Genomic DNA, 114,863 nt, shown 5'->3' on the forward strand with positions numbered 1-114,863 from the left:
TGCGCGTCTCGTAGAGCAGCACGAACGTGCGCACCAGGTTCAGGTCGAAGTCACGCAACTATCGATCCCATCGATGTCATCGTCGCAGAACATCTATTGGAACACGGTCCGATCGGTTCTTAAGGTCTGGGTCACCCCGGGGCGCGCCGAGCCCCGTGACCGAGGAGGACCCCTTGCCGACCGTCCGCCGGATCGTCCACGACTTCCTCGAACGCCGCGGCCTGACCACCATCTTCGGCAACCCGGGCTCCAACGAGCTGCCGTTCCTGGCCGACCTGCCGCCGTCCTTCCGCTACGTGCTGGGCCTGCACGAGGGCGTCGTGGTCGGCATGGCGGACGGCTACGCGCAGGCCACCGGCCGTCCGGTGCTGGTCAACCTGCACGCCGCCGCGGGCTCCGGCAACGCGATGGGCGCGCTCACCAACGCCGTCTACTCCCGCTCGCCGCTGGTGCTCACCGCCGGCCAGCAGGTCCGGTCGGCGATCGGGTTGGAGGCGATGCTGGCCAACGTCGACGCGCCCCAGCTGATGCGCCCGCTGGTGGCCTGGTCCGGCGAGCCCGCCGCCGCCTCGGACGTCCCGCGCTCGGTCGCGCAGGCGGTCTTCGAGGCGGAGCTGCACCGCCGCCCCACCTACCTGTCGGTGCCCTACGACGACTGGGACCAGGAGCTGGACGACAACGCGGCGGTCACCCTGGACCGGACCGTGCGGCGCGGCTCGCTGCCCTCGGAGTACCAGGTGGCCGAGCTGGTGGCGCGGGTCGAGGCGGCCCGCAACCCGGCGCTCGTGCTGGGCGGCGAGATCGACGCGGCGGGCCTGTTCGACCGGGTCGTGGCGCTGGCCGAGCACCGGTCGCTGCCCACGTGGGTCGCGCCGTCGCCGTACCGGCTGCCGTTCCCCAACCGGCACGAGCTGTTCCGGGGCGTGCTGCCCGCCGGCATCGCCGCCGTGTCCGACGCCCTCGCCGGGCACGACCTGATCCTGGTGCTCGGGGCCCCGGTGTTCCGCTACCACCAGCACGTGCCGGGCCCGTACCTGCCGGCCGGCAGCCGGTTGGTGCAGGTCACCGACGACCCCGGCGCGGCGGCCCGCGCGCCGATGGGGGAGGCGCTGGTCGCCGACCCGGGCGCGGTGGTCGAGGCGCTGCTGGCCCGCACCGCCCCGCGGCCGACCGCGCGGGCGTTCGTGCCCAACCCCGAACCGGCGACCGCGCCGAGCGCCCTGCACCCGGAGCAGGTGTTCGCGGCGCTGCGCGAGACCCAGCCCGAGGACACCGTCTACGTCGTGGAGTCCACCTCGACGAACTCGGCGTGGTGGCGGCAGATGGACCTGCGGGAAGGCGGCTCGTACTTCTTCCCGGCCTCCGGCGGGCTCGGGTTCGGCCTGCCCGCCGCGGTGGGCATGGCGATGGGCCGCCCGGACCGGCCGGTGGTGGCGGTGGTCGGCGACGGCTCCGCGAACTACGGCATCACCGCGCTGTGGACCGCCGCCCAGTACGGCCTGCCGATCACGTTCGTCATCCTGCGCAACGGCACGTACGGCGCGTTGCGCTGGTTCGGCGAGCTGCTCGGCGTGCCGGACGTGCCCGGCACCGAGATCCCCGGCCTCGACTTCGCCCGCATCGCCGAGGGCTACGGCGTGCCCGCCACCACGGTCACCGACGTCGACGAGCTGCGCGCGCAGCTCAAGTCGTCCGGTCTGCGGCTGATCCAGGTGGACACGTTCCCGACCTCCCCGGAATGACCGGCTGACCTGCCAGCCGGTGGAAGGAGCACGGCAATGACGACGTCTCCGACCCGTTCGGAGCCTCCAGTGCGCTCGACGTGGACAGCGGTGTTCTGCTGGCTGACCGTCCTGCTGGAGGGCTACGACCTGGTGGCCTTCGCGGCCACCATCCCGACCCTGCTCAAGTCCGGGCACCTCGGGTTCACCCCGGCCGGCGCGACGCTGGTGGCGACCGTGTCGCTGGTCGGCGTCGCGATCGGCGCGGCCGGGCTGAGCCCGCTGACCGACCGGTTCGGCCGCCGCCGGCTGCTGATCGGCTCGGTCCTGCTGTTCTCGCTGTTCACGCTCGTGATCCCCCTGTCCACGAGCGTGGCGATGTTCGCGGTGCTGCGGTTCCTGGCGGGACTGGGTCTGGGCGCGTGCATGCCGATCGCGCTGACCGTGATGGCGGAGAACCTCCCGGCCCGCCGCCGGGCGAGCGCCAGCACCGTGACGATGACCGGCTACCACGTCGGCGCGGTGCTGATGTCGGTGCTGGCCCTGGCCGCCGGCGACGACTGGCACCTGCTGTTCTACGGCGGCGGGGTCGCGGGCCTGCTGGTGGTGCCGCTGATGTGGTGGCGGCTGCCGGAGTCCGCCGCGTTCCTGGCCGCCCGCGACAAGCCCGACCGGCTCTCGCCGCGCGACCTGCTCGGCCCGAGGTACCGGCGGACCAGCATCGCGGTCTGGGTGGGCTCGTTCATGGGCCTGCTGCTGGTCTACGGCCTCAACACCTGGCTGCCGCAGCTCATGCGCACGGCCGGCTACCCGATCTCGACCGCGATCACCCTGCTGCTGGTGCTCAACGTCGGCGCGGTGCTCGGCCTGCTGGCCGCGGGGCTGATCGCCGACCGGTACGGGATCAAGCCGATCGCGGTGATCTGGTTCGGCGCGGCGGCGGTGCTGCTCGCGGCGCTCACCCTGCGCGTGGACAGCGCCCTGCTGCTCAACCTGGTGGTGCTGCTGACCGGCGTGTTCGTGTTCTCCGCGCAGGTGCTGATCTACGGGTACGTGTCGCAGGCGTTCCCGGCGGAGGCCCGGGGCACCGCGTTGGGCTTCACCTCGGCGGTGGGCCGGATCGGGTCGATCCTGGGCCCGTTCGTGACCGGGGCGCTGGTCACGGCCGGCGTCGCCGACCCGTGGGGGTTCTGGTTCTTCGCGGTGGTGGCGGTGCTCGGGCTGACCTCGGTGCTCGCGCTGGCCCGCGACCCGTCCCCGGCCACCCCGGCCGTGCCTCGTCGGTGAACCGGCCGGCGTACTCGTCGGTCGGCGGGATCCCGGTGATCACGCCGACCGGCGCCCGGACGGCCGGTACCTGTTCCGGCACGTGCTCGCGGGCGTCCAGGCGCGGGCCGGGGAGCGGGTCGCGCACGCCGCCGACGCCGAGGCCGACGCCGAGCTGCGGCAGATCGTGCTGGTAAGACCGTGCCGGCCGTGCTCGGCCGGCACGACTGGCGCGCGCTCGACGAGGGTCCTCCGCCCGGCACCGCTGCCACCCTGGCCGCGCTCACGCCCACGATCGAATCGCCGCGCGGCTGACCGTCCGACGAACGGACGGGCCTGTCCGGATGTCCGTATTGCGCCGCAGGCACGTTTCGGGCCGTCCGGGGAGCCGGTAGCGTGCGGAGACGCCGCCGCATAGCGCGACCTCCTCCCTGTTTAGGAGCGCACATGCGAATCGCCAAGATCTTCGGCACGGCCGCGGCCGTCGCCGCCCTGGTCGGAGCGGGGCTCGCCGCACCGTCCTCGGCCGCGCCCGCCACCCTGGCCGCACCGCCCCAGATCCCGGCCGACGCCGTCCAGGTCCACCTCCAGCAGTTCCAGTCCATCGGGACCGCCAACGGCGGCAACCGGGCGCACGGCCGGCCCGGCTACCGGGCGTCGGCGGACTACGTGAAGGGCAAGCTGGACGCGGCCGGGTTCACCACCACCCTGCAGTCCTTCACGCACAACGGGGCCACCGGCTGGAACGTGATCGCCGACTGGCCGCAGGGCGACGCCAACCAGGTCGTCTTCCTCGGCGCCCACCTCGACTCGGTCGCCGCCGGGCCGGGCCTCAACGACAACGCCTCCGGCTCGGCCGCCGTGCTGGAGACCGCCCTCACCCTGGCCCGCACCAAGCCCACCGTGCAGAAGCGGTTGCGCTTCGGCTGGTGGGGCGCGGAGGAGCTCGGGCTCATCGGCTCGAAGTACTACGCCTCCCGGCTGCCCGCCGCCGAGCGCACCCGGATCAAGACCTACCTGAACTTCGACATGGTCGGTGCGAAGAACACCACCACGTGGGGCGTCTACACCGACAACGCCGCCCTGCGCCAGCAGTTCGACGCGCACTTCCGGGCCAAGGGCATCCCGACCCGCGGGGTGAACATCGCCGGGCGCAGCGACCACGCGTCGTTCGCCGGGATCGGCGTCCCCGTCTCGGGCATCACCAGCGGCAACGACCCGTGCTACCACCAGCGCTGCGACACCATCACCAACGTGACCGCGGGCGTCGTGGCGACCGGCGCCACCGCCGCCGCGGACCTGGCCTGGAACCTGGCCGGAGCCGCCCGGCGGTGACCGACCCGTCGTGGCCGGGGCCCCGCTCCGGCCACGACGCCGCGCCCGGACCCGGAGGTGGCGCGGTCGCCGACCGCGCGGTTACCGTGCGAAGGTGATCATCTGGCTCAACGGCGGGTTCGCGGCGGGCAAGACGACGCTGGCCCGGGAACTGCACCGGCGGCTGCCGGGCTCGCTCGTGTACGACCCCGAGGACGTCGGCATCATGCTGTGGAAGTGGATGCCGCCCAACGACGACTTCCAGGACCTGCCGAGCTGGCGGGAACTGGTCGTCGCCACGGCGCTGTCGCTGCGCAGGCACCACGCGGACCCGCTCATCGTGCCGATGTCGCTGGTCCGCGACGCCTACCGGGCGGAGATCCTCGGCGGCCTGGCCGACGCGGGCGAGGACGTCCTGCACGTCTTCCTGGAGGCGGACGCCGACGTGCTGCGCGAGCGGCTCGCCACCCGCCCGCCGCTCCCCGCCGACCCGGCGTCCGGCCAGTCGGCGCTCGACTGGGCCCTGAGCCGGCTGGACCCGGCCGCCGCCGACCGTCAACCGGACGGGACGGTCGTGCTGCGCTCGGACCGGCTCACCCCGGCCGAACTGGCCGACGAGGTGCTGGCCGCCTTCGAGTCGGCGGGTTCGCGGTAGGGGTCGCCGGCCAAGGCGGCTGGCGAGCGGTCCGGACGGCCACGCGCGGACCGCGCGAGCAGGGTCGGCTACGGCAGGCGCGGCTCGTGCAGCCACGCGTGGAAGAACGGCTCCAGCGGCGCGACGCTGTGCCACTGCGCCAGCGCCACGAAGTCGGCCGTCGTCGCGGTGGCGTGCCGGTGGTTGCGGCTCCAGTCGCGCAGCACGGTGAAGAACGCCTGGTCGCCCAGCCGGGTGCGCAGCGCGTGCAACGTGAGCGCGCCGCGCTTGTACACCCGGTCGTCGAACAGGTTCGCCACGCCCGGGTCGCCGATCCGCAGGTCTTGCGGCAGCCGGGCGAGCCGGGCGTGCGCGCGTTCGGCGTGCACGGCCGCCGAGGGACCGCCGGAGTTCTCCGACCACAGCCACTCCGCGTAGCAGGCGAACCCCTCGTTGAGCCAGATGTCCTTCCAGTCCGCCAGGCCGACGCTGTTGCCGAACCACTGGTGCGCCAGCTCGTGCGCGACGAGCCGCTCGAACCCGCGCCGCCCGTCGACGTGGTTCGCGCCGAACACCGACAGGCCCTGCGCCTCGATCGGCACCTCCAGCTCGTCGTCGGTCACCACCACGTGGTACTCGCGGAACGGGTACGGCCCGAACAGCTCCTCGAACAACGCCACCATCTGCGGCTGGCGGCCGAAGTCGTGCGCCGCCGCCCGCCGCAGCCGCGCGGGCACCAGGACGTGCTGGCCCAGCGCCAGCGGCAGCCGCTCGTACTGGCCGATCTGCACCGACGCCAGGTAGGCCGCCATCGGCTCGGCCTGCTCGTACACCCACGTCGTGGTGCTGCTGCCGGTGCGGCCGTCGACCAGCACGCCGTTGGCCACCGCCGTGTACGGCGACGCGGTGGTCACCGAGATCCGGTAGGTCGCCTTGTCCCGCACCAGGTCGTTGCACGGGAACCAGGACGGCGCGCCGATCGGCTGGCCGGCCACCAGCGCGCCGTCGGCCAGCTGCTCCCAGCCCAGGTCGCCCCAGTGCCGGGTGCGGACCGGCTGCGGCAGGCCCGAGTAGCGCACCTCGACCACGCTGCGCCCACGGCCCCGGTGCCGCAGCCGCAGCTTGCCGTCGCCGTGGGTGTAGCGCGCGGGCTTGCCGTCCACCAGGACCTTGCCGATGGCGAACCGGCCGAGGTCCAGCGTGATCGGGCCCTCAGTGTGCACCCACAGCCGGGCGCGCCCGGCCAGCCGCCCGGTCAGCGGCTTGTAGTCCAGCTCCAGGTCGTAGTGCTCGACCCGGCAGGCCGGGTCCCCGTGCTGCGCGAGCGGACCGGTCATCGCCACGCGGAGATCGGGTTGCCCAGCCACCGGCTGCCCGCCGGCACCTCCTCGCCGCGCATCACCAGCGAGGCGGGCCCCACCGTCGTGTGCGCGCCGACCGTCGCGCCGGGCAGCACGATCCCGTGCGGTCCGAGCGTCGAGCCCGCCGCCAACGTCACCTGGTCCATGCGCAGGATCCGATCATGGAACAGGTGGGTCTGCACCACGCACCCCCGGTTCACCGTCGCGCCGTCGCCCAACCGGACCAGGTCGGCCTCCGGGAACCAGTACGACTCGACCCACGCGCCGCGCCCGATCCGGGCGCCCAGCGCCCGCAGCCACAGCGGCATCAGCGGCGACCCGCCGGCCGAGCCGACCAGCCACGGCACGGCCAGGACCTCGACGAAGGTGTCCGCGAGCTCGTTGCGCCAGACGAACGCGCTCCACAGCGGGTACTCCCGCCGCCGGAACCGCCCGATCAGCAGCCACTTGGCCACCAGCGCCACCGCGCCCGCGGTCAGCCCGGCGGCCAGCAGCACCACGCCGGCCAGCAGCGGCGCGAACGCGCCCAGCTCGCGCAGCGCGAACAGCACCAGCACGACCAGTGCCACGTGGCACATCACCGGCACGACCCGGCACAGCTCGACCAGCGCCCGCGCCACGACCAGCCGCTTGGGCGGGTCGAACGTGCGGCTCTGGTCGCCGTCGGCGACCGCGCGCGGCAGCTTCATCGGCGGCATCCCGAGGTAGGAGCTGCCCGCCTTGGCCCGCTTCGGGGTGGCCGAGAGCACGCCGACCAGGCCCCGGTTGGGCACCGAGCGGCCGGGCGCGGTCATCCCGGAGTTGCCCAGGAACGCCCGCTTGCCGACCCGCGCCTCGGCGATCCGCAGCCAGCCGCCGCCCAGCTCGTAGGAGCCGACCATGGTGTCGTCGGCGAGGAACGCGCCGTCGCCGATTCGGGTCATCTTCGGCAGCGCCAGCACGGTCGAGGCCTCCACGCCCCGGCCGACCCGCATGCCGAGCAGCCGCAGCCACACCGGCGTGAACAGGCTGGCGTACAACGGGAACAGCGCCACCCGGGCCATGTTCATCAGCCGCTCGGTGGTCCACGCCTGCCACGCGACCCGGCTGTGCACCGGGTACACGCCCGCCCGCAGCCCGATCCCGAGCAGCCGCACGGACACCAGCACGAGCAGCGCGTACGCGCCCAGCCACGCCACCGTCGCCAGTGGCACGGCGATCAGCGCGGAGCCCAACGTCAGCGGGCCCTGCGCGAACGGGCCGCGCACCACCAGCAGCAGCGCGGGCAGCGCGGCCACGGCGGGCAGCAGGCCCAGCGCGAAGGTCGTCGCGCCGTAGACGTTCTTCCACCACAGCGAGCGCGGCGGGCGGGTGCGCAGCCGGGACGCCTTGCCGGAGCGCTGCGCGGGCACCCCGGACCAGCGCTGGCCGGTCGGCACCGAGCCGGCCACGCCGGAACCGGGCGCGACCTCGGCCCGCTTGCCGATCCGGGCGCCGGGGAACAGCGTGCTGCGCGCGCCGACCGTGGCCCCCGCGCCGACCCGGATGCGGCCGATCCGCACCAGGTCGCCGTCCACCCACGTGCCGGACAGGTCGACCTCGGGTTCGATCGCGCTGCCCCGGCCGAGCTTGAGCAGCCCGGTGACCGGCGGCATCGAGTGCAGGTCGACGTCCGGACCGATCTTGGCGCCCAGCGCGCGGGCGTAGTGCGTGATCCAGGAGCCGGCCAGGTTCGTCGCGCCGGTGTGCTCGGCGAGCTTCTCGGCGGTCCACAGCCGCAGGTGCACGCCCCCGCCGCGCGGGTACGCGCCCGGCTTGACGCCGCGCAGCAGCAGGCGCGCGCCGCCGGCCGCGAGGGCGACCTTGCCGGGCGGGCTGATGAACAGCAGCCACCCGGCCGCGACCAGCCACCAGGAGACCGACAGCAGGCCGAGCACGTTGCCGATCGCGGCGAGCGCGACCGTCCACCGCAGACCGGCGACGGTCATCAGCGGCACGGTCAGCAGCGCCTGCACGAGCGTCGCGCGGCGCGGTGTCGGCGTGACCTCGCGGACCGGAGCTTCGTGCGCGGCCAGCTCGTCGAGCCGCACGGCGAACGCGCGCAGCGTCGGGTGCTGGTAGACGTCGCTGACCGAGACCTCGGCGTACTTGGTGCGCACCAACGACATCAGCTGCGCGGCGGCCAGGCTGCCGCCGCCGCTGGCGAAGAAGTCCGCGTCGGAGCGGGAGACCCGCGAGCCGATCACCTCGGCCCACTGCTCGGCCAGCCACGCCTCGGTGCCCTGCAGGTGGCTCTCCGCCTCGGTGTCGAGCGCGGGCAGCGGCCACGGCAGGGCGTTGCGGTCGACCTTGCCGGAGGTCCGGGTCGGCAGCGTGTCGACCACGGCGATCAGCGGCACCAGGGCGGCGGGCAGCGCGGCCCGCAGCCGGGACACCGCGTCGGCGTGGTCGAAGTCGTCGCCGGCGACCAGGTAGCCGACCAGGATCTGGTTGCCGCCCTTGGTGGTCCGCACGGCCGCCGCCGCGCCGGCCACGCCGGGCAGGGCCTGTAGCGCCGCGTCGACCTCGCCCAGCTCGATCCGCCGGCCGCCGAGCTTGATCTGCTCGTCGGCGCGGCCCAGGAACAGCAGGCCCTCGGGCTCGGCCTTGACCAGGTCGCCGCTGCGGTAGGCGCGGGTCCAGCCCAGCGCCTCCAGCGGGGCGAACTTCTCGGCGTCCTTGGCCGGGTCGAGGTAGCGGGCCAGGCCGACGCCGCCGATCACCAGCTCGCCGGTGCCGCCCATCGGCACCACCCGGCCCTCGCCGTCGACCACGGCCAGTTCCCAGCCGTCCAGCGGGAGCCCGATGCGCACCGGGCCGACGCCGGTCAGCGGCGCGGCGCAGGCGACCACCGTGGCCTCGGTGGGGCCGTAGGTGTTCCACACCTCGCGGCCGTCGACGGCGAGCCGCTCGGCCAGTTCCGGCGGGCACGCCTCGCCGCCGAAGATCAGCAGCCGCACGTCGTCGAGCGCCTCGACCGGCCACAGCGCGGCCAGCGTAGGCACCGTGGACACGACGGTGATCTCCTGCTCCACCAGCCACGGCCCGAGGTCCATGCCGGTGCGCACCAGCGAGCGCGGGGCGGGCACCAGGCACGCGCCGTTGCGCCACGCCAGCCACATCTCCTCGCAGGACGCGTCGAACGCGACGGACAGGCCCGCGAGCACGCGGTCGTCCGGGCTGATCGGGTCGTCGGCGAGGAACAGGCGCGCCTCGGCGTCGACGAACGCGGCGGCCGAGCGGTGCGAGACCGCGACGCCCTTGGGCCTGCCGGTCGAGCCGGAGGTGAAGATGATCCAGGCGTCGTCGTCCGGGCCGGGGGTGCCGACCATGCCCAGCGGGGTGGAACGCGGCACGATCGTGCGGCCCTCGGTCAGCACCGCGCAGGCGTCGGCCTCGCCGAACACGAGGTCGGCGCGCTCGTCCGGGTCTTCGGCGTCGACCGGCACGTAGGCCGCGCCGGCGGCGAGCACCGCGAGGATCGAGACGTAGAGGTCGACCGTGCCGGACGGGACGCGGATGCCGACCCGGTCGCCGACGCCGATGCCGCGGCCCGCGAGTTCGCGGCGCGTGCCGTCGACCTCGGCCAGGAGTTCGCGGTAGGTCAGGCAAACCGTGCCGTCGTCGATCGCGGGCGCGTCCGGGTGGCGGCGCGCGGTGTCGGCGACGACGTCGAGCAGGGTGCGCTCCGGCGTGGCGGCGCGGGCGCGGAACAGCGCGGGTGCGAGGGTGGAGTCGGGGGCAATGGTCACCGGCGGGCACCGGGTGAAGGCTGGCGCACTTTCGTCCTCCGAAAGGTGGGGGAGCTGCTCCGCTTTCGGTGCTACACCGGCCAAGCAGCCTCGGCGATCGCGTGCCGCGAAATCGCCGAAGTGCCACTTTACCTGGGGTTCCGTGCTGTGCCGTGTGATCGACACGCGAAGTGGGAGGACTCACAGGGGGTAACGCGGTTGACTTCCGAACAGGTGCCATGTTCGATCGAACAAGACGACTGATTGGAGCGCGTCGGATGAAGGTCGGGATCACCATCCTCCCCGAGTATCGCTGGGCCGAGGCGAAACCGCGCTGGGAGGCGTTGGAGCGCTACGGTTTCCACCACGCGTGGACGTTCGACCACGTCGGCTGGCGGACCCTCGTGGACGGCCCGTGGTTCTCCGCCGTGCCGACGTTGGCGCTGGCAGCGGCCGCGACGACGCGGATCGGGCTGGGCATCCTGGTGGCCTCGCCCAATTTCCGGCACCCGGTGTCGTTCGCCCGCGAGCTGACCGCGCTGGACGACGTGTCGGACGGGCGGTTCACGCTCGGCATCGGCGCGGGCGGGATGCGGGGCTACGACACGGAAGTGTTCGGCGGGACGAACACCGCGGCCAGTCCGGCGCGCCGGTACGCGGAGTTCGTGGAGCTGCTGGATGCCTTGCTGACACACGACAACGTCACCTGGACGGGTGAGTACTACCGGGCTTCCGGCGCGCGGAACCTGCCTGGTTGCGTGCAGCGGCCCCGGATCCCGTTCGTCCTGGCGGCCAACGGGCCCAAGGCGCTGCGGCTGGTCGCGCGGTTCGGCCAGGGCTGGGTCACCACCGGCACCTCGCAGGACACGCTGGACTCGTGGTGGGCCTCGGTGGCCGAGCTGTCGGCGCGACTGGACGACGCGCTGGACGAGGCCGGGCGGGACCGCTCGCAGGTGCGGCGGTTCCTCCAGACCGACGCCGCACCGGTGTTCTCGCTGTCGAGCGTCGAGTGCTTCCGTGATTTCCTGGGCCGGGCGGGGGAATCGGGCTTCACCGACCTGGCCGCGCCGTGGCCGCGCGAGTCGGGCGTGTTCGCCGGCGACGAGGGCCTGCTGGAGACGATCGCGGCCGAAGTCCTGCCCGAACTCGACTAGGCTCCCGTGACGGACCCGCCGCCTGTCGGTGCGTGGGTCTTCCCGGCACCTCCCGAATACTGTCCACTGTAGACAGCAGCGAGTCTTGCACCGCGGAACGCCGGAATCGGCAGCGGCGGGCGGATCGCGCTCACGCAGGGCAGGGCGGTGCGTACGCCGAGCCGGGGAAGTACCGCTCCCACTCCGATTCGGTGATCCGGGGCCGGGCCGCCGCGCACACCCAGCCCGCCACCGACTCGGGGTCGACGTCCCACAGCCGCGCCGACCCGTCCTCGCCGGCGGTGACCAGGGTCCGGCCGTGGAACGCGACCGAGTACACCCGGTCGGTGTGCACGGCGAGCACGGCGACCGCGCCCGGCTCGGCCCCGGTGAGGTCCCACAGCCGCGCGGTGCGGTCGAACCCGGCCGTGGCCAGGCTCCGGCCGTCCGGGGCGAACGCGACCGACTGGACCACCCCGCTGTGCCCGGCGAGCACCGCCCGCTGCCGGGGTGCGCGCGGGTCGGTCACGTCCCACAGCCGCGCGGTCCGGTCCAGCGACCCGGTGGCCACGGTCCGGCCGTCCGGGCTGAACGCGACCGACGTCGCCCGGTCGGTGTGCCCGTCCAGGTCGGCCAGCCGGGCCGGTCCGCGCGGGTCGGTGACGTCCCACAGCCGGATCCGGTGGTTCATCACCCCCGCGACGACCCGGCCGTCCGGGCTGACGGCGGTGGCGTGGATGCCCTCGTCGCCCTCGCTGCGCAGCACGCCCAGCGGGCGCAGGTCGGCGAGGTCCCACAGCCGCACGGTGAAGTCGTCGCCGGCGGTCGCCAGCAGCCCGCCCTGCGGGGCGAACGCCACCGAGCGCACGCTCGCGTCGTGCGCGACCGTGGTGACCCGCCGGGGGTGCGCCGGGTCGGAGGTGTCGTAGTACGCGATCGTCCCGTCGATGCCGCCGGCCGCGACGAACCGCCCGTCCGGGCCGAACACGGTCGACTTCACCGGGGCGGTCGCGTCGGCCAGCACCGGTCCCGGCACCGGCCGGCGCGGGTTGCGCACGTCCCACAGCCGGGCGGTGTGGTCCTCGCCGCCCACGACGACGTGCCGGCCGTCCGGCGCGAACGTCGCCGACCACGACGGCGGCCCGCCCAGCACCGGGCCGGGCACCTCGGTGAACAGCGCGGTCCCGTCGTCGGCGGCGGAGGCGAGCACGTGCCCGTCCGGCGAGAACGTCACCGAGTAGACCGTGTCGGTGTGCCCGGTGATCGTGTTGAGCAGCACCGGCCGGTCCGGCGCGGAGGTGTCCCAGACCTTGGTCGCGTAGTCCCACCCGGCGGTGGCCACGGTCCGGTTGTCCGGGCTGAACGCCACCGTCTGCACCTCGCCGCTGTGCCCGGCGAGCACGCCCAACGCCCGGGGCGGCCCGGTCACGTCCCACAGCCGCGCGGTGTGGTCCGCGCCCGCCGTCACCAGCCGGACCCCGTCCGGGCTGAACGCGAGTGACCGCACGGGCCCGGCGTGCGCGTCGATCCGGGCGAGTTCGACGCGGTCGGCCACCCGCCACAGCCGGGCCGTGCCGTCCTCGGCGGCGGTGGCCAGCCGAGCCCCGTCAGGGCTGAACGCCACCCGCCACACGATGCCCTCGTGCCCGGTGAACTCGCCGAGCGCGGCCGGCCGGCGCGGTGCCCGGACGTCCCACAGCCGCACCCGGCCGGCCGCGCCCGAGGTGGCCAGCAGCGTGCCGTCCGGGCTGAGTTCCGCCTGGTAGATCGGGTCTTCGTGGGCGGCGAACCCGGTCAGCAACACGGGTTCGCGGGGGTTCTCCAGGTTCCAGATCCGCACCTGGCCGTCGTAGTGCGAGGCGACCAGCAGGCCCCCGCCGGGGCTGAACGCCAGCGACTCGACGTCGTCGGGCTGGTCGGCCAGCTCCGCCGTCCCGACCGGCCGCAGCGGCTCGGTGACGTCCCACAGCCGCACCGTCCGGTCGTCGCCACCGGTCGCCATCCGGGTGCCGTCGCGGGTGTAGGCCACCGCGTTGACCTTGAGCCGCAACGCCGTCGCGAACGGCGCGGCGTACGCGCCCAGCAACGCGCTGCGCGCCTCCACGGTCGGCGCGAGCCGGTAGGCGGCGAGGCCCACCTGCGCGGCCAGCGCCGGGTTCGCCGGGTGCAGCGCGACCGCGTCCGCCGCCGCCTTCTGCGACCGCGCCACGTCGCGCTGCTCGGCCGCCCGCTGCTCGGCGGTCACCGCGAACCCGGTCGCACCGGCCGCGACCAGCAGCAGGACGCTGAGCACCGCGACCAGCCGGCGCAGCCGCCGGGACCGCCGCGACTCGACGACCCGCTCCCGGTCGGCCTGTTCGGCGCTGACCCGCAGGAACTCCCGCTCACGGGCGCTGAGCAGATCACCGCCCCCGGCCGCCCAGTCCCGGGCGGCGGCCAGCCGCGAGCCGCGCAGCAGCGAACCGGGGTCGCGGTCGTGCGCCAGCCACGTCCCGGTCGCCTCGGTCAGGCCGCGGTGCAGCCGCACGCCGTCGCGGTCCTCGACCAGCCAGCCGCGCAGCCGGGGCCACGAGCGCAGCAGCGCCTCGTGGCTGATCTCCACGGTGTCCCGGCCGGCGGTGAGCAGCCGGGCCCGGGTCAGGTGCTCGACCACGGCGGCCACCTCCGGGTCGGCCAGCTCCGCGCGGGCCACCCGCCGCTTGGTGTCCTCGGTGCCCTCGCCCAGGGCGGTCAGCCGCAGGAACACCTGCCGGACCAGCTCCCGGCGGCCGGGTTCGAGCGCGGTGTAGGCCGCCTCGGCGGTGTTGGCCACGGCCCGGTCCAACCCGCCCACCGCCTCGTAGCCGGTCAGCGCGAGGGTGTTCCCGCGCCGCCGCCGCCACGTCTCGCGCAGCGCGTGCGACACCAGCGGCAGCGCGCCGGCCTGGCCGCCGGCATCGCCCACCAGCCGGGACACCAGCGCGCCCTCCACCGCGCACCCGGCCTGCGCGGCGGGCCGGGTGATCGCCTCGCGCAGCTCGTCGGTGGTCATCGGGCCGACCACCAGCGTGCCGTCCCGCAGCACGTCGGCCAGCTCGGGGCTGGCCGTGCAGTGGGAGTAGAAGTCGGCCCGCACCCCCAGCACGACCCGGGCGTGCTCGGCGGCGGTGACCAGGCCGGTGATGAACCCGGAGCGCTCCCGCCGGTTCGCGCACAGCGTGAACACCTCCTCGAACTGGTCGACCACGACCAGCGGCCGGTCCAGCCGGCGCACCAGCCGCAGCAGGCCGCGCGGGTCGGCCAGCTCGGCCAGCAGGGACCCGGGGGAGCCCAGACCGAGCCGGGCCAGCCGCACCGCGCACTCCTCCCACGGCCGCGCGCCGGGCGTGAACAGCACCACCGGGCCGTCCTCGCCCGCGACCAGGCCGGCCCGCAGCAGCGACGACTTGCCCGCGCCGGACGCGCCGAACACGGCCACCGCCGACCGCCGCTCCAGCCGGTCGCGCAGTTCGCCGAGCAGCCGGTCGCGGCCGAAGAACCGGTCGGCGTCCTCGGGCTGGAACGTCCCCAGGCCCACGTACGGCCCGTCGTCCGGGTCGTCCTCGGGCGGGGGAGCCAGCGCCGCGGCCACCCGGTGCCACCGCTCGGTCCACGCGTCCACGTCGCCGCCGCACGCCCGGACGTAGCCCTGCGTGACGGCGAGCGTGGGCAGCTTGCGCCCGCCCGCCGCGTCCGACAGCGTCGCCGCCGAGTAGTGCGCCCGCGTGCCGAGCTCCCGGTAGGTCGGTCCGCCCGCCTCCTCCCGGAGCCGGCGCAGGTCCGCCGCGAACGACAGCAGTGGTCCGTCCCCGTCCGCCAACGGGCGTTCACGCCGAGCCACCGGTCGATTCCCCCTCGTGGTCGAGATCATTGTCCAGAGCTTGTTGTTCACCGTCCAGCCGTCGACACCGAACAACCGGGACCGTCTGGGATGGCCTCGACAGCCCGGCCGGACCGCGGCGGGCGTGATCAGGGAGGTCCGCGTGACCCGACCGGTGAAACCCCGCTGCCCCAGTACCCCGCCCCGCCCCGGGAACTCCGACCGGCGCAAGAACTCCGACCGGCGGGCGACCTCGGACCGGCGCAGCGGGTGCGCGTCCTGCTGGCGGCGCCGGCTGGGGCCGGCCCACCGCGACGCCGCTTAGCGATCGATCAGCCGCCCCCGGTATCCGTCGCCCGGCCGCGCCCCTCCTTGCCGGTGGAGGAGCGATGACCACTGGGGAACAGGTCGGAGTGCGCGCTGTGGCGGACCAGGTGGCGGGCCGGGGCGCGGACCGGGTCGCGGACCGGGTGGCGGACCTGCCCGAGCCGGGCGGCGGGCCGCGACGGGTGCGCGTGGTCGGGGGGACCGGCGCGGGCAAGTCGCGGCTGCTCGGCGAGTTCGCCCGGCGGGCCCGCCTGGGCGGCGTGCCGGTGCTCGCCGCCCGGGGCACCGACACCGGCCGGATGGTCCCGTTCGGGGCGCTGCGCGACTCGCTGCGCCCGCCCGCCGACGGGCCCACCCCGGCCGCGCGCACCGCGCTCCTGCTGCTGCGCGCGGTGTTCCACTCGTTCCTGGGACCGGGCCGGGGCCGGTCCGCGCTGCCCTCCGCCGAACGCCACCGGCTCTACCGCACGGTCGGCGACCTGGTCGCTTCGGTGGGCCGCCCGGCAGGGCTGCTGGTGCTGCTGGACGACGCGCACCTGGCCGACGCGGGCTCACTGGAACTGCTCGGCCACCTGCTGCGCCACCCGCCGGGGGTGCGCCTGTCGGTGGTCGCCGCGCACGTCCCGGACGCCTGCCCGGCCGCGTTCGGCGACGCCGAGGAGATCGGCCTGGCCCCGGTCGCACCGGACACCACCACGATCGCGCCGGGTGACCTGCGGGTCGCCCAGGCGGTGGCGGTGCTCGGCGACGCCGAACCGCGACTGGTCGCGGCCGTGGCCGGGACGACCCTGCACGAGACCCGGGCCGCCCTGGTCCGGTTGGCGAGCCGGGGCGTGCTCGGCGTCGACGGCGGCGACCTGGGCTACCGGCGGGAACGCGTGCGGCAGAGCGTCTACGACGGCGCGGACGCCGAGTGGCGGCGGGCCGCCCACGCCCGCGCCGCGCAGGCGTTGCGCGACGAGGACGCGCCGATCGCGGTCCGCGCTTACCAGGTGGCCCGCGCCGCCCGCGTCGGTGACCGCGCCGCGGTGGCCGAACTGGTCCGCGCCGCCGACGCGGCCGCCGGCGTCGCGCCCGCGATCGCCGCGCACTGGCTGGTCGAGGCGTTGCGCCTGACACCCCGCACCGACGACCCGGACCGGCTGCGGCTGCTGCGGCGGTTGGCCGCGGCGGCCCGTGCCGCCGGCCGCCCCGACGAGCACCTGGCCGCCGTGCGGGCGGTGCTGGCGGCCCGGCCGGCGGACCGGGCGGAGATCGCGCTGCGCGGCGCGCTGGCGCAACGGGCCTGCGGCCGGCACTCGGCAGCCGGCGACCTGCTGCGCCGGCTGCTGCACGACCCGGGCGGGCGGCGCGGCCGGCTGCTGGGCGAACTCGGCCTGGCCGCCGACCGGTCGGTGCCCGCGCGGCGCGCCGACGAGGTGCTCGCCGCCGCCCGCGAGGTCGGCGACGACGCCGTGCTGTCGCTGGCGCTGGGCGTCCGGCTGGGCAAACCGCCCTACCACCCGGCGCTGCTCGACGAGGCCGCGGCGCTCGCCGACCGGCTGGCCGACTGCCCGCTGGAGTCCCTGCTGTGGCTGGGCCGCGCCGAGACCACCCTGGAACGCCTGCCCGCCGCCGTCGGGCACCTGGACCGGGCGATCCGGGCGGCCCGCACCACCGACCGCGACGACCTGCTGCCGCACCTGTGGCTCGCCCGGGGCGAGGCGCTGGAGCGGCTGGGCCGGCTGGTCGAGGCGCAGGAGTGCTTCACCGACGCCGCCGAGGCCGCCGCACTGGCCGGAACGTCCGCGTGCCTGCCGCTGGCGGGCCTGGCCCGGATCGCGGTGTGGCGCGGCGAGGCCGACGAGGGGCTGCGGCTCGCCGAGCGGGCCGTCACCGAGGGCGTCGAGAGCCGCGCGCACGTGGCGCTCGCGCTGGCCCACCTGCACGCCGACGACCCCGACCGGTGCGCCGCGCACCTGCTCGCGGTCGACGTGCCGCCCGCCGACCCGCTCGCCGCCGTCGAGTGGTGCAGCCTGGTCGCGCTGGCCGAGGGCGCGCGGCACCGGGTGCCCGACGCCGCGAGGTGGGCCGAGCGGGCCGGCGACCTGGCCCGCCGGCTGCCCGCCGACCTGCGCCGGGGCTACGCGCACCTGGCCCAGGTGGGCGCGCTGCGCCGGACCGACCCGGAAGCCGCGGCCGGTGAGGCCACCCTGGCCGCCGAGTCGTTCGAGCGGATCGGCAACCGCGTGCACGCCGGCCGGGCGCGGCTGATGGCGTCGGCGCTGCACCACGTCGCGGGCTCGCCGCGCCAGGCGCGCGCCGAGCGCGACCGGGCCCGGGACCTCCTCGACGGGTGCGAGGCCGGCCTGTTCGAACGCGTCGCCGGCAGTTGGGCCCCCATCGCCGAGCACGGCCTGACCGACCGCGAGCGCTCCGTCCTGGCGGTGCTGGCGCAGGGCCTCACGGCCGAGGCGATCGCCCGCCGGATGGACATCTCGCCGCGCACCGTGCACCGGCACCTGCAACACCTCTACCGCAAGCTGGGCACCGCCGACCGGCTGGCCACCGTGTTGCGCGCCCAGTCCCTCGGCCTGCTCGACGACGCACCCAGCCCGGTCGGCTGCTGACCCGTCACCCGACCCGCAGGCTCTTGGGCCGCGGGTCGGTCCACACCGAGATCGAGTACTGCTCCTCGCGGTCGCGCACCACCGCGTGCAGCCGGTCGTCGTGATCTTCGAACATGGCCGTCCTCCACGGTTTGCCGGGTCCGGGGAAGAGGTCCGGCGCGGCGGTCGCCGCGACCGCCGGCACCCGTTCGAGGCAGGCGGGTGGCGGCGGCGGGCACGCCGCGCCGGACTCGCGGGTCGCCGACATCGCGGCGACCAGGTCCCTCCCGGCGACCAGCGTGCGGCGCGGTGGCGGTGCGGATAACCCGGGCCGCCCCGGGGTCCCGGTCGGCGGTGGGTAGTTGTGCCCATTCCGGTATCCGCCCGGCGGCGCGACGGTGGACGGGACCGCCGGTGGCCGGCCACCGGCTCGATGGGGGACAGCGCGGTGACTGGTGTGACGGTGCAGGGCCCGGTGGAACGAGGCCGCAGCCCGCGACGGGTCGAGGTTCCGGCCGGCGGCACGAGGACGTTCGGCACCTGCGGGTGCGGCCGGTGCCGGTGGGACCTCCCGATCCGGGTCGTGCCGGGCGCGCGGGTCGAGGAGTTCCGGGGCGCGGTGGACGCCGACGGCGCGGTGTGGTGGCTGGCGAACCTGTCCGACCGGGAACCGCTGTTCGTCGCCGACGTCGACGGCCCCGCCGAGGCGGTCGCGGTGCGGCCCGGCGAGCGGCGGCCGTTCGGGTTGGACATGGCGCTGGTGACCCCGACCCGGCAGCCGGGCGGGCGGTCGGTGACGGTGTTCGCCGCCGCCACGCGGCCGGTGCCGAGGTCGCCGGGCTGCCCGGCGATCCGGCCGGAGGTGCCGCGCCTGGACCCGGACGCCCGCTACTACGCCGTGCTCGCCGCGCTGTGCGGCAGCGCCGGGACGTTCACGCCGACGTCGGCGGACATCGCGGCCCGGCTGCGGATGAGCCCGCGCGCGGTCGACGCCCACATCGACTACCTGGTGCGCAAGCTCGACCTCCCGGAGCCCGCGATCCGCCGCAACGGCTGGAAGCGCACGGCGCTGATCGACCACGTCCGCGCGCACGGCACGCTGCGCCGCGAACTGGCGGGCATCGCGTGATCCACGACGTGTCCGGCGCCCTGGGACACCCCGACGCGGTGGCTTCGGCGCACCGCGCGGGCGTCACCGCCCACGGCGACCAGGACCGGACGTCCGACACCGTCGCGCGCGCCCTCGCCGCGTCCGGAGTGGTCCGGGGGAACGCCCTTCCCGTCGTCCCCCGACGGGAAGATCGCACTGCGGCGTTGCTCGCCGCACTCCCCGTACGCCGCCCCGCCGCACCAGCGGCAGGGGAGGGCTTCTCCGCTCCGGACCAGGTGGACGTCGACCTGGCGTCCACCGCGCCGGCGGGCGCGCTGGGGGTGTCCGCCGGGTGACCCCGCCCGTGCGCGCCCACGACAGCCTCGGGCGCGCACGGGCGGGGGAATCGGCCGATAGGAACCTGCCCGCGCCGGGCCGACGGCACGCCGGGGCGTGCTACGAATGGGGCCGTGGCGGGGATTCGGGTCGTGTGGACCGACTTCGGCGGCGTGCTCACGCCCCCGGTCGAAGAGGATCTGGCGAGGGTCGCGGCGGCGGCCGGCGTGCCGGTCGAGGCGCTGCTGGGGGCGATCGAACGGGTCGCGGGTTCGCGCGGGCCATTGGAGGCGCTGGAACTCGGGCTGATCACCCAGCACGAGTGGGGCCGGCTGGTCGACGCCGAGCTGCGGCCGCACGTGTCGCGGGTGGACCTGGGCGAGCTGGGCGCGCACTGGCACGCCGGGCGGGTGTTCAACCGGGAGCTCTACGACGGCCTGGTCCGGGCCGCCGGTGGCCGGCCGCTGGGCCTGCTGACCAACACCATCGCCGAGTGGGCACCGCACCGGGCCGCGATGATCCCGGCCGGCGTCGGGTTCGACCGGGTGGTCAACTCGCACCAGGTCGGGGTGCGCAAACCACAGCCCGAGGTCTACGCGCTGGCGGAACGGGCGTTCGCCGCCACGCCGGCCGAGTGCCTGCTGGTCGACGACCTGGAGGTGAACTGCGCCGCGGCGCGCGAGCGCGGTTGGACGGCGATCCGGCACACCGACAACGCCGACACGCTGGGCAGGGTGCGCGGAGCGCTGGGCTGACGTCCGCCCGCCGAGCCGGCTCCAGTCGCGGTTCACCTGGAATTCGCCCGGCGCGAGCAGGATCGGCCACCACCTCTCGCGTGTGGAGTCTCGTGATGGAGTTCCGGCACCTGCAATCGTTCCTCGCCATCGCCGACGAGCTGCACTTCGGCCGCGCGGCGGCGAAGCTGCACCTCACCCAACCCTCGCTCAGCCAGCAGTTGCAGCGCCTGGAACGGAGCCTGGGCGTCGAGCTGGTGGCGCGCACCTCGCACGAGGTGCGGCTGACCCCGGCGGGCCGGGCGTTCGAGACCCAGGCCCGCACCATCGTCACCCAGGTCCGGAAAGCCGCGCACACCGCGCGGGAGGCCGCCGCCGGGCGCACCGGCACGGTGAACGTCGGGTACAACTTCCCGGCGGGCCAGCACATCCTGCCCACCACGCTGGCCAAGATGACCAGCGACCACCCGGACGTCACGGTCGGCCTGTGGGAGAAGCGCACCGGCCCGCAGCTCGCCGAGCTCGCGGCCGGCACCCTCGACGTCGCCCTGGTCTACGGCAGACCGGCGACCTCGGAGTTCCAGTACCGCCGGCTGCTCCAGGTGCCGATGGTCGCGGTGGTCGGCCAGGGCCACAGGTGGGCCGGTCGGCCGGGCGTGCCGTTCGCCGAGCTGGCCCACCAGTCGTGCATCCTGTTCGACCGGGAGCAGTGCCCGGCGATGTACGACGCGATCCTGGCCGCGGCGCAGCGGTCCGGCATCGCGCTCAACGTGGCCTACACCGTGGACGACCCGAGCGCCACGGCCATCGTGGTCTCGGTCAAGCCGCTGGTCGGCTTCGCGTCGATGTCACGCGGGCTGTCCGCCGGGTCGTCCGCGCTGGGGGTGCGGCCGGTGGTCGTCCAGCTCTACGACCCGGTCCCGATGATCGAGCTGTACGCGGTGTGGCGCACCGACGACCACACCCCGCTGGTGGAGGCGTTCCTGGACTGCCTGGACGCCGCCCGCCCGTTCCACGCGCCCGGAGAACGGCGCCGACCGGTGGAGGCGGCACGATAGGCGCTGCGGGACCCCGATGCTGACGGAGTGCGACCTGCCGGGTGCTGTCCGAAACCCGGATCGGCGGTTCCGGAGTGGCCACCACCGCCCTATTCCCGGATCGGGTGCTCGACCCCCGATTTCCGGCCGGTGCAGCAGCACACCCGATTCCTGGAAACCCCGGGAGCGCTCCGGTGAACACGATCTCCGGCGTCGGGGTGCCAACTGGATGGCCGGGACGGCCGCGACGTCGTGCGGCACGGCTTACGGTGTCGAGCATACCGGGGCGGGCCGGAGGCTGCCAGGCGTTCGTCCGGGGCGTGGTCGGACTGCTCGGTCGGCCAACCGGCCGGTGTGGGCGACCGGCCGGGCGAACCCGCTGATCAGACCGGACTCGGAGTGGTCGGCTGGACCGGGAAGCGTGGGTTCCTTCCCCGGCCGTGACCGCGCGCGAATCCGGGATGGCATGATGGAGGCAGTCGAGAAAGTGGTCTGCGAAGGGGCCGATCCGAACTCGACCCTCAAACTGAGGCAAGAGGAGTTGGGACTGCCGATGCCCGCGGGAACCGGGCGTTGACAGTCGTGGTCCCAATCGGGCACCGCCGGAAACCCGCCGACACGAGATATTTGTTACTTCGTGTCGACGCGGCATCGGGCGCGTCGATCGGACAGGATGTGCGGCATGATCAGTGGCCGGAGAATCGTCACCACTTGGTCCGCGCTTTCAGCGGACGAGTTGGGCGAACAGGTGCGAGCGCACGTGCGCGTCACGGACGGCACAACGCGTGCCGTGTGGGCGGCGGTGCGTGACGACCAGGTGCTCAGGGCCAGGGTGCGGGGCGCGTTGTCGGGGTTGAAGGCGGAGTTCCGGGGCCACCGCGACGAGGCCATGTGGCTGCTCTGGATCACCCGGGTGCAGCAGCAGCTCGTCGTGGAACCCCCGCCCGCGACGGCGGCCGAGGTGGTCTCCGACCGGGCCGACGACGCCTGGGCGACCGCGCTGGACGCGCCCGCCGCGGCCGACGACCGGGCCGACGCGGTGTGGGACGCGGCCGTGCAGACCTCGGACGGTCGCCGCTCGGCTACCGAGAGCGCGGAGGACTCCAAGGCGTGGGCCGCCTCGTTCGAGGCCCCGACGTCGGACCGGTCGGCCGCCCCGTCCGGAACCCCGTCCTCCGGTGTCCCCGCTTCCGGTTTCCCCTCTTCTGGCGTGCAGTCGTCCGACCAGCAGGTGGTCGAGCAGCCCACCGGGCCGCCCAAGCCGCGCCCGCAGGTGCCCATGGTGGTCTTCCAGACGCCCTCGAACTGAACCGGAGCGGGCACCGCCCCGCTCCGGCACGCTCACTTTCGCCGTGCACGGTGGTCGTGGGCGGACGTTCAGGGATCGGCGCGATGCGCGAACAGCTCCACCATGGTCTGGGCCTGTCGTCCACTGTGGACCCGCTGTGTTGTGCCACCGCCTTCCCGGGTGCGCTCAGGCGGGCGAGCGCCGGCACGGCCGTTCGCCGGCACGGCCGTTCGCCGTGACCCTGCCGGCGACCACCGTGTACGAGATCGTGCGGAATGCCGAACTCGTCGGTGATAGGAGAGGTACGGGTTCCGGGTTTCGCCGGCCGCCGCCATCCTTCAAGCGACGACGATCGGGCGACCGGCTCTGGTGGTGCGTGACCTCTTGGTCGCACAATGGTTCACGCCGAAACCGCTCTGCTGGAAGTCGACCGGCGCGGTGGGCGGGGCGTGGCGCGGGCCCGGCAGAGTCGACGCGCGTTGCCCTGGTATCGAAATGGCGCATCCGTTGCGTGCCAAGTGGATCAGCGCCTACGCGAGGCGACGCCAGGGCACCTCGCGAACCCATCAGATCGTCGCGTTCCCCGGCAAGAGGATCGGATCACCTACCGCGAACTGCGCGGCACCTCGACGCGAATGGCGGGCGCCCTGGTCGCCGCCGGCGCGCCGGACGTCGTCGGCGTACTGTGCCAGAACAACACCGCGTTCCCGCAAGGCGTACTGGCGGCGAGTCGGATCGGTGCGGCGGCCTGCCCGTTGCCACTGCCGATGGGGCTGCGCGACCAGGAAAGCTACGTCCGGCGCACCCGGCGGATCATCAGCACCGCCGGGCTGCGCCACCTGGTGACCGTACCGAAGGTGCAACCGGGTGGACCGGTCGGCCGCAACCGGACACTGCCACGGCCACGGCGGCCGGCCCGGTGTCGATCCCCCGGGTGGACGCCGCCCGGCTGGCGGTACTTCAGCCGCCGCTGCCCGAAGGCGCGGCCGTCGCGTCCGGTCGTCGCTACTTGATGCCCGAGCGGACGAAGGCGTTGACGATGTGCCGTTGCAAGAACAGGTACAGCGCGAACACCGGGAGGCAGGCCAGCCCGGCGACGGCCATCAGCGGCCCCCAGTCGTTGCCCTCGGTGCCCATGAAGCTGCGCAAGCCCAGTTGTAGCACCGAGTTGGCCCGTTGGAGCACCATGGCCGGCCAGAAGTACTCGTTCCACGCGTTGACGAACAGCAGGATCGTCAACGCGGCCAGCGCGGGCCGCAGGTTCGGCACCACCACGGTCCACAGCGTGGCCCACGACGACCGGCCGTCCATCGCCGACGCCTCCAGCAGCTCCTTGGGGAAGCTGTCGAGGTGCTGGCGCAGCATGAGCACGGCCAAACCGGAGCACAGCGTCGGCACGATCACGCCGGCCAGCGTGTTCAGCAGGCCCATCTGGAACAGCAGCACGTAGTTGGGCAGCATGGTGACTTGGAACGGCACCAGCCACGTGCCGATGAACGCCAGGTACAGCACCCGTTGGAACGGGAACTTCCACGCCGCGAACGCGTACGCCGCCAGCAGGCCCGTCAGCAACTGCCCGATCGCGGTCACGATCGCGACCACGGTCGTGTTCACCAGCAGGCGGCCTACATCGACCTTCGCCGCCGCGTCCGCGTAGTTGTCCAACGACAAGGGCCACGGGAACAGCGACAGCGACAGCACGTCGTCGGGCGCACGCAGCGAAGTGGCGTACAGCCAGTAGATCGGGAACACGCACAGCACGCCCAGCGCGCCGAGCAGCGCGTGCCCGCGCGCGGCGCGCCACCGCGACGTGCCGCCCACCGGTTCGTCCAGTGCAGCATCCACTGTGGACTCCTCAGTTGTCGTGGAAAGTGAGTCGGTCGGACAGCCGCACCAGGCCGGCGGCGATAAGCGCGAACGCCACGAACAGCAGCATCCCGGCCGACGCGCTCAGCCCGGCGTCGTAGCTGCGGAACCCGAAGTCCCACAACAGGTAGTAGAGGTTGGTGGTGGCGTCGGCCGGACCGCCCTGGGTGAGCGTCTCGATCAGCGGGAACGTCCACTGCGCGGACAGCAGGACGGTCATCAGGGTCAGGAACACCAGGGTCGGCGACAGCAGCGGCAGGGTGATCCACCGGGTGGTCTGCCACCGGGTCGCGCCGTCGAGCGCCGCGGCCTCGCCGTAGTCACCGCTGATCCCGGCCAGGCCGGCCGCGACGATCAGCACCGCGAACCCCAGCACGTGCCACCCGGTGATGAGGATGATCACGACCTGCGCGGGTCCGCTCTCCTGCAACCAGTTCGTGGTCGAGCCGAGCACCCGGTTGACCGCGCCCGCGCGCGGCGCGAGCAGCCACTGCCACACCGCCGCACTGGCCACCGGGGCGACCAGCATCGGCGCGAAGACCACTGCCTGGTAGACCGTCCTCGCCCGGCCTCGCACGTGCCGGGTGAGCAGCCCGACCAGCACCGGGATCCCCACGGAGAACGGCAGCAGCCCGACGATCACCAGCACCGTGCGCCACACCGAGTCGCCCAGTTCCGGCAGGTCGAGCAGGCGCTCGTAGTTCCCGAGCCCGACCGGTGCCATCGGAGTGGTGGGCAACAGGTTCCACGAGTGGAACGAGAGCTGCGCGGTCTGCACGAGTGGCCGGTAGGTCCAGATGACCAGCAGCACCAACGCCGGCGCGAGGTAGAGGTACGGCGGCGCGGTCCGCACGATCCGCCGCGCCCATGGCGGTTTCGCCGCCGGCAGGCCGGGCCCGGACGGGGGCGCGGGCACTTCGACGAACATCACGCCTCCGGCGTCAGGTCGGCGATGAACCGGGTCATCTCGGCGGCGTCCCGGTCGTACACCACGGGTGAGGACAGCAGCGGCACCGCCGTGACCACGAACCGCCCGTCCACCAGGTCGATCCGGGAGAACCCGGTGTCGGCGAGCCCGCGCAGCCGGCCGCGCGGCGACAGTGCCTCGACCCGGTAGGCGAGCGCGGGCGAGACCCACACCGGCACCCCCGCCAGCGACCCGGCTGCGGCGTGGTGCGCGTGCCCGGTGGTGATCAGCCGCACGTCGGTGCCCTCGATCACCGCGCCCAGCGCGTCGGAGTTCTTGAGCCGCAACAGGTGCACGGTCGGGTGCGGCGAGGGCAGCGGCGGGTGGTGCAGCGCCAGGACGGTCCCGCCCGGCGCGGGCGTGGCGAGTTCGGCGCGCAGCCACGCCAACTGCTCCGGGTCCAGCCGGCCGTCGTGGCGGCCGGGGACGCTGCTGTCCAGCACGACGACCCGGACGCCGCCGAACCGGTGCACCGAGTACGGCGACACTCCCAGCTCGGCTTCGAACACCGGCCGCGAGTCGTGGTTTCCCATGGCGTAGAGGACTTTCGCGCCCAGCCGCGCGGCCAGGGGCTCGATCACGGCCCGCAACCGGCGGTACGCCCCGGGCGCGCCGTCGTCGGCCAGGTCGCCGGTCAGCAGCAGGCCGGACACGACCGCGCCGGAGGTGGCCACCGCGTCGGCGGCCGCCTCCAGGTTCGCGAGCGTGTCGACCGCGCCGTGCGTCAGCTCCCCCTCTCGAACCAGGTGGGTGTCGCTGAACTGCACCAGGGTCAGCTCGGGGGTCACCTCACTTGCCGCCGTTCGGCAGCAGCTTCGAGCCTTGCTCCTGCTGCGCCTTGAGGGTCGAGGCCGGGTCCGCGCCCTGGAACACGACCTTCTCCACCGCCTCCATCATGCCGTCGCGGATCTGCAGGTAGTTGTTGCCGGGGAACGAGGTCCACGGCTCCATCGCGGCCAGCTGGTCGAGGTTCGGCTTGATCAGCGGGTTCTTGCCGGCCCACTCCCGCAACCCGGCGGGGTCCTCGACCAGGCCGGTGCGCAGCGGCAGGTAGCCGATCTTGGACGAGATCAGGGTGTAGGCGTCCTCGCTGGTCAGGAACTTGATCAGCTCCCAGCCCGCGCGCTGCTTGGCGGGGTCGGCGGACAGCAGGAACAGCGACGCGCCGGAGTTGGTCGGGATCACCTGCCGGCTGCCGAAGCCCGGCGAGGTGGTCGCGCGCAGGTCCCACCTGTCCTTGGCGCCCTTGAGGAACGTGCCCTGGATGGCGCTGGTCTCCAGGATCATGCCGATCTCGCCGCGGGCGAACGCCTCGTAGCCCTGCTGCTGGCTGAGCTTCGGGTGCGCGCCGGAGCCCACCAGGTCCTGGGCCATGGCGACGGCCTTGACCGCCGGCTCGTCGGCGAAGGTCAGCGACTTGCGGTCCTCGGACAGGACCCGGCCGCCGTTGGAGCGGACCAGGCTCTGCAGGCACCAGTCCTTGGCGAGCTTGGTCAGGCAGTCGACGTAGACGCCGTCCTTGCCGGTCTTGTCCTTGATCGCCAGCGCCGCTTCCCTGACCTGCTCCCAGGTCTTGGGCGGCGCGGCGGCGTCGAGCCCGGCCTGCCCGAACAGGGTGGCGTTGTAGTACAGGACCGGGGTGGAGAACACGAACGGCACGCCGTAGGTCTTGCCCTCCCAGTCGCCCAGGGTGCGCGCGGTCGGCGCGTACGGGTGCTTCGCGCCGTCGAAGTTCTTCTGCACCGCATCCTTGCCGACCAGGTCGTCCAGCGGCTTGGCGGCCAGGCCGTGCACGGTGAAGTCCAGGTCGCTGAAGCCCAGCTGCGCCACGTCCGGCGGGGTGCCGGTGGCCAGTTGGCTCTGCACGCTGGAAATGGTGTCCGCCGCCGGGTTCGGGCTGTTGCCCTGCGGCTTCTGCGCGGTCACCTCGATGTGGGGGAACTTCTGCCGGAACTTGCCGATCAGCTCGGTGAACGTGTCGGTCCACGCCCCGGCCTGGCCGAAGTTGTAGCTCTCGAACACGATCTGCACCTGCTGGTCCGCTGCCAGCTCGGGAATCCGGGACGCGGTGGTGCCGCTCGGGGCGGTGGCGGTGCTGCCGAGTCCTCCGCACCCGGACAGGGCGAGCGCGGCGACCACGAGGGGCGCCAGGAGGCGTGTCTTGTTCACGGGGTGCTCCTAAACGACGGCGGGGGAGACGGGGGAGGGCTGCCGGACCAGGCGGCGTCCGCTGGTCCGGTCGAACAGGTGGACGTGCTCGGGGGCGCACGTCAGGCCCACGGCGTCGCCGGCCGCCAGGCCCAGCGGGCGGGGGCCGCGCAGGCACACCCGCGCGTCGCCGACCAGGAGGTGGGCGACTTCCTCGCTGCCCAGGTTCTCCACCACGCGCACCACGCCGCGCACCAGGGACCCGCCGGGCTTGAGGTGCTCGGGGCGGATGCCGAGCACCACGTCCCGCGCCGGCAGGTCGCCGGCGATCCCGAGCGGCACGGCCACGTCCGGGGCCTGCACGTGCAGCTCGCCGTCCCGGGCGACCAGGGTCGCGTCGACCAGGTTCATCGGCGGCGAGCCCAGGAACCCGGCGACGAACACCGACGCGGGCTCGTCGTAGACCTGCTCGGGGGTGCCGACCTGCTCCAGCCGGCCCCGGTTCACCAGCGCGATCCGGGTGGCCATCGTCATGGCCTCCACCTGGTCGTGCGTGACGTAGACGAACGTGGAGCCCAGCGCGCGGTGCAGGTCGGTCAGCTCGGCGCGGGTGGCGGTGCGGAGCTTGGCGTCGAGGTTGGACAGCGGCTCGTCCATCAGGAACGCGCCGGGGTCGCGCACCAGCGCCCGGCCCAGCGCCACCCGTTGCCGCTGCCCGCCGGACAGCTCGCGGGGCCGGCGGTCGAGCAGCTCGTCGAGGCCCAGCACGGCGGCCACCTCGGCGACCTTGCCGGCGATGGCGCTCTTGGCCCGGCCGCGCGCCCGCAGCGGGAACCCGATGTTGCGCGCCACGGTCAGGTGCGGGTAGAGCGCGTAGCTCTGGAACACCATGGCCAGGTCGCGGTCGCGCGGCGGGGTGTGGGTGATGTCCCGGCCGTCCAGGGAGATTCGGCCCGAGGTCGGCGGGGCCAGGCCCGCGATCATCCGCAGCAGCGTGGACTTGCCGCAGCCGCTCGGGCCGAGCAGGACGAGGAAGTCGCCGTGGCTGACGTCGAGGGTGACTTCGTCTACGGCGGTGACCGCGCCGAACCGCTTGGTCGCGCCGTCGATCTGGATTCGGCTCACGGGAGGTGAGTCCAGCAGTCGACACGGGTGCCCCTGGCGGTCGATAGGCAGTGCCGATCGGCCGAGTCGAGTGCGCGCGTACGCCTGGGACGTGGGCGTGGCCTGCGCCAAGCTGGCGGCCGACTCCGCGAAGGCAGACACCACGAAGAAGGCCGCCCGTGACGACACCGACCGCCTGGATCCCGCTCGTCGTGCAGGACGTCCCCAGCCGGGCCCCGGATGGCCGTCCTACAGCGGCCGCACCGTCGCCGTCCACAGGTCCATTGCGGACGCGGCGCGCGCGCCTCGTCTGGGACTACTGACCCCAACCGACAAGTGCGACTTGCCGACGTGGGCAGCCCGGCTCGACTCCCTGGCCGTGTGCACGTCCCGGCGCGTCGCGGAGGAGAACCCCCATGCTGCTCACCGTTCTCGGTTGCCGGGCCGGAATGCCCGCCGACGGTCAGCCCAGCTCCGGCTACCTGGTCCGCACGCCCGGCGCACGGGTGCTGCTGGACTGCGGGCCCGGCACCGCGACCGCACTCGGCGCGCACCTGCCGCCGTGGGGGCTGGACGCGGTGGTGATCAGCCACTTCCACTCCGACCACTGCTACGACCTGCTGCCGATCGGCAAGTCGCTGCTCACCCGGCTGGTCGAGGTGCCCGGTGGGCCGGCGGCCGACGCCGAGACGTTCCGCCCGGTGCCGCTCTACGTCCCGGGCGGCGCGCGGGAGCTGTTCCGGCGCTGGTCGGCGCTGTTCCCGGTGACCACGATGCCGTTGCTGGACAAGGCTTTCGAGGTGGCCTTCGACGTCCGGGAGTACCGGCCAGGCGACCGGTTCACGGTCGGCGACTGCACGGCGGAGCTGCGCGAGCTGCGGCACGTGCAGCCCAACTGCGGCATCCGCTTGACCTCCGCGGGCGGTTCGCTGGCCTACACCGGCGACACCGGGCCCACGCCCGTGCTGGCGGAGCTGGCGGCGGGCGCGGACGTGCTGCTCGCCGAGGCGACGCTGACGCGCAGCGACGTCACCGCGCACGGTCACCTGTCCGGTGCGGACGCGGGCCGCGCGGCGGCGCGGGCGGGCGTCGGGCGGCTCGTGCTGACCCACTTCGCGTCCGTCGAGCCGGACTGGCTCAGCGGTCTGGCCGGGGCGGCGTCCCGGGAGTTCGCCGGTCCGGTCACGCTCGCCGAGCCGGGGATGACCCTCGCCGTCCGCGACCCAGGTCGCAGCGAGTGACCGCAGTTGTGCGGCTTCGCCGGTTGTAGTCACGCCGTGCGTTCGCCGTGTCCGCAGGATCGCGGAAGTCTGCGGGCCGGGATCCCTCGACCTTGTGAATTCGTGCACGTGCAACCACGAAGGACCACCGTCGGAAGGTCGTCCGCTGCCATCCGGATGAACCTCGTGAGGGGGCGGCAACCTGCGCGAGTGGTGTTCCGAGCTGTCCCTCCTTTTAGCGCAGGGTGACTGTTAGCTTGCGGAGAGCGATGTGCTTCTCCGGCTCGCTGCCCCCTGTGGAGGTTTGGGATGAAACGCTTCACCACGGTCCCGCCCGGTGCGCGCGCCGCCACCGCGCCGACCGTTCCGCTGGACCCGGTGGCCGGCGAGGTCGCCGGGGCCGGGGAGGTCTCGGTCCCCGGAAACCCCGGAGGGCGACGTGATACTGCGGCAGGTATGCGCGTACCGCCTGCGAAAGCCCCGTTCCGCGCCTGAAGAAGTCATGGGACACAACACATACCGATGCGGTGGAAAGGGCGCACGTGTCCGTCGATCTCGTCGTCGTGGGAGTCGGCTACGTTGGACTTCCCCTGGCGGCCGCGGCCAGTGCCGCGGGCCTGTCGGTCATCGGATACGACATCTCGCCGACGGTCCGGGACCGTCTCGAAGCGGGCCTCTCGCACGTCCCGGACGTCACCCCGGCGCAGCTCAAGGCGATGCTGGCCACCGGTTTCCGCGCCACCACCGACCCGGCCGCGATCGCCTCGGCCGACACCGTCGTCATCTGCGTGCCCACCGGGCTCGGCCCGGACGGCCGGCCCGACCTGTCCGCCGTGCGCGCCGCGACCGCGACCGTCTCCGACCACCTGCGCCCCGGCACGCTGGTGGTCCTGGAGTCCACCAGCTTCCCCGGCACCACGGACGAGGTGGTGCGGCCCATCCTGGAGCGGCACGGCCTGGTCGCCGGCGAGGACTTCCCGCTGGCCTACTCGCCCGAGCGGATCGACCCGGGCAACCGGCGGCACGGCATCCGCAACACACCGAAGGTGGTCAGCGGGCACACCCCGTTGTGCGCCAAGCACTGCGCCGCGTTCTACGGCCGGTTCGTGGAGACCGTCGTGGTGGCCCGGGGCACCCGCGAGGCCGAGATGGCCAAGCTGCTGGAGAACACCTACCGCTACGTGAACATCGCGCTGGTCAACGAGATGGCGGTGTTCTGCGACCAGTTGGGCCTGGACGTGTGGGACGTGCTGCACTGCGCGGCGACCAAGCCGTTCGGCTTCGCGCCGTTCACCCCCGGCGCGGGCGTCGGCGGCCACTGCATCCCCATCGACCCCCGCTACCTGCTGGACAAGGCGCGCCGCGAGGGCGCGCGCCTGACGGTCGTGGAGGCGGCCCGCGAGGTCGACCGGAACATGCCCGGCTACCTGGTGGACCGGGTGGGGCGGCTGCTGGTCGGCGACGGCAAACCCGTGGCCGGGGCGAGCGTGCTGCTGCTGGGCGTCACCTACAAGGCCGACGTGCCCGACACCCGGGAATCGGCCGCGCTCCGGATCGCCGCCGGGCTGACCGCGCTCGGCGCCCGGATCGCCTACCACGACCCGGTCGCGGGCGACGTGCCGCAACTCGGCCCGCCCGTCCCGGACCTGGACGCCGCGCTGCGCGAGTCGGACGCCACCGTCCTGCTCGTCCCGCACCGCGAGTACGACCTGGGCCACCTGGCCCGGAACGCACGGCTCCTGCTCGACGTCACGGGACGCGTGCCCGGAGGGGAGATCCAGCGCCTGTAGTTCCCCGGAGTCCCACCGCCTCGGCAGCCGGACCTCAGAACTGCCGCGCTGACCGACCCGGCGAAGGGGCCCGGCGATCTCAGGACCCCTTCGCCGGGTCGGCCGAGCCGGTGCCGGGTTCAGCGCATCACGCGTGTTCCCTCCGGTACGCCTCGTCCACCAGGGACAGCGCGGCCAGGCCGCCGTCCGGCCGACCGCCGACCCGGACCACCCGGGCGAAGTCGGCCAGCACGCCCTCGTACTCGTGCCACAGCGACCCCCTGAACTCCCGGTGACCGGCCAGCAGGTCGGCGCGCAGCACGGTGCCGTCGACCAGCCGCACCTCGACGTCCTTGGTCTCGCCCGGGAACGACCAGTCCAGCTCGACGGTGGCCGGCGCTGACCCCCGCACGTGCAGCAGCGCCTGCCGGTCCACGCCGTCGGCGTCCCGGACGATCTTCGCCGACTCGAACGTCAGCGGCCCGAGGAACAGCCGGGCCAGGTCCAGCGCGTTGGGCCCGTTGCCGGCCACGCACCCGCCGCCGCTGCGCGCCACGTCCAAGTGCCGGCGATCCCGGCCGACGTGGTCCTCCATGCACTCCAGGTAGCGCACGGTCAGCGACTCGATCGGCGGGGCGGACGCCAGCCGCTCACGCAGGTCCAGGACGTTGTCGTTGTAGCGGCGGTGGAACGCGGTGAACACCAGGCCGCCGCGGGTGGCCAGCCCCATCCCGTCGGACAGGGTGGTGGCCAGCGGCTTCTCCACGCACAGCGGCAGCCCGGCGTCGAGCACGTCCCGGCCGATCAGCGCGTGCGCGTCGTTCGGCGCGGTCACCACCACCGCGTCCAGTCCGCCGTCGGCGAGCATCGCCCGGTGGTGCAGGTAGTCGCGCACGCCGTGGCCGGCCAGCGCGTCCCGGTCCACGTCGCACACCGCGACCAGCTCGAAGTCGGCGGAACGGTCGATCGCGGCCAGGTAGTACCGGGAGACCAGACCCAGCCCGACCAGCCCGACCCGGATCACCCGACGGCCCGCAGGTCCGCCGCGAGCACGCGCAGCTCCGCGTCCTGATCGTCGGGCAGCGGCACACCGCGCACTCGCCGCCACCCGGCCCGCTCGTCCTCCGCACCGCAGTGTCGGGTGACCGGGCGGCGCTCGTCCTCCGGTGGGCCGGGGTAGGTCGCCTGGTGGCGCTCGCCCATCGGCGGGCAGCGCAGTGGCACCGGGAACAGCCGGTGCGCGTCGCCGGCGGACTTCGGCCGCCGAAGGTTCGGGGCGACCACCGGCGCGCCCCGCTCGGCGAGCGCTCCGCCGGCGGCGGCCGACAGGGGCGGGTGGGGCACTACGGCGGTCATGTTCCTCCGTTGCGGGCGAACCGCACGACGAGGTCGCGCACCACGGCGGAGAACCGGTCGAGTTCCCCGACGTCGGCGCGCTCGCCGCGGGTGCGCGTTGATGGGGTCCACGGCAGCCCCAGCAGCAGGTCGCGGTCGGCTGGGGTCATCGCAGCAGGCGGGCCATCGCCCGACCCGCCGCGACGAACGCCGCCGGCGCGCCCGCGGCCAGTGCACCGGCCTGGTGCGGGACCAGCGAGACGTGTGGTTCGAGCGACCAAGTGCCCTGATAACCGTTGTCCCGCAAGAGTTTCACGCAGTCGGCGACCCTCGCGGCACCCTGCCCCGGTGCGACGAAGCGGCCGCCGACCGCGTCCTTGACGTGCACGTGGACCACGTGCGGCAAGACCTTCTCCAGCAGCGCGAGCCCGTCGTAGCCGTGCGCCACGCCGTTGCCGGTGTCGAACAGGAGCTTGAGCGCCGGGCTGCGCACCGCGTCGAGCAGCTCCAGCGCCCGCTCCGCGCTGGTGCCCGCCCACCCCGAGCAGTTCTCGTGCAGCAGCACCACCCCGGCGGTCTCGGCGGCTTCGGCGAGCACGCCGATCCGGGCGACCACCCGGTCCCGCCAACGGGTCTCGGGCAGGCCGGAGTTCGGGTAGGACATGATCCGGATGTACCGGGTGCCCAGCTCGCCGCAGCGCCGCGCGAGCGTGTCGAACTCGGCGAGGTCGTGCTCGAACGGCGTGGACACCGGCCGCGCCCAGCCGCCGATCCCGGACGCCAGGCAGACCGCGCGCACGCCGTGGTCGGACAGGGTCTTGGCGACCTCGGTGAACCGCCGGTCGCTCAGCGCGGCGACCGGCACGGTGTCGACGCTGCGCAGCTCGATCGCCGACCAGCCCAGCTCGGCCAGCACCGCGAGCTGACCCGGCAGGTCGGGCGCGGCCTCGTCGGTGATCCCCGCCAACACCGGCCCGCCCGCGCTCCCCGGTGCCCCGGACCCGGCCGCCGCCGGCTGGAGCCCGTCACCGGGCGCGGTGGCCGGAGCCCGGCTGGTGAGGCTCGCCCCTGGTGGGAGGTGGTGCGCGTGCGCGGGGTCCGAGGTGGGTGGCGCGGTCGCGCCGGCGTCGACCTGGCCGAGCGGTGCCGGCCGGCGTGCGTCGGGGAGTGCCGTCGGTGTCGGGCGGGTCCCCTCGGCGGACGCGTGGTGCCGGGTTCCCGGGTGTCGGGTCCCCACGGCCGGTGGGTGGTCAGCGGGCATGGGCGACCACCGGGGCTTCCGCGCGGGCGGCCGGGACGACCGGTTCGGCGCAGATGTTCTTCGCCACCGACAGCAGCTGCACCACGTCCGTGGCGAACGCGAACCCCCGGGCGTGCTGGTCGCCGACGCCCCGGAAGAGCTGGTAGGCGCGGATCATCCACTCGGTCAGCGAGTCGTCGCGCAGCACCTCGTGCTCGCGGTGGCCGTTGCGGGTCACCGCGAGCTGGGAGTGGTCGTCGTCGGCGCTCACCGCGAAGTGCCCGACCACCGTGCCCCGCTCGAACTTCATCGTGATCCGGCGCTCCCGGACCGGCGAGGTCAGGTCCGAGCTGATCTCGGTGCGCACCCCGCTGTTGTGCCGCAGCCCGACCCGCGCGCCGCCCATCCGGGGCACCACGACGTCCCCGACGACCAGGTCGAACCCGGCGGCGTGGGTGACCCGGGCGTTCCCGGCCAGGCGCAGCGCCAGGCCCACGCCGTGCGGCAGCTCCACGTCGAACGCCGTCGGGTGGCTGGGCCGGGTCATCGAGCGGCGGAAGCGCGGCTTGTTCTGCACGATCGCGATCGACTTCGGCTCGCCCAGCGTCCCGCCGCGCACCAGGTCGGTCAGCCGCCCGGTCAGCGCGCTGGTCAGCCACGGCTCGACCACCGCGATGCGCAGGCCGTGCTTGCGCCGCAGCCGGATGATCCGGGCCAGGTCGTCGGTGTCGGCGGCCAGCGGCTTCTCCACGATCAAGTGGCGGAACCCCCGCTCGGCCAGCTCGCCGATCACCTCCGTGCGCACGGTGGGCGGCGTGCACACGTGCGCCACCGCCTCCGCCGGGTCGACCAGTGCGGCGGCCTCGGCGAGGCTGGTCACCGTCACCAGGCCGGGCCGGTCGCTCAGCACCAGACGTGGGTCGCACGCGACCACCGGCTCCTCGGCGAACAGCCGGCGGGTCGCGGCCCGTGCCCTGGCCAGCACCGGGAGGTGCAGCTCCGCGCCGGCCCGGCCGAGTCCCACGACGAGTGTCCGCACCATTGAGCCCCTGGTTCGTCCGGTGTGTTCGCAAGGCGTACGAATAAAGCGACCGAATTCGATCGATAACGACGTTGTACGACTGGGCGCGTGCTGTCAACGCGGCTCGACGTAGTTGACCAGGAAGAGTGAACTCGGGTGCGTGCGAGCACCCCCCGGACCGCCTGCCATACGCTCCGAACCGTGCTTCGACAGCGGAGGTGAGCGCGCTGCCCGTCCCATTCTTCACCCAATCCGCCACCTTTTCCCGACAGTGGCCGATAACGCGGGAGCGCATTGTCGAGGCGATTCGGAACGACCGGTGTTCACCGGCTGCCGAGGTGGCCGAGTCGGAGGGCGCGTTAGCCGCCTGCACCGGCGCCCGGCACGTCGTCGGGGTCGACAGTGGCACGGACGCGCCGGTGCCGCTGCTCCGGGCGTGCGGGCTGCGCCCCGGCGACGAGGTCGTGATGCCCGCGTTCTCGTCCATGGCCACCGCGCCCTCGGTCGTCCTGGCCGGCGGGCCGCCGTCCGCGTGCTCGCCGAGTCCACAAAGGAGCACGTGTGAATCCGCACGGCACGCGGACGTTGTCCGACGAGGCCGCCACCCGGCACGTCGTGTCGTTGGGGGAAGTGGAGGAACGGGTGCCCGAGATGGTGCAGTTCGTGGTGCTCGGCGCGGCGCGCCGGCCGCAGTCGCGGGTCGTGGTCGCCGCGCGGGCCTGCCCGGGGCGGTGGGTGTGACCGCGACGGGGTGCGCCTTCGCCGGGCACGGGCTGCACGCCACCGAGCAGTTCCGCTGCCTGTCCGCCGCCTACGACCCGATCACGCCGGCCCGGCTCGGCCAGACGGGCGTGCGCAAGGGCCGGCGGTGCCTGGAGGTCGGCGCGGGCGGCGGCAGCGTGGCGCAGTGGCTCGCGCGGCGCTCCGGGTCGGTGCCGGCCACCGACCTCGACCCGCGGCACGTCCCGGCCGAGCCGGGGCTCACCGTGCGCCGGCACGACGTCGTGCGCGAGCTGCTGCCGGAGGGCGGGTTCGACCTGGTGCACGCCCGGTTCGTGCCGGCCCACCTGCCCGAGCGGGAGGAGGTGCTGTGCAAGCCGGTGCTCAGCCTCAAACCCGGCGGCTGGTCGCAGATCGACGAGTTCGACCGGACCTGCGCGCCGGTCCTGGTCGACGTCGACCCGGTGCCGGTCACACAGCCGTGGCGGGCCGGCTCGCCGGCCGTGCGGCTGCTCGCGCACCGCACCCACCTCCTGCGGGACGGGCTGGTCGAGGCCGGGATGACCGACCAGGACCTGCACCGGCTGCGCGCGCTGCCGGCCGACCCGGTGCTCCGGGTCGCGTCGTGCGTGCGCTACTCGGTGCACGGGCGGCGGCCGTGACCGCTGCCGCGCTGGAGACCGTCAGCTGGGCCGGGCCGGTGGACCTGCCGCTGGCGGGCGAACTGGACGTGCAGGCGGCGTGCGGGCTGATGCACGTCCACGGCCGCCGGTTCGGCCGCCCCACGAGGCTGGGCCTGGACTACGCGTCGATCACCGCGGTCGAGCTGGCCGGGATCGGCGCGGCGGCGGTGGAGGTGGCGCGGGCGCGCGGCATCGCGTTGCGGGCGGCGACGACGTCGGTGGCACAGGCCGCGTTGCTCGCCGTGTCGCAGTACCTGGCGGCGGCGACCGCCGAGCCGCGGCCCGAGCGGCACGAGCCGGGCGGGCCGCCGTTCCGCTCGGCCGAGGGCGTGGCGTTCGAGCTGGACGTGCTGGACGCCGAGGTGTGGCAGCGGTTCTGGGCGGCACTGGGCGCGGGGCGGCGGGCCGTCGAACACGGGTGGCGGTCGTTTCCGCACCGGTTCGCCACGGCCACCTGCCCGCTGCCCGCCGAGCTGCTCGACCTGACCGCGCTGACGCCGATCGCGGAGGTGGCGGAGGTGGCGCGGCGGACCGGGGCCACGCTGGTCCGGGTGGCGTCGCGGGTCGTGGACCACCTGCACGCCTACCGGTCCACGCCCCTGGGCGACGCCTCGCGCTCGGCACCGGGCGGCGTGGTGCGGCGGGACGCGGGCCTCACGTCGCCGTTGTCCGGTCTGGTGGTGCTGGAGTCGTGCCGGCGGGTGCAGGGGCCGCTGGCGGGACACCTCCTGGGCCTGCTGGGCGCGACCGTGGTGCGGATCGAGCCGCCGGGCGGCGACCCGTCGCGCGGCGTGCCGCCGATGGCGGGCGACTGCTCGGCGCGCTTCCTGGCGGTGAACCGGGGCAAGCAGGTGGTCGAGGTCGACCTGCGCACGCCCGCCGGGCGGCGCTGCGCGCTGGAACTGGCGTCGGCGGCGGACGTGTTCCTGCACGACTGGGCTCCGCGCCGCGCCGACGCGTGGGCGCTGGGACCCGAGGACGTCGCCCGCGCGCGGCCGGGGATCGTCTACGCGCACGCGTCCGGCTGGGGCGGCGAACTCGGCCCGGAACCGCCGCCGGGCAGCGATTTCCTGGTCCAGGCGCACGCCGGCGTGCCGCCGACGCTGATGACCGTCGTGGAGGTGTTCGGCGGGCTGGTGGCGGCGCACGGGATCGTCGACGGCCTGCTGCGGCGGGTGCGCACCGGGCGCGGCCGGTCGGTGGCGACGTCGCTGCTCTCGGCCGCCTCCCGGCTCAACGCCCGGTCGCGCGGCCGGTGCGCGGCCCCGCTGACCGTGCCGGTGCGCACCGACCTGGCGGGCCTGGGCCGCGACCCCCGGTTCGCCCGCGCGCTCGTCCGGGACGGGTGCGTGTTCCCCGCCTCGCCCTGGGAGTTCGTGCGATGACCTGGCGCTCCGCCAACGGTGTCGAGCTGCGCGACCTGGTGCCCGAGGCGACCCGCCGGGGCTGGGTGGCGGCCGGCCACTGCCCGGACCTCGACCTCTGCTCGCTGTGGCGCGACCGGGTCGCCCGGCACCCCCGGCGCACCGCCGTGGTGGACGAGCGGGGCGCGCTGGACTACGCCTCGCTCGACGCCGAGGTGCGCCGGCTGGCCGGCGCGCTGCACGGGTTCGGGCCGGCGGACATCATCGGCGTGCGGGTGCCCAACGGCCGGGACGCGGTGATCGCCGAACTGGCCGTGGCCGCGGTCGGCGCGGTCGCGCTGCCGTTCGCGGGCGGCCTGGCCGACGCGGTGAGCCTGCTCGCCCGGTCCCGGGCGAGCGCGCTGATCACCGACTCGCCCGGCCCGGAAGGACTGCCGCACCTGCGGAAGGTGCTGCCGGTGAGCGCGCGCGGGCCGGTCTGGCGGCCGGTGCCGGTCGACCCGGAGGCCCCGGCCCGGATCCTGGTCTCGTCCGGACCGCGGGCCGAGCCGACGATGGTGGCCTACTCGCACAACGCGGTCGCCGGCGGCCGGGGCAACCACCTGCGGGCGGTGCACCGGGGCACGGCGGTGTGGCGGGACCTGGTGCTGGTGCCGCTGTCGTCGGCGTTCGGGTCGTTCGGGGCGGCGGTCACGCTGTGCCGGTTCGGCGGCACGGTGCTGCTGATGCGCCGGTTCGACGCCCTCTCGGCGTTGCGGGTGGTCGCCCGCCAGCGGCCGACGCACGTGTTCGGCGCGCCCGGGATGCTCGCCCGGATGGCCGCCGCCGCGTCCACTGTGGACACCTCATCGCTGCGGGCGGTGGTGGCCGGCGGTGATGTCCTGCCGCCGCCGGTGCTGCGGGCGTGCCGGGTGGCGTTCGGCGTCGACGTGGTCGACGTCTACGGCTCCCCGGAGGGCGTCGACTGCCACACCACCACCCCGGAGCACGGGGCGGGCCGGCCGGACCCGGCGGTCGCCGACATCCGGGTGGTCGACGGCGAGATCTGCGGCCTGGGCCCGATGACCCCGCTGTGCCACGTCGGAGTGCCCTCGCCCCGGCTGCCCGGTGGCTGGGTGCGCACCGGCGACCAGGGCCGGTTCGACGCGAGCGGTGTGCTGCACGTCGAGCGGCGGCTCGCGCGGGTGGTGATCCGGGGCGGCTACCCGATCAGCCCCGCCGAGGTCGAGCAGGCGCTGGGCGCGCACCCCGGTGTCTCGGAGGTCGCGTGCGTGCCGGTGCCCGACCGGGAACTCGGCGAGCGGCTGTGCGCGTGCGTGAGCCCGAAACCCGGCCACCCGGCCCCGGACCTGCCGCAGCTCACCGCGTTCCTGGCCGACCGGCAGGGGGTGACCCGGCACAAGCTGCCCGAGTTCCTGTTGGTGCTGCCCGACTTCCCGGTGGGTCCCACCGGGAAGGTGTGCCTGCGGACGTTGGCCAGGCTTGCCGCCGAACGGCACGGGGGAACCCGGTGAAGCGGTCGCCCGGGGCGCGGTCGACGCGCCCGGGTCGCGGCTGCATCCTGTCGGTATCCGCACTCTGTGGCGTCTTTCCGGGCGGGTTGTGTCACTCGACCAGGTGAGTGGCATGACCTGAAAGTGGTGGCCACTGCCACGGTTGTAGCGTGCTCGCCACCCTCCCCGACGCTCACCACGCAATCCCGAGAGGATTCGCAGTGCGACCACTCCGCGCCTTGGCCGCGTCACTCCTGCTCGTCGCCACCCTGCTGGCCCCGTCCGCGCGGGCCGACTCCGCCGTCGAGTGCACCGAGACCGACCTCCCGGTGTCGCTGGGCCTGTTCACCCAGACCGTGCACGGCCAACTGTGCCTGCCCACCGGGGCCTCTCCGGACACCGTCCAACTCCTCCTCCACGGTGCCAGCTACAACCGCCGGTACTGGGACCTGCCGGTCGACGGCGGCTCGTACTCCTACCAGCGCGACCTGGCCCGGCGCGGGGTCGCGACCTTCGCCGTGGACTGCGTCGGCTCGGGCGAGAGCTCCCAGCCGCCGAGCGTCCTGGTCACCGGCGTCAGCCAGGCTTCCGTGGTGCACCAGGTGGTCGGCAAGCTGCGGGCCGGCCACGTCCTGGGCCACCGCTTCGACCGCGTCGTGCTGGTCGGCCACTCGATGGGCTCGGGACTGGCGGTGGTCGAGGCGGCCACCTACCGGGACGTGGACGGCGTCGTGCTCACCGGGTTCAGCCACTCGGTGAACTTCCCGGAGGTCGCCCGCGTCTTCGTGGAGGGCGTCCGGCCGGCGGTCCTGGACCCGGTGCTGGCGCAGCGCGGCTCGGACCCCGGCTACGTCACCACGGCGCCGGGTGCGCGCCGGGTGTTCCACGACCCGGGCGCGATCGACCCGGCGGTGCTCGCGGCCGACGAGGCGACCAAGGACCAGTTCCCCGCCACGGTCGTGACCGACCTGCTGGCGCTGGCGTTCCTGAGCCCGCTGACCCGGGAGATCTCCGTTCCGATCCTGGTGGTCAACGGCCAGGTGGACTCGCTGTTCTGCGCGTCGCTGTGCGAGGACCGCACGACGTTCCTGGACTCCGAGGACCTGTACTTCGCGTCGAACACCCCGGTGGACGCTTTCCTGTTGCCGCAGGCGGGTCACAGCCACGGCTACGCGCCCAACGCCGCCGACTACCGCACCGCCGTGGTGAACTGGATGAACGCTCACTTCACGCCGTGAGCGCGACACCGGGAGTTCACCTCCGGTTGGGGAACGAGCGGTGCCGATCTTCCGTCTGACCGACGGAGGTTCCCCACATGCTGCGTTATCTGACGCTCGTCGGTGCGGCGACCGCCGCCGTCGCACCGTTCCTGTCGGGCGGGGCCGCGCGCCCGGAACCGGTGGACGGCCCGGTCATCGGGCTGGCGGTCGGCGTGATCGCGGTGGCCGCGCTCGGGTTCGCGCGGCACCGGGCCGCACGGATCACCGCCGTGCTGGGCGCGGTGGTCGCCCTGGGCCTGGTGCTCTGGGCGCTGGTGACCGACGTCGGCGCGGGGTTGACCGGGCCGCGCCTGCCGGTGTTGGCGGTGGGCTCGCTGGCCGTCGCGATCGGCGTCGGCCTGTCCGGCAGTTGGCGGCCCCGGCCGGTCGGGGTGCTGGCGGCGGTCGTCGCGGTGGCCGCCGCGGTGCTCGCGCCCGCCGGTGCCGACGCGGTGATCGTCGAGTCGGTGACCCGGGACGCCCGGGACTTCGCGCCGCCGCCGGTCGCCGAGGAGCTGACCGGGCGCCAGTGGGCGTGGCAGCCCCCGGCGGACGTCGTCGGGGTCGTCGCGGCCGGGCACGGGGTGGTCGTCGGCGTCGGCGGCGGTGCCGTCGTCGCGCTGGACGGCGCGGACGGCGACGAGCAGTGGCGCTACACCCGGCACGGCGCGTTCGTCGGCACGCTGGCCGCGTCGAAGGACGGCAAGGCCGTCGTGGCGACCTTCCGGTCCCGGCTCGCCACCCGCAACGACCTGCTGGTGGTGCTGGACGCCGACACCGGTGCCGTGCGGTTCGAGAAGGTCGTCCCGGCGGTGGTGGCCGAGATCGAGGACATCGCGCCCGGCACGACCGCGCTGGCGTTGCGGGACCGGGACCTGATCACCGCCTACGACCTGGTCACCGGCGACGAGAAGTGGCGCTGGACCCCGCCGGACGGGTGCACCTCGCCCTACGCGCGCGCGGTGCGCGGCAAGACCACCGTGCTGGCCCCCGTCGAGTGCCCGGACGCCGCCCGGCTGGTCGCGCTGGACGAGGCGACCGGCGTCGAGCGGTGGCAGCACCAGGTCGGGCTCGGCAAGGACGACCGCCGGCGGCTGGACGTCCACCTCGCGGGCACCCCGGACGGCGCGGTGGTGTCGGCGCGGCTGATCTCCACCCGGGCGCTGCCCGGTTCGGTCACCAGCGGCCTGTTCGACGCCGAGACGGGGAAGCTGCTGCACCGGGCCGATCCGCGCTGGGTCGTGCGGGCCGACCGCGGCCCGCGGGTGCTGCTGGAGGTGCAGGACGGGGCCGAACCCCGGGAGCTCGAGGTCCTCGACCTGGCCGCCGGCACCAGCCGCCCGCTCGACCCGGCCGCGTGCCGGGACCGCACCGATGACGTCACCACGGCGACCACGTACGTGCGCAAGTGCGCCGACAACGGGCGTGAGGTGACCGTGGTGCTCCAAGGCTTGGACGGATCGCCGGCGGTCGCGGTGCCGGTGCGGATGGACGGCTCGGGCAGCGTGCCGGAGTCGTTCCTGGTCGCCGCACCGGGCGCGGTCGTGATCGCGCGGGGCACCTCCGGCGGCACCCCGTCGCCGGTGGTCGGGCTCACCGGGGGCGCGCCTGCGTAGTCACCCGGCGATTCGACCTGCCGGGTCCGCACGTTCGAGGCCGGGCAGACCTCCAGCGGCACGTGGTGTTCGGCCAGGCAGGCCGGCAGCGCCGGGTCGGCGGCGGCAGGGCGTGGACGAACGAACGCATGGCTGCGCTGGACGAATTCGCGTTCGGTGTCGGCCCCGTAGAGGGGCAGCTTGAACTCCGTCACGGTTCGCACCGCAACAGATTGACCGCAGGCGCACCAAGGGGTTGCGCCCGACGGGTTCAGCGCTGCGGTTGCGGCGGGCAGCGCGCCGCGTCGCCGGCGTCGTACACGACCGAACCGGCGAGAGCGGCCCGGGAGCGCTCGTGGTGGTAGCGGCACAGCAGCAGGTCCACCGGGTGGGCCGGGTCGTCGGGCAGCGTCACCAGCACGACGACGGCGGGCTTGGCGGAGCAGCAGCACGACCGCTCGGCCGACCACAGCACCGGTGCCCACTCGGACGCGAGCGGGGACACCTGCTCGGCGATGGCCCGCCGGAGCCAGTAGAGGTTGTTGTCCACCCCGGCAGCGTCACACGGCGAGGCGGCCCGTGGCAGGGACCTAAGTCACTGCGGGGCACGAAAGAGCCGGGAAAGCCACGGAAAGTCAGCGGTTCCCGGGGTGCAGACCGGGAAAGCCGAGCGGGGTTCACAGTCCCACCGCAACGACACCTCGCCACGCCGCGAATCGTGGCCCGTCAGGTCCAGGTGCGGGGCGTCGCGGGTGAACGCCTCGGCGACCAGCGCCGGATCGGCTGCCGCGCCGTCGAAGCCGCCACCGCCGCGCCCACTTGACTTCCAGCGTCGCCCGCTGACCTGCCGGCACACCGAGCAGCACGGCCCGCTCGTCGCCCGTGGTGGGGCCGTCGAACCTGGTGTCCCGGGCGAACAACTCGGCTCTGCGCCGCCTTTCGACCATGTCCGCGATCATGCCCGCCCGCCCTGGCGACGGTCAGTGCACCCGGTTCACCCGAACGTGCAAGCGTGTCCGGGATGTGGGAAGGCCGTTCCGCCAGATCGGAGCACCCTACGCTCGCGATCGTGAGTTCCCCGACCGCCCGCGCACTGCCGTTGATCGACATCTCCCGCTTCCGCGGCCCCGCCGCCGACCGCTCCGCGTTCCTCGCCGACCTGCGCCGCGCGGCGCACGAGGTCGGGTTCTTCTACGTCGTCGGGCACGGCGTGCCGGAGGAGCTGACCTCGGGCATCTTCGCCGTGGCGCGGGAGTTCTTCGCACTGCCGCTGGAGGACCGGCTCGCCGTCGAGAACCTCCGCTCGCCCCAGTTCCGCGGCTACACCCGCACCGGGCACGAGTACACCGGGGGAGTGCCGGACTGGCGCGAACAGCTCGACATCGGCCCCGAACGAGCGGTCTTGGAGGTCGGCACCGGCGAACCGCTGTGGCGGCGGCTGATCGGGCCCAACCAGTGGCCCGGGGGGCTGCCCGCGCTGCGCACGACGACGTTGGCGTGGCAGGCCGAAGCGCTGCGGGTCAGCCGCGAGGTGCTGCGCGCGCTGGCCGCCGCGCTGGGCCAGGACGAGGGCTACTTCGACACCTGGTTCGACGAGGAGGCCTCGACCCACGTCAAGATCGTCCGCTACCCCGGGCGGCCGGCCGACGACGTCGACCAGGGCGTGGGCGCGCATAAGGACTACGGCTACCTGGCGCTGCTGCAACAGGACGACGTCGGCGGACTGCAGGTGCAGGCGGCCGACGGCGGCTGGATCGACGCCACCCCGGTCCCCGGCAGCTTCGTGGTCAACATCGGCGAGATGCTGGAGATCGCCACGCAGGGCTACCTCACCGCGACCCGACACCGGGTGGTCAGCCCGCCCGCCGGGGTGGAGCGGTTCTCCGTGCCGTTCTTCCTGGGCCCCAGGCTGGACGCCGTGGTGGAACCGCTGGAACTGCCCGCCGACCTCGCGGCCGGGGCGCGCGGCGTGAGCCAGGAGGCGGACAACCCGCTGCACGCGGCGTTCGGCGACAACGCGGTGGTCGGCTGGCTGCGCTCGCACCCGGAGGTGGCGCGGCGCTGGTGGGCCGACGTCGTGGCGGAGCGCGGATGAGCGGCTGGTCGTTCGACACGCGGCAGGTCCACGCGGGCGCCCGGCCCGACCCGGCGACCGGGGCGCGGGCCACGCCGATCTACCAGACGACGTCGTTCGCGTTCGAGGACGCGAACCACGCCGCCGAGGTGTTCGCGTTGCGGGACTTGGAAAGCCACGCCTACACGCGGTTGTCCAACCCGACGACGCTGGTGGTGGAGGAGCGGATCGCCGACCTGGAGGGCGGGGTGGCGGCGGTCGCCGTGGCCAGCGGTCAGGCCGCGACGACGTTGGCGCTGCTGAACATCGCGCGCGCCGGCGACCACGTCGTGTCCTCCGCCGCGCTCTACGGCGGCACGTACAACCTGCTCGCGTACACGTTCGCCGACCTGGGCATCACGGTCGACTTCGTGCGCGACCCGGACGACCTGGCCGCGTGGCGGGCCGCGGTCCGGCCCGAGACCAAGGCGTTCTACGCGGAGAGCGTCGGAAACCCGCGCGGGAACGTGCTGGACGTGGCGGCGGTCGCGGACGTGGCGCACCAGGCCGGCGTGCCGCTCGTGGTGGACAACACGGTGCCGACGCCGTACCTGTCCCGGCCGTTCGAGCACGGCGCGGACATCGTCGTCCACTCCACCACCAAGTTCCTGTCCGGTCACGGCAGCGGCATCGGCGGCGTCGTGGTCGACGGCGGCCGGTTCGACTTCACCGCCGACCCGGCGCGCTGGCCGCAGCTCAACGAACCCGACCCGAGCTCCCACGGCCTGGTGTTCGGGCAGGAGTTCGGCGACGTCGGCTACAGCCTGCGGCTGCGCACGAAGCTCGTGCGGGACCTGGGTCCGGCGGTGTCGCCGTTCAACAGCTTCCTGCTGTTGCAGGGAATCGAGACGTTGTCGTTGCGGCTGGACCGGCACGTGGCGAACGCGCGGGCGGTCGCCGAGTGGCTCGCCGACCAGCCGCAGGTGACCGAGGTGCACTACGCCGGCCTGCCCGACAGCCCGTGGCACGACGCCGCGAAGCGCTACCACCCGCTGGGGGTCGGCGCGATCGTGTCGTTCGAGCTGGCGGGCGGGGTGGCGGCGGGGCGGCGGTTCGTGGACCGGGTGGAGCTGTTCAGCCACCTGGCCAACATCGGCGACGTCCGCAGCCTGGCGATCCACCCGGCGTCCACCACGCACGCGCAGCTCACCCCGGACCAGCAGGCGGCCTCCGGCGTGACGCCCGGCCTGATCCGGCTGTCGGTGGGCATCGAGGGCGTCGGCGACCTGATCGCCGACCTGCGCCGGGGCCTCGCCGATGGGTGAGTTCCGGGTGGGTGGGTTCGCGGGCCGCACCGGGAAGGTCCACTTCGGACAGTGGGTGCCGGTCGACCCGCACGCCGCGGTGGTCTTCTTCCACGGCTTGGGCGAGCACATCGGCAGCTACGAACCGCTGGCGGCGGCTTTGAACGCCACCGGGTTCGCGTTCTGGGCGCACGACCACGCCGGGCACGGCCGCAGCGAGGGCGAACGGGTCCTGGTCGAGTCGGTGGACGACCTGCTGGACGACGCCGAGACGTTGCTCGACCTGGCCCGCGCCCGGCACCCCGGCCTGCCGGTCGTCCTCGCGGGCCACTCGCTGGGCGCGACCGTGGCGGCGCTGCTGACCGCGGAACGCTTGCTGGGCACGGGGAAAGCGCCCGCCGCGCTGGTGCTGACGGGTGCGTCGCTGCTGCCCGAGGCGTCACCGCTGGAAGCGCTGCTCGCCTCCGGCGTCGACCCGTGGGACCTGCGCAAGGACCCCGGCGAGATGACCCGGCACACCGGCTACGCCGAGCAGCTCCGCAACGACCCGCTGACGTGGCAGGGCGGCCTGCGCCGGGAAACCCTGCGGGCGCTGACCGAGGCCGCGCCGCGCACGCACGCCGCCGTGCCGAAGCTGGACCTGCCGGTCCTGCTGCTGCACGGCGCGGAGGACGACCTCGCCCCCGCGACGAGCGCCGCCCGCGCGGCCGACGTGCTGCCGGACGCGCGCCTGGCGGTCTTCCCCGAGGACCGGCACAACATCCTGAACGAGATCGACCGCGACGAGGTGCACCGCGTCTTCGCCGATTTCGTCGCCCAGCACACCCGCGGCTGACACCGACGCCGAGACCGACGCCGAGACCGACACCGACGCCGGCACTGACGCTGACGCCGCACCGAGGAGAACCATGCGACGCCTTGCCAGGATCCCGGCCGCCCGGATCGCCGCGTCCGTGATCGCGGTGTCCCTGTTCGCCGGGGCGTGCGGCACCGGCGGGGCGGTCGACCCCGGCGCGGTGACCGCGAACCAGGAGGCAACACCGCCCGACGACCGGCTGGACCTCGACGCCGCCGTCGACGTGCGGCTGGTGCTCGAACCGACCGGCCTCGACCTGTTCTCCACCGCCGGCGCGGCGCTCGACCAGGTGTTGCTGGACAACGTCTACGAGGGCCTGCTGTCGGTCGACACCGACGACAACGACAAGATCGTGCCCAGGCTCGCGTCCTCGCACGAGGTGTCGCCGGACGGCCTGACCTACACCTTCCACCTGGTGCCCGGCGCGAAGTTCCACGACGGCACGCCGCTCACCTCGGCCGACGTGGCGTGGTCGCTGGAACAGCAGTTCGCGCCCGGTTCGAAAGCCGTCTACGCGGCCGACTTCGCCTCCATCGCCTCGGTCGCCGCACCCGACCCGGCCACCGTCGTGGTCACGCTCAAGCAGCGGGACACGTTCCTGCTGTGGAACCTGACCCAGCGCGGCGGCGCGGTCTACCGCAAGGGCACCGACTCCGCCTCGCTCGCCGGCACCGCCAACGGCTCCGGTCCGTTCACGCTGACCCGGTGGAACCGGGGCGCCTCCATCACGTTGAGCCGCAACGGCGACTACTGGGGCGCGCGGCCGAAGGTGGCGAAGGTGGTCTTCCACTACATCCCGGAACCCAACGCCGCCAACAACGCGCAGCAGACCGGCGAGACCGACGTCCAGACGGCGGCCGACCCGACGCTGCTCCAGCCGTTCACCGGGGACGGCTACACGATCCTGCGCGGCACCACGACCGACAAGTTCACGTTGGCGTTCAACGGCACCCGTGCGCCGTTCGACAACCCGGACGTGCGTCGCGCGATCCGCCAGGCGATCGACAAGCAGGACGTGATCAAGGCGGTGGGCGCGGGCACCGCGATCGGCAGCGCCGTCCCGCCGCAGGACCCGTGGTACGAGGACCTGACCGCGATCGACGCCCACAACCCCGACAACGCCCGGAAGCTCTTGGCCGGCGCTGGCTTCCCGAACGGTCTGGAGCTCACGCTCACCGTGCCCTCGTTCTACCCGCGCGCGATCGGCGACGTGCTGGTGTCGAACCTGAAGGACGTCGGGGTGACGCTCGCCGTCAAGCAGGTCGAGTTCCAGACCTGGTTGTCGCAGGTCCACCGGGACAAGGAGTTCCAGCTCAGCCTGGTCGACCACGCCGAGGCGCGGGACCTGGTCAACTACACCAAACCCGACTACTACTTCGGCTACGACGACGAGCAGGTCCGGCAGTGGTACGCGCAGGCGCGCACCGCGTCGGGCGACGGCGAGCGGGACGGCCTGCTCAAGCGGGTGGCGCGCAAGATCTCCGAGGACGCCGCCACCGACTGGCTGTTCCTCGACCAGACCCACACGGTGGTGCGCAAGGGCGTCTACGGCGTGCCGAAGGCGGAAACGAGCAACCGCTACGACCTCGCGTCGCTCGCGGTGGCCAAGTGACGTGGTTCCTGGTGCGCCGGTCGGGGCTGCTGGTGCTCTCGCTGGCGGCGGCCAGTGCGCTGGTGTTCGTGCTGCTGCGCCTGCTGCCCGGTGACGTCGCCGCCACGATCGGCGGCCTCCAGGCCAGTCCCGAGCAGCTTGCCGCGATCCGCGCCGACCTGGGCTTGGACCGGCCGGTGGTCGCGCAGTACGCGTCCTGGCTGTCCGGTGTGCTGCACGGCGATTTCGGCCGCTCCCAGCTCAACGGCACGTCGGTGGGCGCGGAACTGGGGCGCAAACTCCAGGTGACGGCTCCGTTGACGGCCGGTGCCGTCGTCGTGGCGCTCGTCGTGGCCGTGCCGTTGGGGACGTGGGCCGCACTGCGGTCCAGGTCGTTCGTCGGCACGGGGATCAGCGCCGTGGCGCAGATCGGGATCGCCGTGCCGACGCTCTGGCTGGGCCTGGTGCTCGTGCTGGTGTTCTCGGTGCAGCTCGGGTGGCTTCCCGCGCAGGGGTTCCCGGTCGACGGGTGGGCCGATCCCGTTGCGGCGGCACGGAGTCTGGTGCTGCCGTGGATCGCGCTCGGCCTGACCGAAGGAGCGGTGCTGCTGAGGTTCGTTCGGTCGGCGGTGTTGGGCGTGCTGCACGCCGACTACGTGCGGACCGCGCGCGCCAAAGGGCTGACGCGGACGCAGGCGTTGCTGCGACACGGTGTCCGCAACGCCGCGCTGCCGGTCGTGTCGGTGCTGGGATTGCAGTTGGCAGCGTTGGTGGTCGGTGCGGTGGTGGTCGAGCGGGTGTTCACGCTGCCGGGTGTGGGGTCGATGCTGGTGACCGACGTGGGCAACCGGGACCTGGTGAAGGTGCAGGGTGAGGTGTTCCTGGTGGTGGCGGCGGTGCTGGTGATCGGGTTCGCGGTCGACGTGGCGCACCGGCTGATCGATCCTCGGCTGATCGATCCTCGGCTGCGGGAGCCCCGGTGATCCGGGCGGTGCTGCGCAGGCCGACCGGCGTCTTCGGGCTCGCCGTGGTGGCGCTGCTGGTCGTCGGCGGTGTGGTGTCGTGGTGGTGGACCCCGTTCGACCCGCGGGCCACCGACCCGGGGCGGGCGTGGCTGCTCCCGTTGCAGCGCGGGCACCTGCTGGGCACCGACCGGATCGGGCACGACCAGTTCAGCCAGTTGATGGCGGGTGCGGGCAGCACGCTGGTCACGGCGGTGGCGTCGGCGGCGGTCGCGGCCGTGGTGGGCTTGGCGCTCGCGTTGGTCGCCGTGCTCGCGCCGCGCCCGGTCGGTGCGTCGGCGGTGGGGCTGATCGACGTGTTGGTGGCGTTCCCGACGTTGTTGCTTGCCATGGTGTTGGCGGCGGTGTACGGGAGTTCGACGGCGACGGTGGTGGCGGCGATCGGCATCGGGTTCGGCGTGGGCGTCGCGCGGGTGGCTCGGGCCGAGCTGACCTCGGTGCTGGGCAGTGATTTCGTGCTGGCGGCACGGGCCTCGGGCGCGCGGACGGGGCGGATCGTGCGGCGGCACCTGCTGCCGAACGTGGCGCCGACGTTGATCGTGCAGTTGTCGCTGGTGATGGCGCTGGCGGTGCTGGCCGAGGCGGCTCTGACCTATCTCGGCTACGGCGCGTCGCCGTCGTCCCCGTCGTGGGGCGGGATGCTGCACGAACAGCAGTCCTACATCGCGGCCCGGCCGCTGCTGGTGATCTGGCCCGGTCTGGCGGTGGCCGGTACCGTCCTGGGGTTCAACCTGCTCGGTGACGCGCTGCGCGACGCCTCGGACCCGAGGCTGGTGGCGGCGCGGTGAGCCTGCTGGAGGTCTCCGGGCTGACCGTGCGGTCCGGCGGGCGGACGCTGCTGGACGACGTGGGCTTCACCGTGGAGCCGGGGGAGCGGGTCGGGCTGATCGGCGGCTCCGGCTCCGGCAAGTCGTTGACGGCGCTGGCCGTGCTGGGGTTGCTGCCCGAGGGCATGGGGGTCGAGGGCAGCGTCCGGTTCGACGGGGTCGAGCTGGTCGGACGCGGCGACCGGGAGCTCTCGGCGGTGCGCGGCAAGCGGATCGCCATGGTGTTCCAAGAACCTCTGACGGCGCTCAACCCGTTGATGCGCGTGGGCAAGCAGATCGCCGAGCCGTTGCGGACCCACCGCGGGCTGTCCCGGAAGGCGGCGTTCGCGGAGGCGGTGCGGTTGGCGGACAAGGTCGGCCTGCCCGACCCGGAGCACACCGTGCGCGCGTTCCCGCACCAGCTCTCCGGCGGGCAGCGGCAGCGGGTCGGCATCGCGATGGCGCTGGCGTGCCGCCCGGCGCTGCTGCTGGCCGACGAGCCCACGACCGCGCTGGACGTGACCGTGCAGGCCGGGATCCTGCGGCTGCTGGCCGAACTCGTCGCCGAGGAGGGCACGGCGTTGCTGTTCATCACCCACGACCTCGCGGTGCTGGCCCAGGTCGTGCGGCGGGTGCTGGTGCTCGGCGACGGGCGACTGCTGGAAGAGGGCGTGCCGGCCGACGTGCTGCGCGCCCCGCGCCACCCCGCGACCCGCGAACTCGTCGCGCTCGCCCGTGCCGGGTCGTTCCGGCGACAGGAGGCCCGGCCGTGACGTTGTTGTCGGTGGACGGGGTGAGCCGGTCGTTCCGGCTGCCCCGGCGCAAGGTCTTCGAACGGGCCCGGTGGCGGCACGCCGTGCGGGAGGTCGGCCTGTCGCTGGCCGAGGGCGGGCGGTTGGGCATCGTCGGCGAGTCCGGGTCCGGCAAGTCCACGCTGCTGCGGCTCCTGCTCGCGCTGGACCGGCCGGACGCGGGCACCGTCCGCTACCGGGGCCGCGAGGTGACCGGCCGGGACCTGACCTGGTTCCGGCGCGAGGTCCAGGTGGTGCTCCAGGACCCGTTCGGCTCGTTGAACCCGAGGCACGTGGTGCGCGAGATCGTCGCCGAGCCGCTGGAGTGCCTGGGCCTGCCCGGCGACCACGGGGCGCGCGTGGCCGAGGTGCTGGCCGCGGTGGGGCTGGACCCGGACGTCGCGACCCGCTACCCGCACCAGTTCTCCGGCGGCCAGCGGCAGCGGATCGCCCTCGCCCGCGCCCTCGCACCGAACCCGAAAGTGCTGGTGGGCGACGAGCCATTCGCGGCGCTGGACGCTGCGGTGCGGGCCAGGGTGGTCGAGCTGGTCGCAGGTTTGGCCACCGATCACGGCCTGTCGCTGGTCCTGGTGTCGCACGATATCGGTGTGGTCCGACAACTGTGCGACCGGTTGATGGTGCTCAAGGACGGGGAGGTGGTGGAGCGGGGCGCGACCGACGAGGTGCTGCGCGATCCCCGGCACCCCTGCACCAGGGCGTTGCTCGACGCCGTGCCCCAGCTGCCCGGGGAGGTCGGGTGAGCACCTTCAAGCTGGGGTTCCACCTGCGCGGCGACCCCGACCCGCGCAAGCTCCTGGACGTCTTCGCCGCGGCGGGCCGGCTCGGCTTCGACGGCGGGTGGATCGGCACGCACCTCTCCTCGCCGCTGGTGTTCCTCGGTGCGGCGGCCGTGCGGGCACCCGGTCTGCGGCTGGGCGCGGTGGCGGCCACCTTCGCGCACCCGCTGCGGCTGGCCGAGGACGCCGCCGTGCTCGACGCGTTCAGCGGCGGCCTGCTCGAACTGGGCGTGGACGAGCCGGCGGCGGTCCGCGCCGCCCTGCGCGGCGAGTCGCGGCTGCCGGCCGCGCCCGCCCTGGCCGACCGGATCTGGCGGCGCGCGGCGGACACCGGCGACGCCGCCCGGGTCGGCCGTGACGGCGACGGCCTGCTGACCGCCGAGCGGCGGATCGCGCTGGCCTACGCCGAGGCGGCCCGCCGCCCCCGGTTCGCGGTGCCCGAGCCAGGCCTGGTCGACCTGCTCAACGCGCAGAGCTGGTTCCTGCCCGAGATCACCCTGGTCGACGTGGACGCGGCGGTCGAGGAGCTGAGCCGGCTGGCCACCGTGATCGCCCCCGCGCTCGGCTGGCGGCGCTGAGGGTGGGCGCTGAGGGCCGTTGGTGGTGCCGGTCGACCAGCAGCCGCCACAGGTGGTGCGGCCCGAGGAGGCCGGGCCGCCCGGCGGTGCGCGGGTTCTCGACGTGGACCGGTCGGGTGATCCACGATGGGGCGTCGGGAAGGGGGTCGCGGTGGGCGAACTGCCGCGCGAGGCGTCCGTGGTGATCATCGGCGGCGGTGTGGTCGGGGTGAGCGCCGCGTTCCACCTGGCCGAGGCCGGGGTGTCCGACGTCGTGCTGCTCGAACGCGCCGAACTCGGGTCCGGCTCGACGTGCAAGGCGGCCGGCGGGGTGCGCGCCCAGTTCTCCGACGAGGTCAACATCCGGCTCGGCGCGCGCAGCCTCGACGCGTTCGCCCGGTTCGGCACCCGGCCGGGGCAGGAGATCGACCTGCACCGGGTCGGCTACCTGTTCCTGCTCACCGACGAGGACGACGCGGCCGCGTTCGAGCGCCACGTCGTGCTGCAGAACCGGCTCGGCGTGCCCAGCCGGATGGTCGACCCGCGCACCGCGCGCCGGCTGTCGCCGCTGGTCGAGGTGGACGACGTGGTCGCCGCCGCGTTCTCGCCGGACGACGGCCACTGCACGCCCGAATCGGTCGTCCTGGGCTATGCGGTGGCGGCGCGCAGGCTCGGCGCGCGGCTGCTGACCGGCACGTCGGTGCTCGGCCTGCGGGTCGTCGGCGACGAGGTGCGCACCGTGCTGACCGACCGGGGCCCGATCCGCGCCGGCACCGTGGTCTGCGCGGCCGGCGCGTGGTCGCGGGAGATCGGCGCGCACGCCGGCGTCGACCTCCCGGTCACCCCGGTCCGGCGGCAGGTCCTGGTCACCGCGCCGATCCCGGACCTGCCCGGCGCGCTGCCGATGACCATCGACTTCGGCACCTCGTTCTACTTCCACCGGGAGGGCCGCGGCCTGCTGCTGGGCATGTCCGACCCGACCCAGGAGCCCGGTTTCCACCTGACCTACTCGCCCGACTGGCTGCCCCGCCTCACCGACGCGATGGCCCGCCGCGCGCCGCGCCTGCTCGACGCGGGCGTGCACCGGGGCTGGGCGGGCCTGTACGAGGTGACCCCGGACCACAACGCCCTGATCGGCCGCGCCGACTCGCCGTCGAACTTCCTCTACGCGACCGGCTTCTCCGGCCACGGCTTCCTCCAGGCCCCGGCGGTCGGCGAGGTGCTCCGCGACCTGCACCTGGGCCGAACCCCGTTCGTGGACGTCACACCGCTGTCGGCCGGGCGGTTCGCCGGCGACGCCCCGATCCGCCCGGAGGCGCACATCGTGTGACGGTCAGTGCGTTGACCACGACCTCGTGCGGCCCGTGGAACCACAACGTGACGTCCGCGACGTCGTCGCCGCACCCGACCGCCGCGTGGAGCACCGACCGCGCCCGGATCCCGAACGCCGCCAACCCGTCGCGCACCTGCTCGTCGGCCAGTCCCGCCGGACGGTCACGCACGCCGCGTCACAGCCAATCGCGCCGCTTGAACGTCACGTAGAGCCCGCCGGACATCAGCAGCATCGCCGCCGTCGACACCCAGAACCCCCACGCCTCGCCGAACCCGGGGTAGGGCACGTTCTGCCCGTAGAACCCGGTGACGGCGGTCGGGACGGCGATGATCGCGGCCCAGCCGGTGACCTTCTTCATGATCAGGTTGAGCCGGTTGCCCTGGATGTTGAGCTGGGTCTCCCGGATGGTCGCGACCATCTCGCGCAGCGACTCGGTCCACTCGCTCGCCCGCAGCACATGGTCGTAGACGTCCTGGAAGTACGGCATCAGCCGGGAGTCGACCAGGTCGTGGTCGCGGCGCATCAGCCCGTTGACGACCTCCCGCATCGGCAGCACCACCCGCCGCAGCGTCACCAGCGACTTGCGCAGCGCCAACGCCCGCCGTTGCAGGTCGACGTCGTTCGGGCGCTCCGCGAACACCTGGTCCTCCAAGTGCTCGATGTGCTCGTCCAGCGCCTGCACGGCCTCGAAGTGGCTGTCGACCACGCAGTCCAGCAGCCCGTGCGCCAGGTACCCGACACCGCTCGCGGCCAGGTCCGGCGACTCGTCCCACCGGGCCACCACCAGGTCCATGTCGAACCGGTCGTCGTCGCGCACGGTCACCAGCGCCCGCCTGGTCACGAACGCGGACAGCTCGGAGTGCTCCAGCCGCCCGGTCGACTCGTCCAGCCGCACCGCGTAGGCGGACAGGAACAGGTGCGTGTCGTACTGGTGCAGCTTGGGGCGCTCGTGGGCGTGCAGGGCGTCCTCGACGGCCAGCGCGTGCAGGCCCAGCTCGTCGGCGAGCCCCGCGAGCTCGTCCTGGGACGGCCCGCACAGGTCGATCCACAGCACGACGCCCTCGTCGTGCAGGTGCCGCGCGACCTCGCGGACCGGGAGCCCCTCGGCCTCCAGCACCCCGTGCCGGTACAGGCGTGTCCGTGCCATCGGCCCAGGGTAGATCAACTCGGCCTGGTCCGACGGGTGCGCGAGCGCCGCCGGTGGAGTCCGGGCTGGACGTCCTCACCGCACGGCGGGTTCCATCAGCAGGTCGCGCACCGCGCGCCGGGGCGTGGGCGGGACCGGCGAGCCGAACCCGATCCGCAGCACCGCCTGCGGCACCACCATCCCGCCCAGCGCGCGGCGCAGCTCGTCGCGGACCGGCCGGACCTCGATCGGCTGCGACAGGAACGACGCCGACAACCCGAGCGTGGTCGCGGTCAGCAGCACCCGCTGCAACGCCTGCCCGGCCTGCAACCCGCCCAGCGCGCCGTCGTAGAACGAGCACAGCACGACCACCAGCGGGTCGGGCTCGAAGTCCTTGCCGGGCCCGCGCTCGCCGGCCCGGAAGTCGCGCAGCGCCCACTCGTCCTGCGGCGCGGGCCGGATCCCGGCCGACTCGACCGGCACCCCGCCGTCGTGCGGCCGCCCGCCCGTCCACGCCGCCAACTCGGCCTGCACGCCGTCGTCGTCGGCCTGCGCCCGGTGCGCGCGGGCCACCATGCCCCGCACCCGGGAGCGCTGGTCGTGGTCGGTCACGACGTGCAGCCAGGACCGCTCCCGCTCGGCCGCCCGGACCAGCGCCTGCCGGTGCGCCACCGGCACCGGCACGTCGCGGAACGGGGTGCGGTTGGTCCGCCGCGCGGGCACCGCCGAGAGCAGCGCGCGGGTCTCCTCGTCGACCGGGAACCGCCCGCCCCGGCGCACCTCGGCCACCGCCGAGTCCGGCAGCAGCGACACCATCGGCCGGACCCCGCGCGACTGGAGCGCCAACCGCAGGTTGAACAGCGCCGCGCCGCACGCCAGCCGCAGCTCCCGGTCGTCCGGGTCGGTGGCGGGCAGCCGGCGGGTCGGGTCGGGGTGCAGCTCGATCAGGTCCGGCCCGAGCCGGAACCGCCACGGCTGCGTGTTGTGCACCGAGGGGGCCAGGGTGGCGGTGGCGAGCACCTCGACCACCGCGTCCGCGTCCAGCCCGAGCGCACCAGTCACCCCGTCCATCCCCGACACCTCGACTCCCGTGCTCGGACCGGAACCCGCCCCGGTCCCTCGGACCACCCCGTCCACTGTCGGCCCGGGGGTGGCCGGTTCCCACGGTCGAAGGTCCCTACCGGGTCGGGACCGGCGGACTTGGCGGTGCGCCGCGGCCGTGGAACGCTACGGTCCGTGGTCGGAGCCGAGGACGTGCCGCGCCGCCTGCTCAGCGGGCTGCGGCTGGACGAGCTGCTGGACGAGATGCGCGAGCGCCTGACCGAGATCGGCTCGACGCGCGACAAGATGCAGCGGCTGCTCGACGCCGTCCTGGTGGTCGGGGCGGGCCTCGAACTGGACTCCACGCTCCAGCGGATCGTCCAGGCCGCGGTGGAGCTGGTGGGCGCGCGCTACGGCGCGCTGGGCGTGCTGGGCACCCGCGACGACCTGGCGGAGTTCGTCTACGTGGGCATCGACCCCGACACCCGGTCCCACATGGGCCACCTGCCGGAGGGCAAGGGCCTGCTGGGCGTGCTGATCAAGGACCCGCAGGTGATGCGCCTGCACGACCTGACCGCGCACGACCTGTCCGTCGGCTTCCCGGCCAACCACCCGCCGATGCACAGCTTCCTGGGCGTCCCGGTGCGCGTGCGCGACGAGGTGTTCGGCAACCTGTACATCACCGAGAAGGCCGAGGCGGCCGACTTCACCGCCGACGACGAGGTGGTCCTGTCGGCGCTCGCGGCGGCGGCCGGCGTGGCGATCGAGAACGCGCGCCTGTTCGAGCGCTCCCGGATGCGCGAGCGGTGGCTGGAAGCCGCCGCCGAGATCAACACGGTGCTGTTGGGCGGCGCGTCGGCGGACGACGCGCTGCACCTGATCACCCAGCGCACCCGTGAGCTGTCGGCGGCCGCCATGTCGCTGATCGTGCTGGCCGAGGACGGCGACCGGCTGCGCATCGCGTCCGGTGCCGGCGCGCACGTCGAAGCCCTGGTGGGCCAGGTGCTGGCGGCCGGTGGCACGGTGGCCGGCGAAGTGCTGGGCTCGGGCACCCCGATGCTGGTGGAGGACCTGCGCGGACGCCTGGGCGAGACGTCCGTCGCCGTCGGTCCGGGCGTCGTGGTGCCGCTGCGCACCGGCACCACCGTGCACGGGGTCCTGCTCGCCGCGCGGGAGAAGGGCAGCGCGCAGTTCGGCGCGGACCAGGTCCCGCTGCTGGCGTCCTTCGCCGACCAGGCCGCCGTGGCGTTGGAGTTCGCCGAGAACCAGCGGGCCCGGCGGCTGGTGGACGTCCTCGAGGACCGCGACCGCATCGCCCGCGACCTGCACGACCACGTGATCCAGCGGCTGTTCGCCACCGGCATGAGCCTGCAGGGCGCGCTGGCGTCCATCCAGCAGCCCCGGATCCGGGAACGGGTGGAGCGCGCCGTCGCGCAGCTGGACGAGACCGTGCTGGAGATCCGCACCTCGATCTTCGACCTCCAGGCCTCCGACGACGTGCCGGGCCTGCGCAGGCGCCTGCTGGACCTGGTGTCGGAGGTGACCGCGGACGCGGCCGTCACGCCCACCGTGCGGATGACCGGCACGGTGGACAACTCGGTGCCCGACGACATCGCCGAGCACGCCGAAGCGGTGGTCCGCGAGGCGGTCAGCAACGTGGTCCGCCACGCGCGGGCCACCGAGCTGACCGTGACGGTGGAGGCGGGCGACCACCTGACCGTGACGGTGGTCGACAACGGCGTGGGGATGCCCGGCCAGGTGGCCCGCAGCGGCCTGCACAACCTGCAACGCCGGGCGACCGCGCTGGGCGGCACCCTCTCCGTGGCGCCCGACACCGCCGGCGGCACCCGTCTGTCCTGGCAGGTCCCCCTGGCCTGACCGCGGGACGGCCGCGCGCCGGCCGTCGACGGGGAAGGCGGGGTCAGGACCAGTCGGCGCAGGGCACGACGGTGAACCCCCGGCTGGGGAAGACGGCGTCCACGAAGAAGTCGTGCATCGCCTGGTCGGCGTCGGCGCAGCCGTCGCGCAGGACGGTCACGTGGTAGCCGCGGTCGGCCGCGTCGTAGGCGGTCGCGGCGACCATCGCGCTGGTCGCGACCCCGGCGATCACGACCGTGTCGACCTTGCGGGCGCGCAGCACGATGTCGAGGTCGGTGCCGGCGAACGCGCTGGCGCGGCGTTTGAGCACGACCACGTCCTCGTCGGCGACCGGGAGATCGACCACGGTCCCGGCCGAGCCCTCGTGGAAGGCGTCTCCGGCGTCGAAGAACCCCCGGTACAGCGCGTTGTCCGGCGGCAGGTCGGCCCCGTTGGGGCGGAAGGCGATGTGCACGAACACCACCAGCGCGCCGGCCGCACGGGCACGGGGCAGCAGCTCGGTGATCGGCGGCAGGACCTGTCGGGCGAACGGGAAGTCGCCCGTGATGCCGCGCTGGAGGTCGCCGATGATCAGTGCGGTGGTCAAGACTGGCTCCCGTGATCGCGAAGGTCGGCAGTGCGCGGTTGAAGCTACCTGCCGGGCCTCGATGCGATTGCCGGACTCGGTACGTTGGGGTGGCTTGCCGAATGTGCGAGCCGAAGTGTGCGAGCCGACGTCGTTCAGGGAGGCCGGGTGGGTGTGCCGGCGGGTGGGGGTCCCGCGGTGCCGGAAGGGGTGTCGCGCGCGGCGACCCGGGTCGACTGGGGCAGGGCGTCGATCCGCGCCGACCCGGACCACAAGAGCGCCGCCGGCCGGTACGGCGTGATCAGCGCCTTGACGGCCGCCGGTGTCGACTCGGCGCACATCAGCGTCTACTACGACGAGGACGATCACGGCGTGTACTGGGTGGTCGACCCGCGACGAGGCCGCAGTGTCGTGTTGACCGACGACACGGAGAGCTACGCGGGTTGGCTGGAAGGGCCGTGGCCGTTCGTCGCCATCTTCCGCGACGCGGCCGGTGTCGTCCGCACCGACGTCGACCTCTCCCTCGACACCCTGCTGACCCGGACCATCGCGTGGTGCACCGACCGGTAGCGCCCGGCGGGTTGGCCGGCCGGCGTAACGGGTAGCACCTCAACGCCCGTGGTGTGCGGGCGGATGACGGAGGCGGGAGGCGGGGGCATGGGGTTGGCGGACTCCTCCCGTGAGCGGGGCGAACCGGCGTCGGCGGCCGAGGGCGGGCACCACGACCTGGTGGCGCAGCCGCACCGGGGCGACGAGGAGGGGCCGGTCGCCGAGGCCGAGGCCATCGCGGCCGAGATCAGCACCCCGCAGCAGCCGCTGGGCCGGCCCGGCAAGCCGCTCAACCACCGCTCGCCGTTCTTCGTCGGCATGCTCGGTGCCGCCGGCGTGGCCACCACCTACCTGCTGGCCCAGCTGGTGGTCACCGCGCAGGACATGCTGGTGTTGTTCGGCCTGGCGTGGTTCATCGCGATCGGGCTGGAGCCGGGGGTGTCCTGGCTGGTCGGCCGCGGCCTGCCGCGCTGGGCCGCGGTGACGGCGGTGTTCGTCGGGGTGCTCGGGCTGGTGGGCGGGTTCCTGGCCGCGGCGATCCCGGTGATCGTCGACCAGGCCGGGCAGTTCACCGACCAGGTCCCCGGGCACCTGCGGGCGTTGCAGGACAGCCACTCCACGCTCGGGCAGCTGGAAACGCGCTTCGGGATCCGCGAGCGGGTGGAGAGCCTGTTCACCGGCGGCTCCCAGGACTGGATGAGCGGCGTGCTCGGTGCCGGGCAGGCGGTGCTGGGCGCGCTGGGCGACTTCCTGGTCGTGATGGTGCTGATGGTGTACTTCCTGGCCGACCTGCCGCGCATCCGCCAGGGCCTGTACCGGCTGGTGCCCCACTCGCGCCGGCCGCGGGTCATCCTCATCGGTGACGAGATCTTCGCCAAGGTCGGCGGCTACGTCCTGGGCAACCTGGCCATCTCGCTGATCGCCGGCGTGCTGACCTTCCTGTGGCTGCTGGCCTTCGGCGTCCCCTACGCCCTGCTGCTGGCCGTCACCGTCGCCCTGCTCGACCTGGTCCCGGTCGTCGGCGCGGCGCTCGGCGCGATCATCGCGAGCCTGGTCGCCTTCACCGTCTCGCCGACCGCGGGCCTGGCCACCATCGGGTTCTTCCTGGCCTACCAGGTGATCGAGGACTACCTGCTGGTGCCCCGGATCATCGGCCGCGCGGTCAAGGTCCCCGCCCTGGTCACGGTGATCGCGGTGCTGCTGGGCGGCGCGCTGCTGGGCGTGGTCGGCGCGCTGGTCGCCATCCCGATCGCGGCGGCGCTCCTGCTCGTCCTGCGCGAGGTCACCTTCCCGCGCCTGGACAAGGCATAGGACCCGCCTGCACGCCGTTCGGCGTACTGGCACAGGTCGACCCGCCGGGCCCCGCTCAGCCGGCCGGGATCGAGACGGCGATCTCGTCGCCGAGCCGGGCGCCGTCGGTCAGTTCGAGCTCGTCGCCGCTCCAGAAGCGGCCGGGGTCGTACCAGTTCGGGTTGCGGTCGGCCGGGAGCAGCCCCATCGCCTGGTAGGTCACCGCCACGACCTCGGCGCAGTACGCCGTCTCCAGCTCGGCGTCCGACCGCTTGCGCAGCGGGACGCGGCCGCGCAGCCAGCGCGAGGCCAGCCGGGCGGAGGAGGGGAACGGCGTGCCGTCCATCCGCGCGATCGTGCGCAGGACGGCGTCCTCGGCCGCGCGGGTGACCGGGTGGTCGAGCTGCCGCAGCCAGGCGCGCTGCCCGTACTTGCGCGCCCAGGTCAGCACGGCCTCGCGCAGGTCGTGCAGCTGCGCGCCGCGCTGCTGCTTCCCGGCCCACAGGTCGGGCAGCGACCGGCCCAGCTCGGCGTGCCACATCAACGGCGGCAGGTCGTCGATCACCACCGACATGCCGACGTGGTTGACCGGGCTGTTGGTCAACGCCTGGATGGCCCGGTCGGCGGCACTGCGACCGCGGAACACCCAGACGTCACCGGTGCGCGTCGCGTCGAGAGCCTCGTCCAAGGAGATGCCTGCCACGGGCAGTAGCCTAGGCACATGCGTTGGTGGAAGCTCGCAGGCCTGGCCGCGTTCGTCGGAGTCGCCGCGACCGGGGCCGTGGTCGCACGCGCCGAACGACGTCGTCGCGCCTACACCCCGGACCAGATCCGCGAACGCCTCCACGCCCGCCTGGCGGAGGCCGACAAGCCCGCCGGCTGACCTCGGGCCGGCGACGACGTGGTCCTTCGACGTCACCGGCCCTCCTCGGTCACGGCTACCGCGTGAACCCCTTCCACCACGGGTGCGCGCCGCTCGCTCGGGAGCCCGGAGTCGCGGCCGCCGCCGACGGGATGGGGAGTTCGGGGGAGTCGGCGGGCGCGCAGCGGGTGCCGTCGGCCGGTGCGCGCAGCGAGATCAGGTAGCGGTCCGCCGCGTCGCGCACGCAGTCCGTGCGGATGTACGAGCCGTGGCCCCAGCCCTCGTAGGTCAGCAGCACGGTCGTGCCCCGGGTCTGGCGGTGCAGGGACTTCGCCCAGCCGTAGCCGGTCGACGGGTCGTGCAGGTTGTTCAGCAGCAGGATCTTCGGCGCGTCGTCGAGGCGCGGCCGCTGCTGCGGGTTGGTCGCGTCGGGCAGGCCCACGCAGCCGTGCACGACCTGGTGCCCGAGGAACGCGCGGGACATGTGCGGTGCGATGTCGTCGGCGCGGCGGAGCAGGCTCGTGTACTCCCGCAGCGAGCGCGGCCGGATCTGCCAGTCCTGGCAGAACACCGGGACGAACGGGAAGGCGGTCGCTTCCCCCGACACCCCGGACACGCCCGACACGCCAGACACCCCAGACACCGCCGGCGCGGTCCGGCCCGCAGGGGCGGCGGTGCGCGCGCGGGCGACCAGCCACTCCGAGAGCTGGGTCCAGCTCGGGTCGTAGAACGACAGCAGCGCGTAGTCGATGATCTGGCTCGCGGACACCGGCCGCGAGGGGTCGCCCGGCTCGGAGATCTCGCCCCGGTCGGCGCGGGCGATCAGGTCGTCCCAGAACGCGCCGACGTCCTGGCCGTGCAGCGCGCAGGCCGGCTTGGCGTCGCACCACTCCACGAACTCGCGGAACGAGTCCTCGGCGGCGGTCGCGGTGCCCTCGTTGAAGCTCCACGCGTCGAGGCTGTGGTCGAGGTTCGAGTCGCTGACCATCGCGCGCAGGTTGCGGCCGTACCGCTCGGCGTACTGCTGGCCGATCAGCGTGCCGTAGGACAGGCCGTAGTAGCTGATCTTCCGCTCGCCGAGCGCCCGGCGGATCGCGTCGAGGTCCTCGACCACGGCCTTCGAGTCGGAGTGGTCGAAGATCGGGCCGCTGCGCTTGCGGCAGTCGGCGGCCAGTTCGCGGTTGTAGCGGCCCAGCGCCTGGAAGCCGGCCTGCGTCGTCGGGTAGGTCGACGGGCGGCGGGCGATCAGGTCGGTGGAGCAGGTGATCGGCGCGCTGCGCCCGACGCCGCGCGGGTCGAACCCGACGATGTCGAACCGCTGCTGGACCTGCGGGCTGAACCAGTAGGGCGCGGCGAAGGCGAACTCGACCCCGGACGGCCCGGGACCGCCGGGGTGGATCACCAGGCTGCCGACGCGGTTGGCCGGGTCGGTCGCCTTGCGCCGGGCCAGGGCGAGGTCGAACTTCGCGCCGTGCGGCTCGGCCCAGTCGACCGGCAGTCGCAGCGTGCCGCACTCCACCTCGGGGAGTTCCGGGCACGGGCTCCAGTCGACGGCGGCGGGCCGGAAGTCGTCCTCCGGCGCGGCCGAGGCCACGGCGGCCGGCGTCACCGTCACCGTCGCCACGACGAGCGCGAACACGGCGGCCAGGCCACCGAGCGCCCGGGATGTCGATCCCACAGTTGTCCTCCGAACTCCCACCGCCCATTGGGTCAACGAAGTGTTCAGGAGTAGGAAAGCGGACACAATCGGCTCAACGGACCCACTCCCAAGGGTGAGCAGGACTGAAAAGATGATCACGTTCGGTGGGCGGTCTGACGTGCGACACCGAGGCGGGCTGCCCGGTCAGGTCCCCGGAGCCGAGTCGTCCGAGCAGCCGACGACGAGGCGGTACCGCGTGCCGCCGAGGTCGAGCACGACCGAGAAACCGTCCTCGGACAGCGGGACGTCCTGGGCGGCGTAGAGCTTTGAGCGGCCCGGGACCGAGATCCGCACCAGCCCGACCCACTCCTTGAGGTGGTGCGGCAGCCAGCGGTGGTGGAACGCCGACAGCGTGGTGTCCGCCAGCTCGACGGCTCCGCCGGTGAACCAGTGCGACGGTGGGCCCTCCACCAGCCAGACCGTGCGACCGGGCAGGCGTCGCAAGGCGAAGTCGGTCGTCGTTCCGTCGGACTCCACTCGCAGCACGTCCCACTGGTCGCTGAACGACGGCGTCACCCCAGCAGCAGGATGATCGCCACGATCGTGATCGCCATCAGGCCGCAGAGCACCAGCAGGACCACCGGGTGCCGGCTCCGCTCGTCCGACTCGTGCTCCCCGGTCGGCGGGATCGGCTCCGGTACCGGTGGCCTCGGGCGGGCTTTTCCCGGGGCCGCCGGTGCCGGCAGGGGGACCGGCCGCTCCCCGAGGGCGCCGCCGGAGCGCTGCACCAGCAGGGCGAGCGGTTCGTCGGCGGGGTCGGCGAGCACCGGGAAGCCGGTCAGCCCGTCCAGCACGTCCTCTTCGCGGCAGTAGTTCGCGAGCACCGCCCGGCCCGGTGCGCCGTCGAGCAGTTCGCGCACGCGGTGCGTGAAGGCCGTCCGGCTGGGTGCCGCGTCGGCCGGCCCCGCCCACCTGGGCAGGTCGGTCCGGTGCCCGTCGTCCACCGCCTCGGGCGCGGGCAGGGCGCGCAGCCCCTCGCGGAACGCGGCCTCGACCAGTCGCCGGGTGGCTTCGTCGGGCGTGGCCCGCCACTCGGTGATCAGCCGCCCGTCGGGCGGGAAGGCGGTCGACAGTGCACGCGCCACCTGGCCGTCCTGCCCGGTCGACCAGAGCGCGACCAGTCGCGGCAGCAGGGCCAGGTCGTCGTCCTCGCCGTGCGGGCCCTCCACGACCACGACGAGGCTGATCGCGGTGCCGCCCGGCCCGACGGCGGAGATGGCGACGGGGGAGAGGTAGAGCCGCCAGCCGGCGTCGTCGGACTCGACGATGAGCGACGGCAGCTGGAAGTTGGTCGCGTCCCGGTACCCGCGCCACCAGAACCGCGCGGGCTGCGCGCCGAGGAAGGCGAACTCCTCCCGCATCCCGGTGCCGCGCGTCATCACGTGCACGCGCATCCCGGCCGCCGGGCTCACGGCGTGCACACCCGTTTCGAGTACTGGCGGCGGGCGAAGTCCTCCACCACCTCGTTGAGCGCCTGCAACTGCTCCAACGCCCGCCGGTGGCCGGCGTCGAGCGCCTTCGCCTGGCCCGACTCCCTGGTGTACTCGCCGAGCCGGCGCAGGCCGAGCCCCTGGAGCAGCGCTTGGCGGCGGTCGAGGAAACCGCGGAACTGCTCGTCGCCGTACATGCCGGCGAGCGCCCGGTCCACCGTGCGGAAGGTGTTGCCGACCAGGCCGCGATCCCGCTCGGCGATCCGGCCCGCGTCCTGCGCCTGCACGGCCAGCGCTCGGGCACGGGCCTCCTCGGCGCTCTTGCGCGCGGCGAGCAGGGTCCGGCACAACGCGATGAGCACGTCCTCGACGCCGACGATCGACAACGTCGGCCGCCCGCGCACCATGAACCGCCCGTCGAACCGGAGGTGCGTGTCGGCGTCGGGGACCCAGGTGCCGGACACGCGCTCGACGCAGCCCAGCGTGTCGACCGGCGTGTACAGCACCTCGACGTCGCCGCCGGCCTCCTCCTCGATGGCGTTGAGCACGTCGAGGTACACCGTCTTGAACCGGTCGTACAGCTCGTCGGACCGGTCGCGCCGGCCGCCGTTGTCGGCGAAGTACGACTCGCACTTGACCGGCACGAACAGCGCCAGCGCCGGCGCGTCGGCGTTCGCGGCGCGGCCGCGGGCCCACTGCCGGGCGACCTGCGCCACGTCGTAGGTGTCCAGCAGCAGTGGGACCGCGCCGCGCTGGGGGTCGGTGACCGCCTCCACCAGGACGGTCGCGTCCACCGGGATGATCAGCACCGAACTGCGCAGGATGAACTCCTCGACCGCCTTCCAGTCGCCCTCGCTGGTCAGCGGCCGGTTCGCCGGGTCGAGCCAGCCGCCCGGGAAGTCCAGCATCCGCAGCGCGACGCCCTGGTCGGACGGGCCGTCGGCGTCGCCGCCGGGGTCGAGCAGCAGCTCGAACGACACGGTCTCGTGGTTCGGGGCCAGCGCGCCGGGCGTGAAGCGGCCGGACTGGAGCAGCTGGTCGAGCGCCCGCGCGTGCTGCGCCATCTTGACCTCGGTCGGCCGGTCGTTGGCGCGGATCGTCACCGCGGAGGAGGCGAGCAGGCGCTGGCCGTCCCGGAAGATCGAGCTGATCAACGACGTCTTGCCGACCCGGGACGGGCCGAGCAGGCCGATCTCGAACAGCAGCTGGTTGCCGGTCACGCGGTCCTCCGGTCGGCCAGTGCCCCGGCGATCTGCTCGGCGAGCAGCGCCACGCGCGCGGCCCGCCGGCGCTCGGTCTCCAGCCGGTCGAGCTCGTCGGACCACAGCCGGTGCCGGTAGGTGCGGGCCAGCCGGGCGAACTCGGGCTCGGAGCGGCCCGAGCGGATCAGCTCGTCCTCGAACTGCTCGACGGCCGCGTGCACGACCAGCGACGGCACCACCGCGTCGCGCTGGAGCGCCAGCATCGTCTCGTAGGCGGCCTGCTCGGTCAGCTCGGCCAGCCGCGACTCCAGCCGGTCCAGCCCGGCCTCGTCGGAGGTGACCACGAGCTGCGCCATCGGTTCCCCGGTGAGCGGGTCGATGCCCTCCAGGTTGAAGCCGTCCAGCGCGGCGCGCACCCGGGGGTGCAGCTGCGTCCGGTAGTCCAGCCGGGTCTCCAGCAGGTCGGCGACCGCGTCGCGCAGCGTGCGGCAGGAGGCGTCCTCGAAGACCTTCGCCAGCAGCCGCAACGCGTCCTCGCCCCGGGCCGCGCCGAGCAGCGGCCCGAGGACGCCGGTGAACGCCTCGGCGACGCTGTCCCACGTCTGGTGCAGCAGGGTGGCGAAGTAGGCGTCGATCCGGCTGAACCGCTTGCTGATCTCGACCCGGAGGCGGCTCATCTCCTCGGCCACGAAGGGGCTGGTGTTGCGGGCCGCGCCGATCTCCAGCAACGCCCGTTCGCGCCACTTCTCCGCGCCCAGCCCGAATCCGTCCCCGATCCACTCCCGGATCTCGGTGAAGACCGCGGTCACGGAGTCGAGGTAGGCGTCGTTGTCACCGGTGTCCCGGGCTTGGAGCTGCAACCGCGACACCAGTCGCCGCAGGGCGAACGACACCCGTTGCCGCAGCGCGCGGGCCTCGCTGCCGACCAGCTCGACCGCTTCGTGCTCGACGGTGGCGAGGTCGCCGGTGGCCTCGACCAGCGCTGGCAGTTCGAGGTCGACCAGTTCGGCGGTGCCGGCGGCGCGCCGCATCGCGGCGGCGACGACCTCGTCGTCCATGGCGCCCAGCGTCGTCACGAGGTCGGACAGCAGCGGCAGGAGGATCGAGCGCTCGACGTCCTCGCGGTCCTTCAGGTCGGCTTCTACCAAGGTGAAGTACTGGCCGTCGACACCGGCGTTCACGTCGGCGAGGATCCGGTCGCGCAGGACCGCCACCCGTTCCCGCTCGACACCGGTGTTCAGCACGATCCGCACGAAGTCCTTGGGGCTGCGCACATCGCCGCGGGCCACGTCGAGGAGCTTCAGGGTGCGCTGGTCGGCCTTGCCGAAGTAGGAGCTGTCCCGGCTGGCGGCGGTCACCAGCAGCACGACGTCGATGCCGTGGCGCAGGCCCGCGACGTGGCTCTCCTCCGCGCCCGCGGCGAGTTCGCCCAGACCGGGCAGGTCCACCAGGGTCAGCCGGTGGACCTCCTCCTGCGGGAACGTGCACTCGATGACCGCTTCCCGGACGGCGAGGTAGCGGCGGTCGACCACACCGGCTTTCTCCTCGTCGTTGGTCGGGTAGGCGACGTACGGGCGCAGCCGGTCGACGTCCACGACCAGGTCCTGCCCGTCGAGCAGGCCGGCGTAGGAGTCGAGCGTCGCCTGCATGCGGCGCAGGCGCTCGTACAAGCCGACGGCGCTGTGCCGTTCGACGTCGTCCTCGGACGGGACCGGGTAGTGCCGTTCGCGGAACTCGGCGAGGGTTCGCGGGGCTCCGGCGATGCCGAGTTCCGCGTGGTAGGGCGCGATGACCTCGGCGAGGAACGAGTCGGCGGTGTGCGTGGTGAGCACGGCGCGCCGGGCCGTCGAGTGGACGATCCGGCTGCGGACCGCGGTGACGGGGACGTCCGGGCCGGTGGGGATCTGCTCGTCGGACAGCCCGGAGATCGACTGGAGCAGGGTGCTCTTGCCGACCCGGGCGCGGCCGCTGACCCCGACGCACAGGTTCTCGCGGGCCAGCCGGGACTCCACCGCCGACAGGGCGTCCAGCGCTTCCCCGACCCGGGTCGCCAGGCCCGCGAACCGGCTGCGCGCGTCGTCGTCGCCGATGTCGTGCAGGGAACCGACCGATTCGGCGATCACCCGCCACCGCGCCGCCTCCGCGCGCACCTCGGGTAACCGCTCGCGCCTGCGGCGCAGCACCTCTTCGATGCCGGTCGCCAACTCGCCCATGGACACTCCCCGCTCCGGATCGGGCGCGGTGCCCGACGAACGCGTCCGGGCCTGACGGTCGTGAGTTCGAACCGGTGCGCCGGGGCGTTACACGCGGCGATTGTGCTGGACGAACCGCACCGGCCAGGCGCAGTTTTGCGGATCCGGCCGGGCGATCTGTCCGTTCTTCGGCTGTCCCCCGTGGGGGAACCGCTGTCAGCGCCGGAATTCCACCTCCGGGTAGCGGGGTGACGGGCCGTCGAGCAGGTGCTCGGCTCGGCCGCGCAGGAAGCGGTCGAAGAACGCGGCCAGGTACGTGCGCTGCGCCTCGACGGAACGGGCCGGGTCGATCGTGCCCACGTGGCGGCTGACCTGCTCGGGGGTGAGCAGGCCCGCCGCGCCCAGCCGCGGCACGAACACCTGGCGGTCGCTGAACGACGGGTGGTTCGAGCCGCGCAGCAGCAGGTCGAGCTTCCAGCCGCGCTGGTTGCGCCAGAACGAGGCCAGCGACGGGTCGGTCCGGTGGCTCAGGCCGCTCTGCTCGCTGCCCATCAACAACACCGGGCGGTCCAGGCCCTCCACGGCCACCGGCGGCAGCACCTCGCCGTACGGGTCGTAGGACAGCCCGCTGTCGAGATCGGCCCCCGCGCGCACGCGGCGGTCGTGGTACATGAGCTCGATCGCGGTCGCCCCGCCGGCCGACACGCCGAACATGCCGACTCTGGTCAGGTCGAGCGCGCCGGACACCGCAGGCAACGTCGCCAGCCTGTCGAGCACGAACCGCAGGTCCTTCACACGGGCGTCCATCGTCCGGCGGTGGAACTCGACGAACCACGGGTCGTCCAAGCCGGTCGGGACCGGCACCGACCCGACCTCGACCCGTCCGCCCGGGAACTCCACCTCGGCCGCCTCGTGGGTGTGGTCGACGGCCACCACCACGTACCCCCGGCTCGCCAGGTCCTCGGCCACCCCGGTGCCCAACGTCCGCGACGCCAGGTGGCCCGACGAGTACAGCACCACCGGGTACCGGCCACCGCGCCGGTCGACGGGCGCGCCTTCCCGGGCGTGCGTCGGGCCGGTCCAGTCGAGCGCGCCGCTCGGCAGCCCGATCTCCGGCAGGCGCCGGTCGGCGTGCGCTGCTTCGGCGGCCGTTCGGTACGGCGCGCGCGGCCGGTGCTCGGCCCGCCGCGCCGGGTACCACAGGCTCACCATCACCTCCCGGTACGGGCGATCGGCGACCCACGGATCGGGCCGGCTCCGGTCGACCAGGTGCGCCGTGGCGTGGCCGACCGGATGGGGCCCGGTCGGCGCGGGCAACCCGATCGCCACCTTCGCCCACTCCACCCCGACCTGCCCGGCACCGGCACCGGCACCGGCCTGCCACGCCGTCGACGTGACCGCGCCGGCGGTCAGCGCGACCACGACGAGCATCCGCCGTGTGGTTCCCCGCATGGTTTCCCCCTTCGCAGAACCGAACAGGGCGAGGATGCGGCACCGACCTTGAGAGGGCGCTGAGACCTGCCACCGGCGGTCCCGGTTGGGCCGTCCGGCCGTAGCAGTGGTCTAGACCTTGACCTAGCGTGGTCTGAACCATGCTGGCTGTGAGTGCGAGGAGGACCATGTCGAGGAAGAGGTGGGGTGCCGCCGTCGTAGCGGGTGCCCTGTTGACGGGGTTGTCGGTCGCCGTGCCGGCGGCCCAGGCTCACGACCACCGCGGCGGCAACGCCGTCCGCACGGTCGGGTACTACACGCAGTGGAGCCAGGCCGACCGCGGCATCCCGGCCCGCTACCTGGTCGAGAACGGCAGCGCCGCCAAGCTGACCCACCTCAACTACGCCTTCGGCCTCCTCGACGAGCAGGGCGGCTGCGTCAGCTCCGACCCGCGCGCCGACTACCAGCGGCTGTACTCGGCCGAGGAGTCCGTCAGCGGCAAGGCGGACAAGCCCGGCCAGGCGCTGGCGGGCAACCTGAACCAGCTCAAGCAGCTCAAGCAGAAGTTCCCCCGGCTGCGGGTCTACATCTCGCTCGGCGGGTGGATCGGGTCGGCGTACTTCTCCAACGCCGCGCTCACCCCGCAGTCGCGCGCGGCGCACGTGAAGTCGTGCATCGACCTGTGGCTCAAGGGCAACCTGCCGGGCGCGCCCGCCGGTGCGGCCAAGGGCGTGTTCGACGGCATCGACCTGGACTGGGAGTGGCCGTCCACCGAGGGCAACGTCGGCAACGTCGTGCGCCCCGAGGACAAGCAGAACTTCACCAAGCTGCTGCGCGAGTACCGCACGCAGCTCAACAAGCAGGGTGCCAAGGACCGCAGGGTCTACGACCTCACGGCGTTCCTGCCCGCCAACCGCGAGGCGATGGACCGCGGCTACGAGATGGCCGAGGTCTACAAGCTGCTGACCTTCGCCACCGTGCAGGGCTACGACTACCACGGCGCGTGGGAGAGGACCTCCAACCAGCAGTCCGCGCTGCGCGTTCCCGAAGGCGACCCGACCACGCCCAAGGACAGCGGCGAGATCGTCGTGGACGCCTACCTGGAGCGCGGTGCGCCCCGCCACAAGATCACGCTCGGCGTGCCGTACTTCGGTCGCGGCTGGACCGGTCTGCCGAACCAGAACAACGGCCTGTTCCAGCAGTCGACGGGCCCGGCACCGGGCAGCTACGAAGCGGGCTACGAGGACTACCGCACGCTCAAGCCCCTGCTGGCCGGCGGGAAGTTCAAGCTCTACCGCGACGACAAGGCCGGTCACGCCTACCTGTTCGACGGCACCACGTTCTGGAACTACGACGACCCGACCGAGCTGAAGCGCAAGGGCAAGTTCATCCGCGACCGCAAGCTCGGCGGCGCGATGATCTGGGCGCTGGACGGCGACACCCCGCAAGGTGAGCTGACCAAGGCCCTGGACGCCGGCCTGCGCCGACGTTAGACGCAACCGCGTGCACGGGGCGGGCCCTCATCGGCCCGCCCCGTGACCGTCACGCACCGGGCCTGCGGTCCGTCGTGGCGGCGAGGATGTCGTCGCCGGGCGGAACCGGCGTGACACCGAGCGCGTTCAAGCTTCTGTGCTGATCTTCATCGGTGTCATCCTGCTCGTGGTCCAGCTGGTCGTGGTCATCCGCTACGGGATGTCGGACGTGGGGGACGAAGGCGAGGCCAAGCGCCGCAAGGCGCTGATCGTGACCACCGTGCTCGTCCTGCTCACCTCGACCGCCCTGTTCCTCACCGCCTGACCGTCGGGGCCGGTCCACGGCCCTGGGGCCCAGCCGCAGCACGGCCCGATCCACGCCCGGCACGCGCTGGACCGGGCTACTCCGGCGTGGCTCGGACGAGCATCTTGCCGGTGTTCTCGCCTCGGAGCATGCCGAGGAACGCGTCGACGATGGTGTGGAAGCCGTCGGTCACCGTCTCGTCGGTGGTGACCGTGCCGTTCTGCACGTGCGGGACCAGGAAGTGTTCGAACTCCTCGCGGGCGTCGGGGTGGTCGCGGACCAGGAAGCCCTCCAGGCGGAGGCTCTTGCCGACGATGTCGAAGAGGTTGTGCGGCGCGGCCGGGGGAGTGTCGAGGGTGTTGTACTGGGCGACGGCACCGCACCAGGCGATCCTGCCGTGGTCGCGCAGCGCGTCGATGGCCGCCGCCAGGTGGTCGCCGCCGACGTTGTCGAAGCAGACGTCGACGCCGTCCGGGGCCGCCTTCGCCAGGGACGTCCGGACCGGGCCGTCGTGGTAGTCGAACGCGGCGTCGTAGCCCAGGTGCGTGGTCAGGTGCCGGACCTTGGCCGCCGAACCCGCGCTGCCGACGATCCGGCCCGCGCGCAGCAGTCGGGCGATCCGCCCGGTCGCGCTGCCGACGGCACCGGCCGCCGCCGAGATGAACAGGTCTTCGCCGGGCTGCAAGCGGGCGACGCGGGTCAGGCCGACGTACGCGGTCAGGCCGGTCCCGCCGAGGATGCCGAGGTAGGCGCTGAGCGGGACGCCGTCCGCCGGGGTGATCGGCCGCGCGTCCGCCTCGGTGAGCACGGCGTGCGTGCACCAGCCGTGCCGGTGCAGGACGACGGTCCCCACGGGCAGGGCCGGCGCCTTGGACTCGATCACGCGCCCCAGGGTGCGGCCTTCGAGGCCGAGGCCCTTCTCCCAGCCGCCGAAGTCCATCAGTTCCCGCATGTACGGGTCGACCGACAGGTAGATGTTCTCGACGAGCACCTGTCCGTCGTCGGGGCCGGCCAACGGCTCGGTGACGAACGTGAAGTCCTCCGGGCGTGGCTCGCCCCGGGGGCGACGCACCTGGCGGACGGCGGTGGCACTGCGGGTCACGGGCTCTCCTTCGCGGGAACGGGCTGGTGGGGACCGTAGGCGGGGAGGTGGGCGGTCGGGCAGGTCGCCGCGTCGATGGACCTCCGGTTTCCATGAATGGACTTCATGGAACGGCGTTAGCCTGAGCGGGTGAGCACCACCGATCTGAGTCCCGGCGAGCTGCGGCTGCTGCTCGCCGTCGAGCGCACGGGCAGTTTCACCGCGGCGGCCGCCGACCGCGGGCTGACCCAGTCCGCGGTGTCGCACGCCGTGCGGGTCTGCGAGCGCAAGATCGGGGCTGTCCTGTTCGAGCGCGGCCGGACCGGTGCGCGGGCGACGAAGGCCGGGGACCGCGTCCGCGTGCACGCGCGTCAGATCCTGCGCCAGCTCGACCTGCTGGTCACCGAGGCGCGCGGTGCGGCCGCCGGGACGTTGACCGGTCCGCTGCGCATCGCGGCCTTCCGCAGCGCCGCCGCGCACCTGCTGCCGGCCGCGCTCGACCGGCTCGCGGCGGGAAACCCCGAGCTGAGCCCGAGGGTGCTGATCGTGCCGGAACTCGGCAGGGGCACCGCGGGCGAGGTCGCCGACGGCCGGGCGGACGTCGCCATCGCCACGCTCGCCGAGGACTCGCCGGCACCGGCCGGGCTCGTCGCGGGCGAGCTGCTGCGGGAGCCGTACGTGCTGGTGCACCCGGCCGGGCGGCGGGAGCCGCGCGACCTCCCGCTGATCGACTGGGCCGAGAACTGCTCCTCCTACACGCGGGCGTGGTGGGCCCGGCAGGAGTGGCTGCCGAAGGCGACCCTCGACGTGGCCGACGACGGTGTCGTCCTGTCGATGGTGGCGCAGGGCATCGGCATGGCCATCCTGCCGAAGCTCAGCCTCCTGGCCACGCCGCCGGGCGTCACCGTCACCTCTCTCGGCGAGAACGCCCCGACCCGCCGGATCGTCTACGTGGCCACCCACGCCACGGCCCAGTCCCTGGCGGTCCGGCGGCTGGTCGCCGAACTGCGCGCCACGGCGAAGCCGCACGCGATGGCCTGACCGCACAACGCGGCACGTCCGGTTCTCGTGGCGCGCCGACGACCATCCGCGCTGCCGCGGTAGACGAAGGTGGACATCGGGATCAGACCTTTGTCGGAAAGTTTCCCACGGGCTTGACCGTGCCGTAGCGGCATGGTTTCCACTTGACGTGTCGGCGCGACCGCGTCGGGGACGTTCGAGGGCCGGGGGTCACGTCGTGGGGTGGAGCACCAGTCAGCTCGCGGACCTCGCCGGCACGACCCTGCGCGCGATCCGGCACTACCACGAGGTGGGTCTGCTCGCCGAGCCCGAACGCCGGGCCAACGGCTACAAGAGCTACGGCGTGCCCCACCTGGTCCGCGTGCTGCGGATCAAGCGCCTGACCGGGCTGGGGCTGTCGCTCGCGCAGATCGCCGACCTGGGCGACGCGGACGAGCACCCCGGCGAGGCGCTGCGCCGGCTGGACGCCGAGCTGGCCGCGACGATCGAACGCCTCCAGCGGGTGCGCGCCGAACTCGGCGTGATCCTGAGCCGGGAGACGCCGACCGACCTGCCGCCCGACCTGGCCCAGCTGGTCGTGGAAGCGGACATGTCGCCGCAGGACCGCGCGTTCACCGTCGTGCTGGCCCAGCTCGCCACGCCGGCGGCGCTGGCCGCGTACGCCGACGCGGTGCGGCGCTACTCGAAGGACCCGGTGGTGGTCGAGTTCGACACCCTGCCCGTCGACGCGGACGAGCAGACCCGTCAACGCCTCGCCGAACGCCTGGGCGCACTCCCGCACGTGCGGGAGATGCGCGCGATGTTCCCGGACGCCGCCGGCATGTACGCCGGTGCGCCGCGCGGCGAGGCGTTCGCGCTCCAGACCATCGGCAAGGTCGTCGCCGAGCTCTACAACAAGGCTCAGATCGACGTCCTGATCCGCATGAACGACTGACGACCCACAGATTTCGGCACGCCGTCGGAGCGTGCCGTCGGGGAGGTATTTGCAAATGCGAAAAGCACTGTCCTTAGTGGCGGTCCTGGCCGCCGCGGCGTCGTTGGTGGCGCCCGGCGTGTCATCGGCCGCACCTGCCGCACCTGCCGCACCTGCCACACCTGCCGCACCGGACGTGAGGTGGGTCGCGTGCCCGGCGGACGTCGCCGCCGAGGGTCTGGAGTGCGGGACGCTGTCCGTGCCGCTGGACTACAAGAAGCCCGAAGGCCGCAAGATCGAGGTGATGATCTCGCGTTTGGCCAGCAAGAACCCGCAGAAGCGCCGGGGCATCCTGCTGACCAACCCCGGTGGGCCGAGCGAGGGCCTGACGTTCCCGGCGGTGCTGAAGGCCGCCGGTCTGCCGCAGAGCGTGCAGGACGCGTACGACGTGATCGGCGTCGACCCGCGTGGCCTCGGCTACAGCACACCCGTGACGTGCGACCTGACCGAGGAGCAGCAGTACGCGGGCAACGTCCCGCCGTACGCGGTGACACCCGCCGACGTGCGCAAGCGGGCCGACGAGACGAAGAAGATCGCGCGGCAGTGCGCCACGTCGTCGACCGCGTACATGTTGCCGCACAACACGACCGCGAACATCGCGCGCGACCTGGACCGCATCCGTGCCGCGCTGGGGGAGCGCAAGGCGTCGTTCCTGGGCTACTCGTACGGCACGTACCTGGGTTCGGTCTACACCACGCTGTTCCCGCGCACCACCGACCGCGTCGTGATCGACAGCAACCTCGGCGCGGGCGGCTGGGACGTCGACGCCAACCGCCTCTACGGCCGGGGCGTGGAGGACACGTTCCCGGACTTCGCGAACTGGGCGGCGGCGCACCCCGGGTTCGGCCTGGGCGGCACGCCCGAGCAGGTGCGCGCGAAGTACTTCGACCTCGCCGCACGCCTCGACACAGCGCCCGTGCAAGGCGTGACGGGCCCGTTGTTCCGCCTGCTCACGTTCGGCGGCCTCTACGGCAGCGGCGACGCACCGTTCGGCAAGCTCGCCGCCGTCTGGAAGGCGTTGGACACCGACACGCCGCTGCCGCCGGACAACCCGCCCGTCCCCCCGCGCATCGAAAGCCTGGTCTCCGGGCGCTTCGCCGTGATCTGCGCCGACTCCCGCTGGCCGACGTCGGTGGCGACCTACGAGCGCAACGTCGCCGTCGACCGCGTCCGCCACCCGATGTTCGGGGCGGCCGGGGCGAACATCCAGCCGTGCGCCTTCTGGCCGGACCCCGTCGACCAGCCGGTGCGGATCTCCGACCGGGGACCGCGCAACGTGCTCATGGCGCAGAACGAGCGCGACCCCGCCACGCCGCTGGTGGGCGCGCGGTCGACGCGTCGTGCCTTCGGGGATCGGGCGGTGATGGTGACCGCCGACCAGGGTGGGCACGGGCTGTACGTCTTCGGTGCGAACAGGTGTGCCGACGACAAGGTGACCGGGTTCCTGCTCGGCGGGCAACGTCCCGCGCACGACCTGAAGTGCGCCGCCGAGCCCTCGGCCCCGGCTCGTGGTGAGGTTCCGGCGATCGGGTAGCCACAGCCTCCGGCGCGGCGTTCTTCTTGTACATCAAGGAGAACGCCGCGCCGCTGGTTCACCGCCGCTGGTTCACCGCTCTCGGTCGCACGGGTCGGCTTCGGCGGTCGTCTTGAGGTCCTTCAGCCAGGTCTCCAGCCCCAGGTCGGAGTTCTCGTCGGCCTGGGGCCCGACGGGGTAGCCGGGGCCGTCGGCGGGGCTGCCCCAGCGGACGCACCGGCCGTGCTGGAGCCGCCGGACGGTGGAGGTGATCACGACCGTGCCGGGCGGAGCGGGAGGGGCGGACGGGAGCCGGATGGTCGCGCGGAACCGCGAGTGCTGGCGCAGCGGGCCCGGGTCCAGCCGCTCGACGGTCATCGGGGCGGCGGGGTGCTGCCAGGAGGGCCGGTCCTCCACGTCGGTGTGCAGGTCCCAGACGGTGCGCAGCGGCGCCTCGATGAGGGTCTCGGCGCGGTAGCGGGCCTTGGCGTTGGGGTCGACACCTTGGCCTGAGCGGCCCGAGTCCGGTGGACGGGGGCAAGCCCGGCTCGAAGATCCACGCGATGAGCGACCGTGGCGGCATTCCGCCGACCGTGGTGGTCTCGGCGTCCAACCGCAACGACCACCTGCTGCCGGAGACCGTGGTCGACGTCGTCGCCCCAGTCACAGGACGCGTCGGCCGGCCTCTTCCGGCGACTGGCGCGCCGCTACGAAACGCAAGGCCGCCCACTTCACGGCGTCCGCCCAGCCGGCCTGCGCGGTGACCTGCTACCGCCGAGCCGACAAGCTCTCGATGTGCTGACTCAGCACATCTCCGGATGAGAGCCGGTCTTCGGCAGCCGGACCTCGCCGACTTCGTGGCGTTCGGGTGCGGCCGATCGGGTTCACCAGGCCGGGTGATGGGGTACTCGTCGCAGGTGAGCGAATCCGAGCAGTCGGACCAGCGCCGGCTGGCCCGCAACTTCAACGAGCTGCTGCAAGAGTTGCGGGTGGCGCAGGCGGGTGTGCAGATCCTGTTCGGGTTCCTGCTGTCCATCGCCTTCACCGACCGGTACGCGGCGGCGGACTCCTACGTCCGCGTCACGCACATGATCACGATCCTGTTCTCGGCCGGGGCCGTCGCGTTGTTGACCGCGCCCGCCGCGTGGCACCGGATCCTGTTCCGGAAGGGGCGGCGCGAGGACATCATCGACGTGGCGAACCGGTTCGCCATCGGTGGCCTGGCGTGCCTGGCGGTCGCGATGACCGGAACGATCCTGTTGCTGGGCGAGGTCGTGGTGGGCGGGTGGGCGGCGATCGTGCTCGGTGCGGTCGCCGCGGTGTTCTTCGCCTCGCTGTGGTTCCTGCTGCCGTGGCGGGAACGCGGCGTGGACACCGTCGACTCCGACGACGGTCCGGCTTGACGGCCGGGCCGCCGGTGCCGGCGTGGGCGCGCCGGGTGCCCCCAGGTCGGGCAGGCTCGGACCTGACGGGACGACGGACCGGGCAGCGAGGTCGGGAGGCGTGGTGAGCGAGTACGACGCGGTGGTCGTCGGGGCGGGGCCCAACGGCCTGGTGGCGGCGAACCTGCTGGCCGACGAGGGCTGGAGCGTCCTGGTCCTGGAGGCCGCCGCCGAGCCCGGCGGTGCCGTGCGCACGGCGGAGATCACCGCGCCCGGCTTCCGCAACGACCTGTTCAGCGCCTTCTACCCGCTCGGCGTGGCGTCCCCGGTGCTGCGCGGCCTGGGGCTGACCGACTACGGCCTGACCTGGGTGCACGCGCCCGAGGTGCTGGCCCACGTCTTCCCGGACGGGCGGACCGCGCTGCTGTCGCGCGACCTGGAGCGGACCGCCGAGTCGGTCGGCGCGTTCGCCCCGGGCGACGCGACCGCGTGGCGGGCGGAGTTCGAGCGGTGGCGGCGCGTCCGCGACGACCTGCTGGGCGCGGTGCTCCGGCCGTTCCCGCCGGTCCGCCCGGGTCTGCGGTTGCTGCGTGGGCTCGGCGCGTCCGACGCGCTGCGGTTCGCGCGGATGGTCGCCCAGCCCGTGCGCGCGTTCGGCGACGAGCGGTTCGCCGGCGACGGGGCGAAGATCCTGCTGGCCGGCAACGCCCTGCACACCGACCTGGGGCCGGACCACGCGGGCGGCGCGGTGTTCGGCTGGTTGCTCGCGATGCTCGGCCAGGACGTCGGCTTCCCGGTCCCTCAGGGCGGCGCGGGCGAACTGGCGCGCGCCTTGGTGCGCCGGCTGGACGCGCGCGGCGGCCGGGTGGAGTGCGGCAGGCCGGTCAGCCGGGTGGTCGTGGCCGACGGCCGGGCGCTCGGCGTCCGGGACGCCCACGGCGAGTTCGTGCGGGCCCGCCGCGCCGTGCTCGCCGACGTGCCCGCGCCGCCGCTCTACCTCGACCTCGTGGGACCCGACCACCTGCCCGCGCGGCTGCTCGACGACCTGGACCGCTTCCACTGGGACGACGCCACGATCAAGGTCGACTGGGCGTTGTCCGGTCCGGTCCCGTGGCTGTCCGAGGACGCCCGCCGGGCGGGCACCCTGCACCTGGGCACGGACCTGGACGGCCTGGCCGACTTCGCCAACGACCTCGCCTGCCGGCGCGTGCCGCGCACCCCGTTCCTGCTGCTCGGCCAGATGACCACCACCGACCCCACCCGCTCGCCGGCGGGCACCGAGTCGGTCTGGGCCTACACCCACGTGCCGCGCGGCGACGCGTGGTCGGCCGACCGGCTGCGGGAGCGGGCCGACCTGGTGGAGCAGGTGGTCGAGCGGCACGCGCCGGGCTTCCGGGACCTGGTGCTGGCCCGGTCGGTGAGCGGTCCGGCCGAGTTGCGGGCGCGCGACCGCAGCCTGGACGGCGGCGCGATCAACGCCGGCACCTCGGCCGTCCACCAGCAACTGGTGTTCCGGCCGACGCCGGGGCTGTCCCGCGCGGACACCCCGATCGACCGGCTGTTCCTGGCGAGCGCGTCCGCCCACCCCGGCGGCGGGGTGCACGGCGCGTGCGGTGCGAACGCGGCCCGCGCGGCGCTCGCCCGGCACGGTCACGCCGGTGGCGCGTACCGGGCGGTGGTGGGCGCCCTCCAGCGGGCCCTCTACCGCTGATCGCCGTGCACGACCAGGTCGGCCAGCCGCTTGAGGGTCTCCCTGTTGCGGGGCACCAGCAAGGCCGCCTGCACCCGTTCCGGCAGCAGGCTGCCCGGCCCGCTGACGGCCTTCTCGCGCATGGTGACCCTGGTGCCGCCGTCGGCGGCGGGCGCCAGGTCGAACCGGATCCAGGCGGCACCGACCGGCCACAGCTTGGCGTCCAGCTCCAGTGACTTGCCCGCCTCGACCGCGCGCACCACAGTCTCGTCCTCGATCTGTAGCGGCCAGGCACCGACGCTGTGCCGGATGCGCGTGCCGACCTCGGGCCACGCGCGGTCCACGTCGCGGATGTGCGTCGCGCCGACCACCCAACCGGCGTAGGACCACCCGTCGGCCAGTACCTCGAAGATCCGGTCGGGTGAACGGGGGATGTCGAGTTCGACCTTCGCCATGACCCTGGGTACCCCGCTCGTCGGTCCGGAATCCGGTTCGTCGGCACGATTCGTCCCGGGTGGACCCAGCGTGGGTCCGGCCCGTCGCGGCGGCGTGGGATTGCACCCGGACAGGTGGATTCGGCACGCCCGACGCGGTGCAGGGCGGCGGTCGGACGCCGGCACTGCCGGGCGCGGCCGGGCACGGCGGCCGACAATCGTGGCATGGGTGACAAGGAACTGCACAAGGGAGACGAGGTCGCGTGGTCCAGCCACGGGCAGACGGTGCACGGTGAGGTGGTCGAGAAGATCACCGAGGACACCGAGGCCGCCGGCAGGCAGGTCCGCGCGTCGGAGGACGAGCCGCAGTACCGGGTGCGCAGCGACAAGAGCGGCAAGGACGCCGTGCACAAGCCGAGCGCGTTGAAGGACGACTCGTGAGCGAGGACTTCGACGAGGCGGTGAACATGACGGCGGCCGAGTTGGAACGCTGGCTGGCGACCGACGAGTCCAAGTCCGCCGGCCAGTCCGAGGGCGGCGAGTCGGTCGGGCACGCGTCCGGCAGGCACATCGTCAAGGTGCTGCGGAAGAAGAAGGCCGAGTTGACCGACGACGACCACGCCCACATGCGCAAGGTCGTCGGCTACGTCCACCGGCACCTCGCACAGCGGCCCGACGGCGATGTCGAGCACACGAAGTGGCGGTACTCGTTGATGAACTGGGGACACGACCCGTTGAAGAAGTGACGCTGCGGCTTTCGCTTTCGCGAGACGGTCGCGCGTCGACACGTTGAGTGACGACGGCGGTCCTGCGTCCACACACGGGAGGGAAGAATCCACCGTGTCAGGTGATTCGGCCGTGGACGAATGGCGGGCATCGGCAGGTGGTGCGTGTACTTGAGTCCGTTGATCACGCACTGATCAGGAGGCAATGGTGAGGTCGTTCGTGGCGAGGATTTCGGCAGTGGGCATGGCTCTGGTGGTCGCGGGTTTCCTGGCACCCCAGGCAGCCACGGCGTCCGCAGCGCCGCGCAGCTTCTCCGACTGCATGGACATCGCCGTCGAGCACGACGCCGACGTGTGGATCGCCCACGACGCCTGCGAGTCCACCTCCATCACGGCCTGCTACCGGATCTTCCGCGACGAGTACGGCCGGCAGGAGTGGGCCCTGCGCGCCTGCAAGGCCCGCGACGACCAGCGCTCCGACGCCTCGGCCAGCTAGATCAGGGACGGGTAGCGGGAGTTCCACAGGTCGTCGTAGACGGCGCGCAGCCAGGGTTCGCGGACGGCGGGCAGGCGGGCCAGCGTGTGGAGGAGGGCGTCCGGGTACGGCCGGACCCACCGCCACTCGCGCGTCGGCGGCGGGTCGTCGCGGAGGAACTCGCGGGGCAGTCCGCCGGTGGCCGGGATCAGCGGTCCCGGGTGGAAGGCCAGGGTGGTCCACAGGCCGGCAGCCACCGGGACCGCGGTCGCGGCACCGGGCGGTCGCCACGGCCGGCCCGTGCGCGGGTGCCGGGGCACCAGGACGATGTCGGCGGTGTCCTGGGCGGGTAGGCCGGGGCCGGCCAGGGTCGCGACCTTCGCCGGTCCCGCCGGCGGCAGCACCTCCAGCACGGTGCCGAAGGAGTTGGCGACGACCCCGTCCGGGACGGTCACCGGCATGCCCGCCGATGCCGCCAACAGGTGGGCCAGCGCGACCCCGGCCTCGACCTCCAGCCGCGCGGTGTCCTCCTCGAACGGCTCGACGGGTCGCGTCACGGTCGCCCAGTCGGGTGTCGGGCCGGCCGGGGTACCTGTGGGCGTGCGGCGGACGGCGCCCGGTACCAGCCACGTGGCCTGCCACAACGAGCAGTCGTCGATGCGGGTCGCCACCACTCGCCCGCAGTCCGCGCACGCCAGGTTCGGGCCGGTGCGCCCGTCGAGCCCGCAGCAGCGGCCGTCGAGGCGCGTCGGGATCAGGACGGTGCCCCGGGTGTCGCCCGGCGCGACCACGATCGCCCCCGGCGCGCCCGTGGACAGGGCGTGGACCGGGGCGAACACGCCGCGTGCCGCCGCCTCGCCCGGCTCCAGCCCGCTCCACGGCCGCCACGGCGCGCCGGACGGTGCCGGGTCCACGGCGTAGGTCCCCGCTTCCACGAGCGGCGGCAACGCCACACCGTTGCCGTACGCGCGGTGGGCGTGCTCGGGCAGCGCAACCCGCGTCACCGGGACGGTCAGCGCGGCCCCGCACCCGGCGCACTCGAACACCACCACGGATCCCCCCAAGGTAGGCAGCCCTCGAACATATCCCGGCACGGCACAGGTGGACAAACGATTTAGGTGCGCGGGCCGAGGGGTCAGCCGGGTGGCGTGGCGGGGTCAGCCGTTCTCGCGGGTCGACGGGTCCGGCTTGCGCAGGCGGGTGGCGAGGACGGCGGCCTGGGTGCGGCGTTCGAGGCCGAGTTTGGCCAGCAGGTGGGAGACGTAGTTCTTGATGGTCTTCTCGGCGAGGAACATCTGCTCGGCGATCTGGCGGTTGGTGAGGCCGCGTCCGATGTGGTCGAGGACGACGCGTTCCTGTTCGGTGAGCATTCGGACGGGGTCGCCGTGTTCGCGTTCGCGGCGGATGCGGTTGAGCAGGGCGGAGGTGGAGCGGGCGTCGAGCAGGGATTCGCCGGCGGCGACGGTGCGGACGGCGGAGACGAGGTCGGTGCCGAGGATGCGTTTGAGGACGAAGCCGGAGGCGCCGGCCATGATGGCGTCGAACAGGGCTTCGTCGTCGGTGAAGGAGGTGAGCATGAGGCATTTGAGGTCGGGCAGCAGGGAGCGCAGTTCGCGGCACAGTTCGATGCCGTTGCCGTCGGGCAGGCGGACGTCGAGCACGGCGACGTCGGCTCGGCTGCCGGGTACCCGGGCCAGGGCTTCGGCCACCGATCCGGCCTCGCCGACCACGTCCAGGTCGTCCGCGCTGTTCAACAGCTCGCGGACCCCGACCCGGACCACCTCGTGGTCGTCCACGAGGAACACCTTCGCGCCCATCTCAGCCATCATGCCTCCCACGATCAGCGTATGGGGTGTCACCGGCGCGCGTGACGCCCGGTCGGGCGGGGACGCCGCAGCGCGACGACTGCCAGGGTGGTCGCCGACGTGATCGCGAGCACGCCCGCCGCCGCGTGCGGTACCAGGCCGTGGTCCAGTCCGAAGTACCAGCTCATCCTCACTCCTCCCGCCGTCCATTGCGCCATCCGGGCGATCTGCTGAACGCGGTCTTTGGTCCTCGATCGGCCGGGACCTACGGCCGCTGCCGGCGTGCCGGCGGGCGCTTAGCGTCGGTGTTGTCGGCGCGCGCGCAGCGCTGTCTTCGGAAAGGATTGGGCTCATGAGCGATCCGATCGTGGTCGGTGTGGACGGTTCGGCCTCGGCGCTGTCGGCGGTGAAGTGGGCCGCCGCCGAGGCGGCCCGGCACCGCCTGCCGCTCAAGCTGGTGCACGCCTACCTGGTGCCCGGCCGCGGCTACCCGGAGATCGTGCTGACCGGGCACGAGGTGCGCCAGGCGCTGGAGGACCAGGGCCGGCAGTGGCTGGCCGAGGCGGAGGCCGCCGCGCTGGCGGCCGCGCCCGGGGTCGAGGTGTCGGTGGCGCTGGAGCACTCGGGTGCGGCCGGCGCGATGGTGTGGGAGTCCAAGCGCGCCCGGACCGTCGTGCTCGGCTCACGGGGGCTGGGCGGGTTCACCGGCGTGCTGGTCGGGTCGGTCGCGGTGGCCGTGGCGGCGCACGGCGAGTGCCCGGTGGTCGTGGTGCGCGGGTCGGTGCCCGAGGACGGGCCGGTCGTGGTCGGGGTGGACGGGTCGCCCGCGAGCGAACGGGCGGTGGGCTTCGCGTTCGAGGCCGCGTCGATGCGCGACGTCCCGCTGGTCGCGGTGCTGGCCGGCGACGACTTCGCGGTGGACGGCGTGTTCGGCGGTCCGCTCGCGGTGGACTGGGAGCGGGTCGAGGAGGAGGAGCGGCTGGTGCTCGCCGAGCGGCTGGCCGGGTGGCAGGAGAAGTACCCGGACGTCGACGTCGAGCGGGTCGTGGTGCAGGACCGGCCGGCGCGCGCCCTGCTCAAGATCGCGGAGCGGGCGCAGCTGCTCGTGGTCGGCAGCCGGGGGCGCGGCGGGTTCAAGGGCATGGTGCTCGGCTCGACCAGCCAGACGCTGGTCTACCACTCGCCGTGCCCGCTGGCCGTGGTCCGACCGCCCGCCGACTGAACCTCGTGTGGCAGGGCGGCCGCAACCGGGTAGCCCCGCCGTGGAGACAACCGAACCCAGGGGAGAGGGCCTCACGGATGACGGACCTGGCACTGGTCGACGCCTACTGGCGCGCCGCGAACTACCTGTCGGCCGGTCAGATCTACCTGTTGGACAACCCGCTGCTGACCGAACCGCTGACCCCGGAGCACATCAAGCCCCGGCTGCTGGGCCACTGGGGCACCACGCCCGGCCTGAACTTCCTCTACGCCCACCTCAACCGGGCGATCCGGGAGCGGGACGTCGAGGTGCTGTTCGTGACCGGGCCCGGTCACGGCGGCCCGGCGCTGCTGGCCAACACCTGGTTGGAGGGCTCCTACAGCGAGAACTACCCGGACGTGCCGCGCGACGAGGAGGGGATGCGCCGGTTGTTCCGGCAGTTCTCCTTCCCGGGCGGGGTCCCGAGTCATGTCGCGCCGGAGGTGCCGGGCTCGATCCACGAGGGCGGGGAGCTGGGGTACTCGCTGGCGCACGCGTTCGGCGCGGCGTTCGACAACCCGGACCTGCTGGTGGCGTGCGTGATCGGCGACGGCGAGGCGGAGACCGGCCCGCTGGCGGCCAGCTGGCACGGCAACAAGTTCCTCGACCCGGCGCGCGACGGTGTCGTGCTGCCGATCCTGCACCTCAACGGCTACAAGATCGCCAACCCGGCGGTGCTGGCGCGGATCCCGCACGAGGAGCTGGACGCGCTGCTGCGCGGCTACGGCTACGCGCCGCACTACGTGGAGGGTGCCGACCCGGCGGCGATGCACGCCCGGATGGCCGAGGTGCTCGACGGCGTGCTGGACGAGGTCCGCCGCATCAAGGAGTCCGGCGACGGCGAGCGACCGCGCTGGCCGATGATCGTCCTGCGCAGCCCGAAGGGGTGGACCGGTCCGTCCGAAGTGGACGGTGTGCCGATCGAGGGCACGTGGCGGGCGCACCAGGTGCCGCTCGCGGGCGTGCGGGACAACCCCGAGCACCTGCGGCAGTTGGAGACGTGGCTGCGCTCGTACCGGCCGCAGGAGCTGTTCGACGACCACGGCCGGCCGAAACCGGAACTGCTGGCGCTCGCGCCCTCCGGCACCCGCCGGATGGGCTCGACCCCGCACGCCAACGGCGGCCTGCTGCTGAGGGAGTTGCGGCTGCCGTCCGTCGCCGCGCACAGCGTCGAGGTGACCAAGCACGGCACCACGACGTCCGAACCGACGCGCGTGCTCGGCCGGCTGCTGCGCGATGTCATGACCCTGAACGCGGACGAGAAGAACTTCCGGTTGTTCGGGCCGGACGAGACGGCGTCGAACCGGTTGGACGCGGTGTACGAGGCGACCGCGAAGCAGTGGCAGGCCGAACGTCTGCCGACCGACGAGCACCTGGAGCCGAACGGTCGGGTGGTGGAGGTGCTGTCCGAGCACCTGTGCCAGGGGTTCCTGGAGGGTTATCTGCTGACCGGGCGGCACGGGCTGTTCAACTGCTACGAGGCGTTCATCCACATCGTGGACTCGATGTTCAACCAGCACGCCAAGTGGCTGGGCACGAGCCGGAAGCTGCCGTGGCGGCGGTCGGTGGCGTCGTTGAACTACCTGCTGTCGTCGCACGTGTGGCGGCAGGATCACAACGGGTTCTCGCACCAGGACCCGGGGTTCATCGACCACGTGATGAACAAGAAGGCCGAGGTGGTGCGGGTCTACCTGCCGCCGGACACCAACACGCTGCTGTCGGTCGCCGACCACTGCCTGCGCAGCCGTGACTACGTCAACGTGGTCGTGTCGGGCAAGAACCTGACGCCGGACTGGCTGGGTCCGCAGGAGGCGGCGCTGCACTGCGCGCGCGGCGCGGGCACGTGGGAGTGGGCGGGGACGGCCGACGGCGAGCCGGACGTGGTGCTGGCGTGCGCGGGCGACGCGCCGACGTTGGAGGTGATGGCGGCGGCGGCGCTGCTGCGGGAGCACCTGCCGGAGTTGCGGGTGCGGGTGGTCAACGTGGTCGACCTGATGCGGTTGCAGCCGGAGACCGAGCACCCGCACGGGATGCCGGACCGCGAGTTCGACGCGTTGTTCACGCCCGACCGGCCGGTGATCTTCGCCTACCACGGCTACCCGTGGCTGATCCACCGGCTGACCTACCGGCGGGCCAACCACGTCAACCTGCACGTGCGCGGCTACAAGGAGGAGGGCACCACGACCACGCCGTTCGACATGCTGGTGCTCAACGACATGGACCGGTACCGGTTGGTGATCGACGTGATCGACCGGGTGCCGGGGCTGGGCGTCCGGGCCGCCGGGCTGCGTCAACTGATGCAGGACCAGCGGACCCGGCACCACACCTGGATCCGGGAGCACGGCGAGGACCTGCCCGAAGTCCGCGACTGGGCCTGGCCGTACTGATGCGCGTGCTGGTGGTGAACGCGGGTTCGTCGAGCCTGAAGCTGTCCGTGCTCGACGGCGACGACGTGGTGGCGCAACGCCACGTAGAGCGCTGGGACGGCACCGGCGGCGTCGCCGAGTTCCTGGCCGACGCGCCGGACGTGGACGCCGTGGGCCACCGGGTGGTCCACGGCGGGCCGGACTTCTCCGGTCCCGTGGTCCTCGACGCCGAGAGCCGCGCGGCGGTGGAACGCCTCACCGACCTTGCCCCGCTGCACCAACCTCGGGCGTTGGCGGGGATCGACGCGGCCACGTCGGCGTTGCCGGACGTGCCGCAGGTGGCGTGCTTCGACACCGCGTTCCACCACACCATGCCCGGTTTCGCGACCACGTACGCGGTGCCGGCGCGGTGGCGGGACGAGTGGGGCGTGCGTCGGTACGGGTTCCACGGGCTGTCGCACGCGTACGCGTCCCGCCGTGCCGGGGAACTGGCCGGTGGCTCCCGGGTGGTCACCTGTCACCTGGGCGCGGGCTGTTCGCTGGCCGCCGTGCGCGACGGGCGGTCGGTCGACACGACGATGGGCTTCACCCCGTTGGCGGGTCTGGTGATGGCGACCCGCAGCGGCGACGTGGACCCCGGGCTGCTGGTGTGGTTGCTGCGCGACGGGAAGCTGTCGGCGGCGGAGCTGGAGGACGACCTGGAGCACCGGTCCGGTCTGCTCGGCCTGTCCGGGAGCGCCGATCTCCGGGACGTCCACCGCGCCGGGACGCCTGAGGCGGCGTTGGCCGTGGAGGTGTTCGTGCACCGGCTGCGCCAGGCGATCGCGGCGATGGTGGCGTCGCTGGGCGGGCTGGACGTGCTCGTGTTCACCGGTGGGGTGGGCGAGCACGACGCGGCCGTGCGCGCGCGGACCGTGGAGGGGTTGGGGTTCCTGGGTGTCGCGGTGGACCAGGAGCGCAACGCGGGACGTGCCGGTGACGAGGTGATCAGCGCCGACGGGTCGTCGGCCGCGGTCGTGGTGGTGCAGGCGCGGGAAGACCTGGAGATCGCCGCGGGCGTGCGGCAGGCCGTCGGCTGAGCCGGGTCGGCTCGACCGGGTCGGCCGCGACGGGGTCGGCTGAACCGTCCACGGGGGACGATTCGGGCCGGTGGTGTTCAGGATGTGGGAGCCGGTGGACAGCGGTCTGCGGTCGAACGGATGATTCGCCCGTTTGCGAACATCGGACGGGGGCCGCCACATGACGACCGCACTGGACCACCCAGGGCTGGACCACCCGGAGCTGGACCACCCGGTGTGGACGTCGTTGACCGGCGTGCACGCCCGCTTCGCCGAGCGGCACGGTCAGGTGCTGCGCTACCGGGCCGACGTCGCGCCGTTCCTGGCGCTGCCGCCGGAGCCGGACGAACGGGTCTGGGACGACATCGCCGGCCTGGTCGGGCCCGGCCTGCTGGCCGGGCTGAGCAGCCCGGCGGGCATCGACCCGCCGGCGGGCTGGGAGGTCGAGTTCCGCGGCGCGGGCGTGCAGCTCGTCGGCGAGGGCGTGCGGGCCGCCGAGGACCCGGAGGCGGTCCGGCTGACGGCGGCGGACGTGCCGGAGATGCTGGAGCTGGTGGAGCGCGCCAAGCCCGGCCCGTTCCGGGAGCGGACCATCGAGCTGGGCACCTACCTGGGGATCCGGCGCGCCGGGCGGCTGGTCGCGATGGCCGGCGAGCGGATGCACCCGCCGGGGTGGACCGAGATCAGCGCGGTGTGCACCGACGCCGAGCACCGGGGCCAGGGGCTCGCGACGCGGCTCGTGCTGGCGGTGGCGGCCGGGATCCGGGCGCGCGGCGAGACGCCGATGATGCACGCGACGGAGGACAACACCAACGCGATCCGGCTCTACGAGTCGCTCGGCTTCCGGCTCCGCCGCCGGTCGGAGTTCGTGGCGGTGCGGGTCCCGGTGGCCGAGGTCGCGTGAACCGGCGGTGCCGGACCCCGTGACCGGGCAGGGTGGTCGTCATGAGCGACGATCTCCTGGCCCGGCTGGACCGCCTCGAAGCCGAACTCGCGCTGCGCCGGCTGGCCAACGAGTACTGCGTGGCCGCCGACCACCGCGACCTGGAACTGTGGCGGGCGGTGTGGGCGCCGGACGCGGTGTGGGCGACCGGCCCGGCTCCCGAGCGGATCTTCACCGGAGTGGCCGCGATCTGCGCCGCCGTCCAGTGGCAGTGGCGGACGTACCCCCTCATGCAGCACGGCACGGTCAACCACGTGGTCGACCTCGACGCCGTGGCGCAGGGCGTCGCGACCGGCCGCAGCGACGTCGTCCTGCACGTCCGGCTGGCCGACGACACCTGGGTGACCGGCGGCGGCACCTACCTGGACGAGTACCGCCGGCACGACGGCCGGTGGCGGATCACCCGGCGAACCGTGCACCGGCCGTTCGAGGTCGGCCCACTGCCCGGCTGGGTGCCCGAGCCGAAGGCCGAGTAGCGATGGCCGCCGCCGGGGCGTTACGGCGTGGGCGAGTCGGTGAGCGTGGCGACGTAGCCGTGCTCGACGATCCGCTGCGCGGACTCCTTGTAGACCGCCGGGTCCTCGGGTGCGAGCGTGCCCAGGCCGTCGACGTACCGGTTGAACATCGCGAACGCCGCCGCGATCAGCACCGTGTCGTGGATCTCCACGTCGGTCGCGCCCTCGGCGCGCGCCTCGTCCACGAGCAGCGTGGTCACCTTGCGGCCGGACTCCTGCACGGCGGCGGCGATCTTGAGCAGCGCCCGCAGCTTGTCCGAGATGGGCGCGCTGTACGGGTCCTTGCGGACCTCCTTGACCAGCGCCATCCCGTCGTCCAGCTGGGCGGCGGCGAAGGCCGAGTGCGAGTCGCAGCAGAACTTGCACTCGTTGAGCCCGGACACGTACGCGGCGATCAGCTCGCGTTCGCCCTGCGGCAGGGAGTGCGGCGCGCGCAGCAGCGCCTCGGCCAGCTGGTTGAGCGGTCCGGCGGTCTCCGGCCGGAACCGCATCGGGCCGGAGATGCCGGGGAACAGGGACTCGTCCACGCCGAAGTCGATATGCGCCATGACTTCACGCTAGTACCCGTTCCGGGGCCGGCGTGCCCCGAAACGGACCAACCCCGGGCCGTCCACCCGGGACTCCTCGGCGGTCCGACGACCCATTTGGATCGAGCGGTCCAAAACTGCTAGCGTCGGCGACGTGGCCCGACCGAAGAGCTTCGACGAGGACCGCGCGCTGGACGCGGCGATGCACGCGTTCTGGGCGAACGGCTACCACGCCACCTCGACCCAGGACCTGTGCGCCGCGACGGGCCTGGGGCGCAGCAGCGTCTACCACGCGTTCGTCAGCAAGCACGAGCTGTTCACCCGCGCGCTGACCAGGTACGTCGAGTCGATGACCGCCGGACACCTGGCGATCCTGGAGGACGACTCGCGATCCGCGGTGGACCGGGTCCGCGCGCTGCTCGCGTTCGTGGTGGACGGCGAGCAGGCGCACCGGCGCGACGGCCGTGGTCTGGGCTGCCTGTCGGTGAACACGGTGGTGGAGCTCGGCGGTGACGACGCCGTGGTGGCCCGGCTGCTCGACCGCGACCGGGAACGGCGGCACGCCGCGTTGCGCGCGGTGGTCGAGCGCGGGCAGCGCGACGGCGAGTTCCGCACCGGGCAGGACCCGGCGCACCTGGTCCGGTTCCTGGACTCGGTGGTGGCCGGGATGCGGGTGGCCAGCCAGGGTGGCGCGGACCGCGCCGACCTCGAAGGTGTCGCGGCGACCGCGTTGAGCGCGTTGACCGGCTGAGGTCCCGTCCCGGCAGGAGCGGGTCGTGGGCTGCACTCATTTTGTACTGATCGTTCCATAACTGGGGGTGGGCGCGTGCCTCGTGCGGTGTACGTGATCGCGGTCGGCATCTTCGCGATGGTGACCGGGGAGTTCGTGGTGGCGGGGCTGATGCCGCAGATGGCGGCCGGCCTGGGCGTCACCGTCCCGGAGATCGGCTACCTGATCACGGCGTTCGCCGTGGCGATGGCCGTCGGCGGGCCGTTCCTGACCGTCGCGGTGATGCGACTGCCGGTCCGCCGCGCGCTGCTGGTGCTGTTCGCGGTGTTCCTGGCGGGCAACGTGCTCGCCACGACCGCGTCGGACTACGGCGTGATGCTGGCGGCGCGGGTGGTCACCGGCGTGGCGGCGCAGGCGTTCTTCGGGGTCGGGATCTCGCTGTGCCTCCAGGTCGTGCGACCCGACCTGCGCGGCCGGGCCGTCGCGGCGGCGATGAACGGGCTGATGCTCGGCACGGTGCTCGGCCTGCCGCTCTCGACGCTGGTCGGGGAGCACTTCGGCTGGCGCGCGGCGTTCTGGGTGATCACCGCGTTGGCGGTGCTCGCGGCGGGCGCGACGGCCGTCGGCGTGCCCGCCGGCGTGTCGACCCACGCGGGCGGCCGGCTGCGGGACGAACTCGCGGTGTTCCGCCGGGCGCGGCTGTGGCGGGTGCTCGCGGCGAGCACCTTCACGATCGGCGCGACCTTCGCCGCGTTCAGCTACTTCACCCCGATCCTGACCGAGGTCACCGGGTTCTCCGCCGGCGTGGTCCCACTGCTGCTGGTCGGGTACGGGGTGGCGACCGTCGTGGGCAACCTGGTCGTCGGGCGGCTGGCCGACCGGCGGCCGCACACCGTGCTGGTGGCCGGGTTGGGGCTCAACGCGGCCTTCCTCGCGGTGTTCGCGCTGACCGCCGACGTGCCGGTGCTCGCGATCGCGGCCATGGCCGGCGTCGGGCTGGTCGGTGTGACCATGAACCCGGCCATGGCGACCCGCGTGCAGCGCGCGGGGAACGCCGGGCCGCTGGTCAACACCGTGCACACGTCGTTCATCACGCTGGGGATCATCATCGGCTCGTCGGTGGGCGGCGCGGCGATCACCGCGTTCGGGCTGCGTGCCCCACTGTGGCTGGGCGTGGTGCTGGCGCTGGCCGGCGTGCTGACGGTGCTGCCCGACGTGCTGCCCCGAGGACGACCCCGAGGACGGCGCGAAGGAAGGCGAGGTGGGCCGGCCGAGGCACGACCGGCCCACGACGTCACGGCGTGACCGGGACGTTGGTCAGGCCGTTGACCGCGCGGGTCACCGTGTTCGAGGCGTGTACCACGTTGGGCAGCGCGGAGCACTTCGACGTGGACGTGATCTTGATGGCGTACTGGCCGACGCCGCCGAGGTCGGAACGGTTGCCGCGCCACACGTTGCCGCACCCGTTGGCGAACGACGGGGTGGTGGCCGGGTTGTGCGTCTCGTAGCCGTTGGCGAACGTGCCGGGGGAGCCGAATGTGCCGGTGTTGTCCTCGATCGTGTAGCCGACGCCCTTCACGTCGATCCACGAGTCGGCGGAGTTCTGACCGGAGATCCCCTTGCCGTCGAAGGTGTTGCCGCGGATCACGCCGTGGAACGTGCCCTCCTTGACGTCGATCGGCTCGGCCGCGATGTTCGGCCCGATCCGGTTGCCCAGCACCTGCACCCGGTCGCTGCGGTCGACGCCGCCGGAGTTGCCGTGGCAGCCCCAGTTCGAGTTGGCCGACCCGAGGTAGACGCCCTCGCCGTAGCCGGGCTGCACCAGCCCGGTGTCGGTGATGGTCGAGTCGCGCAGGACGCTGTCCGCCGACGAGCGCCGGAAGTGCACGCCCTCCTCGTCGACGTGGTGCACCGAGACCCGGGAGATCACCGTGTGGTGCGAGTTGTCGGCGACGATGCCCTTCTTGGACTCCCGCACGGTGAACCCGGTCAGGTTCCAGTGCGGCGCGTCGTACAGCCACAGGCCGTACCCCGGGTCCCAGCCCGCCGTCGGGGCCGGGCAGCTCGGCGCGTCGCCGGACGGGCCGTCGTTGACCAGCACGGCGTCCGCCGGGCCGGTGAGCGTGATCGGCGCGCCGGCCGTGCCGGGGCGGGTGGTCGCGAACGAGCCCCGGTACACGCCCGCCGCGAGCCGGATCGTCTGGCCGGGAGCGGCGGCGGTGAGCGCGGCCTGGAGCTGCGCGGCGGTGGCGACGTCCACTGTGGACCCGCCGGAGGCCGGGCTGGTCCGGGCGGCGACCGGGGAGCCGGCCGGGGAGGTGTTGCCCGCCGCGTCACGGGCGCGGACGGTGAACGCGTAGGCGGTGTCGGGGGTGAGCGCGCCGACCGTGGCGGCCGTCGTGGTGGAGGTGGCGACGACCGTGGAGCCGTGCAGCACCTGGTACTCGACCACGCCGACGTTGTCGGTGGACTCCTTCCACAGCAAGGAGATCGAGGTGGACGTGACACCGGTCGCGAGGGGCGGGCCGGGCGTGGTCGGCGGGGTGGTGTCGGGTGCCGGGCCGCCGCCCGCGCACGGCGCGCCGTTCACCGTGCAACTCGCGGGCAGGCCCGGTCCGCTGACGTTGAAGCCGAACCCGGCGGTGCCGCCGGGCCGGATCTTGCCGTTGAACCCGGCGTTGGCGAACCTGAAGTGCTGACCGGTCCTGGTGAGCACCGAGTTCCACGAGTTGGTGACCGCCGTGCCCGCCGGGAGGTCGAACTCGACCACCCAGCCGGTGCTGTCCGCGTCGCCGGTGTTGGTCAACGCGAACCTGCCGCCGTAGCCGGTGCTCCAGACCGAGTCCTGGCTGAACTCGGCGGTCACCCGGGCCGCCGCCGCGTGGGCCGGTGGGCTGAGCACGGCGGTGAGCGCGGCGCAGGCGACCGCGACCGCTGACAGACGTTTCCTCATGCCGGAGACACCCTTCGGGCAGGGGAGGGGTTGAGTGTCGCGGCTTACACCCGTGGTCGGGACATTTATAAGCACGCGTTCCGGCGTAGTCAACGAACCGCTTCGGACAGTCAGACGTGGAGATCGGGCCTGGGTTGCCGGGCGCGCGACAACCGGCGCGCGGCGGGTTGGCCGAGCAGAACGCCGACGAGCACCAGCGCCAGGCCGAAGCCCTGCCGGGCGGTCAGCGGCTCGCCCGCCACGGCCATCCCGAGCACCACCCCGGTCACCGGGTTGAGCAGGCCGATCAGCCCGACCGTGCCCGCGTCGAGGTGGCGCAGCCCGGTGAACCACGCGCTGAACGCGACCGCCGTGGCGATCACCGTGACGTAGCCGAACGCGGCGGCGCTGCTCGCGGTCAGCGGTGGCGGGCCGCCCTCGATGACGACCGCCGCGACGGTGAGCACCAGTCCGCCGGCGATGAGCTGCCACGACGTCACCGACAGCACGTCGGCGTCGGAGGCCCACTTCTTGGTCAGCACGTGGCCGGTGGCGGACATGAGCATCGCGGCGGCGGACGCGACCACGCCCAGCGGGCTGACCGCGCCGACGCCGGTGGCCAGCATCAGCACCACGCCGCCGATCCCGACCGCCGCGCCGGTCACCGCCAGGGCACGCGGCCGCTCGGCGAGCGCGAGCCAGGCGACCGCCATCATCGCGGCGGGCGAGACGGCCATGATCGTCGCCGCCAGGCTGGTGGGCAGCAGTTGCGCGGAGACGTAGACCAGGGCGAAGAACGCGCCCATGTTCAGCGTGCCGAGCACCGCCGCGCGCCACCACCAGTCGCCGCGCGGCCGTTCCCGGCGGACCGCCAGCAGGAGCAGGCCGGCGGGCAGGGCGCGCAGCGCGGAGCCCCACAGCGGCTGGTCGGCGGGCAGGAACCGGTGCGTGACGTAGTAGGTCGATCCCCAGGCGATCGGCGCGACGGCGGTGACCAGCGCCCACCGGGTGGTAGCTTCCATGGAAGGCAATATAGCTTCCGTGGAAGGTATATTGTCGCGGGTGTGAGCGGACACCAGGACCACGTGGCCCGGATCCAGGCCGAGTGGGCACGCGAACGACCGGACCTCGACGTCTCGCCGCAGGGCGTCATCGGCCGGCTGCACCGGTTGGCCGCCGTGCTGACCGAGCAGCTCACCGTCGTCTACCGGCGGCACGGCCTGGGCGAGGGCGAGTTCGACGTGCTGGCCGCCCTGCGCCGGGCGGGCGAGCCTTGCGAGCGCGCGCCCGGCGAACTCGCCCTGCACACCATGGTCACCACCGGTGCCATCACCAAGCGCATCGACCGGCTGGAGCGCGACGGCCTGGTCGCCCGCCGGGCCGCCTCCGCCGACGGCCGCCGCCGCGTCGTGGCGCTGACCGACGCGGGCAAGCGCGTGATCGACCAGGCGTTCACCGAGCACATGGCCAACGAGCGCCGGTTGCTCGACGTGCTGGACCCGGCCGACGCGCGGGCGCTGGAGCGGCTGCTCGCGACCTGGCTCGGCCACTTCGAGACACCGTCCGCCGGCTGACGCGCCCGAGCCAGGCCCGCGACTGGACCGACCGGGTGATCTTCGGCGGACCGCCGCGCCGGGACGGGCCGCGCGGCCCGGCGACCACCTCACCCGCCTGGGCGATCGGCACGGCCGCACCGGCACCCTGTTGGCCGAAAGCGCTGCGCCGGACCTCGCGCCGCACCGCGCTTCGGCGGCGGCCGGCCCGATCGCCGCGATCACGGCGTTGTGGCGGGGAACCCGAAGCCCGCTCGAACTGTCTCAGTAGGGTAGTGCGACCGTGAGACAGGGGGAGTCGATGGCAGCCGACCACCGGGCCGAATTACCGGACTTCGGGCCGTACCGCATCCTCGGGATGCTCGGCCAGGGCGGCATGGGCGTGGTGTACCGGGCCTACGACACGGTCAACGACCGGATCGTGGCGCTCAAGAAGCTGCCGACCTCGGGCACCGACCCGGAGTTCCGCGCCCGGTTCCAGCGCGAGTCGCGGCTGGCGGCGGCGCTGAGCCACCCGAACATCGTCCCGGTCCACGACTTCGGCGAGATCGACGGCCAGCTCTACCTCGACATGCTGCTGATCGACGGCGTCGACCTGCGCCGGATGCTCGGCCAGGGCTCGGTCGACCAGGACCGGGCGCTGGCCGTCCTGCGCCAGGTGGCGCGGGCGCTGGACGCCGCGCACCAGAGCGGCCTGGTGCACCGGGACGTCAAGCCGTCCAACATCATGGTCGACGGCGCGGGCAAGGCCTACCTGGCCGACTTCGGCATCGCCCGCGAGACCTCCTCCGACGCGACCGTGCTCACCCAGTCCGGCGACCTGATCGGGTCGTGGGACTACATGGCCCCCGAACGGCTCTCCCGCGGCCAGGTCGACGGCCGCGCCGACCAGTACTCGCTGGCCTGCGTGCTGTTCGAGTGCCTGACCGGCCGGCTGCCGTACCCGATGGACGACATGGCCGCCAAGGTCGCCGCCCACCTGCTGCAACCGCCGCCCGCGCCGTCGGTGTTCGTGCCGACGATCACCCCCGAGCTGGACGCCGTGGTGCTGCGCGGCCTGGCCAAGGAGCCCGCCCGCCGGTTCGAGTCGGTGACCGCGATGCTCACCGCCGCCGAGCAGGCCGCCTACTCCGGCGACACCGCCCGCTCGGCCAAGCCGACCCTGGTCGGCCCGTCCAAGGAACGCGACCAGGCCCGGATCGTCAAGGCGATCGTGCGCGCCTCGGGCGCGCGCCGACCGGCCACCCGGCGGCTCGGGCAGGCCGCGCCGGTCTGCCCGTACCCCGGCCTGAGCGGCTTCGAGCGGGCCGACGCGGACATGTTCCACGGCCGCGACCACGTGGTGTCCGACCTGCTGGTGCGGCTGGCCGAGCAGGTCGACGGCGGCGAGCCGGTGGTGGTGGTCGGCGCGTCCGGCTCGGGCAAGTCCTCGGTGCTGCGGGCCGGCCTGCTGCCCGCGCTGGCCGGCGAGGCCTCCGACGCGGAGTGGCCGCAGATCGTGCTCACCCCCGGGCCGGACCCGGTGCGCGGCCTCGCCCTGGCGATGGCCGCCCGCTCCCAGGTCGCGGCCGAGGAGTGGGCGCGGGTGATCCGCCAGACGCCCGACCGGTTCGGCGCGCTGTGCGCCAAGTCGGTCGGCGCGACCACCTCCCGCCCGGTGATCCTGGTCGACCAGTTCGAGGAGCTGTTCACCCACGGCACCCCCGAGGCCGACCGGCTCGCCTACGTCACCGCGCTCACCTCGGCCGCCCCGGCGATCGTGATCCTCGCCGTCCGCGCCGACCTGGTGGACCGGTGCATCGAGCTGGCCGCGCTGCGGCCCGCGCTGACCGCGCCCGTCCTGCTCGGCCCGATGGACGCCACCGAGCTGCGCCAGGCGATCGTGACGCCCGCCCGGGACGCGGGCCTGGAGATCGAGCCCGGCCTGCCCGAGCGGCTCATCGCCGACCTGGGCGTGCGCGGCGAGATCGGCTACGACCCCGGCGCGCTGCCCCGGCTCGCGCACGCCCTGCGCGAGACGTGGAACCACCGCGAGGGCAACGTGCTCACCCTCGCCGCGTACCGGCGGGTCGGCGGGATCGACGGCGCGGTGTCGCGCACCGCCGAGGAGATCCACGACCGGCTCGACCCGCTGGGCCGGCAGTACCTGCGGGACACGATGCTGCGCATGGTGACCGTGCTCGACGACGGCACCGCGATGCGCCGCCGGGTCGACCCGCGCGAACTGCCCGCGCCCGCGATCGTCGACCACCTGATCAACGCCCGCCTGGTCACCGTGGACGGCTCCGGCGCGCGGCTGAGCCACGAAGCGCTGCTCACCGCGTGGCCCCGGCTGCGCGGGTGGATCGACGAGGACCGCGCGGGCCTGATCCAGCACCGCCGGTTCGCCGACGCGGTGCGGGTGTGGGCCGAGTCCGGCCGGCTCGCCGACGACCTCTACCGGGGCATCCGGCTGGCGTCGCTGACCTCGTGGCTGGACACCGCCCGCGACCGGGTCCGGCTCCAGCCCGTCGAGCAGGAGTTCCTGGTCCGCTCCAACGCCGCCGAGCACGCGGGCCAGGTCGCCGCCCGGCAGCGCACCCGGCGGCTGCGGGTGCTGGTCGCGTCGCTGAGCGTGCTGCTGCTGGTCGCCTCCGGCATGGCGGTGGTGGCGGTCAAGCTCCAGCAGGACGCGAACGACCAGCGCGACCAGGCCAACGCCGCCCGCCAGCTCAACCTCTCCCGCCAGCTCGCCGCCGAGGCGGCCACCACCCGCGGCGTCGACCCCCGGCGCGGCGCGCTGTTCGCGCTCGGCTCGTGGCAGGCGGGGCAGACCGTGGAGAGCCGCAGCGCGCTGCTGTCCGCCCAGTCCGACAGCTACCGGGGCCGGATCGACGCCCACGACGGCATCATCTCGTCGCTGGCGATGAACGGCGACGCGACCATCGCGGTGACCGGCGGGCGGGACGGCAAGCTGCGGATGTTCGACGTGCCCGGCCGCAAGCAGATCACCGAGCTGGACGGCTCCGGCGGCTGGTACCGGACCGTGTCGATGTCCGGCGACGGCAAGCTGGTCGGCGTCGCCAACCCCACCCAGAAGGCGGTGACCGTCTGGGACGTCGAAGAGCGCAAGATGGTCAAGCGGCTGCCCGGCGTGGGCATCGACGTGGCGATGGCCAAGGACGGCAGGACCATGGCCGCCATCATGGACAAGGGCGTCGTCATCTACGACACCGCGACCTGGGGCGAGATCACCTCGTTCCAGGCCTCGCCGTCGATCTTCCTGGCCTACAGCGCCGACAGCACGCTGATCGCCACCACCAACGTGGACAAGGTCGAGGTGCACCGGGTCTCCGACGGCGCGCTGGTGACCACCCTCGCCGGGCACACCAACATGGTCTCGGCGATGGCGTTCAGCCCGGACGGCAAGACGCTGGCCAGCGTCGCCATGGACGGCTCGCTGCGGCTGTGGGACACCACGTCGTGGGCCAACCGGCTCACCCTGACCACCACCGAGGGCGGGCTCAGCGCCGTCACGTGGAGCCCCGGCGGCTCGACCGTGGTCGGCAGCGGCATCGGCACCAGCGTCTACGCCTGGGACCCGCACAACGGCTCGCTGGTCGCCCGGCTGGCCACCCGCTCGGTGACCATGTACGGCGTCGCGGTGTCCGCCGACGGGCACACCCTGCTCGGCGCGGACTCCGCCGGCGAGATCACCGTCTGGTCGCTGCTGCGGACCGTCCTGGGCGACCGGTCCGCCGCCGTCATCGGCACCAAGTTCCAGCCCGGCGGCGACGTGCTGGCCTCGGTCGACGGCATCGGCGTGCTGCACCTGTGGGACAGCGCCAAGGGCGACCTGATCAAACGGGCGCAGGCCCACCAGGGCGCGGCCTACGACGTGGCGTTCAAACCGGACGGCAGCGAGCTGGTCACCGTCGGCGAGGACGGCGTGGTCGTGCTGTGGAACGCCGAGGGGCGCGAGCTGCGCCGGTTCAGCCGGCCCGGCACGGTGTTCACCGCCGTGCGGTTCAGCCCGGACGGGCAGCGGATCGCGGTCGGTGGTCGCGCCCCGGTCAAGTCCGAGGAGGACCGCGACGAGCTGCTGCTGCTCGACTCGGCGACCCTGTCGCCGCAGCGCCGGCCGACCCGCGACAACCCGCGCAACACCTCCGCGGAGGACGTCAAGTCCAACTACCCCAACGGGATCGCGTTCAGCCCGGACGGCCGGACGTTGGCCGTCACGCTGTCCGCGGGCAAGGTCGGGCTGTGGAACCTGGTGGACCCCGGCGCGGAGATGACCATCCTGCCGGGTCACGAGGGCATCGCGATCGACGCCGAGTTCAGCCCCGACGGCTCGACCCTGGCCACGGCCGGCTCGGACCGGCTGGTCCGGCTGTGGCGGGTCCGCGACGGCTCCCAGGTCGGCACCCTGACCGGCAGTGACTCGACCGTGCGTCGCGTCGCCTACAGTCCGGACGGCAAGATGATCGCCACGGCCAGCCAGGACACCGTCGTCCGGGTGTGGGACGCGGTCGGCCTGCGGCCGCTGGCCCGGATGGACCGGCACGAGGACCAGCTCAACGACGTGTCGTTCGACTCGTCGGGCACGCGGCTGGCCAGCGGCGGTGCGGACGGCGTCACCAGGCTGTGGGACCTGGACCCGGGCAACGGGGTCGAGGTGCTGTGCGGCTCGCTGGACCGCGACAGCCTGGCCGACGAGTGGAACGCGTTGGGCTCGGACCGCGGCTCGCCGCCGTCCTGCCCCAACTGAGAAGAGGTGCGATGCAGCGCGTGGTGGTACGGGGTTCGGGGATGGCGTCGGTCGTGTTGCGGCCGGGCGAGTCCCTGCTGTTCGGTCGGGCCCCGCACGCCGCCGCGACACCGGGGCCGGGCCGGATCGCGCTGACCCTGCCCGACTGCGCGGCGCACGTGTCCCGCCTGGTCGGCGAGCTGGTGGTGGGCGAGAACACGGTGATGCTGCACTGGCTCGGCGCGGGCGAGGCCCAGCTGTCGAGCCTGTTCGACGCGCCGGGCGGCGCGCGCCGGGTGATCCTGGCGCGCTCGATGTCGGCGCTGCTGGACCGGGGCGAGAACCAGCTCCTGCTGCTGCTCGGCCGGCAGGACGGGCAGAGCTTCACCGACCTGGTGGTCAACATCGACGTGGAGACCGACCCGGAACTGCTCTCCGAGCTGCCGGAGGGGCTGGACACCGAGAAGGGGCCGGGGCTGGCCCGGGGCAGCCGCGACTGGTTCGTGGCGCTCGCGCTGTGCGAGCCGTGGCTGGCGGGCAACGACGACTACCCGCGCCCGCCGTCCAACCGGGAGATCTACGAGCGGGTGCGGCAGTGGCACGGCTACACCTGGAACCTCCAGCGCCCGCAACGGGTGGACGACGCGATCCGGGCCATCTCGGCGATCGCGTTCGGCGTGTCGGACGACCCGTTCGCGGCGCCGCACGTGGGGCGGTTGCAGAACATCCGGTTCTCGGTGGCCCGGCGCGCGGCCGAGGTCCGCCTGGTCACCTCGGCGGACCTGGCCGACGTCGAGCGCATCGCCCGCAATCGGAACTTTCCACCCCCGGAGGGGTCGCCGGCGTCACCCGCCGGTCAATAGTCTTTCCGACAACACCGAAAACGCCCCGCGCCCCGCGGTCCACACCGGATTCCCACAGCGAATCCCGTGCCGTGAATCCAGTCGGGGCGCGGGTTCCCGTTGTCCGGAAAGGACTTCCCCATGTCGCAAGCCAACCCCGACCTGCCCGGGACCCGCCCGCGCCCCAAGAAGGGCGCGGGCGTGATCGTGCTGCTCGTGCTGATGTCCCTGGCCAACACCTTCACGCTGGTCATCGGGATCGCCGGGATGGTCGACGAGATCGAGCACGGCCGGGACTGGGACGACGACGAATTACGGCTGGCGGCCTTCGTCACCATCATGAGCCTGATCGCCGTCACCGCCCTGGTCGGCGCCTGGCTGACCCGCAAGTGGGGTCCCCGGCTCTACGTGGCGGCGACGGGGCTGGGTCTGGTCATCGGCCTGGTGATCACCGGCGGAGCCTCCTTCTCGCCGATCAGCCTGGTCGGCATCGCGCTCGCCGCCGCGCTGTGGATCACCGCCGAGAACAACTGGTAGCGCCGAGAGGTCCGGGGCGGAGGTGGACACCGTGGGTGCGTCCTCCGAAGCGGGCACCTTGACCTGCCGGGTGAGGGTCGGGTGCCCGTCCGGCGTCGGTGCCGGGCTCGGATCCGGTGCCTGGTTCGGTGCCTGGTTCGGTACCGGCGGCGCGACGGCCGGGGTCTCCCGGAGCGTGGGCCGCGGCACCGGGGCCTGGGCGGTGGGGAAGGGCTGCGGCATCACCGCGGTCGGCTTGGGCGGTGCGGGGTGCGGTGCCGGTTGTTGGGCCCACGGCGAGACCTGCGGGTACCCGCCGCCCGGGGTCGCCGCGTACCCGCCCGGCGGCGTCGCGGTGGGGTACCCGCCCGCCGGAGTGGCCGCGTACCCGCCTGCCGGGGTGGCCGGCGCGTACCCGCCGGCCGGAGTGCTGGGTGTCGTCGAGGGGTACCCGCCGGCCGGGACGGCGGCGGGAGCCTTGGCCGCGGCGGCGGCGCGCTTGCGGCGGCTGACGACGATCGCGGTGCCCGCCGTCGCGGTGGCCACCGCGACGCAGCCGCAGACGATCGCGAAGATCAGCAGCAGCGTGGTGGGCGAACTGCCCGGCACGCCGCCCTTGTCGGTGGCCTGCTTGAGGTAGTCGGCGGCCTGCTGGTTGCCCGGGGCACCCGCCAGCGCGGCGGCGAAGTACGTTGCCGCGCCGTCGTAGTCGCCCTCGAAAAAGCGGTCCAGCCCGGTCCGGTAGTCCTCGTCGTGCTGCCCGATCCCGGCCTTGACCTCCTTGCCCTTAAGCACCTCGGACAGGGTCTGGGAGGAGGCGGCGAAGTTGAACGACTGGGTCTCGCCCGGCGAGCCCTGGCTGACCAGGCCGACGATCCCGCCGCGCATGTCGACCACCGGGCCGCCGCTCATGCCGTGCGTGGCCGCCGCGCTGAACTCGTAGAACGGCCGCCCGCCCTGGGTGCGCTTGGCCGAGATCTGGCCGTTCTTGTTGCTGGGCTCCAGGCTCGGGTCGACGGTCTTGTCGGTCGAGCCGGGGTAGCCGATGGCCAGGATCGGCGTGCCGACCGGGGTCTGGTCCTGGCGCACTTCGAGGGAGGGCAGGTTCTCCCGGGGGATCTTGAGCACCGCCACGTCGCCGTCGCCGGGCGCGACCAGGTCGACCACCGTCGCCGGCGCGACGTCGCGCACCTGCTCGGCGTCGCGCTTCTCCATCCGCTCGACCTGGATCTGCCGGTCCACCGGGCTGTCCGGGTCGAACCCCTCGGCGAGCCCGTTCTCGGCGAACTGCTGCCGCGCCTTGGCCACGTCCCGGACCCGGCCCGCCTTGGTCAGGTCGGCGATGGCCGCGTCGAACAGCGCGCCACCGCCGCCCAGCGGTCCGGTGTGGACGCAGTGGCTGGCCGTGGCGACGTACCCGTCCGGGCTGATGATCGCGCCGCTGCACGAGGTCTTGACCTCGTAGCCGTCGGTGCCGCCGAACACCTCGCCGGTCTTCTTGTCGCGCACCCAGCCGTGCCAGGTGACCGAGATGTAGACGATGCCCGGCCGGGCCACGGCGGCGGCCCGCTCCTCCGGGCTGGACGGCTGCGCGGCCGCGACGGGCAGCGGCGTCAACGCCAGCAGCGCGACCACGCCGAGCAGGGCCTTCATCCGCGCCATCAGCCGTACACCCCACTTCCGTCGGTGCGCGCCCAGCGCGCCCGGTAGCCGGCGGGGTTCGTCTCCGCGGCCTGGTTGCCCTCGCACGCGTAGTCGTCCACCTCGTTGAGGTCCTGTTTGGCCTCCTGCGGCTGGGTGGCGATCAGCCCCCGCTGGTCGTAGAAGGAGTACGTGATGGTGGTGTTCGTCCGGGACAGGTAGGTGAGCTGCTTGTCGGTCGCCTTCCACTTGAACTCGTTGGTCCCGTTGGCCACGATCTTGAGCTCGTTGCCCTGGTGGGTCCCGGTCAGCGTCACGTTGTCCTGGCGCTCGGTGCCGGTCCCGTCGGGCCGGAACTCGTAGTGCCGGCCGCTGCTGGAGAACAGGATCGGGTCGGCGTCGTTGTAGAACTTCACCATCGACTGCTCCTCGACCGTGAGCCAGGAGCCGACCAGGCACAGCGGGAGCCCGGCGGCGCGGGGCTGCCCGGACTCGCGGGGGGTGGGGGACGGCCGTTCGCCCGACTCGGCGGCACTGCCGCGACTCGGGCCGGCTTTGGCCACGGCGACGACGGTCAGCACCGACGCCGCCACGACAGCGGTCGCGGCGACCGCGAACAGGCTCACGACGACGGACTTCGCCGGCGGACGGGACGAATCACTCACGGTCCCATGGTATTGACCGGGTCCGCCGCGCCGGAGCGGAACGGTGCGGAAGTTTCCGACCTGTTGTCCGCCCCGGTGCGGTCCCACCGGGATCGTCGCCGGTCGCGATGGTTCATACAGCGCAACGCGGTTGGACATCCGGCCGCCGGCTCACTCGCGGGAGGGATGTGCGGTTCCCTCACGTCAGGGCCGCCCACGTCCGGGCCGCCCACGTCCGGGTTGTCCACATCATGGCCGCCCACGTCAGGCGGGCACGGCGATCTCCAGCCGGGCCAGCCGGCGCGGGTCGGCGATCACCTCGAACCGCGCTACCCGGCCGTCGACCACGTCGATCGCCAGGGCCAGCACGAGCCGCCCGAACGGCGCGACGACCGCGCCCACCGCCCCGTCGACCAGCGCGGGCGAGGCGTACCGGGACTTGGCGGCCAGCACGACGGCCTCCTCCGCGACCACGTGCGCGCCGCGCACCACGACCGGCGTGCCCGGCGGCACGGTGGCCGGGTCGGCGACCCGCACCACGTCCGGTGCGAGCACGGCCAGCAGCCCGGCCAGGTCCCCGGTGCGCGCGGCGGCCAGGAACGCCTCCACCACCCGCCGGTGCCCGACGACCTCGGCTTCGGGCAGCCGGGGCGTGCCCCGGACCCGCTGCCGGGCGCGGCTGGCGAGCTTCTTCGCGGTCACCGTGGTGCGGCCGACGATCGGCGCGATCTCGTCGAACGGCACCGCGAACAGGTCGTGCAGCACGAACGCCACCCGTTCGGCGGGCGCGAGCGCGTCCAGCACGACCAGCAGCGCCCGCCCCACCGACTCGGCCAGCAGCAGTTCCTGCTCGGGGTCGGCGTCCGACGGCCGGTCGGGCACCTGGCCGACCGGCACCTCCGGCCGGGACCGGCGGGCGCGCAGCACGTCCAGGCACACCCGCGACACGACGGTGCGCAGCCACGCGGCCAGGTTGTCGACCTCGTCCGCGTCGACCCGGCTCAGCCGCAGCCACGTCTCCTGCACCGCGTCCTCGGCCTCGGCCGACGACCCGAGCATCCGGTACGCGACCGCGCGCAACCGCGCCCGGTGCGTCTCGAAGAGCTCCGCCAACTCGTCCATGGGTCACCTTTCCCCGTCGCGCCGCGTCGACTGCTTTGACGGCCCGGACCCGGGCGAAGTGACAGGAGACGCGTACCGATGACCGACATCACAACCGCCCGACCGCTGCTGACGCCAGTCGAACTGGGTGGTTTCCGGCTGCCCAACCGGGTGGTGATGGCCCCGGTGACCAGGGCGCGCGCGGGCGACGGGCTGGTGCCGACCGAACTGCACGCGGTGTACTACGGGCAGCGGGCGAGCGCCGGGCTGATCGTCACCGAAGGCACGTGGGTGGGGGAGCGGGCGGTGGGGTTCCCCAACGTGCCCGGGGTGTACTCCGACGAGCAGGTGGCCGCGTGGCGGCGGGTGACCGACGTGGTGCACGCCCTGGGCGGGCGGATCGTCGTGCAGCTGTGGTTCTCCGGTTCGGCGGCTCCGCACGAGATGTCCACGGCCGACATCCGCGATGTGGTGGCCGATTTCGCCACGGCGGCCGCGCAGGCCCGACGGGCCGGGTTCGACGGTGTCGAGGTGCACGCGGTGGGCGCGTTCCTGCTGCCGAGGTTCCTCAACGCCCGCACGAACCAGCGCACCGACGGCTACCGGGGCGGGCGGCTGCTGTTCGAGATCGTCGACGAGGTCGGCGCGGTGTGGGGTGACGGCCGGGTCGGGGTGCGGATCTCGCCGTACTGGGACGCCGACGAGGGCTTCAGCGCGGACGAGTCCACTGTGGTCGCCTACCAGGAGTACGTGCGCCGGCTCGGCGATCGTTCGCTGGCGTACCTGCACCTGCGCGGCCCGGAACTCACCGGCCCGGCGCCGGACTTCGCCGACTTCGCGCGCTACCGGGAGGTGTTCGACGGCCCGATGATCGCGAACCTGGGGTTCGACCGGGAGTCGGGCGACGCGATCGTGGCCGCCGGCGTGGTCGACGCGGTGTCCTACGCCAAGCACTACATCGCGAACCCGGACCTGGTGGCGCGGTTCGCGTTGGGCCGCGACCTGTCGCCGGGCGACCCGGAGACGTACTACCAGGGCGGCCCGGAGGGCTACGTGGACTACCCGGAGAGCCGCTGGTCGTAGGAGCTGTTCGGGGTCGGATCACGTGGTGGAGGACGGGTTCTTCGACCACGTGATCGCTCCTTGCGGGCGCAGCCCGGCCTTGTCGTAGCGGATACGCCCGGTTGGCCTCGCAGGACTATGCCTTGTTCGCGTGGTTCCCGGGCCCGCGTTCAGGTTCGGCTAGACGAGGTTCTCGAACCGGGCGGAGGCGGTGGCCAGGGCGTCCACGCAGGCGCGGATCGCGCCCCGGTCGTCGTCCTCGGTGCGGTTGACGGCGTAGATCGTGCGGTTGAGGGCCGGACGGGTGGTGAGCACGCGGACGCCGTCGGGCACGGCGTCGCGGGCCAGGCGGGGGACGACGGCCGCGCCGACGTTGCCCGCCACGAGGGCGAGCTGGGTGGCGTAGCTGCCGACCGTGCAGCTGATCCGGCTGTGGTTGCCGAACTGGCGCAGCACCCGCACCAGCCAGTCGTGGCAGCCCGACCCGGCGCACCACCCGATCCACGGGATGTCGTCCACCTCCGCGAGGTCCACGGCCTTGCGGTGGGCCAGCCGGTGGGTGGCGGGCAGCACGAGGTCGGCCACGTCGTGCAGCAGGGCCGTCCGCGACAGGGTCGGCGGCACGACGACCGGCCGGTGCTCCCAGCTCTCCACCACCGCCACGTCCAGCCGGCCGTCCACCACCTGTGGCAGGGTCTCCTCGGCCTCGCGCTCGTGCAGGGTCACCTCCAGGCCGGGGTGCTGGGCGCGCAGCACCGCGAGCACGGGCGGCAGCAGGGCGTGCACGCTGGTCGCGATGGCGCCGACGCGCAGCGGGCCGGTGATGTCGTCGCGCAGCAGTTCCAGTTCCGCGCGGGCCTTCTCGACCTGGGCCAGGATGTCCGCCGCGTGCCCGGCCAGGACGTGCCCGGCGGTGGTCAGGCGGACGGTGCGGCCGTGCGGTTCCAGCAGGCGCTGGCCGGCCTCGCGTTCCAGCTTCGCCAGTTGCTGGGACACCCCGGACGGGGTCACGTGCAGCGCCGACGCCGCCGCCGCGACCGTCCCGTGGGTCGCCACGGCGTGCAGGGCACGCATCCTCTCCAAACCGAACACAGTAGGGATGCTACTGGAATCCGCTGACGAACATTCGCTTGTTCTTGATGGTCGTGGGCGCTCAGGCTGACCCGGTGACCACGACCGAAGCCCGTCCCGCCGCCGTCGCGCCCGCCCGGCCGAAGGTGAACCCGGCGCTGCTCGCGTTGACGGGCAGTCTCTGCATCGCGCTGTCCTCGGTGTTCATCAAGGAGTCCGGCACCACCGGCTCGACCAGCGCGTTCTGGCGCTGCTTGTTCTCATTGCCGATCCTGGTGGCACTGGTGGTGTGGGAACGGCGGCGCGGCACGGCGGTGCGCCGGATCCTGCTGCCGCTGCTCGCGGGCGTCGGCCTGGGGGTCGACTTCGTGCTGTGGGGCGATGCGATCTCGCTGGTGGGCGCGGGCATCGCGACCGTGCTGCTGTCGGTCCAGGTGGTGATCGTGCCGGTGGTGGCCTACCTGGTGTTCCGTGAACGCCCGTCCACCCGGTTCGTGTGCGCGGTGCCGGTGTTGCTGGGCGGGATCGTGCTCGCGGGCGGCCTGGCGGGCACGCCGGCGTTCGGCTCGGACCCGGTGCTGGGCGCGGTGCTCGCGATCGGCGCCGGGATCGGGTTCGCCGGCTACCTCGTCCTGATGCGGCACAGCTCCGGGCCGGGCAGCCGGGAGCACACGCTGTTCCTGGCGACCGTGTCGGCCGGGGTGGTGGCGGTCGCGTTGGGCGTGCCGACCGGGAAGCTCGACCTCGCGCCGGGGTGGCCGGCGTTGGGCTGGCTGCTCGCGCTGGCGCTGGTCGGGCAGGTCGTGGGCTGGCTGCTGATCTCCTCCGCGCTGCCCCGGATGTCCAGCGCGACCGGCGCGACGCTGATGATGTCGCAGCCCGTCGCGGCGATCCTGCTCGGCATCGGGCTGCTCGGCGAACGACCGAGCGCGCTGCAACTCGTCGGGTGCCTGGTGGTGCTCGCCGCGGTCGGTTTCGTGAGCACCTCGTCACGCGGGTAAGGGCCTTCCCAGCACCTGAGACGGCCGTTCGGCCGCACCTGGGATCCGAATCATCTCCCCGAGATCCCTGGTGCGGTCGATCGCGCCCGTCGCCGCCGTCGCCCTGCTCGCCGGGTGCAACGCCGCCGCCACCGGTCCCGCGCCGACCGGCGGCGGGCCCGCGCTGGTGCTGGTCACGCCGAGTCCGGTGGGCGTCAACGACTGTCCCGTTCGGACAGGGCGCGGAGAAGGCCAAGCCGGGCACCGGTTCCAGCCCGCTGTTCATCGGCGGCGCGAACCCCGTCCAACGACCCGGCGCGGGCCAAGGCGCTCGCCGCCACCCTGGGCGGGCAGGGCGTCGACGTGGTGCTGGGCGCGGTTGTCGCGGCGGCCGTCGGGCTGGAGACCTCCAGCGCGGTGTGGGCGTTGCTCGCCGGGGCCCTCGCGGGCGCAGCCTACGCGGCGCCGGCGGCGGTGTGCGAGAACCGGCTCGGGGTGCCGTTGCTGATCAGCACCCTGTTGTTGAGCTGCCCGGCCATTTCGTTGGCCGGCTACCTGGTCCGGTTCCTGTTGAAGGACAGCGGTTCCAGCCTGCCGCAGAGCGCGCAGCTGCCGCCGGGGGCGCGGTTGCCGGAGTTCGGCGGCGTCACCTCGGGCATCGTCCTGGTGGTCGTGGTGGCGGCGGTCTGCGCGGTGGTCGACGCGCGCACCCCGGCCGGGTTCGAGGCGCGGGTGATCTTCGACGGTGGACTGGTCGCGCTCGCCCTGACGGCGGTGGCCCCGGTGCTGCTCGCCGCGCTCGGCGGTGGGGTTGACGAGCTTCCTGGTGCGCACGGTGTTCGGCACGCAGGGCAGTGTCGCCGACCCGGCGCTGGCCGGGCTGCCGGACCTCGTCGCCGGGCACTCGCCGCTGGTGTTCCTGGCGTGGGCGGTGGTTCCGGTGCTCGCGCTGTTCCTGCACCGGCACCGTGGGGGCTGCGGTTGCGCGGGGTGGGCGAGGACCCCGCTGCGGCGGCCGACCTCGGCGTGCGCCCGGACCACTACCGGTACGGCGCGGTGCTCGCGGCGGGCGCGCTGTGCGGGCTGGGCGGCGCGCAACTCGCGCTGGGCTCGGTGACCCTGTTCGCCGAGAACCTGACGGCCGGGCGCGGCTGGATCGCCGTCGTGGCGGTCCTGCTCGGCCGCGCCCGACCGGTGGGCGTGCTGCTCGCGCTGTTCGCCGGCACCGGGTGGCGGGGCCTGGCCGGTCGACGCCGCGCGGGCCGGGTCAGGACTGGGGCACCCGGACGACGTCGCCGGGGTTGATCACGTTCGGGTCGGTGATGGTCTGCGGGTTGGCCGCCACCAGCCGGTGGTAGAGGTTGCCGTCGCCGTAGTACTGGACGGCGATCCCCCACAGGGTCTCGCCCGGCTGCACGACGTGCTCCTGGTACACCCGGTAGCCGGGCACGATCCGCGGGCCCCACACCACCGGCACGATCACCTTGTCGAGCTCCTCGCCGTCCTTCGGCGAGGTCCAGTAGACCTCCACGAACAGCCGGTCGAGGGTGAACGCCGCGCCGGACACGTCCGCGGTGACCTGGAACTGCCCGTGGCCGCCGATGCCGTCGCCCGCCATGAAGGCCCCGGTGACCTCGTCGTGGCCCTCGTGCACGCGGTAGTTGAAGCTCGCTTCGAACGCGCCGCCGGCGACCCCGGCGATCTGGATGGAACTGCCGACCAGGTCGTAGGAACGGGGCTGCTGGACGTCGATGGACATGGCTGTGCCTTCCGTCGCTCAGAACCGCCGACGCTACCCCTTCACCCGTTAGTAGAGTGACGACCCGGGCTGATTCACCCTTTCGGTATCGCCGGTTCCGGTGCACCCCGCTTGGCGCAGCGACCTGACCGCAGCATCCGCGCCAGTTGCCGGCTGCGACGACCGATCGGCCGCCGCAGCCGGCGAACAACCGTCCTGAGTGGAGGGTGGTCGGGCCGCGCGCGGTCGACCGTGTCAGCGGAAGTCGTCGAGGTGGTCGGCCAGCCACTCCCGGAACGTCCGGGCGGGCGCGTGCGTCACGTCCGCCACGTCGGAGGTCGGGGGCACCGGGTGGTCGACCAGTTCGGCGAACCCGCCGATCACCTGGCGGGCGACGTCGTCGGGCAGCAGGCCGGCGTACGTGCGGTCGTCGTCGGGGTCGACCTCGTGCCAGCGCAGCGGCCGGCCGATCGCCTCGCCGATGGCCCGCACCTGCTCCGCCCTGGTCAGCAGTTCCGGGCCGGTGAGCTGGTACTTGGCCTCGTCGTGCCCGTCCTCGGTCAGCGCCCGGACGGCGACGGCGGCGATGTCGGCCTCGTGCAGCAGGGTGTGCGCGGCCTGCCCGTACGCGCCGCGCACCTCGTCGCCGGCCCGGACCTGCCCGGCCCAGGCGCGGGTGTTGGCCGCGAAACCGTGCGCCCGCAGGAACGTCCAGCGCACGCCGGACTCCACGACGGCCCGCTCCACCACGGCGTGGAAGTGGCCGATGGGGTTCGTCTGCTCGGCCAGCCGGTCGTCCACCGCGCCCGTGGACAGCAGCACGACCCGGGACGCGTTCGCGGCGATCGCCCGCGCGACCTCCGCCGCGCTCCCGGTGTCGGGGGAGGGCCACATCAGGAACACCGCGTCCACGCCCTCGGCCACCGCGCGGATCGTCGCGGGGTCGGTGTGGTCGCCGCGCACGACCTCCACGCCCTCCGGGAACCCGGTCGTGCCGCGGGTCAGCGCACGCGGGGCGAGCCCGGCGGCGAGCAACTGCCGCACCACCTGGCCGCCGACGTTCCCGGTCGCGCCGGTCACCAGAATCCTGCCGTCCGCCAACGTTTCCTCCTCGTTCGGTGGTGGCGACGGTAGGTGCGGGGGCGGCGGCCCGGTAAGGGCTTACTCCGACGTAAGCTCATGGCGTGGGAGTAGGAGTCCAGGCAGGCGAGCCCCGACGTGACCGGTTCCACAAGGACTGCCCGGGGTGGGAGCTCTACCGGCACGTCGCGAACCGGTGGGGCGTGCTGATCCTGAGCGCGCTGGACGAGGGGCCGCTGCGGTTCCACGCGGTGCGCGACCAGGTCGGCGGGATCAGCGAGAAGGTGCTCTCGCAGAACCTCCGCGACCTGGTCCGCGACGGCCTGCTGCACCGCGAGGTGGAGCCGTCCACGCCGCCGAAGGTCACTTACTCGCTGACCCCGTTGGGAGACCAGCTGACCGCACGGGTGCGGGTGCTGCTGGAGTGGGTGGGCGCGAACTTCGACGAGGTGCTGGCCGCCCGCCGCCACCACGACGGCTGACCACCCGCACCCGGCCGCTCTCGCGTCGAGCCCGCCATGAGGGTGCCCGGTCTGCCGCGTGTCGAGCCCGTCGCGACCGGGCCACTGCGGGCCGGTTCGGGGGCGGGTGTCGTAGGACGGTCGGTCCAGCGATAACGGGTCGCGATCGGGCGGGGTGCGTGCCTACTGTGCGGGCATGGACTGGAAGCGGAAGGTCGGGCGGGTCGGGGTGCTCACGGGGGCGGGGATCTCCACCGATTCCGGCATCCCCGACTACCGCGGTGCCAACGGGGTGTGGACGACCGACCCCGAGGCGGTCGGCGCGTTCACCCTCGACCGGTTCCTGTCCTCCGCCGACGCCCGCGCCCGGCTGTGGTCGTCCTACCTCGGCCACGCCGCGTGGCGGGCCGAGCCCAACTCCGCCCACCGCGCGCTCGCCCGGCTGAGCCGGTCCGGCGTCGCGACCCGGGTGCTCACCCAGAACGTCGACGGGCTGCACCAGCGGGCCGGGGTGCCGGCGGGCAAGGTGCTCGAACTGCACGGCACCATGCGGGACACGACGTGCACCGCGTGCGGCGACACCACCCCGACCGAACAGGTGCTGGCGCGCGACGAGAGCGACCCGGCCTGCCCGAAGTGCGGCGGCATCCTCAAGCCCGCCGTGGTGCTGTTCGGCCAGCACCTCGACGAGACCGTGCTCGGGCAGGCGCAGATCATCGCCGGGGCGTCCGAGGTGTTCCTCGCCGTGGGCACCACGCTCCAGGTCGAACCGGTGGCCTCGCTGTGCGAGATCGCCGTGCGGGCCGGCGCGGACCTGGTGATCGTCAACCGCGACCCGACGCCGTACGACGACGTGGCGTCCGCCGTGATCCGGGAACCGATCGGCACCGCGCTGGACTGGATCTGCGACGCCCTCGCCGGTCACCAGTCCGCCGCGCCCGCGAAGGACGTGCCGGTGGGGGAGTAGCCCAGCCCCTCGCGGGCCGCCGTGATGTCCAGGGTGCGTTCGTAGCCGAGGTGGCTGATCGCGTACCGGGTCAGCCGAGGCGGATCCGCTGCCCCTACCAGTCGCCAGACCCACTCGGCGACGCCCGCCGCGTGCCACGCGGCGCGCAACGGGAGGTGGCGGATCCGCACGTCCGAGCCCCGTTCGCGCAGCAGGTCCCGCAGAGCGTCTTGCAGGACAACGGGGTGCGCGTCGGCGATGTTGTACACGCCCGGCCGCCCGGTGCACGCCGACAGCGTCGCGGCGACCAGGTTGTCGATGGAGGTCAACGACTGCGGGGCCTGCCCGTCGCCGACGATCACCAGGTTCCGCCCCCGGATCGCGCCGAGCACCCGGGGCAGCAGCGTCGGGTCGCCCGGCCCGTAGACGGCGTGCGGTCGCAGCACCACGGTGTCCGGCCGCCCGGCCAGGACCCGTTCCGACTCCGCCTTGGCGGCCGCGTAGTCGGTCAGGTAGCGCGTGACGGGCCCGGCGGACTCCGGCGCGTTCACCGTCGGCACGAACGGGTCGTACACGCTCGCCGTCGAGATGTGCACCAGCCGCGCGCCCGGGAACGTCTCGGCCACGTGCCGCGTGCCGTCCACGCACACCCGCCGGATCCGCTCGCCGTCGCCCCAGTCGGTGACGGCCGCCGCCGCGTGCACCACGGCGTCCACGGCCGGCGGGTCGGCCAGCGGGCCGACCGCGATGTCCCAGTCCCGCGACCCGTACCCGTGCACGCGCCACCCCAGTGCCCGCGCGGCGCGGGCGACCGCCCCGCCGACGAACCCGGTCGCCCCGGTGACCGCCAGGCGCATCAGCGGGCGAACCGCTCGCGCAGCGCGGTCCGGTCGATCTTGCGCAGCCGCCCCGCCAGCGGGAGTTCGTCCACCAGGACCACCTCGTCGGGCAGCGCGCTCGCGTCGATCAGGTCCGGCAGCGCGGCCCGCACCCGTTGGGCCAGGCCCGCGCTCGTACCCGGTAGCGCGGTCAGCACGAGCACGATCCGCTCGTCGCCGATCGCGTCGGGCACCCCCACCATGACCGCGCCCGCCACGCCGGGCAGGTCGGCGATCGCGGGTTCGTACAGGCCGGGGTAGACGTTGGTCCGGCCCCGGATGATCATGTCCTTCTTCCGGCCGGTCAGCACCAGCCGGTCGTCGTCCCAGCGGGCCAGGTCGCCGGTCGCGTGCTCGGTCAGCGGCGGCTCGCCCAGGTAGCCCCGGCACAGGTTCGGGCCCGACACGAGCAGTTCGCCGTCCGGCGCGAGCCGCGCCGACACGCCCGGCAGCGGCCGGCCCAGCAGGTCGCCGCCGTGCCCGATCTTCTCGTCCGCCGTCGCGATCGCCACCGGCAGGATCTCGGTCATCCCGTACACCGCCAGGAACTCCACGTCCGGCAGGGCCCGCTGCGCCCGCTTGAGCAACGGCGGCAGCACCGGGGCCGACCCGAGCAGCACCTGCCGCAGCGAGCCCGGCAGCGCGACCCCGCTGTCCAGGATCACCGCCAGGTCGGCGGGCACCAGGAACGTGTGCGTCGCCCCGGCGAGCCCGGCGGCCACCGCGGCCGGATCGGCCGACGGCGCGAACCCGTACGGCGGCATCGTCCAGTGCGCGCCCGCCACCAGCGCGGGCAGCCCCAACATCATCTGATCGGTGTGCACCCGCGTGTCCGGGCCCAGTTCGCACCGGGTCGCCAACGTCCGCAGGGCCGCGCCGAGCGAACCGCGCGTGTGCACGACGGCTTTGGGCGTGGCGGTCGTGCCCGAGGTGAACACCACCACCGCTTCCTGGTCGGGGTCCGGGTCCGGCGGCACCGCGCCGGGCACCGCCCGGAACAGGCTCCGGGTGGAGACCGCGCGCACCGGCACGCCCGGCAGCCACGGGCCGGACCTGATGTGCCGCAGCGGAAGCCGCCCGTAGTTCGGCAGCAGCACGCCCCGCCGGCGCGCGAGCGCCCGCAACGGTCCCGGCGCGCTCGCCGCGTACAGCAGCGACTCGGCCGCCGCCCACCCCGGATCAGCCAGGGCGAACCGGCTCGCGAACAGCTCCGGCCCCACCCCGGGGTCGATGAACACCACCGTGCCGCCCGCCGCCACCGTGCCCAGCGCCAGCACGATCGCGTCCGGGCCCGGACGCACCGAGAACAGCATCCGCGTGCCGGTGCGCATGCCCTCGGCGCGCAACCGGTGCGCGGTGCCCAGCACCCGGTCGGACAGCTCCCGGTAGGTCGACGTCCGGCCGCGCGCGTCGGTCAACGCCGGTCGTGGGCCGTGCTCCCGCGCCGCGCGCAGGACTTCCAGCAGCAGGTCGTCAGGCACGACGCAGCACCAGCCTCTCGTAGCCGGGGAGCAGTACCCGGCGTGCGGCCTTGCGATCTACAATGGACAGTGGCGCGGAATCGAGGACGGCGTTCAGCACCGCGCGGATCTCCGCGTTCGCCAGCGGCATCCCCAGGCAGAAGTGCGCGCCGGCACCGAACCAGACCTGCCGCACGGCGGGGGAGTGCGGTCGGTCCGGGTCGAACGGGTGCCGCCCCTTCGCGGCGGAGATCGTGGCGATGACGACCCGGTCGCCCGCCCGCACCCGGACCTTGCCCACCGAAGTGCCGGTCGTGACGCTGCGCAGCATCACCGGGGACGGGACCGTCACCCGCAACGCCTCCGCGACCACGTCGTCCACCCGGCTCCGGTCCGCCGCCACGCGGTCCAGCCAGCCGGCGTCGTGCAGCAGCGCGACCAGCCTCGGCACGTACGACACCAGCGTCTCGGTCCCGGTGAGCACGAACGCTGCCACCGCGCCGAGCGCCTCCTGCTCGGTCAGCCCCAGTTCGCGCATCCGGCCCGGCACGGTCGCCGGGTCACCCGCCGCGTACGCCGTCGCGGCCGGCCGGGTGAGCCGCGCCAGCGCCGCCCTGCTGCGCCGGACCTGTTCCGGGGTCAACGTGGGCCGGCCCAGTCGGACCATCGACGTGATCGCCGCGCCCGCCGCGTGCGCGCGCACCGCCTCGGTCGGGTCGAGCCCGACCAGCTCGCAGATCACCGCGCCGACCAGGTGCCGCACGACCGTGACGAGGTCCACCGGCCGCCCGGCCGCCAGGTCGTCCCGCAGGCGCTTCATCGGCTCTTCCGCGACGCGCGCGCACAGCTCGGCCACGCTGCGCGTGGTGAACAGCCCGGAAAGCTTGCGGCGCAAGGTGGTGTGCACGTCGCCCTCCATGTTCAGCAGCACGGTCGGGCCGACCACGGGCGTCCACAGGTCTGCCGAGGAACCGGGGCCGGTCTTGGTGAACCGGTGCGGGTCGGTGAGGACTTCCTTGGCCAGCGCGGCATCGCTGACCAGCACCCCGACCCCGGGGATGCGCACCACCGGCCCGATCCGGCCGGCCCCGCGCACCAGCGGGTACAGCACGGGGTGCGCGGCCAGCTGGACCCTGCGCTCCCAGTTCATCGGATGTCCACCACCGCGGGCCGGTACCGGTGGTCGGCGTACCACGCCAACGTCCGGCGCAGCCCCCACGCCTTCGCCCGCCGCGACGACCCGCGCACCACGACGTCCCGCCGGAGCCCGTACCGGTAGGTGTGCAGGCGCACCGCGTTGACCAGCGCGCGGTCCTCGTGCACGTCCTCGATCTTGGACCGGGGGAACCCGCCGGCCACCGTGTACAGCTCGGCGGTGATCGCCATGTTGCAGCCCGCCGTCATCACGTACGGCCCGCGATAGCGCGGATCGCGATTGCCGGCCCGGAACTTCCCGAACACCGACGCCACCTCGACGGCGGCCACCAGCAGCCACCGGGTCCCGGCCGAGAGCCCTTCGTCCAAGCGCGGCAACAACTGCCCCGAGACCAGGCGCAGGCCGGAGTCGAACGCGGCCTTGACCCGCGCGGTCCAGTCCGGCGCGGGCAGGCAGTCGGCGTCGGTGCGCGCCAACCACACCGCGCCCCGCCCGATCGCGTGCCGCATCCCGGTGTCGGCCGCCGCCCCGGTGCCCTTCTCCTGCTCGTGCACCAGCTCCAGCCGCAGGGCCGGGTGCGCGGCGGCGTAGGCCCGGACGACGTCCACTGTGGAATCGGTCGATCCGTTGTCCACCACGACGAGCGTGAAGTCCTGGTCGGTCTGCGCGGCGAGCGCGTCGAGCGTGGCGGTGATGCCGCGTTCCTCGTTGTACGCGGGCACGACGACCCAGAGCGGGCTCACAGCCGGATCACCACCAGGCCGAGGCTGACGCCGCCCGCCAACCCGACCAGCGCCACCAGGTCGCCGGGCCCGCACCGGCCCAACTGGCGCGCGGTCACCAGTTGCAGCGGCAGGCTGGCCGAGGCGACGTTGCCGTGCTGCGGCAGGGTGATCACCAGCCGGTCGGTCGGCACACCCACCTGCCGGGCGAACATGTCCAGGTAGGGCAGCGAGACCTGGTGCACGCCGATCACCGCGAAGTCGTCCCAGGTCAACCCGAGCCGGTCCAGCGTGCTGTCCAGGACGCCCCGGCCCAGGCCGAGGAACGCGTCCTTGAGGCGCGCCCCGTCCATGTCGAAGTAGGTGCGCTCCGGGTCGCGCGGGTACCGCGAACCGCCGCCCGGCAACGTGCCGACGTCCCAGCGCGACGAGTCGGCGGTGAACCCGCAGCCCAGCACGCCCTCCTCACCCCGGGTGAGCAGCAGCGCCGCGCCCGCGTCGGACAGCGTGTAGCCGGGGAACG

105 protein-coding genes and 1 pseudogene (2 of these 106 running past the window's edge) are annotated in these 114,863 nt (G+C 73.7%); 60 read left to right on the plus strand and 46 right to left on the minus strand.

Annotated elements, in window-relative coordinates; genetic code table 11:
• Positions 1-58, minus strand: partial view of a LysR family transcriptional regulator gene (locus BN6_RS18050; protein ID WP_015101131.1) — the 5' end (the start) only. 848 nt of this gene lie to the left of the window's left edge; 58 of the gene's 906 nt are visible here — the first part of the coding sequence; it begins with the start codon at positions 56-58; its stop codon lies beyond the left edge, outside the window.
• Positions 59-173: 115 nt separating this feature from the next.
• On the opposite strand from BN6_RS18050, the gene mdlC reads away from it, so the two are divergent.
• The 4 genes from mdlC to BN6_RS18070 all read left to right on the plus strand — a co-directional run bounded on the left by mdlC (position 174) and on the right by BN6_RS18070 (position 4,956).
• Positions 174-1,742, plus strand: a complete 1,569-nt coding sequence (gene mdlC, locus BN6_RS18055) for a benzoylformate decarboxylase (protein ID WP_015101132.1) — start codon at positions 174-176, stop codon at positions 1,740-1,742.
• A gap of 36 nt (positions 1,743-1,778) precedes the next feature.
• On the plus strand, positions 1,779-3,008 hold the full coding sequence (locus tag BN6_RS18060; protein WP_015101133.1) for an MFS transporter: 1,230 nt from the start codon (positions 1,779-1,781) through the stop codon (positions 3,006-3,008).
• A 426-nt stretch (positions 3,009-3,434) separates the two neighbouring features.
• Positions 3,435-4,322, plus strand: a complete 888-nt coding sequence (locus BN6_RS18065; RefSeq protein ID WP_051075631.1) for a M28 family peptidase — start codon at positions 3,435-3,437, stop codon at positions 4,320-4,322.
• A gap of 94 nt (positions 4,323-4,416) precedes the next feature.
• Positions 4,417-4,956, plus strand: a complete 540-nt coding sequence (locus BN6_RS18070) for an AAA family ATPase (RefSeq protein WP_041313138.1) — start codon at positions 4,417-4,419, stop codon at positions 4,954-4,956.
• Positions 4,957-5,024: 68 nt separating this feature from the next.
• Here the strand turns inward: BN6_RS18070 and BN6_RS18075 are convergent, their stop codons facing one another.
• Entirely contained in the window at positions 5,025-6,272 is a 1,248-nt protein-coding gene (locus BN6_RS18075) for a M1 family metallopeptidase (protein ID WP_015101136.1), read from the minus strand.
• On the minus strand, positions 6,269-10,066 hold the full coding sequence (locus tag BN6_RS18080) for a Pls/PosA family non-ribosomal peptide synthetase (protein WP_085983507.1): 3,798 nt from the start codon (positions 10,064-10,066) through the stop codon (positions 6,269-6,271). Before BN6_RS18080 ends, BN6_RS18075 begins: the two co-directional genes overlap by 4 nt.
• Positions 10,067-10,323: 257 nt before the next feature.
• Here BN6_RS18080 and BN6_RS18085 point away from each other — a divergent pair, with 257 nt between their 5' ends.
• Complete coding sequence (locus BN6_RS18085; protein WP_015101139.1) at positions 10,324-11,199, plus strand: LLM class flavin-dependent oxidoreductase; 876 nt, start codon at positions 10,324-10,326, stop codon at positions 11,197-11,199.
• Between the two features lie 130 nt (positions 11,200-11,329).
• Here the strand turns inward: BN6_RS18085 and BN6_RS18090 are convergent, their stop codons facing one another.
• Positions 11,330-15,037, minus strand: coding sequence for an nSTAND1 domain-containing NTPase (locus BN6_RS18090; protein WP_015101140.1), 3,708 nt, complete (start codon positions 15,035-15,037; stop codon positions 11,330-11,332).
• A 368-nt stretch (positions 15,038-15,405) separates the two neighbouring features.
• On the opposite strand from BN6_RS18090, the gene BN6_RS18095 reads away from it, so the two are divergent.
• The gene (locus BN6_RS18095; RefSeq protein ID WP_015101141.1) at positions 15,406-17,952 is read left to right on the plus strand and encodes a LuxR C-terminal-related transcriptional regulator; all 2,547 of its coding nucleotides are present in this window, start codon (positions 15,406-15,408) and stop codon (positions 17,950-17,952) included.
• 4 nt (positions 17,953-17,956) lie between these two features.
• On the opposite strand, the gene BN6_RS18100 is transcribed toward BN6_RS18095, so the two are convergent.
• Positions 17,957-18,199, minus strand: coding sequence for a hypothetical protein (locus tag BN6_RS18100; RefSeq protein ID WP_015101142.1), 243 nt, complete (start codon positions 18,197-18,199; stop codon positions 17,957-17,959).
• A gap of 180 nt (positions 18,200-18,379) precedes the next feature.
• On the opposite strand from BN6_RS18100, the gene BN6_RS18105 reads away from it, so the two are divergent.
• The 6 genes from BN6_RS18105 to BN6_RS50245 all read left to right on the plus strand — a co-directional run bounded on the left by BN6_RS18105 (position 18,380) and on the right by BN6_RS50245 (position 23,429).
• Positions 18,380-19,060 (plus strand): hypothetical protein, encoded by a 681-nt coding sequence (locus BN6_RS18105; protein ID WP_148302916.1) that lies wholly within the window; start codon positions 18,380-18,382, stop codon positions 19,058-19,060.
• Positions 19,061-19,068: 8 nt separating this feature from the next.
• On the plus strand, positions 19,069-19,377 hold the full coding sequence (locus BN6_RS18110) for a hypothetical protein (RefSeq protein ID WP_148302917.1): 309 nt from the start codon (positions 19,069-19,071) through the stop codon (positions 19,375-19,377).
• 114 nt (positions 19,378-19,491) lie between these two features.
• The gene (locus BN6_RS18115) at positions 19,492-20,112 is read left to right on the plus strand and encodes an HAD-IA family hydrolase (protein ID WP_197540284.1); all 621 of its coding nucleotides are present in this window, start codon (positions 19,492-19,494) and stop codon (positions 20,110-20,112) included.
• A gap of 95 nt (positions 20,113-20,207) precedes the next feature.
• Positions 20,208-21,149 (plus strand): LysR family transcriptional regulator, encoded by a 942-nt coding sequence (locus BN6_RS18120; RefSeq protein ID WP_015101146.1) that lies wholly within the window; start codon positions 20,208-20,210, stop codon positions 21,147-21,149.
• A gap of 739 nt (positions 21,150-21,888) precedes the next feature.
• Entirely contained in the window at positions 21,889-22,437 is a 549-nt protein-coding gene (locus tag BN6_RS42100; RefSeq protein ID WP_148302918.1) for a hypothetical protein, read from the plus strand.
• 374 nt (positions 22,438-22,811) lie between these two features.
• Positions 22,812-23,429 (plus strand): AMP-binding protein, encoded by a 618-nt coding sequence (locus tag BN6_RS50245; protein ID WP_015101148.1) that lies wholly within the window; start codon positions 22,812-22,814, stop codon positions 23,427-23,429.
• Here BN6_RS50245 and BN6_RS18140 read toward each other — a convergent pair.
• Genes BN6_RS18140 through BN6_RS18160 form a run of 5 tightly spaced genes read right to left on the minus strand, consistent with a single transcriptional unit; the run spans position 23,422 to position 28,522 of the window.
• Positions 23,422-24,261, minus strand: coding sequence for a carbohydrate ABC transporter permease (locus BN6_RS18140; protein WP_015101149.1), 840 nt, complete (start codon positions 24,259-24,261; stop codon positions 23,422-23,424). The two genes, BN6_RS50245 and BN6_RS18140, sit on opposite strands and share 8 nt — an antisense overlap.
• 10 nt (positions 24,262-24,271) lie before the next feature.
• Entirely contained in the window at positions 24,272-25,210 is a 939-nt protein-coding gene (locus BN6_RS18145) for a carbohydrate ABC transporter permease (RefSeq protein WP_015101150.1), read from the minus strand.
• Positions 25,210-26,037, minus strand: a complete 828-nt coding sequence (locus BN6_RS18150; protein ID WP_015101151.1) for a metallophosphoesterase — start codon at positions 26,035-26,037, stop codon at positions 25,210-25,212. Before BN6_RS18150 ends, BN6_RS18145 begins: the two co-directional genes overlap by 1 nt.
• A 1-nt stretch (position 26,038) precedes the next feature.
• Entirely contained in the window at positions 26,039-27,418 is a 1,380-nt protein-coding gene (locus BN6_RS18155; protein WP_015101152.1) for an ABC transporter substrate-binding protein, read from the minus strand.
• Between the two features lie 9 nt (positions 27,419-27,427).
• On the minus strand, positions 27,428-28,522 hold the full coding sequence (locus tag BN6_RS18160; protein ID WP_041313156.1) for an ABC transporter ATP-binding protein: 1,095 nt from the start codon (positions 28,520-28,522) through the stop codon (positions 27,428-27,430).
• Positions 28,523-28,917: 395 nt separating this feature from the next.
• Here BN6_RS18160 and BN6_RS18165 point away from each other — a divergent pair, with 395 nt between their 5' ends.
• Both BN6_RS18165 and BN6_RS18170 read left to right on the plus strand, forming a co-directional pair.
• On the plus strand, positions 28,918-29,742 hold the full coding sequence (locus BN6_RS18165) for an MBL fold metallo-hydrolase (RefSeq protein WP_015101154.1): 825 nt from the start codon (positions 28,918-28,920) through the stop codon (positions 29,740-29,742).
• Between the two features lie 521 nt (positions 29,743-30,263).
• Positions 30,264-31,511 (plus strand): nucleotide sugar dehydrogenase, encoded by a 1,248-nt coding sequence (locus tag BN6_RS18170; RefSeq protein WP_015101155.1) that lies wholly within the window; start codon positions 30,264-30,266, stop codon positions 31,509-31,511.
• Positions 31,512-31,638: 127 nt separating this feature from the next.
• Here BN6_RS18170 and BN6_RS18175 read toward each other — a convergent pair whose 3' ends face one another.
• From BN6_RS18175 to BN6_RS18190, 5 genes are read right to left on the minus strand one after another with little or no spacing between them, the layout of a single operon-like run.
• Positions 31,639-32,514: a Gfo/Idh/MocA family protein gene (locus BN6_RS18175; protein WP_041313159.1), complete on the minus strand. Its 876-nt coding sequence runs from the start codon at positions 32,512-32,514 to the stop codon at positions 31,639-31,641.
• Positions 32,511-32,846: a hypothetical protein gene (locus tag BN6_RS18180; RefSeq protein ID WP_063641817.1), complete on the minus strand. Its 336-nt coding sequence runs from the start codon at positions 32,844-32,846 to the stop codon at positions 32,511-32,513. Before BN6_RS18180 ends, BN6_RS18175 begins: the two co-directional genes overlap by 4 nt.
• Positions 32,843-32,995 (minus strand): hypothetical protein, encoded by a 153-nt coding sequence (locus tag BN6_RS46760; protein WP_158509404.1) that lies wholly within the window; start codon positions 32,993-32,995, stop codon positions 32,843-32,845. The genes BN6_RS18180 and BN6_RS46760 overlap by 4 nt, the downstream gene beginning before the upstream one ends.
• Positions 32,992-34,062 (minus strand): sugar phosphate isomerase/epimerase family protein, encoded by a 1,071-nt coding sequence (locus tag BN6_RS18185; RefSeq protein ID WP_231905332.1) that lies wholly within the window; start codon positions 34,060-34,062, stop codon positions 32,992-32,994. The genes BN6_RS46760 and BN6_RS18185 overlap by 4 nt, the downstream gene beginning before the upstream one ends.
• Positions 34,063-34,075: 13 nt before the next feature.
• Positions 34,076-35,107, minus strand: a complete 1,032-nt coding sequence (locus tag BN6_RS18190) for a Gfo/Idh/MocA family protein (protein ID WP_015101160.1) — start codon at positions 35,105-35,107, stop codon at positions 34,076-34,078.
• A 317-nt stretch (positions 35,108-35,424) separates the two neighbouring features.
• Here BN6_RS18190 and BN6_RS48865 point away from each other — a divergent pair.
• The 7 genes and pseudogenes from BN6_RS48865 to BN6_RS18220 all read left to right on the plus strand — a co-directional run.
• Positions 35,425-35,577 (plus strand): annotated as a pseudogene (locus BN6_RS48865) (DegT/DnrJ/EryC1/StrS family aminotransferase); the annotation flags it as partial.
• A 70-nt stretch (positions 35,578-35,647) separates the two neighbouring features.
• The gene (locus BN6_RS47280; protein WP_041313168.1) at positions 35,648-35,827 is read left to right on the plus strand and encodes a hypothetical protein; all 180 of its coding nucleotides are present in this window, start codon (positions 35,648-35,650) and stop codon (positions 35,825-35,827) included.
• Positions 35,824-36,468: a class I SAM-dependent methyltransferase gene (locus tag BN6_RS18200; protein ID WP_162164593.1), complete on the plus strand. Its 645-nt coding sequence runs from the start codon at positions 35,824-35,826 to the stop codon at positions 36,466-36,468. The genes BN6_RS47280 and BN6_RS18200 overlap by 4 nt, the downstream gene beginning before the upstream one ends.
• Positions 36,465-37,874, plus strand: coding sequence for a CoA transferase (locus BN6_RS18205; RefSeq protein WP_015101162.1), 1,410 nt, complete (start codon positions 36,465-36,467; stop codon positions 37,872-37,874). The genes BN6_RS18200 and BN6_RS18205 overlap by 4 nt, the downstream gene beginning before the upstream one ends.
• Complete coding sequence (locus tag BN6_RS18210) at positions 37,871-39,367, plus strand: class I adenylate-forming enzyme family protein (protein ID WP_015101163.1); 1,497 nt, start codon at positions 37,871-37,873, stop codon at positions 39,365-39,367. The genes BN6_RS18205 and BN6_RS18210 overlap by 4 nt, the downstream gene beginning before the upstream one ends.
• Positions 39,368-39,567: 200 nt before the next feature.
• A complete protein-coding gene (locus BN6_RS18215) occupies positions 39,568-40,584 on the plus strand; it encodes an alpha/beta fold hydrolase (protein WP_015101164.1) in 1,017 nt (338 codons plus the stop codon).
• Between the two features lie 77 nt (positions 40,585-40,661).
• Complete coding sequence (locus BN6_RS18220; RefSeq protein ID WP_015101165.1) at positions 40,662-42,221, plus strand: outer membrane protein assembly factor BamB family protein; 1,560 nt, start codon at positions 40,662-40,664, stop codon at positions 42,219-42,221.
• A gap of 250 nt (positions 42,222-42,471) precedes the next feature.
• On the opposite strand, the gene BN6_RS18225 is transcribed toward BN6_RS18220, so the two are convergent.
• Entirely contained in the window at positions 42,472-42,750 is a 279-nt protein-coding gene (locus tag BN6_RS18225; protein ID WP_015101166.1) for a hypothetical protein, read from the minus strand.
• Between the two features lie 519 nt (positions 42,751-43,269).
• Between BN6_RS18225 and BN6_RS18230 the strand changes: the two genes are divergently transcribed.
• The 10 genes from BN6_RS18230 (at position 43,270) to BN6_RS18275 (ending at position 53,307) form a co-directional block, all read left to right on the plus strand.
• Positions 43,270-44,295: an isopenicillin N synthase family dioxygenase gene (locus BN6_RS18230; RefSeq protein ID WP_041313174.1), complete on the plus strand. Its 1,026-nt coding sequence runs from the start codon at positions 43,270-43,272 to the stop codon at positions 44,293-44,295.
• Positions 44,292-45,578 (plus strand): bifunctional o-acetylhomoserine/o-acetylserine sulfhydrylase, encoded by a 1,287-nt coding sequence (locus BN6_RS18235; protein WP_015101169.1) that lies wholly within the window; start codon positions 44,292-44,294, stop codon positions 45,576-45,578. The genes BN6_RS18230 and BN6_RS18235 overlap by 4 nt, the downstream gene beginning before the upstream one ends.
• On the plus strand, positions 45,571-46,392 hold the full coding sequence (locus tag BN6_RS18240; protein WP_015101170.1) for an alpha/beta fold hydrolase: 822 nt from the start codon (positions 45,571-45,573) through the stop codon (positions 46,390-46,392). Before BN6_RS18235 ends, BN6_RS18240 begins: the two co-directional genes overlap by 8 nt.
• Positions 46,393-46,465: 73 nt before the next feature.
• Positions 46,466-48,025, plus strand: a complete 1,560-nt coding sequence (locus BN6_RS18245; protein WP_015101171.1) for an ABC transporter substrate-binding protein — start codon at positions 46,466-46,468, stop codon at positions 48,023-48,025.
• Complete coding sequence (locus BN6_RS18250; protein WP_015101172.1) at positions 48,022-48,987, plus strand: ABC transporter permease; 966 nt, start codon at positions 48,022-48,024, stop codon at positions 48,985-48,987. The genes BN6_RS18245 and BN6_RS18250 overlap by 4 nt, the downstream gene beginning before the upstream one ends.
• The gene (locus tag BN6_RS18255; RefSeq protein ID WP_015101173.1) at positions 48,984-49,814 is read left to right on the plus strand and encodes an ABC transporter permease; all 831 of its coding nucleotides are present in this window, start codon (positions 48,984-48,986) and stop codon (positions 49,812-49,814) included. The genes BN6_RS18250 and BN6_RS18255 overlap by 4 nt, the downstream gene beginning before the upstream one ends.
• The gene (locus tag BN6_RS18260) at positions 49,811-50,605 is read left to right on the plus strand and encodes an ATP-binding cassette domain-containing protein (RefSeq protein WP_015101174.1); all 795 of its coding nucleotides are present in this window, start codon (positions 49,811-49,813) and stop codon (positions 50,603-50,605) included. The genes BN6_RS18255 and BN6_RS18260 overlap by 4 nt, the downstream gene beginning before the upstream one ends.
• Positions 50,602-51,384 (plus strand): ABC transporter ATP-binding protein, encoded by a 783-nt coding sequence (locus BN6_RS18265; protein WP_015101175.1) that lies wholly within the window; start codon positions 50,602-50,604, stop codon positions 51,382-51,384. The genes BN6_RS18260 and BN6_RS18265 overlap by 4 nt, the downstream gene beginning before the upstream one ends.
• Positions 51,381-51,998, plus strand: a complete 618-nt coding sequence (locus tag BN6_RS44910) for an LLM class flavin-dependent oxidoreductase (protein ID WP_015101176.1) — start codon at positions 51,381-51,383, stop codon at positions 51,996-51,998. Before BN6_RS18265 ends, BN6_RS44910 begins: the two co-directional genes overlap by 4 nt.
• 151 nt (positions 51,999-52,149) lie before the next feature.
• Positions 52,150-53,307, plus strand: a complete 1,158-nt coding sequence (locus tag BN6_RS18275; protein WP_408005339.1) for an NAD(P)/FAD-dependent oxidoreductase — start codon at positions 52,150-52,152, stop codon at positions 53,305-53,307.
• 178 nt (positions 53,308-53,485) lie between these two features.
• Here BN6_RS18275 and BN6_RS18280 read toward each other — a convergent pair whose 3' ends face one another.
• Positions 53,486-54,457 carry a magnesium transporter CorA family protein gene (locus tag BN6_RS18280; protein ID WP_085983508.1) on the minus strand — a complete coding sequence of 324 codons (972 nt, stop codon included), beginning with the start codon at positions 54,455-54,457 and terminating at the stop codon, positions 53,486-53,488.
• A gap of 75 nt (positions 54,458-54,532) precedes the next feature.
• Entirely contained in the window at positions 54,533-55,507 is a 975-nt protein-coding gene (locus BN6_RS18285) for an Acg family FMN-binding oxidoreductase (protein ID WP_041313179.1), read from the minus strand.
• Positions 55,508-55,672: 165 nt separating this feature from the next.
• Between BN6_RS18285 and BN6_RS18290 the strand changes: the two genes are divergently transcribed.
• Positions 55,673-57,355, plus strand: coding sequence for a sensor histidine kinase (locus tag BN6_RS18290; RefSeq protein ID WP_041313182.1), 1,683 nt, complete (start codon positions 55,673-55,675; stop codon positions 57,353-57,355).
• A 43-nt stretch (positions 57,356-57,398) separates the two neighbouring features.
• Here the strand turns inward: BN6_RS18290 and BN6_RS18295 are convergent, their stop codons facing one another.
• Positions 57,399-57,941, minus strand: a complete 543-nt coding sequence (locus tag BN6_RS18295) for a cysteine hydrolase family protein (RefSeq protein WP_015101181.1) — start codon at positions 57,939-57,941, stop codon at positions 57,399-57,401.
• Positions 57,942-58,118: 177 nt separating this feature from the next.
• Between BN6_RS18295 and BN6_RS18300 the strand changes: the two genes are divergently transcribed.
• A complete protein-coding gene (locus BN6_RS18300) occupies positions 58,119-58,490 on the plus strand; it encodes a hypothetical protein (protein WP_158509405.1) in 372 nt (123 codons plus the stop codon).
• A gap of 63 nt (positions 58,491-58,553) precedes the next feature.
• Positions 58,554-59,780 (plus strand): AI-2E family transporter, encoded by a 1,227-nt coding sequence (locus BN6_RS18305; RefSeq protein WP_231905333.1) that lies wholly within the window; start codon positions 58,554-58,556, stop codon positions 59,778-59,780.
• 55 nt (positions 59,781-59,835) lie between these two features.
• Here the strand turns inward: BN6_RS18305 and BN6_RS18310 are convergent, their stop codons facing one another.
• Positions 59,836-60,462, minus strand: coding sequence for a hypothetical protein (locus BN6_RS18310; protein WP_015101184.1), 627 nt, complete (start codon positions 60,460-60,462; stop codon positions 59,836-59,838).
• Positions 60,463-60,480: 18 nt separating this feature from the next.
• Here BN6_RS18310 and BN6_RS47425 point away from each other — a divergent pair, with 18 nt between their 5' ends.
• Entirely contained in the window at positions 60,481-60,642 is a 162-nt protein-coding gene (locus BN6_RS47425) for a hypothetical protein (RefSeq protein ID WP_015101185.1), read from the plus strand.
• A gap of 55 nt (positions 60,643-60,697) precedes the next feature.
• Here the strand turns inward: BN6_RS47425 and BN6_RS18315 are convergent, their stop codons facing one another.
• The 6 genes from BN6_RS18315 to BN6_RS18340 form a co-directional block, all read right to left on the minus strand.
• Complete coding sequence (locus BN6_RS18315) at positions 60,698-62,299, minus strand: alpha/beta hydrolase (protein WP_015101186.1); 1,602 nt, start codon at positions 62,297-62,299, stop codon at positions 60,698-60,700.
• Between the two features lie 165 nt (positions 62,300-62,464).
• Positions 62,465-62,836 (minus strand): hypothetical protein, encoded by a 372-nt coding sequence (locus BN6_RS18320; protein ID WP_015101187.1) that lies wholly within the window; start codon positions 62,834-62,836, stop codon positions 62,465-62,467.
• Complete coding sequence (locus BN6_RS46765) at positions 62,833-63,732, minus strand: hypothetical protein (protein WP_158509406.1); 900 nt, start codon at positions 63,730-63,732, stop codon at positions 62,833-62,835. Before BN6_RS46765 ends, BN6_RS18320 begins: the two co-directional genes overlap by 4 nt.
• The gene (locus tag BN6_RS18330) at positions 63,729-64,970 is read right to left on the minus strand and encodes a hypothetical protein (RefSeq protein WP_015101189.1); all 1,242 of its coding nucleotides are present in this window, start codon (positions 64,968-64,970) and stop codon (positions 63,729-63,731) included. Before BN6_RS18330 ends, BN6_RS46765 begins: the two co-directional genes overlap by 4 nt.
• The gene (locus BN6_RS18335) at positions 64,967-67,165 is read right to left on the minus strand and encodes a hypothetical protein (protein ID WP_015101190.1); all 2,199 of its coding nucleotides are present in this window, start codon (positions 67,163-67,165) and stop codon (positions 64,967-64,969) included. The genes BN6_RS18330 and BN6_RS18335 overlap by 4 nt, the downstream gene beginning before the upstream one ends.
• A gap of 195 nt (positions 67,166-67,360) precedes the next feature.
• The gene (locus tag BN6_RS18340; RefSeq protein WP_015101191.1) at positions 67,361-68,596 is read right to left on the minus strand and encodes an alpha/beta hydrolase family protein; all 1,236 of its coding nucleotides are present in this window, start codon (positions 68,594-68,596) and stop codon (positions 67,361-67,363) included.
• Between the two features lie 167 nt (positions 68,597-68,763).
• Between BN6_RS18340 and BN6_RS18345 the strand changes: the two genes are divergently transcribed.
• Positions 68,764-70,068 carry a glycoside hydrolase family 18 protein gene (locus BN6_RS18345; protein WP_015101192.1) on the plus strand — a complete coding sequence of 435 codons (1,305 nt, stop codon included), beginning with the start codon at positions 68,764-68,766 and terminating at the stop codon, positions 70,066-70,068.
• Positions 70,069-70,204: 136 nt separating this feature from the next.
• A complete protein-coding gene (locus BN6_RS46770; RefSeq protein ID WP_015101193.1) occupies positions 70,205-70,372 on the plus strand; it encodes a hypothetical protein in 168 nt (55 codons plus the stop codon).
• A gap of 76 nt (positions 70,373-70,448) precedes the next feature.
• Here BN6_RS46770 and BN6_RS18350 read toward each other — a convergent pair whose 3' ends face one another.
• Positions 70,449-71,453, minus strand: a complete 1,005-nt coding sequence (locus BN6_RS18350; protein ID WP_015101194.1) for an NADP-dependent oxidoreductase — start codon at positions 71,451-71,453, stop codon at positions 70,449-70,451.
• 129 nt (positions 71,454-71,582) lie between these two features.
• Between BN6_RS18350 and BN6_RS18355 the strand changes: the two genes are divergently transcribed.
• The 3 genes from BN6_RS18355 (at position 71,583) to BN6_RS18365 (ending at position 74,959) form a co-directional block, all read left to right on the plus strand.
• Positions 71,583-72,473, plus strand: coding sequence for a LysR family transcriptional regulator (locus tag BN6_RS18355; RefSeq protein WP_015101195.1), 891 nt, complete (start codon positions 71,583-71,585; stop codon positions 72,471-72,473).
• A 196-nt stretch (positions 72,474-72,669) separates the two neighbouring features.
• On the plus strand, positions 72,670-73,386 hold the full coding sequence (locus BN6_RS18360; protein ID WP_015101196.1) for a MerR family transcriptional regulator: 717 nt from the start codon (positions 72,670-72,672) through the stop codon (positions 73,384-73,386).
• A gap of 55 nt (positions 73,387-73,441) precedes the next feature.
• Entirely contained in the window at positions 73,442-74,959 is a 1,518-nt protein-coding gene (locus tag BN6_RS18365; protein WP_015101197.1) for an alpha/beta hydrolase, read from the plus strand.
• Positions 74,960-75,031: 72 nt separating this feature from the next.
• Here the strand turns inward: BN6_RS18365 and BN6_RS43880 are convergent, their stop codons facing one another.
• The gene (locus BN6_RS43880) at positions 75,032-75,355 is read right to left on the minus strand and encodes an SRPBCC family protein (protein ID WP_197540285.1); all 324 of its coding nucleotides are present in this window, start codon (positions 75,353-75,355) and stop codon (positions 75,032-75,034) included.
• A 500-nt stretch (positions 75,356-75,855) separates the two neighbouring features.
• On the opposite strand from BN6_RS43880, the gene BN6_RS18375 reads away from it, so the two are divergent.
• Together BN6_RS18375 and BN6_RS18380 are read left to right on the plus strand one after the other, a co-directional pair.
• Positions 75,856-76,341 carry a DUF6328 family protein gene (locus BN6_RS18375; RefSeq protein WP_041317254.1) on the plus strand — a complete coding sequence of 162 codons (486 nt, stop codon included), beginning with the start codon at positions 75,856-75,858 and terminating at the stop codon, positions 76,339-76,341.
• A gap of 103 nt (positions 76,342-76,444) precedes the next feature.
• Positions 76,445-78,031: a phytoene desaturase family protein gene (locus BN6_RS18380; protein WP_015101200.1), complete on the plus strand. Its 1,587-nt coding sequence runs from the start codon at positions 76,445-76,447 to the stop codon at positions 78,029-78,031.
• On the opposite strand, the gene BN6_RS18385 is transcribed toward BN6_RS18380, so the two are convergent.
• Positions 78,022-78,465 carry an SRPBCC family protein gene (locus BN6_RS18385; protein WP_015101201.1) on the minus strand — a complete coding sequence of 148 codons (444 nt, stop codon included), beginning with the start codon at positions 78,463-78,465 and terminating at the stop codon, positions 78,022-78,024. The two genes, BN6_RS18380 and BN6_RS18385, sit on opposite strands and share 10 nt — an antisense overlap.
• A gap of 204 nt (positions 78,466-78,669) precedes the next feature.
• Between BN6_RS18385 and BN6_RS18390 the strand changes: the two genes are divergently transcribed.
• From BN6_RS18390 to BN6_RS18400, 3 genes are all read left to right on the plus strand, one after another.
• Entirely contained in the window at positions 78,670-78,885 is a 216-nt protein-coding gene (locus tag BN6_RS18390; protein ID WP_041313190.1) for a hypervirulence associated TUDOR domain-containing protein, read from the plus strand.
• Positions 78,882-79,190 (plus strand): DUF3140 domain-containing protein, encoded by a 309-nt coding sequence (locus BN6_RS18395; protein ID WP_015101203.1) that lies wholly within the window; start codon positions 78,882-78,884, stop codon positions 79,188-79,190. Before BN6_RS18390 ends, BN6_RS18395 begins: the two co-directional genes overlap by 4 nt.
• A gap of 223 nt (positions 79,191-79,413) precedes the next feature.
• A complete protein-coding gene (locus BN6_RS18400) occupies positions 79,414-79,665 on the plus strand; it encodes a hypothetical protein (protein ID WP_148302921.1) in 252 nt (83 codons plus the stop codon).
• On the opposite strand, the gene BN6_RS18405 is transcribed toward BN6_RS18400, so the two are convergent.
• The 3 genes from BN6_RS18405 to BN6_RS46775 all read right to left on the minus strand — a co-directional run bounded on the left by BN6_RS18405 (position 79,662) and on the right by BN6_RS46775 (position 81,637).
• Entirely contained in the window at positions 79,662-80,696 is a 1,035-nt protein-coding gene (locus BN6_RS18405) for a hypothetical protein (protein ID WP_015101205.1), read from the minus strand. The genes BN6_RS18400 and BN6_RS18405 overlap by 4 nt on opposite strands.
• Positions 80,697-80,801: 105 nt before the next feature.
• Positions 80,802-81,461 carry a response regulator transcription factor gene (locus tag BN6_RS18410; RefSeq protein ID WP_041313194.1) on the minus strand — a complete coding sequence of 220 codons (660 nt, stop codon included), beginning with the start codon at positions 81,459-81,461 and terminating at the stop codon, positions 80,802-80,804.
• 38 nt (positions 81,462-81,499) lie between these two features.
• The gene (locus tag BN6_RS46775; protein ID WP_158509407.1) at positions 81,500-81,637 is read right to left on the minus strand and encodes a hypothetical protein; all 138 of its coding nucleotides are present in this window, start codon (positions 81,635-81,637) and stop codon (positions 81,500-81,502) included.
• A gap of 164 nt (positions 81,638-81,801) precedes the next feature.
• Between BN6_RS46775 and BN6_RS18415 the strand changes: the two genes are divergently transcribed.
• From BN6_RS18415 to BN6_RS18435, 5 genes are all read left to right on the plus strand, one after another.
• Positions 81,802-82,671, plus strand: a complete 870-nt coding sequence (locus tag BN6_RS18415; RefSeq protein WP_015101207.1) for a universal stress protein — start codon at positions 81,802-81,804, stop codon at positions 82,669-82,671.
• A 77-nt stretch (positions 82,672-82,748) separates the two neighbouring features.
• Positions 82,749-85,076, plus strand: coding sequence for a phosphoketolase family protein (locus BN6_RS18420; protein WP_051075636.1), 2,328 nt, complete (start codon positions 82,749-82,751; stop codon positions 85,074-85,076).
• On the plus strand, positions 85,076-86,134 hold the full coding sequence (locus tag BN6_RS18425) for an acetate/propionate family kinase (RefSeq protein WP_015101209.1): 1,059 nt from the start codon (positions 85,076-85,078) through the stop codon (positions 86,132-86,134). The genes BN6_RS18420 and BN6_RS18425 overlap by 1 nt, the downstream gene beginning before the upstream one ends.
• Positions 86,135-86,294: 160 nt before the next feature.
• Positions 86,295-87,017 (plus strand): GNAT family N-acetyltransferase, encoded by a 723-nt coding sequence (locus BN6_RS18430; RefSeq protein ID WP_015101210.1) that lies wholly within the window; start codon positions 86,295-86,297, stop codon positions 87,015-87,017.
• A gap of 41 nt (positions 87,018-87,058) precedes the next feature.
• On the plus strand, positions 87,059-87,532 hold the full coding sequence (locus BN6_RS18435) for a nuclear transport factor 2 family protein (protein ID WP_015101211.1): 474 nt from the start codon (positions 87,059-87,061) through the stop codon (positions 87,530-87,532).
• Between the two features lie 20 nt (positions 87,533-87,552).
• Here the strand turns inward: BN6_RS18435 and BN6_RS18440 are convergent, their stop codons facing one another.
• Positions 87,553-88,119: a carboxymuconolactone decarboxylase family protein gene (locus BN6_RS18440; protein ID WP_015101212.1), complete on the minus strand. Its 567-nt coding sequence runs from the start codon at positions 88,117-88,119 to the stop codon at positions 87,553-87,555.
• Positions 88,120-88,252: 133 nt separating this feature from the next.
• Between BN6_RS18440 and BN6_RS18445 the strand changes: the two genes are divergently transcribed.
• Entirely contained in the window at positions 88,253-88,849 is a 597-nt protein-coding gene (locus tag BN6_RS18445) for a TetR/AcrR family transcriptional regulator (RefSeq protein WP_015101213.1), read from the plus strand.
• 75 nt (positions 88,850-88,924) lie between these two features.
• Complete coding sequence (locus BN6_RS18450) at positions 88,925-90,133, plus strand: MFS transporter (protein WP_015101214.1); 1,209 nt, start codon at positions 88,925-88,927, stop codon at positions 90,131-90,133.
• On the opposite strand, the gene BN6_RS45785 is transcribed toward BN6_RS18450, so the two are convergent.
• Both BN6_RS45785 and BN6_RS18460 read right to left on the minus strand, forming a co-directional pair.
• Entirely contained in the window at positions 90,123-91,781 is a 1,659-nt protein-coding gene (locus BN6_RS45785; RefSeq protein ID WP_015101215.1) for a cellulose binding domain-containing protein, read from the minus strand. The two genes, BN6_RS18450 and BN6_RS45785, sit on opposite strands and share 11 nt — an antisense overlap.
• 110 nt (positions 91,782-91,891) lie before the next feature.
• Entirely contained in the window at positions 91,892-92,782 is an 891-nt protein-coding gene (locus BN6_RS18460) for a DMT family transporter (protein WP_041313199.1), read from the minus strand.
• 42 nt (positions 92,783-92,824) lie between these two features.
• On the opposite strand from BN6_RS18460, the gene BN6_RS18465 reads away from it, so the two are divergent.
• From BN6_RS18465 to BN6_RS18475, 3 genes are all read left to right on the plus strand, one after another.
• Positions 92,825-93,334 (plus strand): MarR family winged helix-turn-helix transcriptional regulator, encoded by a 510-nt coding sequence (locus tag BN6_RS18465; protein WP_015101217.1) that lies wholly within the window; start codon positions 92,825-92,827, stop codon positions 93,332-93,334.
• A gap of 280 nt (positions 93,335-93,614) precedes the next feature.
• Complete coding sequence (locus tag BN6_RS18470; RefSeq protein WP_041313202.1) at positions 93,615-98,063, plus strand: nSTAND1 domain-containing NTPase; 4,449 nt, start codon at positions 93,615-93,617, stop codon at positions 98,061-98,063.
• An 11-nt stretch (positions 98,064-98,074) separates the two neighbouring features.
• On the plus strand, positions 98,075-98,905 hold the full coding sequence (locus BN6_RS18475) for a hypothetical protein (protein WP_197540286.1): 831 nt from the start codon (positions 98,075-98,077) through the stop codon (positions 98,903-98,905).
• A gap of 291 nt (positions 98,906-99,196) precedes the next feature.
• Here the strand turns inward: BN6_RS18475 and BN6_RS49655 are convergent, their stop codons facing one another.
• The 3 genes from BN6_RS49655 to BN6_RS18490 all read right to left on the minus strand — a co-directional run bounded on the left by BN6_RS49655 (position 99,197) and on the right by BN6_RS18490 (position 102,807).
• Positions 99,197-101,062, minus strand: coding sequence for a trypsin-like peptidase domain-containing protein (locus BN6_RS49655; protein ID WP_041313205.1), 1,866 nt, complete (start codon positions 101,060-101,062; stop codon positions 99,197-99,199).
• Positions 101,062-101,706: a hypothetical protein gene (locus BN6_RS18485; protein WP_148302922.1), complete on the minus strand. Its 645-nt coding sequence runs from the start codon at positions 101,704-101,706 to the stop codon at positions 101,062-101,064. The genes BN6_RS49655 and BN6_RS18485 overlap by 1 nt, the downstream gene beginning before the upstream one ends.
• A 243-nt stretch (positions 101,707-101,949) precedes the next feature.
• The gene (locus tag BN6_RS18490) at positions 101,950-102,807 is read right to left on the minus strand and encodes a sigma-70 family RNA polymerase sigma factor (RefSeq protein WP_015101223.1); all 858 of its coding nucleotides are present in this window, start codon (positions 102,805-102,807) and stop codon (positions 101,950-101,952) included.
• A gap of 78 nt (positions 102,808-102,885) precedes the next feature.
• Here BN6_RS18490 and BN6_RS18495 point away from each other — a divergent pair, with 78 nt between their 5' ends.
• A complete protein-coding gene (locus BN6_RS18495; protein WP_015101224.1) occupies positions 102,886-103,869 on the plus strand; it encodes an oxidoreductase in 984 nt (327 codons plus the stop codon).
• 159 nt (positions 103,870-104,028) lie between these two features.
• Here the strand turns inward: BN6_RS18495 and BN6_RS18500 are convergent, their stop codons facing one another.
• A complete protein-coding gene (locus BN6_RS18500; RefSeq protein ID WP_015101225.1) occupies positions 104,029-104,940 on the minus strand; it encodes a LysR substrate-binding domain-containing protein in 912 nt (303 codons plus the stop codon).
• Between the two features lie 74 nt (positions 104,941-105,014).
• On the opposite strand from BN6_RS18500, the gene BN6_RS18505 reads away from it, so the two are divergent.
• Positions 105,015-105,920, plus strand: coding sequence for a DMT family transporter (locus BN6_RS18505; protein ID WP_051076001.1), 906 nt, complete (start codon positions 105,015-105,017; stop codon positions 105,918-105,920).
• Positions 105,921-106,265: 345 nt separating this feature from the next.
• On the plus strand, positions 106,266-107,204 hold the full coding sequence (locus BN6_RS48885) for an ABC transporter permease subunit (RefSeq protein ID WP_231905334.1): 939 nt from the start codon (positions 106,266-106,268) through the stop codon (positions 107,202-107,204).
• Here BN6_RS48885 and BN6_RS18520 read toward each other — a convergent pair.
• The gene (locus BN6_RS18520) at positions 107,167-107,658 is read right to left on the minus strand and encodes a Gmad2 immunoglobulin-like domain-containing protein (RefSeq protein WP_015101228.1); all 492 of its coding nucleotides are present in this window, start codon (positions 107,656-107,658) and stop codon (positions 107,167-107,169) included. The genes BN6_RS48885 and BN6_RS18520 overlap by 38 nt on opposite strands.
• A 234-nt stretch (positions 107,659-107,892) precedes the next feature.
• Positions 107,893-108,738 (minus strand): SDR family oxidoreductase, encoded by an 846-nt coding sequence (locus tag BN6_RS18525; protein WP_015101229.1) that lies wholly within the window; start codon positions 108,736-108,738, stop codon positions 107,893-107,895.
• Between the two features lie 83 nt (positions 108,739-108,821).
• Here BN6_RS18525 and BN6_RS18530 point away from each other — a divergent pair, with 83 nt between their 5' ends.
• Positions 108,822-109,199: a winged helix-turn-helix transcriptional regulator gene (locus tag BN6_RS18530; protein WP_015101230.1), complete on the plus strand. Its 378-nt coding sequence runs from the start codon at positions 108,822-108,824 to the stop codon at positions 109,197-109,199.
• A gap of 175 nt (positions 109,200-109,374) precedes the next feature.
• Positions 109,375-110,145 (plus strand): SIR2 family NAD-dependent protein deacylase, encoded by a 771-nt coding sequence (locus BN6_RS18535; protein WP_041313213.1) that lies wholly within the window; start codon positions 109,375-109,377, stop codon positions 110,143-110,145.
• Here the strand turns inward: BN6_RS18535 and BN6_RS18540 are convergent.
• The 5 genes in view from BN6_RS18540 to BN6_RS18560 are tightly spaced (each overlapping or abutting the next) and all read right to left on the minus strand, a layout consistent with a single transcriptional unit that may run on beyond the window.
• Positions 110,100-110,981: an NAD-dependent epimerase/dehydratase family protein gene (locus tag BN6_RS18540; RefSeq protein WP_015101232.1), complete on the minus strand. Its 882-nt coding sequence runs from the start codon at positions 110,979-110,981 to the stop codon at positions 110,100-110,102. The genes BN6_RS18535 and BN6_RS18540 overlap by 46 nt on opposite strands.
• Positions 110,981-112,483 (minus strand): class I adenylate-forming enzyme family protein, encoded by a 1,503-nt coding sequence (locus BN6_RS18545; RefSeq protein ID WP_015101233.1) that lies wholly within the window; start codon positions 112,481-112,483, stop codon positions 110,981-110,983. Before BN6_RS18545 ends, BN6_RS18540 begins: the two co-directional genes overlap by 1 nt.
• The gene (locus BN6_RS18550) at positions 112,476-113,612 is read right to left on the minus strand and encodes a cytochrome P450 (RefSeq protein WP_015101234.1); all 1,137 of its coding nucleotides are present in this window, start codon (positions 113,610-113,612) and stop codon (positions 112,476-112,478) included. The genes BN6_RS18545 and BN6_RS18550 overlap by 8 nt, the downstream gene beginning before the upstream one ends.
• Positions 113,609-114,361 (minus strand): glycosyltransferase family 2 protein, encoded by a 753-nt coding sequence (locus BN6_RS18555; protein ID WP_015101235.1) that lies wholly within the window; start codon positions 114,359-114,361, stop codon positions 113,609-113,611. Before BN6_RS18555 ends, BN6_RS18550 begins: the two co-directional genes overlap by 4 nt.
• A protein-coding gene (locus tag BN6_RS18560) for a 3-oxoacyl-ACP synthase III family protein (protein ID WP_231905335.1) crosses the window boundary here: on the minus strand, positions 114,358-114,863 show its 3' portion. It continues 460 nt past the right edge of the window; the window shows 506 of its 966 coding nt (coding positions 461-966); the start codon falls outside the window, past its right edge — the gene reads right to left on this strand; it ends in the stop codon at positions 114,358-114,360. The genes BN6_RS18555 and BN6_RS18560 overlap by 4 nt, the downstream gene beginning before the upstream one ends.

The sequence above is a fragment of the Saccharothrix espanaensis DSM 44229 genome, assembly GCF_000328705.1.
Taxonomy (GTDB): Bacteria; Actinomycetota; Actinomycetes; order Mycobacteriales; family Pseudonocardiaceae; genus Actinosynnema; species Actinosynnema espanaense.

What these genes read in the sequence shown, in the direction of transcription:
- BN6_RS18060 (WP_015101133.1), top strand. Translation starts at nt 1,779, where the DNA reads ATGACGACGTCTCCGACCCGTTCGGAGCCTCCAGTGCGCTCGACGTGG.
- BN6_RS18065 (WP_051075631.1), top strand. Translation starts at nt 3,435, where the DNA reads ATGCGAATCGCCAAGATCTTCGGCACGGCCGCGGCCGTCGCCGCCCTG.
- BN6_RS18075 (WP_015101136.1), bottom strand. Translation starts at nt 6,272, where the DNA reads ATGACCGGTCCGCTCGCGCAGCACGGGGACCCGGCCTGCCGGGTCGAG.
- BN6_RS18085 (WP_015101139.1), top strand. Translation starts at nt 10,324, where the DNA reads ATGAAGGTCGGGATCACCATCCTCCCCGAGTATCGCTGGGCCGAGGCG.
- BN6_RS18095 (WP_015101141.1), top strand. Translation starts at nt 15,406, where the DNA reads ATGACCACTGGGGAACAGGTCGGAGTGCGCGCTGTGGCGGACCAGGTG.
- BN6_RS18100 (WP_015101142.1), bottom strand. Translation starts at nt 18,199, where the DNA reads ATGTCGGCGACCCGCGAGTCCGGCGCGGCGTGCCCGCCGCCGCCACCC.
- BN6_RS18120 (WP_015101146.1), top strand. Translation starts at nt 20,208, where the DNA reads ATGGAGTTCCGGCACCTGCAATCGTTCCTCGCCATCGCCGACGAGCTG.
- BN6_RS50245 (WP_015101148.1), top strand. Translation starts at nt 22,812, where the DNA reads ATGGTTCACGCCGAAACCGCTCTGCTGGAAGTCGACCGGCGCGGTGGG.
- BN6_RS18145 (WP_015101150.1), bottom strand. Translation starts at nt 25,210, where the DNA reads ATGTTCGTCGAAGTGCCCGCGCCCCCGTCCGGGCCCGGCCTGCCGGCG.
- BN6_RS18165 (WP_015101154.1), top strand. Translation starts at nt 28,918, where the DNA reads ATGCTGCTCACCGTTCTCGGTTGCCGGGCCGGAATGCCCGCCGACGGT.
- BN6_RS18180 (WP_063641817.1), bottom strand. Translation starts at nt 32,846, where the DNA reads ATGACCGCCGTAGTGCCCCACCCGCCCCTGTCGGCCGCCGCCGGCGGA.
- BN6_RS46760 (WP_158509404.1), bottom strand. Translation starts at nt 32,995, where the DNA reads ATGACCCCAGCCGACCGCGACCTGCTGCTGGGGCTGCCGTGGACCCCA.
- BN6_RS18190 (WP_015101160.1), bottom strand. Translation starts at nt 35,107, where the DNA reads ATGGTGCGGACACTCGTCGTGGGACTCGGCCGGGCCGGCGCGGAGCTG.
- BN6_RS18210 (WP_015101163.1), top strand. Translation starts at nt 37,871, where the DNA reads ATGACCTGGCGCTCCGCCAACGGTGTCGAGCTGCGCGACCTGGTGCCC.
- BN6_RS18220 (WP_015101165.1), top strand. Translation starts at nt 40,662, where the DNA reads ATGCTGCGTTATCTGACGCTCGTCGGTGCGGCGACCGCCGCCGTCGCA.
- BN6_RS18235 (WP_015101169.1), top strand. Translation starts at nt 44,292, where the DNA reads ATGAGCGGCTGGTCGTTCGACACGCGGCAGGTCCACGCGGGCGCCCGG.
- BN6_RS18240 (WP_015101170.1), top strand. Translation starts at nt 45,571, where the DNA reads ATGGGTGAGTTCCGGGTGGGTGGGTTCGCGGGCCGCACCGGGAAGGTC.
- BN6_RS18245 (WP_015101171.1), top strand. Translation starts at nt 46,466, where the DNA reads ATGCGACGCCTTGCCAGGATCCCGGCCGCCCGGATCGCCGCGTCCGTG.
- BN6_RS18280 (WP_085983508.1), bottom strand. Translation starts at nt 54,457, where the DNA reads ATGGCACGGACACGCCTGTACCGGCACGGGGTGCTGGAGGCCGAGGGG.
- BN6_RS18285 (WP_041313179.1), bottom strand. Translation starts at nt 55,507, where the DNA reads ATGGACGGGGTGACTGGTGCGCTCGGGCTGGACGCGGACGCGGTGGTC.
- BN6_RS18305 (WP_231905333.1), top strand. Translation starts at nt 58,554, where the DNA reads ATGACGGAGGCGGGAGGCGGGGGCATGGGGTTGGCGGACTCCTCCCGT.
- BN6_RS47425 (WP_015101185.1), top strand. Translation starts at nt 60,481, where the DNA reads ATGCGTTGGTGGAAGCTCGCAGGCCTGGCCGCGTTCGTCGGAGTCGCC.
- BN6_RS18335 (WP_015101190.1), bottom strand. Translation starts at nt 67,165, where the DNA reads ATGGGCGAGTTGGCGACCGGCATCGAAGAGGTGCTGCGCCGCAGGCGC.
- BN6_RS18340 (WP_015101191.1), bottom strand. Translation starts at nt 68,596, where the DNA reads ATGCGGGGAACCACACGGCGGATGCTCGTCGTGGTCGCGCTGACCGCC.
- BN6_RS18345 (WP_015101192.1), top strand. Translation starts at nt 68,764, where the DNA reads ATGTCGAGGAAGAGGTGGGGTGCCGCCGTCGTAGCGGGTGCCCTGTTG.
- BN6_RS18365 (WP_015101197.1), top strand. Translation starts at nt 73,442, where the DNA reads ATGCGAAAAGCACTGTCCTTAGTGGCGGTCCTGGCCGCCGCGGCGTCG.
- BN6_RS18385 (WP_015101201.1), bottom strand. Translation starts at nt 78,465, where the DNA reads ATGGCGAAGGTCGAACTCGACATCCCCCGTTCACCCGACCGGATCTTC.
- BN6_RS18390 (WP_041313190.1), top strand. Translation starts at nt 78,670, where the DNA reads ATGGGTGACAAGGAACTGCACAAGGGAGACGAGGTCGCGTGGTCCAGC.
- BN6_RS18400 (WP_148302921.1), top strand. Translation starts at nt 79,414, where the DNA reads ATGGCTCTGGTGGTCGCGGGTTTCCTGGCACCCCAGGCAGCCACGGCG.
- BN6_RS18410 (WP_041313194.1), bottom strand. Translation starts at nt 81,461, where the DNA reads ATGGGCGCGAAGGTGTTCCTCGTGGACGACCACGAGGTGGTCCGGGTC.
- BN6_RS46775 (WP_158509407.1), bottom strand. Translation starts at nt 81,637, where the DNA reads ATGAGCTGGTACTTCGGACTGGACCACGGCCTGGTACCGCACGCGGCG.
- BN6_RS18415 (WP_015101207.1), top strand. Translation starts at nt 81,802, where the DNA reads ATGAGCGATCCGATCGTGGTCGGTGTGGACGGTTCGGCCTCGGCGCTG.
- BN6_RS18420 (WP_051075636.1), top strand. Translation starts at nt 82,749, where the DNA reads ATGACGGACCTGGCACTGGTCGACGCCTACTGGCGCGCCGCGAACTAC.
- BN6_RS18425 (WP_015101209.1), top strand. Translation starts at nt 85,076, where the DNA reads ATGCGCGTGCTGGTGGTGAACGCGGGTTCGTCGAGCCTGAAGCTGTCC.
- BN6_RS18430 (WP_015101210.1), top strand. Translation starts at nt 86,295, where the DNA reads ATGACGACCGCACTGGACCACCCAGGGCTGGACCACCCGGAGCTGGAC.
- BN6_RS18435 (WP_015101211.1), top strand. Translation starts at nt 87,059, where the DNA reads ATGAGCGACGATCTCCTGGCCCGGCTGGACCGCCTCGAAGCCGAACTC.
- BN6_RS18440 (WP_015101212.1), bottom strand. Translation starts at nt 88,119, where the DNA reads ATGGCGCATATCGACTTCGGCGTGGACGAGTCCCTGTTCCCCGGCATC.
- BN6_RS45785 (WP_015101215.1), bottom strand. Translation starts at nt 91,781, where the DNA reads ATGAGGAAACGTCTGTCAGCGGTCGCGGTCGCCTGCGCCGCGCTCACC.
- BN6_RS18460 (WP_041313199.1), bottom strand. Translation starts at nt 92,782, where the DNA reads ATGGAAGCTACCACCCGGTGGGCGCTGGTCACCGCCGTCGCGCCGATC.
- BN6_RS18470 (WP_041313202.1), top strand. Translation starts at nt 93,615, where the DNA reads ATGGCAGCCGACCACCGGGCCGAATTACCGGACTTCGGGCCGTACCGC.
- BN6_RS18475 (WP_197540286.1), top strand. Translation starts at nt 98,075, where the DNA reads ATGCAGCGCGTGGTGGTACGGGGTTCGGGGATGGCGTCGGTCGTGTTG.
- BN6_RS49655 (WP_041313205.1), bottom strand. Translation starts at nt 101,062, where the DNA reads ATGGCGCGGATGAAGGCCCTGCTCGGCGTGGTCGCGCTGCTGGCGTTG.
- BN6_RS18490 (WP_015101223.1), bottom strand. Translation starts at nt 102,807, where the DNA reads ATGGACGAGTTGGCGGAGCTCTTCGAGACGCACCGGGCGCGGTTGCGC.
- BN6_RS18495 (WP_015101224.1), top strand. Translation starts at nt 102,886, where the DNA reads ATGACCGACATCACAACCGCCCGACCGCTGCTGACGCCAGTCGAACTG.
- BN6_RS18520 (WP_015101228.1), bottom strand. Translation starts at nt 107,658, where the DNA reads ATGTCCATCGACGTCCAGCAGCCCCGTTCCTACGACCTGGTCGGCAGT.
- BN6_RS18535 (WP_041313213.1), top strand. Translation starts at nt 109,375, where the DNA reads ATGGACTGGAAGCGGAAGGTCGGGCGGGTCGGGGTGCTCACGGGGGCG.
- BN6_RS18540 (WP_015101232.1), bottom strand. Translation starts at nt 110,981, where the DNA reads ATGCGCCTGGCGGTCACCGGGGCGACCGGGTTCGTCGGCGGGGCGGTC.
- BN6_RS18550 (WP_015101234.1), bottom strand. Translation starts at nt 113,612, where the DNA reads ATGAACTGGGAGCGCAGGGTCCAGCTGGCCGCGCACCCCGTGCTGTAC.